Origin of the sequence: Pseudomonas sp. M47T1, assembly GCF_000263855.1 — a bacterium.
Classification (GTDB): domain Bacteria; phylum Pseudomonadota; class Gammaproteobacteria; order Pseudomonadales; family Pseudomonadaceae; genus Aquipseudomonas.
The window spans coordinates 1-114,501 of the sequence record NZ_AJWX01000011.1 but is presented as its reverse complement, the minus strand read 5'-3'; the positions used below and the strand labels follow the sequence as shown (position 1 = coordinate 114,501).

Genomic DNA, 114,501 nt, shown 5'->3' with positions numbered 1-114,501 from the left:
CATCGTCACCAGTGCTTTGTTGCGTGCCTCTTGAACAGACTGCTCAAATTGGCTTTGCACCGAGTTTTTGACGCCGTGATCGACTCCGAGCAAAATTCGTTCCACAAAATCTGCCTGCCCAGCCCAAGTAGCACCGCAGTGGTCGCCGACAGGAAATACATCGGTGACTGCCTCTGCTGGAATATCGATCTTGAAGACTCGACCATAAGCGTCATGTGAGCAGTTGCCCGCTACGATGAACTGTAGTGGGGGGAGCAGATTACGCAAGCTTGGGTCGGTACCTTGGAAATCGACTTCCGTCTCCCAAGCAGAACGTACGTGGGCATAAAATGACTGAGCAACCTGCTCTGTCGACTCAAAAATGGTACCCGCAGTCCCGTTGTGTTCGCAGAACCGCTTACCAATCTCCGCAATCGTCAGACCGCTCAGGGTGGCCTTACCTGCTGTAACGGCCGCTACCGCAAAACCTTGATGTTCAAACAAGGGGAACATTTTGTTCACGCCACCGTAAACGTTGGTAACCACGCTGCGGAGGTCTTCGACCGGGACGAGTCGACGTCCCTCTGAGTCCAAAAGCTCATTTCCATCGGCATCCCTAGCGAAACCTATTCCGTTTCTGAGAGGGAATGCAGCTGTCTCAACGACGCTCGAGAGGCTATCGCAGCCGAGAATGATCACATCTCGCGTCGCTATCGCAATATTAATCGTCACCAATTTCGCTCCTTGCGGTAAGTCGCGGGAGTATGGTTATGGTGGCATTATGGATCAAGGATTTTCTGGCGACTGCCACTACCGTTTGTCTAGCGGGACGATGACGCTCAAGCAAGGATTTCCCCCCTTAGCCGCCCCATTTAGCGCATATGAAGTACACCGTCTAGTCCGCACTTCAGCCCTCCTTGGCGATCTCTTCAAGCGCGTAGCCGATTACTTCAGTAGCCGCATCCAGGCCATCAAGTGCGTCGCGGGCCTTGGCTGCTGCATCGCCGCCGCCATTCTGCTCGGCCCAGATCGCCAGTTCTTCGATAGCAGCCCCAAGCGCCAGGTTGGATTTGACCTGAGCGACCATCAGTTTCTGCAGCATCTCAATTGCGGTCATCGAATTCCCTCCGGTGTAAATCGGAGGGTAGCACTGCTTTTCGTGGAGGTGTTTTTACAGTCGGCAGGACGCCGTAAGGAAATGTTTGAAGCGGGGAAATAGGTGCTGATATGCAGGATCGGCATGAGCCCGTCAATCGCGAGGTGATACCGTTTTTGATACCAATCGGTGCTTTTGGTCGATCGTATTTGATCGCTGATGAGCATTTAGGCCCCGGAAATACTGATCATCAGCGAACACCACCGCCCATTTAGGACTGCATGGTGATGTTAGCTGTGGAGATCAAAGGGCTTACCTATCAATAACTTGGGGCGCAAACGTCGACAGCAGCATCGGGCCGTGAGGTCGAGCTGCGGGGGAGGTGTATGCGGGGGTCAAACCGGATATTGAGGGTATTGTCTCATAGCTGCGCCGCTCGTGCAGCGCCAGATCGCCTGCAAAACGGTCGCCGCCGCCTGGTGGCAGCGACAACCCGCGCAGCCGTCAGACGAACTGCTGAACGCCCGAGGCGCCACGCGGCAGGCGGCAGCGGTTCGGCAGGCCGGTCAGGCGCTCACGCCAGTTGGCCTGGAAGCAGAACCCGGCCTGCGCGGCCGGTGCGGCCTTGGCAACGGCTTGGGCCTGCATCCGCTGTTTGCGGATTTGCGCCAGCGAAGGGGTAGTGTTCTTCTGGGCAGCAGGTGCACCTGCATCGGCCTTGCCCAGGGACTTTAGGCAGGATTTGCAGGAAACGTCCTCAGGGTTCGTGCAGCTGACGACGTTGGGGGTGTTGCGACCGCAAGCGATATCGCTGCCGTTCGATGAGTAGTGTGTAACCAAACCGTTTTCTCCAAGCATTTGAAAATCCGATCAATTTTCTCACACTAAAGGGCCCTCTGCCGAGTCGGGTGTGCTCAACGGCATGATCAGGCCGGCGCCCTCGTTGCGTACATTGCCCACTTCGCGGCCCACGCGGTACCACTGGAAGTCCGTTACCGGACGGCTTTCGTGGCGGGCCATGGCTTCAGCCTGGGCGGCCTCCAGGTGTGGATCGAGCCAGGCGCGGGCAGCGTCGGGGGCCAACACCACCGGGCGGCGATCGTGGATCTCGAGCATGCCCTGGTCGCTGGCGTCGGTGACGATCACGAAGCCGTCGTTGGCCTGCGATACCTGGGCCAAGGCTGCAAAGAACAGCGGCGCGCCAGTGTTTAGCCGTATGAACCAGGGCTGCTTCAGTTTGGGCTGCTGGGCATCCTTGACCCATTCATACCAGCCGTCTGCCGGCACCAGCACGCGCCCTGAGGGCCAGATGCCTTTGAAGAAACGGCTGGTGGCCACGGTTTCCACCCGGGCGTTGATGGGCGCTGGGCGCTTGTCCATGGCCCAGCTGGGGGCCCAGCCCCAGCGGATGGCGTCGATGCGCAGGCCCTGCTCATCCTGGCGCAGCACCGGTACGCGGGTGGTGGGGGCGACGTTGTAGCGCGCTGTCTGCGGCGGCGAACCGGGCAGGGCGCGGGTGATGAAGTCCAGTTCCAGCAGGTACTGATCCATTCGTGCCGCCTGTGAGAAGCGTCCGCACATCGGCAAATCCTCCGTTGGTAGGGAAAGCGTAGCAGGGTAGGAAAGTTCGCAGCTAGAATGCTGTATATAAACACAGTATTTCGAGTATGACCATGCACATGCTGATCACCCCCCGCCGTCGCGAAGGCGCCCCCTTGCCCGGCGATGAAGTGCGTCGCACGCCGCCGTTCAAGGGCGATGTCGAGGTTACCAGCCAGGTGATGGCCTGCCTGGGCCGCCTGGCGCATGTGGCGCGGATTCGGCCGGCCGACCCGCTGGGCCCCGAGGTGTTACCGGCGCTGATGGACGTGAGCCTGTCCTGGATGTCCACCAACGGCTTTGTGCTTAGCGGCATCGAGGACGTGGGCGGCAAGCTCTACGCGCAGTCCTGGTGGTGCCGCGAAGGGTGACGGCGAATGGCTGCAAAAAAGTGCCGAACGGCAGGGAACGAAAGCCGTTGTGGCCGCCCTAAGTTTTTTTGCGCAGCCGTGGGGGCGGATGGAATGGCAATGTTATTGACGGTGGCCGTGGCGTCTGGTGCGGCAGGGGTATTGGCCTGGACGGCGGGGGAAGCACGGCGTTGGCAGGTCCGCCAACGCGATACTCAGCCCATACCGTGTGCGCCTACGGGCCAGGGCGCGCAGATCTGCGGTGAGATGCTGCTGGCCCTGACGCTGATGCTGTTGGCGGTGCATTTCTGCAGTTGAACCGTTAGTCGTCGAGCGCCTTCGCCGCCTCGACACCTTTGGCGGTCAGTTTGACCGGGTACGTCACCGCAGGCAGGTGGTCGTTGATGCTGACCGTGCCATGGTGGATGTAGCCTTCGTCCTGCAGGTGCTTGAGCATTCCGGCCACGGCTTTTTCACCGGTGAAATTGTCCAGCACTTCCTTGCCCAGGCCTTGGGGATGGGCGTGCAGCAGGCGGGTGAGTACTTCTTTTTCCAGTGGTTTGTTGCTCATGAATACCTCAGGCGGCGTGCGGGCGCGCAGGGATTGCGCGGCGTCCTTATAAAGTCCGACCGGACCGCAGCGCAGGGATTCATTCGGATATGCGCGCAGCCTGACGGTAGCAGCGACGCAACTCCTTGGGGCGGTAGCGATCAAAATGAAACCTGTCACTGACCAAGCCAAAGGTGCGCCATGACCTCCGATCCCCTCGACCGCTCCAAAAATCCCTTGGCCCCCGACCCGGTGCCTGATGCGCGACCTGGCGATGAAAACCTGCCGCCCACCCCGCTGGACGAAGACCCGGAGTTGGACCCCGACAAGGTCCGCACCGAGACCGGTGATGACGATATGAGCCCTGACGACCCTCGTTGAACCGCGCGCCCGCCCGATGCTAACCTGCCAGGCCAACCTGCCTGGAGCCATGCGCATGAACCTTGCGACCCTTCTGCTGTTCGTGCCTGCCTGTTTTGCCTTGAACATGGCGCCCGGCCCCAATAACCTGCTGTCACTGAACAATGCCAGCCGTTATGGCTTTGGCACGTCTTGCCTTGCAGGGGGCGGCAGGCTGCTGGCGTTCGCCGGCATGATTGCCCTGGCGGCCATGGGGCTGGCGGTGGTGCTGCATGCGTCGGCGGAATTGTTTCTGATCATCAAGGTAGTGGGCGCGCTGTACCTGTTTTACCTTGGCGTGCAGTTGTGGCGCGCGCCCGTGGACGGTCAGGCACCCGCTGGGCCGGGCAATGGAGGCTTGTTCAGGTTGGCGGGGCAGGAGTTTTTGGTTGCAGCCGGCAATCCGAAGGCAATTTTGATATTTACTGCCTTCCTGCCGCAATTCGTCAACGTCGACGGGCCCACGTCGGTAGGCCAGCAGTTCCTGTGGCTGGGTGTGATGTTCCTCATGCTCGAGTGGCTGGCCATTGCCATCTATGCCTGGTTGGGCAGCCACCTGCAACGCTGGTTCAACCAGCCGCGGCCGCGTCGGATGTTTAATCGCGGCAGCGCGCTGCTGCTCGGTTGCGCCGGGGTCGGGCTGCTGGCCGCTCGCCGCTGAGCCCGCTTACCCACTGACGCGCACGCCCACTGTGCCGCCAAGTGCCTGTTGATCGTTGGCGTCAAGGCTGCGGCTGTAGCCCAGGCTGAGGTTGACGCTGACCTCGGCGGTCCGTGCAACGAGGGTGTTGCCGAGCCGCTCCATTGCTGGCGCAGATGGCTGCCGAAGGTCCGTGCCCAGCCAGCACTGCCTGCAAACAACCAGCCGTTTGCATGACATGGGGAAGGTCCGACGTCGAGGCAGATAAGGCGGTTAGAGGTGTGTGTCACAAACGGGACAGCTTTAAGCACTGACAGTGAAAACAAAAAAAGAGGCCAGTGCCCTCGGGGTTGGGGATCTCCGGGCATTGACCACTCAAAGGGCAAACGTCGAGCCTTCCTGTCTCGACGGTGTAACGATAGCCTTCGCGCTAATGATGAGCCAGCTAACAATTAGTGAAACACCTTTTCATGGGTTGCAATAATAGGATCCACCTTTCTCGTGGCTCTTTGATTCAGTCGTGAGGCGGTTCCACGCCCAGTTGGGTCCACATGCGTTCCGTCAGGCGCTGCCGGTAGTTGTAGCCGTGCCAGGGGTCTGTGGTTTGTTGCTCAAGGCGTTGGAGAATGTTGCCGACGTGCCAGTGCTGCGCGCTGCTGACGCTTTCAAGTTCATCACGGCTGATGGGCGTGGAAATGGGCAGGCCCGGGCGAGCGCGGACTGAATAAGCGGCCACGGTACTGGCACCACGCTGATTGCGCAGGTAGTCGACGAAAATGCGGCCGGCGCGGGACCGCGGGCCCTGGGCGGCGGTAAAGCGCTCGGGCATTTGTGTCATCAGGTAGTGGGCTATGGCCTTGGCAAAAGCCAGCACGCGGTTCCAGCGGGCATGCCGCGCCAGGGGCACGATCAGGTGCATGCCCTTGCCACCGCTGGTCTTGACGTAGCCGCGCAGGCCCAGGCCGTCGAGCAGCGCCAGCGTTTGCAGGGTGGCGTCCTGAACGGTGCGCCACGGCAGCGCCGGGTCGGGGTCCAGGTCCAGCACCAGACGGTCGGGCAGGTCGAGGCGGTCGCGGCTGGCACCCCAGGCGTGAAACTCCACCGCGCCGCGTTGAACAGCTTCGATCAGCGCCGGCAAGTGGTCAATCTGCATCAGCGGGGCGTGGCCCGGGTCAAGGGCGGTCGGCAGCAGGTTGATGTGCGGCAGTGTCAAATGTTCGGTATGGCGTTGCAAAAACAGGTCGCCTTCCACCCCTTGCGGGGCGCGCATCAGGGCCACCGGGCGTTCCTTGAGCTGTGGCAGCAACCAGCCGGCGAGCCGCTGGTAGAAACGCGCCAGCTCCACCTTGCTGAACTGGCTGGCGCGGTCGACGATGCGCTCGGGGGTGCTGAGGGAAACGCCAGCTACCGATTCGCGGTGGCCATCGCCGAAGTCATGGTGCGGGTCATCGGTGTGGCGCGCCTGGCTTTCGGTCATCGGCGGGGTAGGGCTGTCTTCGCTCAGGCAGTCCAGCTTGATCCAGTCCAGGTTGCGTTCACCGTCGTGGTAGTGGCTGCCACGGCGCTTACCGATTACTCCCTCATGGTTCAGCGTGCATACCCCCTCCAGCACGTCCAGCGTATTGGCGGTAAAGCTTTCGGAGTAACGCAGCAGTGGGTGGCGTGAACCGCTCAGCAGCTTTTTCAGGCGCGTGCGGCGCGCCTCCAGCGGTTGCTCCCTGAGGTCCTGGCCGTTGTGAAAGGGCAGGTCAAACAAATAGTACTGCAGGTCCAGGCAGCGGCCCGACTCAAACGCCTCTTGCAGTGCCAGGTAGTCGGCGACGCCGTCGGCGTTGGCTTGCACCAGTTTGCCGTCCAGCCAGCAGTCGCTCAGGTTCAGGGCCGCAATGGCAGCGGCTTGGCGGGGCAGGTCGGCGGTCCAGTCCAACCCCTCGCGATTGAACAGGCGCACCTCACCGCCACTGATGCGGCTCATCAGCCGGTAGCCGTCGTGTTTGATCTCGTACAGCCAGTCGCCTTCAGGCGGCTGCTCGACTCGGGTGGCTCGTTGCGGCGCCAGGCTCGAAGGCAGGGGAAGTGGCTCTGAGGGGGTGTCAGCAGCGGCGCTGCGACGGTCTTCGCTCAACGACTTGGCCATGGGGACGTTTCCTGGGGCTGAAGCTCGGCGTCTGCATTAGCAACACGATATTTCAGCTGACCATGGCAGGGCGGGCAAAGTTTCAACGCCGGGCAGGGGTGCAATTTGCAAGATGAATAACGGCAGCGTCTGCATTCTGCATGATGGCATTCGCGGCATCACGTGCCATGTCGTTGATTTTTAGCAAAGTGGGCTGAGCGTGGGTAGGGCACGGAACCTGCAACGATGTGTGCAGGATCCCACATCACCAGACCGGTGGTTCAGCGCGCCATCAGATAGCCATCTAGGCTGCGTTCAGCCCGCTGTAAAAATCACGGATGTCATCAATAAGAAATGGAGCTTTTGCCATGTTGTCCACCCTTGAACTGCGTAGCATCATTGAATCAAGTTTTCTGCCTATGCGTTGCCAATGCACCCAGGCACAGGATCATTCCCTGACGGTACGGGTGTTTGATCGAACGTCAGACCGGGTGGACCTTACGGTCACAGGCATCAACACGCAGCAACTGACCAGCAGCCGGGCGATTTCCAACCTGATTGCCGGGCTGCGCGAAGACCTCAAGCATCAGCACCTCAAGCAGCCACGCCGGGCCAACAACAGCTTTTGACCCGTGCGCCGCGCACCCTGAAAAAAACCGGCAGCCTTTCGGGGCTGCCGGTTTTTTATTGAAGCCGTTCAGCGTGACGTCTGTATCTGCCGCAGCATGGCCCGCTCGCCATTGCCCACGCTGATGAATGCCAGGCCCAGGCCAAATTCGGCAACCACCGAAATCAGGATGCCGGGGCCGGCGTGGCCGCTGAGCCAGTCATAAAGGCCCAGAAAGGCCATTGCCAGGCAGCCCACCATGAAACCACGCACCACACCTGCGCGGGCCGGCGACGGCGGGCAGTCGCGGACGCTGAAGAACATCACTCCGACGCCCAGCAGCAGCGCGGCGATGCGCCTGCCCATCAATGCCGCGGCTTCGCTGTGAGGGATGTCCCAGAAGGTCAGCAGGCGTTCGGCAGCCACCCCCCAGACCAAGGCCAGGACGAAGCACAGAAGGGTGCAAAAAAGGGCGAGGCGACGAAAAGTCAGCGGCATTTCTAGTCCTTGAAAAAGTCGTGCATCCAGCGGAGAGGTGGATAGTAGCGCGGTCGCGGTCGGTTGCGCAGCGGAATTTGGTAGTGGGACGGTGGTAGGGGTACAAAGGCGCCGATACATTTCGTGATCGTTGCCGGGTTGGCTGTTTCCAGGTGCGGCTGGCACACTGCGCAGCGATAACTCTGTCAATTCACGCCAGGAGGACGGCATGTCCATTACCCGTTACGGCACAGGCGGCTTCGGTGCCGGTGGCCAGCCACTGCCCTTCGCCCGCGCGGTGGAAGCCGATGGCTGGCTGCATGTGTCTGGCCAGGTGGCCATGGAAAACGGCGAGATCATCGACGGCGGCATCGTCGCCCAGACCCGCAAGACCCTGCAGAACCTGGTGGCCATCCTCAATGAAGCAGGCTATGGGCTTGAGCATGTGGTGCGCACCGGGGTGTGGCTGGACGATGCCCGCGACTTCTGGAGCTTCAACAAGGTCTTCGCCGAATACTTTCCCCCGCACCTGGCACCGGCCAGGGCTTGCGTGCAATCGAGCATGGTGGTGGATTGCAAGGTGGAAATCGACTGCATCGCTTATAAGCCCAAGTCTTGATCACCCTGTGGCAGGCACTGTCTTTTGCGGGAGCTGGCTTGCCAGCTAGCTTTTCGGGCCTCGACAGCTCGCTGGCAAGCCAGCTGCCACAAGGTTTACGCCCCCAGATGTTGCGGCCGACATTCTTCCCGGAGATCCCATCATGTTTGCAGTAGAGAAGGGCGCCGCCGTGCCCGGCGACAACCTGTTGACCAACGTCAGCCTGCCGGCGCTGGTGCTGCACCGCGAAGCGCTCGAGCACAACATCCGCTGGATGCAGGCCTTCGTCACCGCCAGCGGCGCCGTGCTGGCGCCCCATGGCAAGACCAGCATGGCGCCGGCGCTTTTCGAGCGTCAATTGCAGCAGGGCGCCTGGGGCATCACCCTGGCCACGGCGGTGCAAACCCACGCCGCCTACCTGGCTGGCGTACGCCGGGTACTGATGGCCAACCAGCTGGTGGGTGTGGCCAACATGCGCCTGGTGGCCGACCTGCTGCTCAACCCCGATTTCGATTTCCATTGCCTGGTGGATCACGTCGATCAGGTTGGCGCGCTGGGCGAGTTTTTCGCCCAGCGTGGCCAGCACCTCAACGTCATGATCGAATACGGGGTGGTTGGTGGCCGCTGTGGCTGCCGCAGCGAGGCCGAAGTCATGGCGCTGGCCACCGCGATTGCCGCGCAGCCGGCACTGCGCCTCACGGGGATCGAAGGCTACGAGGGCGTGATCCGCGGCGACCAGGAAGTGGGCGAGATCCGCGTCTTCGCCGCCTCGTTGGTGAGCCTGGCGTTGCAGTTGCAGGATGCCGGGGCCTTTGCGTTGGCAAAGCCGATTGTCACTGCGTCGGGGTCGGCCTGGTATGACCTGATTGCCGAGGCGTTTGACGCCCATGCCGCGCGTGGCCGTTTTCTCGCGGTGTTGCGCCCCGGCAGCTACGTGGCCCACGACCACGGTATCTACAAGGACGCCCAGCAAGGCGTGCTGGCCCGTCGTGAAGACTTGAGTGAAGGGCTGCGCCCGGCGCTGGAGGTGTGGGCCCATGTGCAGTCCCTGCCCGAGCCCGGCCATGCGGTGGTGGCGCTGGGCAAGCGTGACGTGGCCTACGATGCCGGGTTGCCGCAGCCGCTGATGCGTTACCAGGCGGGCGTGCTGGCCGCTGCGGGTGATGACGTGACGGCCTGCGTGGTGACCAAGGTCATGGACCAGCATGCGTTCATGACCGTAGCGCCCGGCGTGGAGCTGCACATAGGTGACATCATCGCCTTCGGCACTTCGCACCCGTGCCTCACGTTCGACAAGTGGCGGGTGGGGTGCATCGTCGATGAGCAGCTCAACGTGGTGGAGGCCTTTACCACGCAGTTCTGATGGTTGTGCGGCAAGACCGTGTTGCCAGGTTGGCCACAGGCACGACTCAATCGCGGTAGAACACCTGCACCAGGTGGTAACCGAACTTGCTCTTGATTGGGCCATGCACGGTGCGCAACGGCTTCTTGAAGATAACCTGGTCAATGGCGCCCACCATCTGGCCGGGTCGCACTTCGCCCAGGTCGCCGCCACGTTTGCCTGAAGGGCAGGTGGAGAACTTCTTGGCCAGCACGTCGAAGGCTTCGCCCTTGGCAATGCGCTGCTTGAGTTGTTCGGCCTCTTCGGCGGTTTTCACCAGAATGTGGCGAGCTTGAGCTTTCATGACGCGGGGCCCTGTGAACGACGTGGAAAAAGCGCGCGATTATGCCGGAAAACCACCCTCGGGGGCGGGTTCGTTGATCATTTCGCGAATCTTGTTGGCCAGCAGGTCCACCGAGAACGGCTTGGTGACCATGTCCATGCCTTCGGCCAGGAAGGTATGCCGCTCGGCGGCTTTCTCGGCGTAACCGGTCATGAACAGCACCTTGAGCCCGGGGCGGTGCTGGCGGGCGATTTCCGCCAGCTGCCGACCGTTCAGGCCCGGCAGGCCGACATCGGTCACCAGCAGGTCAATGCGCAAGCTCGACTCCAGCACCGGCAGGGCCGTCTTGGCGTCGGCTGCGGGGTGGGCGTGGTAGCCCAGTTCGTCCAGTACGTTGAGTACCAGCATGCGCACGGCCGGGTCGTCCTCCACCACCATCACGCTCTCGCCGTCCTGTGCCAGCGGCACCCCCTGAGGGGCCAGCACGCGCGGCCGGGTTTCGCCTTGCTCGGTGTGGCGGGGCAGGTAGAGGTGCGCGCAGGTACCCTGGCCCGGTGCGCTTTGCAGGATGACGTGACCGCCGGACTGCTGGGCAAACCCGTAGATCATCGACAGCCCAAGCCCGGTGCCCTGGCCAATGGGTTTGGTGGTAAAAAACGGGTCGAAGGCCTTGGCCTGAATGCTCGGGCTCATGCCGGCGCCGTTGTCGCACACGCTGATCAGCACGTAGTCGCCAGGCTTCAACGCTTCCAGGCCCGGCTCGCGCCCGGTCAGGACGCAATTGCTGGTTTCGATGCTCAGGTCGCCCCCTTCGGGCATGGCGTCGCGGGCGTTGATCACCAGGTTGAGCAGGGCGTTTTCCAGCTGGTTGGCGTCGGTGTTCACCGGCCATGCCTGCGGTGCCAGGTTCAGGGTCAGCTGGATATGCTCGCCCTTGGTGCGGCTGAGCAGCTCTTCAAGGGAATGCACCAGCTGGTTGGGGTCCAGCCGTTTGCGGTCCAGTGACTGGCGGCGGGAAAAGGCCAGCAGGCGATGGGTGAGGGCGGCGGCGCGGTGCGCGGAGGTGACGGCGGCGTCGCTGAAGCGGCCAATCTCGTCGCTGCGCCCGGCGGCGATGTAACGCTGCATCAGGTCCAGGCTGCCGATGATGCCGGTCAGCATGTTGTTGAAATCATGGGCGATGCCGCCGGTCAGTTGGCCCACCGCTTCCATTTTCTGCGCATGGCGCAAGGCTTCTTCGGCGCGCTCGCGTTCCTGCATTTCCTGTTGCAGGCGGCGGTTGGCCTCGGCCAGTGCCTCGGTGCGTTCGGCTACCCGTTCCTCCAGGGTTTCGTTGAGCCGCAGCAGGGTCTTTTCCGCTTCGCGGCGCTCGGTGATATCGATGGAAGCGCCGACAAAACGCACCGGCCGGCCATGATGGTCATTGTGGCTGCGGCCGCGGGCGAACACCCAGCGCACCTCGCCGTCTGGGCGCAGCAGCCGGTATTCGTTGGCGTATTCGCCATCGCTGTGCACGCACTCGTTGATGCTGCGCGCCACCCTGCCGCGGTCATCGGGGTGCACGCCCTTGAGGTACTCGCCGATGGGCATCTTGCCGGCCAGGCCCGGGTCTACGCCGTGCAGCTGTGCGAAGCGGGTGTCGGCAAGAAACAGGTCTTCACGAATGTCCCAGTCCCAGGTACCGACGCCGTTGGTGGCCTCCATGGCCAGTTGCAGGCGCTCTTCGGTATCGCGCTGGGCCTTGACGCTGGCTTCGGAGCGACGTTGCAGCTCGGCCGCCACCCGCCGCCGTTCGTTGGCTTCAATGGCCGTGACCAGAATGCCAGCCACGTCGCCGCTTTCATCTCGGATGGGGCTGTAGGTCAGGTCCAGCCAGACTTGCGCCATGCCGTCGTCGCGCGGCAGGCTGAAGCCCTGTTCTTCGTAGGTGCGCACCTCGCCGCCCAGTACTGCGCGGTAAATGGGGTCGGTGAAATCGCGCAACTGCGGCCATATCAGGTCTACCGGCTGGCCAAAGGCGCGTGGGTGGTTGGTGCCAGCCAGCAGGGCGAAACCGTCGTTGTAGAGCTGGCACAATTGCGGCCCCCACAACAGCAGCATGGGCATGGGCGAATGAATGACAATGTCCACGGCCGTGCGCAGGCTTTGCGGCCACTGGTCGGGCGCGGGCAGGGGGCTGTCGCGCCACGGCAGTTGTTCGATCAGTTCGACGATGGAGCCGTCGACAGGGATGCCGCTCATTGACGTGTCCTTTGATTTGCATGGCGGGGGGTTCTACCGCCAAGCTATAGCTTACTTTCCAATCACCGCCCTGTGGACCCTCGCATATGGAAATCCAAGCCCTGCTCAAAATCCTCGCCAGTCAGGACGGTTCGGACCTTTACCTGTCCACGGGCGCCCCACCGTGCGCGAAGTTCAACGGCGTACTCAAGCCCTTGTCGGCCGAAGCACTGAAACCCGGCGAAGTGGCGGCCATCGCCGCCGATATCATGGACAGCGAGCAGCGCATTGATTTCGAGCGCGACCTGGAGATGAACCTGGCCATGTCGCTTCCGGGTGTGGGGCGGTTCCGGGTGAATATTTTCAAGCAGCGCAACGAAGTGTCCATCGTGGCCCGTAACATCAAGCTGGACATTCCCCGTTTCGAAGACCTCAAGCTGCCCCCAGTGTTGCTTGAGACCATCATGCAGAAGCGTGGCCTGGTGCTGTTCGTCGGCGCCACCGGCTCGGGCAAGTCCACCTCACTGGCCGCCTTGATTGATTACCGCAACCGCAACAGCAGTGGCCATATCATTACCATTGAAGACCCTGTTGAGTATGTGCACCGGCACAAGAAGTCGATCATCAACCAGCGCGAAGTGGGTGTCGACACCCGCAGCTTCCAGGCCGCATTGAAAAACACCCTTCGTCAGGCGCCGGATGTCATCCTGATCGGCGAAATTCGCGATCGGGAAACCATGGAACACGCACTGGCCTTCGCCGATACCGGCCATCTGGCAATTTCCACCCTGCACGCCAACAACGCCAACCAGGCGCTGGACCGCATCATTAACTTCTTTCCCGAGGACCGTCGCCCGCAACTGCTCAACGACCTGGGCAACAACCTGCAGGCATTCGTGTCCCAGCGCCTGGTGAAGACTGTGGACGGCAAGCGCCGGGCGGCGGTGGAGGTGATGCTGGGCACGGCCACCATTCGCGACCTGATTCACCGCAACGAGTTTGGCGAGCTGAAGGGCATTATGGAAAAGTCGGTGAACCTGGGGATGAAGACCTTCGACCAGGCGCTGTACGAATTGGCGGTGGAAGGGGCTATCGACGAGGAAGAGGCACTGAAGAACGCCGACTCCCAGAACAACCTGCGGTTGCGCCTGAAGCTGCACCGCGAAGACGGCCACGAAATCACCTCGGCGCCGCCACCGCCCGCACCTGCGGCTGACGTGGACAGCGCCGATTGGAACCTGGTGGACGACGAAAACACCTGACAGCCGGACGCAGCCTGGTGGCAGCGGCTATAGGTGCGCGTCACAAGCACTGAATCGTTACTGCGCCAACCACCCACCGTCCATATTCCACGCCGCCCCCCGCACTTGGCTGCCAGCCTCGCTGCACAGGAACAGCACCAGCTCTCCCAGCTGCTGCGGTGTGACGAACTCCAGCGACGGCTGCTTTTCGGCCAGCAGGTGTTCGCGCGCCTGTTGCACGTCTATGCCCTTGGCTGCGCGGTCATCGATCTGCTTCTGCACCAGCGGTGTCAACACCCAACCCGGGCAAATGGCGTTGCAGGTCACCTGGGTCTTCGCCGTTTCCAGCCCCACCACCTTGGTCAGGCCGATGACCCCATGCTTGGCCGCCACGTACGCGGCCTTGCCGGTGGAGCCCACCAGGCCATGCACCGAGGCAATGTTGACGATGCGCCCCCAGCCGCGCTCGCGCATGCCGGGCAGCGCCAGGCGGGTGGCGTGAAACACCGACGACAGGTTGATGGCGATAATCGCGTCCCAGCGCTCCACCGGGAAGTCCTCCACCGCCGCCACATGCTGGATACCGGCGTTGTTGACCAGGATATCCACTGCGCCGAATTCGGCCTCGGCGTAGCTGAACATGGCTTCGATCTGCGCCGGCTGGCTGACGTCGGCTGGGTGGTGGCCCACTTTCACGCCGTGCTTGGCCAGCTCGGCCAGTACCGCCTGGGCGTCGCCGAAACCGTTGAGTATCACGTTGGCGCCCGCCGCAGCCAGGCTGTGGGCAATGCCCAGGCCGATGCCGCTGGTGGAGCCGGTAACCAATGCCGTCTTGCCCTTGAGCGGGGTCATGCACATGCCTCCAGAATCAATGCGGTTCGGGCTGCACGTGGGCAGCCAGCAGCAGTTCGCGGGTGTAAGGGTGTTGCGGGGCTTCGAACAGGTCATGGCTGGCCCCGCGTTCCACCACCTGGCCATCCTTGACCACGATGACATCGTGGGCCAGGGCCTTGATCACCGCCAGGTCGTGGCTGATGAACAGGTAGGTCAGGCCGTGATCGTCCTGCAATTGCCGCAGCAGAGCGACGATCTGTTTTTGTACCGTTCGGTCTAGTGCCGAGGTCGGCTCGTCCAGCAATATCAGGTCGGGCTTGAGCACCAAGGCGCGGGCAATGGCGATGCGCTGTCGTTGGCCGCCGGAAAATTCATGGGGGTAGCGGTGGCGGCTGGCCGGGTCGAGGCCCACTTCCTCCAGCACCTTGATCACCCGCTGCTCGCGGTCTTGCGAGTTGCATTCGACGTGCACCTCCAGGCCTTCGCTGATGATCTGCTGCACCGACATGCGCGGGCTGAGGCTGCCGAACGGGTCCTGGAACACCACCTGCATGCGCTTGCGCCAGGGCAGCATCTGCTTGGGATTCAAGCGTTCCAGCGGCTGGCCATCGAAGCGGATGCTGCCTTCGGAGTCCAGCAGCCGCAGGATGGCCTGGCCCAGGGTGGACTTGCCCGAGCCGGACTCGCCGACAATGCCCAGGGTCTTGCCTTTTTGCAGGTCCAGGCTGATGCCGTCCACGGCTTTGATGTACTGCGCCTTGCGCAGCAGGCCGCCGCCAGTGGCGTACCACACCCGCAGGTTGTCGACCGCCAGCAGCGGCGGGCGCTCATGGCGGGGCAGGGGTTCGCCGGCCGGTTCGGCGTTCAGCAAAATGCAGCTGTATGGGTGTTTCGGTGTGCAGAACAGGGTTTCGGTGTCGGCCTGTTCGACGATTTCCCCGGCGCGCATCACGCACACCCGTTGGGCAATGCTGCGCACCAGGTTGAGGTCGTGGCTGATCAGCAGCAGCGACATGCCCAGGCGCTGCTGCAAGGATTTGAGCAGGGCCAGGATGCGCCGCTGCACGGTCACGTCCAGCGCGGTGGTGGGCTCGTCGGCAATCAGCAGGTCGGGCTCGCAGGCCAGGGCCATGGCAATCATCACGCGTTGGCGCTGGCCGCCGGACAACTGATGCGGGTAGGCCTTGAGGCGTTTTTCCGGGTGCTGGATGGCCACCAGGTGCAGCAATTCAAGGGTGCGCGCCTGGGCGGCCTTGCCGGTCAGGCCACGGTGCACCAGCAGCGTTTCGGCGATCTGCTTTTCAACGGTGTGCAGCGGATTCAGCGAGGTCATCGGCTCCTGGAAAATCATGGCCACGCGGTTTCCGCGTATCTCGCGCAGGGTGCTGGCGGGCGCGCCCAGCAACTCGGTGCCGCGGTAGCGAATGCTGCCGTGAGTGAGGGTGCCGGTCTGCGGCAGCAACTGCAGGATCGAGTGGGCGGTCACCGACTTGCCCGAGCCCGACTCGCCCACCAGCGCCAGGCACTCGCCAGCGCGGATGTCCAGGTTAAGGTTGCGCACCACGGTGTGCTCGTTGAAGGCCACGCTCAGGTCGCGTATTTCAATCAGGTTCTGGTTCATGCCCACCTCAGGCTCGCGGGTCGAAGGCATCGCGCAGCGCCTCGCCAATAAACACCAGCAGCGACAGCACCAGTGCCAGGGTAAAGAATGCCGTGAAGCCCAGCCACGGCGCTTGCAGGTTGTCCTTGCCCTGGGCGATCAACTCGCCCAGCGAGGCGCTGCCGGCGGGCATGCCGAAGCCCAGGAAGTCCAGGGCGGTGAGGGTGGAAATAGCACCGGTGAGAATGAACGGCAGGTAGCTCAGGGTGGCGTTCATGGCGTTGGGCAGGATGTGCCGGCGAATGATTTTGCGGTCATTGAGGCCCAGCGCCCGGGCAGCCTTGACGTATTCCAGGTTGCGCCCGCGCAGGAACTCGGCGCGCACCACGTCCACCAGGGCCAGCCAGGAAAACAGCGCCATGATGCCCAGCAGCCACCAGAAGTTGGGCTCCACAAAACCGGACAGGATGATCAGCAGGTACAGCACCGGCAAGCCCGACCACACTTCCAGCAAACGTTGGCCGAACAGGTCGACCCAGCCGCCATAGTAGCCTTGCAGGGCGCCGGCGACGATGCCGATCAGGGAACTGATGAGGGTCAGGGCCAGGGCGAACAGGATCGACACCCGCGCACCGTAGATCACCCGCGCCAGCACGTCGCGGCCCTGGTCATCGGTGCCCAGCCAGTTGGTGGCGCTGGGCGGGCTGGGCGCCGGCTGGGTGAGGTCATAGTTGGGGGTGTCGGCGCTGAAGGGGATGGGCGCGAAAATCATTCGGCCGCCGCCGTCGGCAATCAGCTTGCGCACGTAGTCACTGCGGTAGTCCGGCTGGAACGGCAGCACGCCGCCGAACTCGGTTTCGGTGTGGCGCTTGAAGGCGGGGAAGTACCATTGGCCCTGATAGTTCAGCGCCAAGGGCTTGTCGTTGGCGATCAGTTCGCCGCCCAGGCTCAGGGCGAACAAGGCGATGAAAATCCACAGTGACCACCAGCCTCGACGGTTCTTGCGGAAGCGCTCCAGGCGCCGGCGCGAAATCGGTGAAAGACGCTTCATCACGCGGACCTCCCGGCAAAGTCGATGCGCGGGTCCACCAGGGTGTAGCACAGGTCGCCCACCAGTTTGATCAGCAGGCCAAACAGCGTGAAAATAAACAGCGTGCCGAACACAATCGGGTAGTCACGCGCCACCGCCGCCTCGTAACTCAGCCGCCCCAGGCCGTCGAGGGAGAAAATCACCTCGATCAGCAGCGAGCCGGCGAAGAATACGCTGATAAACGCCTGGGGCAGGCCCGCCACCACCAGCAGGATAGCGTTGCGAAACACGTGGCCGTACAGCACCCGTCGTTCGCTGACGCCCTTGGCCCGTGCGGTGATCACGTATTGGCGGGTGATCTCGTTGAGAAACGAGTTCTTGGTCAGGATGGTCAGTGTGGCGAAGCCGCCGATCACCAGCGAGGTGACGGGCAGCACCAGGTGCCAGAAGTAATCGGCTACCTTGCCCAGGGGCGACAGTTCGGCGAAGTTCTCCGAGACCAGACCGCGCACCGGGAACCAGTTCAGTTCGGTGCCGCCGGCAAACAGTACAATCAGCAGCATGGCGAACAGAAAAGCGGGCATGGCGTAGCCGATGATGATCGCCGTGCTGCTCCAGATGTCGAAATGGCTGCCATGGTGGACCGCCTTGCGGATACCCAGGGGGATGGACACCAGGTAGGTGATCAGCGTTGCCCAGAAGCCCAGGGACAGGGTGACCGGCATCTTGTCCAAAATCAGGCGGGTCACTTTCTCGCCGCGGAAGAAGCTGTTGCCGAAATCCAGGGTGGCGTAGTTTTTCACCATCAGCCACAGGCGTTCCGGCGCCGGTTTGTCAAAGCCGTACTGGTGCTCGATGTCCTTGATCAACTTGGGGTCCAGGCCACGGCTGGCGCGCGAGGCGCCCTGGGCCGAATCGCCGCCGCCACCGCCCACGGCCACGCCGCCCAGGCCTTGCAGGCGGGCGATGGCCTGTTCCACCGGGCCGCCGGGGGCGGCCTGGACGATGACGAAATTGACCAGCAGGATGATCAGCAGGGTAGGCACGATCAACAGCAGGCGCCGCAGGGTATAGGCCAGCATCAATGGGCCTCCTTGGCACGCAGGTCGGCCATTTGTGCGTTGCTCAGCGGCGTGGGGCTGACTTGCCACCAGGATTCGATGGCTTCGTCATAGGGCGCCGGGTGCTCGGGAATGCCGAAACGGTTCCACCACACCGTGGAGGTGCCCGGCGGGTAGTAATTGGGCACCCAGTAATAGTTCCACTGCAGCACCCGGTCCAGGGCATGGGCGTATTCGCTCATGTCGGCCTTGGTGCGGGCATTGACCAGGCCCTTGATCAGGGTGTCCACGGCCGGGTCCTTGAGCACCATGTAGTTGTTGGAGCCGACATCGGTGGCGCTGGAGGAGGCAAAGTAGTTGGCCAGTTCCATGCCCGGCGAGGCCGACACCGGGTAGCCGGTGATGATCATGTCGTAGTCGCGGGCCATCAGCCGGTTGATGTATTGGGAGCTGTCGATGCGGCGGATCTGCAAGTCGATACCAATCTGCGCCAGGGTGCGCTTCCAGGGCAGGATGATCTTTTCCAGGCCCGTCTGGCTATTGAGGAAGGTGAAAGTCAACGCCTCGCCGGCGGCGTTCACCAGGCGATCGCCGTCCGGGCGCCAGCCGGCTTCCTTCAACAGCGCCAATGCCTGCAACTGCTTGTCGCGGATGAAGCCGGTGCCATCGGTGTGCGGCGCCTGGAACACGGTGGTGAACACTTCATCCGGTACCTGGCCACGCAAGGGTTCGAGGATTTTCAGCTCGGCAGCGTCTGGCAACTGCCGGGCCGCCAGCGGGCTGTTGGCAAAGAAACTCTGCTGGCGAATGTACAGGCTGCGCATCAACTGGCGGTTGGTCCACTCGAAGTCCCACAGCAGGGCCAGGGCCTGGCGCACGCGGCGGTCCTTGAAGATCGGCCGTTGAAGGTTGAAGACAAAACCCTGCGCGGCCTGCAGGCTTTGCGGCGCCAGGTGCGCGCGTTGCAGGCGGCCGTCGTCCAGCGCGGGGCTGTTGTACTTGATGGTGTAGCCGGTGGCCGAGAATTCGCGGTTGTAGTCGAACGCGCCACCCAGCAACACCTGGCGGGCCACCTCGGTGTCGCCGAAATACTCGACGGTGAACTGATCGAAGTTGTACAGCCCGCAGGTCACGGGAAGGTCCTTGGCCCACCAGCTTTTGTCGCGCTCGAAGGTGATGCTGCGGCCGTTGTCAACCTTACCCACGGTGTAAGGGCCACTGCCGGGCGCGGCCTCGAAGCCGCCGCCGTTGGCAAAGTCATGATCCTTCCACCAGTGTTCGGGCAGTACCGGCAACGAGGCCAGGTCCAGGGGCAGGCTGCGGTTATCGTTGTTGCTGAAGTCGAAGCGGATCTGCCGGGGCCCTTCGATCTCGACATTCTTCACGTCGGCGAACTGGGTGCGGAAGCGCAGGCTGCCCTGGGTCATCAGCAGGTTGAAGGTGAACTTCACATCAGTGGCGGTGATGGGCACGCCATCGCTGAAGCGCGCCTTGGGGTTGAGGTAGAAACGCAGCGACAGGCCGTCGTCGGCGTGCTCCATTTTCTCGGCAATCAACCCATACACCGTGTAGGCCTCGTCCAGCGAGCGCAGCGCCAGGGGCGAATACAGCAGGCCGTCGACCTGGCTGACGCCGGTGCCCTTGTCTATATAAGGCAGCAGGTGGTCGAACTGGCCGATGTCCACGGCCGAGCGGCGCAGGCTGCCACCCTTGGGGGCGTTGGGGTTGACGTAGTCGAAGTGCGTGAAGCCTTCGGGGTATTTGGCGGGTTCGCCATACACCGTCAGGGCGTGCTGCGCGGCGGCGAAGGCGCTAGGTAGCATCAGCAACTGGGCGGTCAGCAGGAAAAGGGCAAAAACCGAGCGCATTGTCTGCCTTGTTCGAATAGGTGGGGTTGCAGGCGCTTACAACCCTACCATCAAGTGCGGCGTCTATCACATAAACAAAATGGCCCGCACGAGGCGGGCCATATGTTCAGCGCGTCAGGATCAGTCCTGGCGGCTGGTGACTTCCAGCAGGTGGTAGCCGAACTGGGTCTTGACCGGGCCCTGAACGGTGTTCACCGGTGCGCTGAAGACCACGGTGTCGAATTCCTTGACCATCTGGCCTGGGCCGAACGAACCCAGGTCACCGCCCTGGCGGCTGGATGGGCAGGTGGAGTTGGCCTTGGCGACTTCGGCGAAGTCGGCGCCGCCTTCGATTTGCGCTTTCAGTTCGTTGCACTTGGCTTCGGAAGCAACCAGGATGTGACGGGCAGTGGCTTTGGCCATGGTGAAATACTCCATAAAAACGTAAAGAGGGCAGCGTACCGCAATTTTCGCCTGCGCGCTGCTCTGTTCGCAGCCTGGCGGCAGTTCCGGGGCGGTCTGCGTGGTCAACCGCGCAGTTGGCGTGCGGCGTTGCGCAGCAACGCTTCGGTGGCGTCCCAGCCCAGGCAGCCGTCGGTCACCGACACACCGTAGCGCATGCCCGAGCCGATGGCCTGGCAGCCTTCGAACAGGTGGCTTTCAAGCATGGTAGCCACCAGCGAACGGTCACCGGCCAGGCGCTGGGCCAGCACGTCATTGAACACCTCAGGTTGGCGCAGTGGGTTCTTGCCGCTGTTGGCGTGGCTGCAGTCGACCATGATGCGCGGGGCGATGCCGGCCTTGCTCAGCGCGCTGTGCACCTGGGCGACGCTGGCCTGGTCGTAGTTCGGGCCGCGATGGCCACCGCGCAGCACCAGGTGGGTGTCGGGGTTGCCGACGGTTTCGATGATGGCCGGGTGGCCGTCGGCCGACACGCCGAAATGACGGTGCGGGTGCGCCGCGCTGCGCATGGCATCGCAGGCGATGGCCACGCCGCCATCGGTACCATTCTTGAAGCCCACGGGCATTTTCAGGCCGCTGGCCATCTCCCGGTGAATCTGCGACTCGGTGGTGCGCGCGCCAATGGCCACCCAGCTGAGCAGGTCGTCCAGGTAACCGGCGGCCATGGGTTGCAGCAACTCGGTGGCCAGGGGCAGGCCCTTGTGCAGCATTTCCTGCATCAGCTGGCGGGACAGATTCAGGCCGCCCACCATGTCGTCGCTGCCGTCCATGCGCGGGTCGTACGCCAGGCCTTTCCAGCCCACTGTGGTACGTGGCTTTTCCACGTAGGCGCGCATCACCAGCAACAGTTCACCCTGTACGTCGGTGGCCAGGGCCGCCAGGCGTTCGGCGTATTCAAGGGCGGACTCGGGATCGTGCAGCGAGCAGGGGCCAACCACGACCAGCATGCGTTCGTCGCGGCCTTCCAGAATGGCGCGGATCGCATGGCGGTGGCTGCTCACCTGCTGGGCCAGGTCACGGCTCAGGGGCAATTGTTGCTTGAGTTCAAGGGTGCTGGGCAGGCGTTGCAATACCGGGGCATTGGCGGCGGGCGCCAGTTGCTGAGGCAGGGCGGTGGCAAGGGGCAGGGCGCTGATGGAGATGTTCATGAGGTGTTTTCCCTGGGTTGGCGGCGCAGTCTGTGCGCTCGCGCAACCCTATCGCGATGTTCGACTATTGACGTTTGTATGCACAAGGCCACCCAGGCACGACCGATCGGAGGCGGCAAGCTGTCCCGAACGGAGGCTGGTAAATCGCCAGGCGGTGCAGTAGTCGTAGCGGTAATAGGTGGCGTAGTTCATTGCGGTAATCCTCGGTATCAAATGTTTTAAATAATCAGTGTTGGCGGCCGGAAAAAACAAACCCCCGGTCGGGAGGCCGACCGGGGGTTTTGGAGTTTCTCAACCGGGCGACCTTGGATTCTGGCCGCCGGATATGGGTATCAGGCGCGCCAGTGGCTAAACCAATACCCATAATAATAATCTGCAACAACGGCAGCGCACACGGACGCAACCGCTACCGGGCGACGAGCGCTGGCAGAATGTTGAGCCTGGATGTGGGAGCTGTGCGACATGAAATGTCTCCGTTTTGATGCGCCGAGCTTACTTCAGCCGCCTGAAAACATACAAGCACAATCTGTCGCAGCCGTGTTCCCTGTAGGTGCTGCCGTCAGGCAGCGAAAAGGTCCGCAGGACCTTGAGCGGTGTCATGCCGAACGCGGGCCTTCGCAGGCAGGGCGCGGTGCCAGTGATGCGGTCTTACGGTCGCTGCAACATTCCGGCATGATGCACGCCTTCTCCTCTCTGTGAACGGGAAGTCACATGAAGCCTTTGTGTATCGCCGCCGCCCAATCCTGCTCTGTGGCCGGTGACCTGGCCGCCAACATCGCCCACCACCTGCGCTTCATGGACCTGGCCGCCGGCTGTGGCGTGCGGTTTCTGTTGTTCCCCGAGCTGTCCCTGACTGGCTATGAGCCTGCCCTGGCCGCAGAGCTGGCGCAGTCGGCCAGCACCGTCCTGCTGCAACCCTTGCGCGACCGTGCCCAGCAGTTGGCGATGACCACCGTGGTCGGGCTGCCCCTGCGCGAAGCGGGTGAGGCAGGCGTGCGCATCGGGGCCCTTGTGCTGGGCGCCGATGGCCAGCAGGCGGTCTATACCAAGCGGCACCTGCACCCCGGCGAGGACGCTCATTTCGTGCCCGGCGAAGGCGGCGAGCCGTTGTCGCTGGCCGATGAGCAGATAGCGCTGGCGGTATGCGCCGACTTTTCCCACGCCAGCCATGCCCGTCACGCGCGGGAGGCGGGCGCCAGCCTGTATGCCGCCAGCGCCTTGATCGGCGAATCGGGCTACGCGGTCGATAGCTCAATCCTTCAAGGCTATGCTCAGACTCATGGCATGGTTGTGCTGGTGGCCAACCATGGTGGCCCCACCGGGGGCTGGCAGTCGGCAGGCCGCAGCGTGCTGTGGGGCGCCAATGGCGAAAAAATCATCGACGTGCCGGGCGCGGGTGACCACCTGCTGGTGGCGCAGCGCACGGCGGATGGCTGGCAGGGGCGGGCGGTGCCGCTCAAGTGAACAGGAGGCGTGAATGAACCTCGCGCTGCGCGCGGCCACCGAGCTTGACCTGACGTTTGCGCGCAACCTCACGCGCCAGGCCATGCTGCCGTACTACGGTCGCTATAATCTGTTGTGGCAGGAGGAGGCGTTCAACCAGGCGTGGTTGTGGCGCGACAACTTCGTCATCCTGGCCGACGGCGTGGCCCAGGGGTACTTCAGCCTCAGCATTGACCGGCAGGCGCTGTTCATCCGTGAACTGCACCTGCTGCCCGAAGCGCGCAACCAGGGAATGGGCGGCTGGGCGCTGGAGCGCATTGTCGAACTGGCCCAAGAGCGACGCCTGCCACGCGTGCGCCTGATGGTGTTCCAGTCCAATCCCGCACGCCATCTTTACCTGCGCAAGGGCTTCGCCGAGGTGGGTGAAGACCAGTGTTTCTGGCGCATGGAACGTTTGAGTGACGCCTGAACCGGCGTGACCATCAGCTCGGTGCCCGTTCGGGCACCACGCCTTCCTTCATCCCCAGCAAGACGGCGACCCGGTGTGACTCCCCGCGTCGTCCTTTCTTGCGCCCCGACAACACCTGATAGGTGGTTGCCGGGTCTACGCCATGCTCCCTGGCAAACTCTTGTACCGATTTTCCCTGCTGGTCGAGCCAGGCCCTGGCTTGTGCGGCAGTCCGTATACCGTGCATAGTTCAAGTCCGTTTTATTTGGTGTAATTGTGGTTAAAAGCATCACCCGTTTGGGTGATTAATAAGGGATTATACATTCAAATGACTGGAATCGGTTCGCGTTTACGGGAAGAGCGGGACAGGCTGGGCCTGACCCAAAAGGAATTCGGCGACATCGGCGGTGTCGAGCCCAATGCACAGGGGAAGTATGAAAGCGGTGAGCGCACACCCAAGGCCAACTACCTGGCCAAGGTGGCGACTGAAGGCGTTGACGTGCTGTACGTGCTCACCGGGCAACGGGCACCCATCCCCGCTGATCGCCTGAGTCAGGCCGAAGAGCACGTGTTGGGGCATTATCGGGTGCTGCCGCGCGAAGGCCAGGACGCCATCAGGCACATGGCCGTAAGCCTTGCGGAGATGGCCGCCAGCTACACCACGCGGCCACGACGAGGATTGCCCAAGCCCAGGTAGCCATGCCTGCGCAGGCGCTGGCGTCATGTAGGTGACGCTTTGCGCTAGGTCCCGGATCCGATTTTTGCTAAGGTAGCTAACATTCCGAAATAGACCACAAGAACGAGGTGTCTGCTTGATTAGGGTCCTAGTTGTCGATGATCATGATCTGGTACGTACAGGCATTACTCGAATGCTGGCGGACATCGACGGGCTGCAGGTAATCGGCCAGGCCGAATCTGGCGAAGATGCCATCAAGTTCACCCGCGAACTCAAGCCGGACGTGGTTCTGATGGACGTCAAGATGCCTGGCATCGGCGGTCTGGAAGCCACGCGCAAGCTGTTGCGCAGCTACCCCGATATCAAGGTGGTCGCCGTCACCGTCTGTGAAGAAGACCCATTTCCCACGCGCCTGCTGCAAGCCGGCGCGGCGGGCTACCTGACCAAGGGCGCAGGCCTGGATGAAATGGTCCAGGCCATTCGCCTGGTCTTCGCCGGCCAGCGTTACATCAGCCCGCAAATTGCCCAGCAGTTGGCGCTCAAGTCGTTCCAGCCGCAAACCACCAACTCGCCGTTCGACCTGTTGTCCGAGCGCGAGATCCAGATTGCGCTGATGATCGTCAACTGCCAGAAAGTGCAGCTCATCTCCGACAAGTTGTGCCTGTCGCCGAAAACCGTGAACACCTACCGCTACCGTATCTTCGAGAAGCTGTCGATCGCCAGCGATGTGGAGCTGACGCTGCTCGCGGTGCGCCACGGCATGGTCGACGCCAGCCTCTGATCATGGACACGCCTTTCGATCCTTCCGCTTTCCTGTCCACCTGCAGTGGCCGCCCCGGCGTGTACCGCATGTTCGACGGCGACGCGCGCCTGCTGTATGTGGGCAAGGCCAAGAACCTCAAGAAGCGCCTGGCCAGCTATTTCCGCAAGACCGGGCTGGCGCCCAAGACCGCCGCGCTGGTGGGGCGCATCGCCCAGGTGGAAACCACCATCACCGCCAACGAAACCGAGGCGCTGCTGCTGGAGCAGACGCTGATCAAGGAATGGCGGCCGCCGTACAATATTCTGCTGCGCGATGATAAATCGTATCCGTATGTGTTCCTCTCCGATGGCCAGTTTCCGCGGTTGAGCATCCACCGTGGGGCCAAGAAGGCCAAGGGCAAATACTTCGGGCCCTATCCGAGCGCTGGCGCCATTCGTGAAAGCCTCAGCTTGCTGCAAAAGACGTTCTTCGTGCGTCAATGCGAAGACAGCTTCTACAAGAACCGCACCCGTCCTTGCCTGCAATATCAGATCAAGCGCTGCAAGGCGCCCTGCGTAGACCTGGTGGACCCGGCCGAGTACGCCGAGGACGTACGCCACTCGATCATGTTCCTGGAAGGCCGCAGCCACCAGCTGACCGATGAGTTGTCGGCCAGCATGGAAAAGGCCGCCATGGCCCTGGACTTCGAGAACGCCGCCTTGCTGCGCGACCAGATCGCACTGTTGCGCCGGGTCCAGGACCAGCAGAGCATGGAAGGCGGCACCGGTGACGTGGACGTGGTAGCCGCGTTTGTCAACCCGGGCGGCGCCTGCGTGCACCTGATCAGCGTGCGCGGTGGGCGGGTGCTGGGCAGCAAGAACTTTTTCCCGCAGGTGGGTATAGAAGAGGAGGTCGCCGAAGTGATGTCGGCGTTCCTGGCCCAGTACTACCTCACCAGTTCGGAACGCGACCTGCCTGGCGAGTTGATCGTCAACGTGGTGCCCGAAGACGTTGAAGCCCTGGTGGCCGCCATCGACACCTTGCGCGGCCGTGAGTTGAGCGTCAGCCACCGGGTACGGGGTACCCGCGCGCGCTGGCAGCAACTGGCCGTGACCAATGCCGAGCAGGCCCTGGCGGCGCGCCTGGCCAATCGTCAGCACGTGGCCGCGCGTTTCGATGCCCTGGCCGACGTGCTCAACCTCGACGAGCCGCCCCAGCGCCTGGAATGTTATGACATCAGCCACTCCAGCGGCGAGGCCACGGTGGCCTCCTGCGTGGTGTTTGGCCCCGAAGGCCCGATCAAGGCCGATTACCGGCGCTACAACATCGAGGGCGTGACCGCTGGCGATGACTATGCGGCCATGCACCAGGCCCTGACCCGCCGCTTCAGCAAGCTCAAGGACGGGGAGGGCAAATTGCCCGACGTGTTGTTGGTGGACGGCGGCAAGGGCCAGTTGAACATGGCGCGCGAAGTGCTGCAGGAATTGGCGGTGCCCGACCTCATCCTGCTGGGTGTGGCCAAGGGCACCACGCGCAAGGCCGGTTTCGAAACCCTGTACCTCAATGACGTGGCCCACGAGTTCACCCTCAAGGGCGACTCGCCGGCGTTGCACCTGATCCAGCAGATCCGTGACGAAGCCCACCGCTTTGCCATTACCGGCCACCGGGCCCGGCGCGGCAAGACCCGCCGCACGTCCACCCTGGAAGGGGTGGTGGGCGTGGGGCCGAAACGCCGTCGTGACTTGTTGAAACATTTCGGTGGCTTGCAGGAGCTGTCCCGTGCAAGCATCGAAGAAATAGCCAAAGCCCCAGGGATCAGCAAAAAGCTCGCGGAGTCGATTTATGCGAATCTGCACAGCGAGTAGAATGCCCCACTCACCCAGCCGCCAGTTGTGCCGATGAATATCCCGAACCTGCTTACCGTTCTGCGCGTCCTGCTCATTCCGTTCTTCATCCTGCTGTTCTACCTCCCTTATACGTGGAGTTATGCAGCGGCCAGCACGGTCTTCGCCATCGCCGCTGCCACCGACTGGCTCGATGGCTACCTGGCTCGCCGCCTGGAGCAGAGCACGCCCTTCGGCGCGTTCCTGGACCCGGTGGCCGACAAGCTGATGGTGGCCGTGGCCCTGGTGCTGCTGGTGCAGGCGCACCACAACGTGTGGCTGACCCTGCCGGCGGCGGTCATCATCGGTCGCGAGATCGTGGTGTCGGCGCTGCGCGAGTGGATGGCCGAAATCGGCGCCCGCGCCCATGTGGCGGTGTCCAGCTTGGGTAAATGGAAAACCGCCGCACAGATGCTGGCGCTGGTGATCCTGCTGGCCAACCCGCCGGCCATCACCTTCTGGGTGTTGCTGGGTTACACCTTGCTGGTGGTGTCGGCAGGCCTGACCTTGTGGTCCATGGCACACTACCTGCGCGCTGCGTGGCCGCACCTGAACAGCCATTCTGAAAATAAATAAAACTTTTTTGAATCAAAGGGTTGACGGCGCTTTTTAAATCGCTAGAATGGCGCCCATCAACACGACGCGGGAATAGCTCAGTTGGTAGAGCACGACCTTGCCAAGGTCGGGGTCGCGAGTTCGAGTCTCGTTTCCCGCTCCACTTTACATGTGGAGCAGCGGTTGTAAAGTTGCTTCACATTTGAGGCCGAGTAGCAAAGTGGTTATGCTCCGGATTGCAAATCCGTCTACGCCGGTTCGATTCCGACCTCGGCCTCCATTATAAACGAGCTCTGTAGATCCTTGATCTACAGAGCTTTTTTATTTCTCGATGATGTAATATTTTGTCGGGGAAAGCTTCTGAACGTTCTTGCGTCATCAGGAGTGGGTGTATATATTCAACGGCTTGCAGTTGAAGTGCTGAAACGTTCTAAACGTTATTAGTATCAAGTAGGCTGCGGCAGCGCCGGGGATGTTAAGTCTCGCGCTGCACGTTACACCGCGCTACCGCCCGGATGGCGAAATTGGTAGACGCATGGGACTTAAAATCCCCCGTTCGTAAGGACGTGCCGGTTCGACCCCGGCTCCGGGCACCACACAAATCAAGGGCTTGCCGCACAATGTGCTGGCAGGCCCTTGTTGTTTCTGCGCCTTGGCGTGCGCCCATCAAGCGCAGTGGGGTAGGCGATGAACGTCCTTCTCGACGGACCGCCATTTTCCAACTGGGCCTTGCGCAGGTCATGCATGGCCTCCCATCCACAAAATCGTATTCAACCGTAACGCTTCATCGTGTTGGCCCGGCGCTGCAAGGGTTTGTATGCGCGCCCACTCACCTGCCGCATTCTCCTTGCCTGTGTCTTGACCCAAGTCAGCCACCAAGAAGCATTTCGCAACTATTCTGTTTGTAGTAGAACTACTCCGTGGCGTGCCGATCCACTGCACAGCCCTCGTGTTTCAAGGACTGAAACCATGACCCCATCCAAGACGCTGGTACGCAGCCTGTTATTTTCCCCCGTGGTGGTAGCGCTGTCCTGCCATGCCGATGCGCTGGAGCGCCCAACGGCAGCCGAAGGCAACCGCGAGATTTCAATCTACGACATCCCTCTCAAGGATCAGGACCACCTGGAAAATGCCATGACCAGTGCGCGCCTGCTGCGCACCGGCGGCACTGCCAGTGGCCCTTCCGCGCAGGAGCGGGTGCAGATCGAGCAGAAGTTGCGCAAGCGCAAGAAACCCAGCACCTATGTCGAGGTGGTCGACAACGCCAGCATGGCGAGCCGCCTGGCGCAGATGCAGGCCGAACGGCCAAGGCGCAAGTTGGCCAATGCCCCCGGCCTCTACGAGCCGCCGCGCTTGAGCCTGACGCGTCAATGTGAGGTGCAGGCGTCCTATAAAATGGGTATTTATACTGAGGATGGGCTGAATGGCCTGCGCCGGTACCTGCATTGCCCGGACGGTGACCTGCTGCTGCAGGACATGGTGCTCAAGGGCGTGTCGGTCACTACCATCAAGGAGTTGGCCAACGTCGACCTGGCCGGGCATCGGGGCATGATGTACGGCGTGCGCGATGCCGATGGCAACAGCTACACGCGCCTGACCTGGGTGTCCAATAACACCCACCACCTGGCCGACAAGGCAGGCACTACACCGCAGGTGCGCAGTTGGTTGGTGAACTATGGCAAGGAGTTGGTGGCCCAAGGGCGTTGACCGGCGCAGGCCGCCATTTTTTGCACAGCCGTGGCGATAGAATTTGATATGGTGCTGTCTCAATCCTGACTGTCTGTTTGTAGTACAAGCGGATAACCATGATTCGTGCCCCGGCCAGCGTAGAGCGGGCGGCACGTAAAGGAGATCTTCTTTGACACCCGGTGACACTTCGGCTGCCTTGGCACGGGCCACTGACAACTGCGCAAAAGAGCTTATTCACCTGCCTGGCAGCATTCAGCCCCATGGTTTCATGCTGGTACTGGACCCGCACAGCCTGGCGGTATTGCAGGTCAGCGACAATGTTCAGCGCTGGCTGGGCGAGCCGGCGGCCTGGTGGCTGGGCCGGGTGTTGCCTGAGCTGCTGCACGGTGGCGAACAGGTGGTGCGGCTGCTGGCCGAGCGCGCCAGTGAAGAGCACAAGCCGGTGCACGTGGCGGATGTGCGCTTTGCCGTGGGTACGTATCAGGGGCCGCCCATTGCCTTGATGGTGCACCGCTACGACAGCGTGCTAATTGCTGAATTTGAGCCGGCCAGCGACGTGCTGGCCGCCTATGCCAGCCTGTACCCGCTGGTACGCACCTTCATCGGCCAGTTGCAAGGGGCCGACAGCATCGAGCAGGTGTGCGCCCAGGCGGTGGCCGAGGTCAAGCGTATTACCGGCTTCGGCCGGGTCAAGGCGTATCGCTTCGACCCGGCGGGCGACGGCCTGGTGCTGGCCGAGCAGGCTGACGAAGGCTACCCCAGCTACCTGGGCCTGTGTTTCCCGGCGTCCGATATCCCGCCCCAGGCGCGGGCGCTATACTGCGCCAACCGCATACGGGTGATTGAAGACGCCAACTACGTGGCCGCGGCCCTGCTGCCGGCGCTCAACCCGCTGACCGGCCAGCCACTGGACCTCAGCCACGCGGCGCTGCGCAGCGTGTCGCCGGTGCACCTGCAGTACATGCGCAACATGCGCACGCTGGCCTCCATGTCGATTTCCATCGTGGTGCGCGGCAGGCTCTGGGGCCTGATTTCCTGCCACCACGCCGAACCGCGCCCGGTGCGTTTCCAGAGCCGCACGGCGTGCGAGCTGTTGGGCAGCGTGCTGTCGCTGCAGATCGAGTCCATGGAATTGCAGGTGCGCAACCAGCGCTTGCTGGGCGTGCGCCAGCAGATCGTGCAATTGCTCTCGGCCATGGCCGACCGCGACAGCGTGCGCGACGGGGCACTGGCCTTGAGCGACACCTTGCTGGGCTTCGTGCAGGCCCGCGGCGCGGCGATCATCACCGCGTCCAGTTGCGACCTGGTTGGCGATGCGCCAGACCGGCAACATGTGCTGGCACTCACCGACTGGCTGGCCGAACGTGGCGGCCATGAGGTGTTCCACACCGACAACGTGAGCCGCGACATTCCCAACCTGCCGGCCTTGGGGCGGCAGGTCGGTGGCCTGCTGGCGGTGGCTATCTCGGAAATCCACTCGCACTACCTGATCTGGTTCAAGCCTGAGCAGGTACGCACCGTCACCTGGGCAGGACAACCGCAGAAAACCATCGACGACAATGGCGTATTGAACCCCCGGGCCAGTTTTGATCGCTGGCAGGAAACCGTGAAAGGTTTTTCCAGCCCTTGGGAAACCCTGGAAATCGAAGCCGTGTCCGAGCTGCGCACAGCGGTGCTGGGCATCGTGCTGCGCAAGGCCGAGGAGCTGGCGCAACTGGCCGGGGAGCTGAAGCGCTCGAACAAGGAGCTCGAAGCCTTTTCCTACAGCGTGTCCCACGACCTGCGTGCCCCCTTGCGGCACATTGCCGGGTACGCCGAGCTGCTGGGCGACTTCGAGGGCGAAAAACTCTCGGAGCGCGGCCAGCGTTTCCTGGAACACATCGGCGAATCGGCGCGTTTTGCTGGCAGCCTGGTGGACAACCTGTTGAGCTTTTCGCAGATGGGCCGCTCGGCCCTGCGCCTGTCCGACGTGGACCTGGGCGCGCTGGTGGAGGCCATCCGCCGGGAAATGCTGCCCGACTACGAAGGCCGCGATGTGCAGTGGCAAGTAGGCCCGCTGCCGCTGCTGGTGGCGGACGCCGCGTTCCTGCACCTGGCCCTGCGTAACCTGATCAGCAATGCCCTCAAGTACAGCCGCGACCGTACCCCGGCCATCATCGAGATCGGTGCCGTGGAGCAAAAGGGTGAAACCGTGGTCTATGTACGCGACAACGGTGTCGGTTTCGACATGCAGTACGTCGATAAACTGTTCGGGGTATTCCAGCGCCTGCACCGCATGGAAGAGTTCGAAGGTACCGGCATTGGCCTGGCCAGTGTGCGCCGTATCATCGAACGCCATGATGGCCGCGTCTGGGCCCAGGGTAGTCTGGGCGAAGGGGCGACGTTCAGCTTCGCCTTGCCCCGCCAACCAAACCGTTCCGAAGATTGACCTGACCGAGGCACTCCATGCTTAAACCCATCCTGCTGGTGGAAGACAACCCACGGGACCTGGAACTGACCCTGCTGGCGCTTGAACGCAGCCAACTGGCCAACGAAGTGATCGTCATGCGCGACGGCGCCGAGGCGCTGGACTATCTGCTACGCCGCAATGCCCATGCCGAGCGGCTTGAAGGTAACCCGGCGGTGCTCTTGCTGGACCTCAAGCTGCCCAAGGTGGACGGCTTGCAAGTGCTTGAAGCCGTGCGCCAATCGCCAGAGCTGCGCAGTATTCCCACAGTGATGCTGACCTCGTCGCGCGAGGAACCGGACCTGATGCGCGCCTATGAGCTGGGCGTAAATGCCTACGTGGTGAAACCGGTGGAATTCAAGGAATTCGTCGCGGCGATTTCCGACCTTGGGGTATTCTGGGCGGTGCTCAACGAACCGCCGCCCGGTTCATTGCGCTTCAAGCGCCGACCTACTTGAGGGTGGCGCACACGGAACGAGATCGAAACTTGCGAATGCTGTCCAAGCCCCTGCAACTGCTGATGATTGAAGACAGCCCGCGCGACGCCGAACTGAGCCTGCTGACGTTGGAGCGGGCGGGGCTGCTGATTGAATCGACACTGGTGTTCAACCACCAGGGTGCCGAACAGGCGCTGCGCACCCAGGTTTTTGACCTGATCCTGTGCGACTTCCTGCTGCCGGGCTCGTCCGGGGCCGAGGTGTTGCAGCGGGCGCGGGAAATCGCCCCGCACACGCCGTTCATTTTTCTCTCCGGGGTATTTGGCGAAGAGAACGCGGTGGAGATGATGCGCCTGGGCGCCATCGACTACGTGCTCAAGCAAAACCTGACGTTGCTGCCCAAGGCCGTCAAGCGCGCCCTGGCCGAAGTGGACGAACGCCGCCAGCGGGTGCGCGCCGAAGAAAACCTTGAACAGGTAGAAGTGCGCGCGCGCCTGGCCATCGACGCGGCGCGCATGGGCGTGTGGGATTTTTCACCGGCCACCGGGCAGCTGTTGTGGGACGAGCGCTGCCGGGCGCTGTATGGCGTGGCCGAGTCGACCGCCATCAGCATCGATTACTTTCTTGATCACTGCCACCCCGACGATCGTGCGCTGGTAGAGGCCAAAATGGCCCAGGCCATGTCGCCCCAGGGGAACGTTGGCTACCAGGCCGAATACCGCGCCTTGCTGCCTGGCGGTGGTGAGCGCTGGCTAGCCACCAGTGGCCGGGCGTTTTTCGAGGGCCTGGTGTGCGTGCGGTTCACCGGTGTGATTCAGGACATCACCGAGCAGAAACTGGCCACCGAAGCCTTGCACCGTCTCAATGAGTTGCTGGGTGACCAGGTGCAAAAGCGCACCCGCGAACGCGACCGCACCTGGGAGCTTTCCCGGGAACTGCTGGCGGTGATGCGCTTCGACATGTCGCCCATCGCCCTCAACCCCGCCTGGGAAGCCACCTTGGGCTGGTCACGGCAAACCCTGGGGCAGATGCAGCTCTGGGAACTGGTGCACCCCAACGACATCGGCGCCACGGTGCGCGAAACGGAAAACATTGCCAGCGGCAACGTCTCCACGCGGTTCGTCAACCGCATGCGCCATGCCGATGGTGATTATCGCTGGTTGAGCTGGACCATCGTGCCCGACGAAAACCTGATGTACGCCGCCGTGCGCGACATCACCGGCGAGCGCGCGGTGGTCGACGAGTTGGCGGCCACTAACGAACAGCTGCGCGAGCAAATAAAGGAACGTGAACGCATCGAGGCCACGCTTCAGCAAATGCAGCGCCTGGAAGCGGTAGGGCAGCTGACGGCTGGTGTGGCCCACGACTTCAACAACCTGCTGACGGTGATCCTGACCAGCGCCAGCTTCCTGAGCCGCGATATCGAGCGCGGTGTCATGGAGAAGGTACACAGCCGCCTGCACAACATTCGTGAAGCGGGCGAGCGGGGCGCCAAGCTTACCGGGCAATTGCTGGCCTTCTCTCGGCGTCAGCGCCTGGAACCCATACCGGTCAACCTCAACGACACGGTGTTTGGCATGTTCGAGCTGCTGCAACGCACCCTGGGCGGCAGTATCTGGATCCAGACCCATACCGACGAGGGCCTGTGGAGTGCGCTGGTCGACCCCACGCAGACCGAAATGATCATCCTCAACCTGGCTATCAACGCCCGCGACGCCATGCCGGCAGGCGGTACCCTGCGCCTGGCCACGCGCAACGAAGTGGTTGAGCGCCCTGCACAGCACCCCCAGGACCCGGAGCCGGGTGCCTACGTGGTGTTGTCGATTGGCGACACCGGCAGCGGCATGAACGCGGCGGTGCTGGCCAAGGCCTTCGAACCGTTTTTCACCACCAAGGACATCGGCAAGGGCTCGGGGCTGGGGTTGGCCCAGGTGTTCGGGTTTGCCAAGCAGTCTGGCGGTGGCGTGGGCATTGTCACCGCGCCAGGGCAGGGCACCACCGTGGACGTCTACTTGCCCAGCTTTGACAGCTGCCCCGCGCAGCCCTCGGCCCCGGTGGCTGAGCGAGTCGAGCCCACGACTTGCGGGGGTGATCGCACGGTGCTGCTGGTGGATGACGATCACCAGGTGCGCGCTGTCACCGCTCATGTGCTGGAGCGCCTGGGGTATAGGGTGCTGGAGGCGGCCAGCGGGCAAGTGGCGCTGGATATCTTGAGCGAGCAGGTGGATGTGCTGCTGACCGACTACGCCATGCCTGGCATGAACGGCGCGCAACTGGCACAGGTGGCCCGTGGCATCTACCCGCAGTTACCCGTGGTATTCATTACGGGCTATGCCGAGATGGGCGGGTTGCAGGGCGATGAAGCGCTGGTGGTGCAGAAGCCCTATCGCGACGATGAGCTGGCCAGCAAACTGGAGCAGGCCCTGTTTCCCGTGCGCAACCTGGAAGGCTCGCAACCTTCACCTTAGGCGGCTCAGGCAGGACCGGCACCACGTTGTATTGAAGAACGTGCGACTGGGCCAAGGGCCCAGGCGGCAAGGCGGGAACGCAAGAGACCTTAGCGGTTATGGTCTTCTTTTTCGGGGGCAGGGCTGCCGGCCTGAATGCGTTTGTAGATCTCTTCGCGGTGTACCTGTACTTCTTTAGGCGCGTCGATGCCGATGCGAACCTGCATCCCTTTGACGCCCAGGATGGTAATTTTGATGTCGTCGTTGATGACGATCGTCTCGCCTACTTTACGGGTGAGTATCAGCATGTGCTGCTCCTTGCTGGGTCAGTGAGTCCACTTTTGACTTTCGGGTCGGGATTGAGACGCACGAGACCGGATTAAATTCCCCGAACTTGCCTTGATCCGGTCTTTTCAGAATAGGAAACAATTAAGTATCAGGATGTGATGCTTGCCATTATGGCTGTTTCCGCGCATTTGCGCCTGCCTGAATGAAAAACTTCATTGCAGATGAACAAAAAGGTTAACTGGCTTGCGGCCCTGTCAGCCTCGTGCTGCGGCGGATGCGAAGACAGGGACTTTGTAGCAGCAACTGTCTTCATGTGGGAGCGGGCCTTGCCCGCGAAGAGGACGCCGAGGTGGTTCAGATACTTCGCGGTGGGGGGTGTCGGGACAAATAGCGGTGCCGGTAGCAGCTGCCGCAGGCTGCGCCTGGCGATGCGGTGTGTCAGGCGTCACGCGGCATCCCTGACGCGGCTTGCGCCGCTGCTACAAAGATCATGCGTCCTGTGCCAAGGCGTTCACGGCTGCCAGTGGGTGCGCTGGCCGCCGAGCTTGCGGTCCAGGAAGCTGGCCGCGCTGATCAGCGCCAGGTGCGACAGCGCCTGGGGCGTGTTGCCCAAGTGGCAGCCCTGGCGGTCGAACTCTTCGGCGTACAGGCCCAGGGGGTTGGCGTAGCGCAGCAGTTGCTCGAACTCCAGGTGTGCCTGGTCCACCCGCCCGGCGCGGGCCAGGCATTCCACGTACCAGAAGCTGCACGCGGTAAAAGCGCCTTCCTGACCCTGCAGGCCGTCGCCGCTGCGGTAGCGGTAGACCATGCCGTCGCGCACCAGCTCGCGCTCGATCACCGCCAGCGTCGACAGCCAGCGCGGGTCACTGGCACCCACGAACCGCACCAGCGGCATCAGCAGCAGCGCGCCGTCCACCTCGCGGCTGCCCAGGTGCTGCACGAAGTGCTCGCCCTCGGCGTCCCAGAAATTGTCCCAGATGTCATCGTGGATGGCCTGGCGCACCTGGTCCCAACGGGCGAAGGGGGCGGGCAGCGAGCGTTTGTTGGCCAGCCGCAGTGCCCGGTCCAGCGCCACCCAGCACATCAGCCGCGAGTGCAGGAAGTGCTGTTTGTTGTCGCGCATCTCCCAGATGCCGACGTCTTTTTCATGCCAGCGCTCGCACACCTTGTCCACCAGGGTCTGCACGTTGCGCCAGCCCTCATGGGAAATGGCTTCGCCGTACTTGTTGGCCAGGTACACCGCATCCAGCAGCTCGCCGTAGATATCCAGTTGCGTTTGGGTGTAGGCGTCGTTACCAATGCGTACCGGTGTTGCCCCACCGTGGCCGGCCAGGTGCGGCAGTTCGCTCTCGGGCAACTGCTGGCGGCCGTCCAGGGCGTACATCAGGCGCAGGTCCACGCGCTCCTGGCAGCAGTCGCTGACGCGTTCACGCACCCAGCGCACGTAGGCGTTGGCTTCGTCGCTGAAGCCCAGGCGCATGAAGGCATACACCGTGAACGAGGCATCGCGGATCCAGGTGTAGCGATAATCCCAGTTACGCCCACCGCCGGCCTCCTCGGGCAAACCGAAGGTGGCGGCGGCAATGATGCCGCCATGCTTGCGTGAGGTCAGCAGCTTCATCGCCAGGGCCGAGCGGTGGACCATTTCCCGCCAGCGGCCACGGTAGCTCGATTGCGCCAGCCAATCGCGCCAGTATTTCAGCGTATGTTCGAAGCAACGCAGGCCCTGGCCGGCCTTCACCAGCGGATCGTCGTCGGCGCCCAGGATGAACTCGGCGCACTCGCCTTCATTCAGCTCGAACTCGGCCAGAGCCCAGCCATCGTCGCTGGCGTGCAACGGCCGGCATGCGGCCAGGCGCAGGCTGGGTTGGCCATGGGCTTCAAAGCGCACGCTGCCACCGTCGAGCACGGCACAGGTGTCGGCACGGCTGTAATCGTGCCGTACGCGGCAGCGCATGCGCACCTGGGCGCTGCCATTGACCGCCCGGACGCGCCGCACCAGGCGGGGCAGGTCGTCGACGCTGTCGCCGATGGGCATCAGGTCGGTGACCTCGATCACCGACTCTGTGTCGATCCAGCGGGTTTGCAGGATGTTGCTGTCGGGCAGGTAGATCTGTTGTCGGCGGGCGTCGGGCAGCACCGGCGCCAGTTCGAACACACCGGCCTCGGGCGTGTCCAGCAATGCGGTGAAAATCGACGGGCTGTCGAAGTCGGGCCAGCAGAAGAAGTCGACACTGCCGGTGTCGGCGATCAGTGCCGCGCTGCGCATGTCGCCGATTATGCCGTGGGCCTGGATAGGGTGCTGCGAGGAAGGCTCAGCCATTGTCTTTGAATCCTGGGTAAAGGCTCATGCCGCCATCGATGAACAGGGTGGTGCCGTGCACGTAGTCGGCGGCGTCCGACGCCAACCACACCACGGCGTTGGCAACGTCTTCGACCTCGCCCAGGCGCCCGTAGGGAATAAGCTCCAGCAACCGTGAAGCCTTGTCGCCGGTGGTGGTGTCCTGGTTGATGGAGGTGCGCACGGCGCCCGGGGCAATGGCGTTGACGCGAATGCGCTGGCAACCCACCTCCTGGGCAATGCTGCGCATCAGCAGGTCGACGGCGCCCTTGGAGGCGGCGTAGTTGGCATGGCCGGCCCAGGGGATAAGCTGGTGCACCGAGCTCATGTGGATGATCTTGCCCAGCGCTTTCGATACCCAGGGGCGCGGGCCTTGCCGGTTGAATTGGCGCAGGGCGGCGCGGGCGCTGAGGAACTGGCCGGTGAGGTTCACCTCCAGCACCTGGTTCCAGTCGGCCAGGGTCATGTCCACGGTGGCGGCGTCACGCTGCAGGCCGGAATTGGCCAGCAGGATGTCCAGCGCGCCGAAGGTATCCACCGTGCGCGCGAACAGCGCCTCGACGTCGTCTTCCTTCGATACGTCGCCGTGCACGGCGATGGCCTTGCCGCCGTCCTGGCGAATGCGTTCGGCCAATGCTTCGGCGGGTTCGGCGTGACGGTTGTAATTGATCACCACCGACGCGCCGGCGTTGGCCAAGGCCAACGCGGCCCCGGCCCCCAGGCCAGAGCTGGCGCCGGTGACCAGCGCCACCTGGTGTTCCAGGGATATGTGCATGAAGCTCTCCAACCAGTGTGCGTGCACAGTCGACTGGGGCAACGTGGAAAGAGTTCAGGCGGATGCGTGTGCCCACCCCCCCCCCGGAGCTGCCGCCAGGCTGCGCAGGTCCGCACTGCGGGCCCGCGATCGGCATGACACCGCCGAAGGTGCTGCGGACCTTTTCGCAGCCTGGCGGCAGCTCTACGGGGGCGGCTCAGGCCAGCACGGCCCGGAGGTAGGGCGCCGTGCGGCTGGCTTTGGCCTTGGCGACTTTCTCCGGCCGTCCGCACGCCACCACCTTGCCGCCCTTGTCGCCGGCGCCCGGGCCCATGTCGATCACCCAGTCGCTTTGCGCCACCACGCGCATGTCGTGTTCCACCACGATCACCGTGTTGCCGGCGTCCACCAGGCCGTTGAGCTGTGCCAGCAAGCGATCCACGTCACAGGGGTGCAGGCCGGTGGTGGGCTCGTCCAGCACGTACAGGGTGGCGCCGCGCTGGCCACGTTGCAGCTCGGTGGCCAACTTGATGCGCTGGGCCTCGCCGCCGGACAATTCGGTGGCCGGCTGGCCCAAGCGCAAGTAGCCAAGGCCGATGTCGCGTAGCACCGTCAGGGCTCGCTGAATGGCGGGTTGACCGGTAAATACGTCACAGGCCTGGTCCACCGTCAGTTGCAACACCTGGGCAATGTTCAACCCCAGGCATTGCACCTCCAGTGTCTGCGGGCTGTAGCGGGCGCCATGGCAGGTGGGGCAGGGGGCGTACACGCTGGGCATGAACAGCAATTCAATGCTGACAAAGCCTTCGCCTTCGCAGTGTGGGCAACGGCCCTTGGCCACGTTGAAGGAAAACTGCCCGGCGTCAAAGCCCCGCTCGCGCGCCTGGGGCGTGGCGGCGAACAGCTTGCGCACCTGGTCGAACAGGCCGGTATAGGTGGCCAGGTTGGAGCGCGGGGTGCGGCCAATGGGTTTCTGGTCCACCTGCACCAGGCGCTGGATAGCCGCCATGCCGCTGACAATGTGCCCCGACTCGGTGACCGGCGCGGCATCTTCCAGCGGGTTCTCGGATATATCTTCGTCAATGCCCAATGGATGCCCCAGCGCCGCCGCCACCAGTTCCAGCAGGGCTTGGCTCACCAGGCTGGATTTGCCCGAGCCGGACACGCCGGTTACCGCGGTAAAGGCATGCAGGGGAAAGTCCACCGCCAGTTGCCTGAGGTTATTGCGGGTCACGTCCACCAGCTTCAGCCACTCTTTGGCCTGGCGCCGTGGGTGGGGCAGCGGCACGGCGTCGCCGTACAGGTGCAGGCGCGTCTGCGACGCTTCAATGTCGGCCAGGCCGTGGGGCGGTCCGCTGAACAGCACGGTGCCGCCGTGCTCGCCGGCGGCGGGGCCCACGTCCACGAGCCAGTCGGCGCGGCGCATGGTTTCCAGGTCATGCTCCACCACGAACAGTGAATTGCCGGCAGCCTTCAAGCGCTGCAAGGCCTCGAACAGTGCCTCGCCGTCAGCCGGGTGCAGGCCGGCCGACGGCTCGTCCAGCACGTAGATCACCCCGAACAGTTGCGAGTTGAGCTGGGTGGCCAGGCGCAAGCGTTGCAGCTCGCCCGAGGACAACGTCGGCGTGCTGCGTTCCAAGGCCAGGTAGCCCAGGCCCAGGTCGGTCAGGGTGTGCAGACGTTGCAGCAGGTCATGAGCCAGGCGCTGGGCAGCCAGCTGTTTTTCCACCGAGAGCTCAGCACCACCGCCCTGTTCCGCCAGGGGCTTGAGCACCTCGACCAGGCGCGCCAGGGGCATCTGCGATAGCTCGCCGATGTCCAGGCCGGCAAACGTTACCCGCAATGCCTCCTGTTTCAGGCGCTTGCCCTGGCACAGCGGGCACAGGGTGCCGCGCATGAATTGGCCCGCGCGCTTTTTCATCAGCGCGCTCTGCGAGTGGCTGAAGGTGTGCAGCACGTAGCGTCGTGCGCCGGTGAAGGTGCCCTGGTAGCTGGGCTCAAGCTTGCGCTTGAGCGCCTGGCGGGTATCGGCCGGGCTAAGGCCTGCGTACACCGGCACGGTGGGTTGTTCGTCGGTGTAGAGAATCCAATCGCGCTGTTCCCGGGGCAGGTCGCGCCAGGGGATGTCCACGTCATAACCCAGCGTCACCAGAATGTCGCGCAGGTTCTGCCCCTGCCAGGCCATGGGCCAAGCCGCCACGGCGCGTTCGCGAATGGTCAGCGAATCGTCGGGCACCATGGTTTGCTCGTTGACCTCGTACACCCGGCCCAGGCCATGGCATTGCGGGCACGCGCCCTGGGGCGTGTTGGGCGAGAAGTCCTCGGCATACAGAATGCCCATGCCCGACGGATAGCTACCGGCCCGCGAATACAGCATGCGCACCAGGCTGCCCAGGGTAGTCACGCTGCCCACCGAAGAGCGGGTGCTGGGTGTACCGCGTTGCTGTTGCAGGGCCACCGCCGGGGGCAGGCCGTCGATGGCATCCACATCCGGCACGCCCACCTGGTCGATGAGCCGGCGCGCGTAGGGGGCCACCGACTCGAAGTAGCGTCGCTGCGCTTCGGCGTACAACGTGCCGAAGGCCAGCGACGACTTGCCCGACCCCGATACGCCGGTGAACACCACCAGCGCGTCACGGGGAATGTCGACATCGACGTTCTTGAGGTTGTGTTCCCGGGCTCCGCGCACGCGCACGTAGCCAGACTGACCGATCGGTTTCATGGAAGACAGCACCTGCAATGGTGATCACGTCTTATAACCGACCCCGGGGCGCCGGCAAAGTGCGCCCGGACCTGGTTCAGATCTGCGCGTCGAACACGATGGTCACGTCGCCGCTGTACTGCCGGCCATTGTGGTTGAGCATGGCGGGGATATGCGCAGGGTCTACCCAGTAATGCATGCGTGCAGGTCGCCCGGCCGCCACGGCAATGCTTCGAAAGTCCAGTGCTTGATGCTCACCCACGGGCAGTGGCAGTTTCTCCACAGGGGCGCCCTGGTAGCGAATGCTGCCCGGCAAGGTCACCGCCACCCCGAAGGGTACCTGGTGACCACTGTGCGGTTCGCGCATGGAGCATTGGTTGCCCATGGGCTCGCTGCATTTGAGGTACATCTTGAGCGGTGCCGAGGCCCAGATCTGAAACGGGTGATCACGCCGCAGGCTGGTGGGTAGGCTGGCGTGGTTGAGCCACTGGCCCCAGCCGCCGTCAGGCTCCAGCACCGCTCGGTCGGAGTGGGTCGCAAAGTCCACGCGCAGTTCATGTTTAACGGTGAGCTCAAAGTCCAGGGTAATGGCGCTTTGGTTGTAGCTGCCGATGCCCAGGTCAATCTGGCTGCCGTGCCCGGTGGTGTACACCAGGCTGCCTCGGTAAAGGCCATTGCCCAGCGTGAAAGGGTCTGGGGTCTTGAGCTCGTAGCCAATGGATATCTCATCGGTGTAGGTGAGGTAAGGTCCCCAGTCATCGCTCTTGGGAGGGTGGGTGCAGGTGACGAAGCCGGTCGGCACGCTCCAGGCAAACGCATAATAGTCGGCGTTGGCAGCACCGGGGCGTCCCTGGCAGCCACCTGCCGCGTTGCCGTAACCGACCAGGTTGGCCACCTGCGAAATGCCGCCCGGTGTGCCGCCTGGGCGCATCTGGGCGCGTACGTAGCGCCGCGCCAGCAGGCTGAGGCGAAACTGCAGTGGGGTGGTCTGGCCGTCGGCGTCATTGGTGACCATCAGGGTTTTCCAGTCACCGTCCACCCGTTGGTAGTTATGCGACTCGATGGGGCCAGGTACCTGTACGTCCCGGCGGATATTGAGATAAGGCACGGTAATGGTGAAGTCGCCGGGTCTACAGTAGCTGCCGTTGCCGTGGCAGTAACCCGACAACGGCGTGGTATTGACGAATCCTGTGGTGGTAGCGCCGGTAACCCGGGGGATGAATTCGGCAGTGATGGTCATCGCCATTACCGAGGCGCTGAGCGGGCCAAGTGCTGCGCCCAGTAAAAATGACAGCCGCTTGATCATGCGTGAAGCCCTTCTTGCAGTCAGGAAAGGCGCCATGCTGGCGATCGAACGGACAGGCGCCTATCGGACATTTCCCATGTGCATCACATTTGTGCGTCGAACACGATGGTCACGTCGCCGCTGTATTGCCTGCCTGTGTTGCGCATCATGGCGGCCACGTGCGGGGCCTCCACCGAGTAATGCAGGCGGCCCTGGCGGGCAGCAGTGATGGCCACACTTTCAAAGCGAAATGCCTGGCCTTCGCCCACGGGCAGGGGCAGCGCCTGTACGGCAGTGCCATTGTGGACAAGGGTGCCCGGCAGGCTCACCGCCACCACGATGGGCACCTGATGATTGCTGTGCGGTTCGCGGATGCTGCATTGGTTGCCCATTGGCTCATCGCAGCGCAGGTACATTTTCAGGGGGGCCGAGGCCCAGATCTGGAACGGGTGCACCCGGCTCAGCCGCGTGGGCGCGCTGCCGCCGTGCAGCCATTGCACCCAGCCGCCGTCCGGTTCAAGCATGACGCGGTCGGAGTTGGCCGCAAAATCCACCCGCAACTCATGCTGTACCTTGAGTTCAAAATTGAAGGTGACGTGCGAATCGTTATAGGTGCCGGTGCCCAGGTCGATTTGCTGGCCTTGGCCCACGGTATAGGTAACGCTGCCTCGGTAAATGCCGTTGGGCAGGGCGAAGGGGTTGGGGGTTTCCAGCTCATAGCCTACCGACACCTGGTTGACCGTACCGGTGTAAGGGCCCAAAGGATCGAGGGTTGGGCCTCTGGCGCAGGTCACCATGCCAAGCGGTACCCCCCAGGCAAAGCTGTATTGGGTACTGTGTCCGGCGCCTACTCGACCTCGGCAGCCACCCTGGGAGGACCCGCTGATGCCAGAAGCGTTAGCAATACGGCCAATGCCGCCGCCCACGCCGCCTGGGGCTAGGGTACCAAGCTGGTAGCGGCGGGCCAGCAGGTTCAGGCGAAACCGCAACGGCACCGATTGCAGGTTGATGTCGCCATCCACGTGCACTGTTTTCCAGTCTCCATCCACGCGTTGGTAGTTATGACCTTCGATAGGCCCCGGGTTCACCCATTCACGCTGGATGGTCAGCGCGAACATGACGGTGAAGTCCCCAGGGCGGCAATGACTGTTGTTGCCGTGGCAATAACCTGACAGGGGCGTGGTGTTGACGAATTTAGTGTTGTTGGGCGCACTGGCGCTGGGCACGAATTCGGCGGTGATCGCCAGTTCACTGGCTCCGACAGGCGCGAAGGCCATGCCCAGCAACGGGCAGAGTGCGATGAATCGCGCCATTTTCACGGTACAGAACCCCTTTACGCGACTGACTGACCGCGTAAATCATGGGTACTTTACCTGGGGCTGTATGTAGGGCATTTCCCAAATTCGTCAGATTTCTGCATCGAACACAATGGTCACCTCGCCACTGTATTGCCGCCCGCTGTTGCGCAGCATCGCCGCCACGTAAGGCTGCTCAACCGAATAATGCAGTCGCGCCTGGCGCCCGGCAGCGATGGCCACGTTCTGGAACTGCAACGCCTGGGCCTGGCCCAGGGGCAACGGCAGGCCTTGCACCACGGCGCCGTCATGGCGAATCTCGCCGGGCAGGGTCACGGCTACCACGATGGGTACCTGGTGGCCGCTGATCGGTTCACGCATGCTGCATTGGCCGCCCAGCGGCTGGTCGCACTTGAGGTACATCTTCATGGGCGCCGAGGCCCAGATCTGGAACGGGTGCACCCGGCGCAGGCGTGACGGCGGCTGGCCGCCATGCAGCCACTGCTGCCAGCCGCCCTCAGGCTCCAGCACGGCGTGTTCGGACCCTGCCGGGAAGTCCACCCGCAGCTCATGCTGTACCTTGAGTTCGAAATTGAAGTTCACCACCGATTCGTTGTAGTCGCCGGTGCCCAGGTCTATTTGCCGGCCGTTGCCCAAGCTGTAGGTCAACGTGCCGCGGTAGGTGCCGTTGCCCAGGGCGAAGGGGTTGGGCGCCTGCAGTTCATAGCCCACCGATACTTCATCTATGTTGCCTGCATAGGGGCCCAGCGCCTGGTCGGTGCCGGGGCGGGTACAGGTGGTCATGCCCTGGGGAATGCTCCAGGCAAAGGAATACAGGTTGCTATTGCCTGCCCCGACCCGGCCCTGGCAGCCGCCGCTGCTGGCGCCCAAAACGCCCGACTGGTTCGCCACGTAACCGATGCTGCCGACCGTGCCGCCGGGCGCCAGGGTGCCCAAGTTGTAGCGCCGCGCCAGCAGGTTAAGGCGAAACTGCAGGGCAACCGACGGGCCGCCGTTATCGCCGCTGACGTACACGGTTTTCCAGTCGCCATCGGCGCGCTGATAGTTCTGCCCCTCGATGGGCCCGGGGTTGAGCCATTGCCGCTCAATGGTCAGCGGGAACATGAGGGTGAAGTCGCCTGGCCGGCAATTGCTGCTGTGGCCATGGCAGTAGCCCGACAGAGGCGTGGTGTTGACGAAGCTGACGTTGTTCGGCGAGCTGGCGCGGGGGATGAACTCTGCGGTGATGGTCAAGTCGCTGGCCAGCGTCGAGACGCTGGCCAGACCCAGCAGGCAGGGGAGCAGCAGGTGGCTCTTGTGCATGGATTTCCCTTCCGGAATGCTCTCAAGAAGGGATCATCTTTGTAGGTATTTACGGTTATTAATGTAGGACGTTTCCCAAATGTTGGTTTGAGTAACGTCCTTGGCGCCTGATCAGATGGAGAAATTGAAGGCCACCGAAATACGCGGTCGCTCGCCGTCGTAACGGCGCACTGAGTGCAGCAGCCACGAGGGGAACATCAGCAGGGTGCCGCTCTTGGGCGTCTGCGCGCTGACCGACCCGGCGCCCAGGCAGCCCTCGATACGCATGCGCAGCGCCGGGTTGAGCAGCATCGGGGTAATGCCGCGCGGGTCCACGAACTCCAGTTCGCCGCCCACCGCAGGGTCATCCGCGCGGCCGCCGTCATCCACCCAGTACACACCCGACCAGAACGAACCCGGGTGGCCGTGCAGCGCATTGGCGTGGCCACGACGGTTGATGTTGGCCCAGGCGCTGTGGTTCCAGGTCAGGTGTGCCTCGATCAGGCCGTGTTCCGGCGAGCTGACGGCCGACAGCTGGTTGGCCATTTCCTGGGCAAACGCCAGCAGTTGCGCACCCGGCTCGCCAGCCCAGTCGGTGAAGCCATCATCGGACTGCCAGCCCCCCAGGTTACTGTGCTGGGTGCCCGGGTGCGACTCGCTGCGCGCCAGGATCACGGCCTTGAGGCGCTCGTTGAGGTTTTCGTGATCGGGGTGTTCCAGCGCGGCGATGGGCGTGGGGAACAGCCGGGTGATCTTGATCTGCTCAGGGTCGACCTGCGACGCAAAGGTGGGCTGGGTCATGACGGGCTCGCGAGTTGGACAAGGGGCAATTATCGCCCAGCGTGCCGAACGACACCAGCGCCCTCGGGCCGCCACAAAGGTCAGGCATCGGCCTGGGCCTGCAACAGCCGCTGCAAGAAAGTCGCCAGCGCCACTTCCTCCAGTCGCAACCCCTTGCGTTTGCGCGGCTTGGGCAGTTTGGCCAGTTCCCCCAGCACGTAGCGTTCCAGCACCGCGGGGTGAATGTAGCAGCGCCGGCACACCGCCGGGGTGTTGCCCAGGGTGCGGGCCACCGCCTTGACCATCTCGACGATCTGGCGCTTGGCCTCCGGCTCGGGTTGCCAGTGCAGCTCGCGCAGCATGGCCAGCGCCAGTGCGCTGCCGGCCCAGGTGCGGTAGTCCTTGGCGGTGAAGTCGGCGCCGGTCATTTCCTGCAGATAGGTATTGACGTCGGAAGAACTGACGGCGTGACGTTCGCCATGCTCGTCCACGTACTGGAACAGGTGCTGGCCCGGCAGCTCCAGGCAGCGCTTGACGATGCGTGCCAGGCGCTTGTCCTTGACCGACACCTGGTGGTCCACGCCGCTCTTGCCGCGAAAGTGAAATTGGATGGCGCTGCCTTTCACTGCCACATGGCGGTTGCGCAAGGTGGTCAGGCCGTAGGAACGGTTGTCGCGTGCGTACTGGGTGTTGCCCACCCGAATCAGTGTGGTGTCGAGCAGCGAAATCACCGTGGCCATGATCTTGTTGCGGTCCATGCCCGGCAATGCCAGGTGGCGTTCCAGCTGTTGGCGCAGCTTGGGCAGGGCCTTGCCGAAGTCCAGCATGCGCGCGTACTTGTCCTCATCGCGCAGTTCGCGCCAGCGCGCGTGGTAGCGGTATTGCTTGCGCCCGCGGGCATCGCGGCCGGTGGCCTGCAGGTGGCCGCGCGGGTCGCTGCAAATCCATACATCGGTATAGGCCGGGGGTACCGCCAGCCCGTTGATGCGCTTGATCACCTGTGGCGCGTCGATGCGCACGCCCTTGGCATCGAAATAGATGAAGTGGTCCCCCTGGCGTTGCCGGCGAATGCCCGGCTGGCTGTCGTCAACGTAATGCAGGTCGGGTGGCAATACCGGTACGTCGCTGGGCTCGAGCATGACGGTCAGTTTCCGAAAGGGGCATGAACCATGGACCTCCCCAGGCGCCACAGGTGCCGTTGTGTGGCGAGGGTTAAAAGTGAGGCTTCGGAAATTTCCGAGTTTCGTTCGGAAATGTCCGGCTTTTCCTGCAAGCACAGTCGCCGATACTGCGCCCCGTTGACCGCCAGGGCGCAGGTGCCCGATGCGGTGGTCGGCGGGGCAGGGCGTGGGTGCGCTGCTTCTTTTGATGCTTTTTTACGGAGATTGACCATGAAAAAACTGTTTCTTGCGCTGCCCCTGGCCCTGCTTTTCGCGGGTAACGCAATGGCCGTCGACCCTATCGAGAAGCAAGTGACGGTCACGGCGCAGATCCCCACTGATAACTTCTTCGTCGAACCGGTCGGTGGCAACTGGATGAACGACCCGCAGGAAATGGCCTGGAACTCGTTTCAGGAAACCCTGCAACCCATCAGCAAGCAGTTGCAGGTGAAAAGCACCACCGGCGCCATTTCCGCCTACCTGTTGACGCCCGCCGTCATGACCAGTGGCGCCAACAACATTGCCCTGAATGTGTCAGTGGCTGGCAAGAGCCTGACCACCACGGCGGCTGAAGTCGTCAGTGCTTCCCAGGCAGCACCTGGCGCCACCGTGGGCTTCCAGGTAGCCGCTGTCGGTAACGGAGCAACCTTCGTGCCGGGCAATTACCAGGGCGTGGTCAACATGATGTTCGAAACCGTTACCCCAACCGGGCCTTGATCGCAGGTCGTTTCCTGTGCCTTTTCCCGCGCGCGTTTCCCCGGCGCGCGCGGGGAACGGTTTGTCTGTGAATCGTAGATGGCGTCTGTCATGTCCCTTGCCTTTTCCATTCGCTTCGCGCTGGTGTGCGGTGCGGCGTCGTTGTGGTTTGCCCAGGCGCAGGCACAAACCCCGTCCACCACCACGCTGGGTGTGCTCAGCCAGGCCGAAAACCTGCCGGGCGATTTCAGTGAGCATTTTTTCGACGTGCCGCTGGCCGTGCGCGTCGATCTCGACGGACGCTTTCTTGGCGAAGCCATGATTGTGTTGTCGCGCAATGAAACGGTGCAGTTGCTGGAGTTCACCCAGGTGGAAGAAAGCCATGAGCCCGACGCCGCACGCCAGCGCTGGCGTGACCTGCTGGTGGAAGGGCGGCCGTTGGGCAACTGCCTGAAGGATTGCGAGGCTGGGCTGGTGGCGTTGCACTACAGCCTGACCAACTCGCAACTGTCCATATTGACCCGGGCCGTGGAGCAGGACCCTGCCCAGGCGCGGTACTACTCGCTGCCCGAGCAAGGCAGCCAGGGCATGATTGTGCGCAACCAGCTCAACCTGGCCCGCGACGGCGAGCAGACCAGCGGCCGTTATGCCTTGCAAGGGCAAACCAGCCTGGGCAACTGGACCGGGCTGGCCAACGCCCAGGCCGACCGCAGTAACGAAATTGGCGCCCAAAGCCGCCACCGCATCGACCAGCTTTACGGCGAGCGGGTCAGCCAGGCGCATTTTTTTCGCCTGGGCTATTTCACCCCCAGCTCCCAAGGGTTGACCCGTCAACCGCGCTTCATGGGCTCAAGCCCCGATTCCACCGTGGGCGTGATGTTCGGCAGCAGCGACAGCCTGGCGATCAACACGGGTGCGGCCAGCAGCACCCCCATCTACGTCACCCCCAACCGGCCTGGTATCGTCGAAATCTACCGCAATGGCCAGTTGATCAACAGCCAGCCGGTGCAGGCGGGCCTGCAAACCCTGGACACACGGGTGCTGCCCGGCGGTATTTACGAGGTGGAAGTGCGCCTGGTGGAAGACGGCCAGGTGACCTCGCGCACCGAGGAGTTCATCTACAAGCCCAGCAACTGGAGCAACCCCGACCAGCGTTGGCGCTACAACCTGTTTGCCGGGCAACAGCGCGACCTGCTCAGCAACTGGGAGAATGACAATGACAGCGGCGGCCTGAGTGCCGGTGTGCTGACCAATTACCTGCTGCACCCGCGCGCGGTGGTGGGCCTGTCGGCCCAGCGTGTCGACGACCAGATGCAATACGGTACCTCGCTGGACTGGGACCCCCACGACCGGTTCAAACTGTTCGGCAACCTGTTCCATACCCAGAACCAGGGCAATGGCTTCGACCTGCAAGGCATCCTCAACTACCCGCGTGGCAGCCTGGTAGTCAGCCATACCCGGTCCTGGACCGAGCCGCCGCGGCCGGACCGTCGCGAAGACACGCGGCGCAACGGCACCTGGCGCGGCGGCCAAACCCAGCAAAGTTCGCTGTCGCTGAGCCATCGGGTTACACGTCAAAGCACGGCCAGCGGGCGAGTGTCCCACAGCAGTGGCGCCATCACGGGGGTGGCGCTGGACGTGGGCTGGGCGTACCACGGCACCCTGAAAGGGTCGGACACCACTTGGCGCCTGTCGGTGTTCGACCGGCCCGCCACCTACAGTTCCGGCAACCAGCGTAATCGTGGCGCCACGCTGAGCATGAGCCTGGCGCTGGGCAAGCCGGGCCAGCGACTTTCGGCCAGCCTGGGCACGCAAACCGCGCGTAACGGCGGTCGCGACCAGACGGCCTCGGTCACCTGGCAGCAAGACTTGCAGCACCACACCTTGCGCAGTGTGTCCGGCACCCTGTCGGCCGACCGCTACGGCGCAGGCTTCGGGGCCAACACGCAATTCCAGAACAGCCACCTGTTCGGCGACGCCTACGTGCAGAACTCTTCCTATAACGGTGAGATGGCTGGCGGCGTCAACCTGGAAAGCACCCTGGCACTGGGGGGCGGGCACATGGCCCTGAGCGGTGAGTATGGTGCGTATGACGCCGGGCTTATCGTGGATGTGGAATCGGATGTGGAGCAACTGAACCTGCGTGCCGACGATGTGTCGGGCGCCAGTGCGTCGCTGCGCCCCGGTCGCAACGTGATACCGGTACAGGCCTATCGCTCGGGCAGCGTGCAGCTGGATTTCAGTGGCCGCGACGCCCATGCGGCGGTCATCCAGCCGCCCAGTCTCAGCTATCACCTGAACAAGGGCGGCGTGCAGTACCGGCAGGTACGGGTCATGCGCACGCTCACCGTGCTGGGGCGCCTGCTGGATGTGCGCGGCCAACCGCTCAAGGGCGCGCTGGTGATCAACCACGCCAGCCGTAGCGTCACCGAGGCCGACGGCTTCTTCGCGGTGGAAATGAGCGAGTCCACGCCCACCCTCGAAGTGCGCCACCAAGGGGCCCGCCTGTGTTTCCTGCGCCTGGACGCCAAGCATGCGCGGCGTGAAAACGAAGTGCTGCTGGTGGGCGATCAACGTTGCTCGGCAAACACCCTGGCGGCGGCCGAGGGGGGCGACGGCGAAGGTGCTTGAGCCATAACTCGGAATTTTCGGCATGAGGATTGGGAAACGGCCTACATCCTCCGTCGAATCGTTTCCCAATAATGAATGTCCGTGCTGGCCAATGGGCAGTGCCGACCCTTCACTGCAAGGTAGATCATCATGATGCGTTTTTTCGTTGCTCTCGCGTGTGTGTTGCCTGGGCTTGTGCAGGCCGCTCCGCAACTCAACATCGGCGGTTTGTACGACTACCTCGAAGGCAACCGCAGTACCCAGCTCAAACGGGTGCGCAACGGCGGCGACAGCACCGCGTTCGTCAAGGTCAGCGTGGCCGAACTCGTCTACCAGCCCGACGGCACGGCGCGCGAGGTGCCCATGGACGGTCTGCCTGCCGACCAGCGAGCGCTGGTGGCCAGCCCGGCGCGGCTGATCGTGCCGGCCAAGGGCATGCAGGCGGTGCGCCTGCTGTACCGCGGCAGCCGTGAACGCGAGCGCTACTTTCGCCTGCGCTTCATCCCGGTGCTGCCCCAGGCCAACGACGATTTTGCCCTCAGCGAACAGGAAAGCGAGCAGTACAAGGATTCGCTCAAGGCCGGCGTGAACATTCTGGCTGGCTACGGCTCGCTGTTGTTCGTGCGCCCCGAGCACACCCGGTTTGACACCCAGGTACTGCAGGAATCAGGACGCCTCGTGGTGCCCAACCAGGGCAACAGTACCGTGGTGCTGGACCATTTCAACGACTGCGACGCCAGTGGCGAGCAGTGCGAGGTGGCCACCAAGCATCACCTGCTGCCCGGTTCGCGCCGCGCGTTCGATACGCGTCCTGGCCGCCAGTACCGGTTCGAATTGATCGAGGGCGAGCAATCGCGCCAGGTCGAGTTCAAGGGTTGAGCGCCCCCTCTACCGCTCACGCGAGGATGCCATGTACAGAGCGATGATTGTCGATGACCACCCCTTCATTCGGGCCAGCGTGCGGGTGCTGCTGGAGAAAATGAAAATCAAGGTGGTGGCCGAGGCGGACAACGGTACCGATGCCGTGCAGATGGTGCGCGACTTTTCGCCGGACATCGTGGTGCTCGACATCGCCATGCCCTGCATGGACGGCCTGGAAGTGATTGCGCGGATCAAGGCGCTGGGCGTCAGGGTGAAAGTGCTGATTCTGACGTCCCAGGCACCGGACTACTTTTCCCTGCGCTGCATGAAAATGGGCGCCGCCGGGTATGTGTCCAAGTCCGATAACCTCAACGAACTGGTCAAGGCCGTGCAGGCGGTCACCAGCGGCTACTCGTACTTCCCCGACGTGGCCTTGAGTTCGGTGCACCGTGGCGACAGCCTCGATTCCGAGTCTCAATGCATTTCCCGGTTGACCGACCGTGAGCTGTTGATCCTGCAACAACTGGCGCGCGGCTACAGCAACAAGGCCATCGGTGACGCCATGCTGCTGAGCAACAAGACCGTCAGCACCTACAAGACCCGGCTTATCGAGAAACTGCGGGTCAAGTCCCTGGTTGACCTGGCCGACCTGGCCAGGCGCCATGCATTGATCTAGGAAACCTGGCCATGCGCGCACGGATGTTTTGCTGGCTATGGCTGTTCCTGGCGCCGTGGGCGCTGGCCGAGGAGACTGGCCCCACGCTCTATGGGCGCTCCAACCTGGCCGTTGGCCTGCTGGACCTTGAGCTGACCGACGATGACCGGCGTTGGCTATGGCAGTGCCGGGTACTGCGGCTGGGCGTCAGCCTGCCGGAGTACGCGCCGTTCGATATCCTTGGCACCGGCCAGGAATACGAGGGCATCACCGCCGATTATGCGGCGTTGGTAGCAGGCTTGCTGCACCTGAGCGTGCGAGTGGTGCGCTACCCCACCCGTGCCGAAGCGCTGGCCGCGGTGCGCGACGGCGACATCGACCTGCTGGGCACCTCCAACGTGTTCGAGGCCGCCACGGCCAACCTGGTGTTGTCCCAGGCCTACGCCCAGGACGAGTCCGTGCTGGCCACGCGCCGGGATGATCACACCGCCTTGCTTGGCGGCCTGCGCGACCGGCGCCTGGCCATGCAGGAGTTCTACTTGCCGCGCGCGCTGGTTGAAGGGCTGTATCCCGAGGCGCGCTTGCAACTGTATCCCTCCACCCTGACGGCGCTGGGGGCGGTAGCCTTCGGCCAGGCCGATGTGTTTCTGGGCAACGCCCTGGGCGCCTATTACCAGATCTACAAAGGCCAGTTGGGTGGCCTGCACCTGAACCATTTCGAGCAGGTGCAAAGCAACTATTTCGGCTTTGCCGTCTCGGCCCACAATAGCCGGCTGTTGACCTTGCTCAACACCGCCCTGCAGGCCATTCCCGAACACGAGCGCCTGGCCATCCTGGGGCGCTGGAGCGTAGGCGGGGTCAGCATCGGCCAGCGCCGCGAGCTGCAACTCACTGAGGCCGAACAACGCTGGCTGAACCAGGCGCGCCCGCTCAAGGTGCTGATGGACGAGCAGTTCGTGCCCCTGAGTTACCGTGACGATCAGGGCCGCTACCGGGGCGTGAGTGCCCAGGTGCTGGAAGTGATCGGGCAAATGACCGGGCTGACCTTCGAGGTGGCGTCTGGCCTGACCCTGGCGCAAATGACCGAGCAGGTGCAGCGCGGCGAGGCCGACCTGATTGCCGCGTTGCCGCAAAGCCGCGCTCGCGAAGAGCAGTTGGGCTTTACCCGCGCCTACCTGAGCAGCCCCCGGGTGCTGGTGACTCGCGACGAGCCCAAGGCGCCGTACTCGCTGGAACAGCTGGAGGGCAAGCGCCTGGCGTTGGTGCATGGCAGTTTTTTGCTGGACCAGGTCCTGTCGCAGTACCCCGGCATTGTCCATGTACCGGCGCGCAGTGCCGACCATGCGCTGTCGCTGGTTACCGACGGCAAGGCGGACGCCGCAGTGCTCACCCTGATTGGCGCGCGTTATCGCATTTCTCGCCAGTACGCAGGGCTGTTGCGCGTCAGCGCGACCTTGCCGGTGCGCGCCGCCAGCCTGGCGTTCGCCACGTCGCGTAACTCACCGGAACTGCTGTCGATTCTCAACAAGGCGCTGTTGGCCATCCCGCCTCAGGAAATCAATGACCTGGCCGCGCGCTGGCGTGGCGAAGTGGTGCTGGAGGAGGGTTTCTGGATGCGCCATCGCTGGCATATTGCCCAGGCGGTGCTAATGGGGTTGCTGGTCTGGGGCCTGCTGGTGGGCTGGCTTACCCAACTGCGGCGCCAGGTAAAACGCCGCAACATCGCCGAACAGGCGTTGACCAATCAGCTTGAGTTCATGCGGGTGATGATCGACGGCACCCCGCACCCGCTGTACGTGCGTGACCGCGATGGCTGCCTGCTGACGTGCAACACCAGCTACCTGGATGAGCTGCAACTCACCCACGACGAGGTGGTCGGCAAGCCTGTCGCCGATACCGCGGCGTTCACCGTCGAGCAGGCCGAAAGCTATCAGCAGGCCTACCTGCAAGCCATGGAAGCCGGGGTGAAGGTGGTCGAGGACCGCGACGTGATGTTTCGCAACGGCGAGAGTAAGACGATCTGCCACTGGGTGTTGCCTTACCGGGGCACCGATGGCGAGATCGCCGGACTCATCGGTGGCTGGATAGACATCACGGATCGTCAGCGCCTGCTGCAGGCCTATCAGCATGCCAAGGAGGCTGCCGAGGCCGCGAACCGTGCCAAGACTGTGTTCCTGGCCACCATGAGCCACGAAATCCGCACCCCCATGAACGCCATCACCGGCATGTTGGAATTGGCCCTGAAAAAATCTGCGCAGGGGCGGCTGGATCACCTGTCCATCGAAGTGGCGGCCAGCGCGGCCACCGGCCTGCTGGCGTTGATTGGCGACATTCTCGACATCACCCGCATCGAGACAGGCCAGCTGAACCTGGTGCCACAGCCCACGGACCTGATGCTGTTGGTGGAAGCGGTGGTGCGGCTGTTCCAGGTGCAGGCCCGGCACAAGCGCGTGCGCCTGACGCTGCAAGTGCACGGCGAACTGGACCGCGCCGTGATGCTTGACCCCCTGCGCTTCAAGCAGGTTATCTCCAACCTGGTCAGCAATGCGGTGAAATTCACCCAGGAAGGCACGGTGGTGGTGGCTGTCTACCTGACACCCACTGCCGATGGCGTGGGCGCGCGCCTGGACATCATCGATACCGGCGTGGGTATTCCGCCGGACGAGTTGGCCAAGCTGGGCGATGCTTTCGCTCAGGCCAGCAATAACCAGCAGTCACCCCGGGAAGGCTGCGGCCTGGGGCTGAATATCAGCCGTACGCTGTGCGCCATGATGGGCGGCCAGATGCGTTTGCACAGTGTGCTGGGCAAGGGCACCCGGGTTACCGTCGAACTCGCCCTGCGCTGGGCCGAGGGCAACGCGCCCGCCCCGGTGCGGGACGTGACGCCCGCCAGCCGGGTGCTGAATATCCTGGTGGTGGACGACTACCGCGCCAACCGCATTTTGTTGCAGCAGCAACTGGCGTACCTGGGCCACCGGGTCACCCTGGCCGACGATGGCCAGGCCGGCCTGGTGTGCTGGTTGCGTGGGGGCTTTGACCTGGTAATGAGCGACTGCAACATGCCCGGCCTGGACGGCTACCAACTGGCCCATGCCATTCGCGTGCATGAACGGCGCAGCCAATCCCCGCCCTGTCGCGTGCTGGGCTTCACCGCCAACGCCGTGCCCGAGGAGCGCGCGCGTTGCCTGGCGGCGGGCATGGATGGCTGTCTGTTCAAGCCCTTGAGCCTCACCGACCTGGCCGTGGCGTTGCAGCCGGCTGGCAGCGAGCCTGCGGTCAAGGCTGCCGGCGCCATGGGCGAGGGGATTGACCTGGGGGCCCTGGAAGAGCTGACCGCCGGCGACAGCACCGCGCTCAAGGCATTGCTGGACGACCTGGCCGAGTGCTGTCGCGAGGACTTGCACAGCCTGTCCACCCTGGACCGGGAACGTGACCGCAAGGCGCTCTCGGACCTGGCCCACCGGATCAAGGGCGGGGCGCGCATCATCCAGGCAACCCAATTGCTGGACGCGTGCGAGCAGCTGGAGCAGGCCTGCGCTAAAGGCCAACAACCACCGTCAAGCACAGTGATCGAGCACCTGCACGGCGCTCTCAGCGACCTGACTGCGCGGCTGGAACGCCACTGCCGCGGGTGAAATTACCTTCCCCACACAGCGCTGACTCAGGACACAAAATAGCCAACGCCTAACGACCAGGCCATGGCTCGTTGGATAGGCATTGTGCCAAAAAAGAAGTGGCGCCGGTACGGCGGGCGCCCCCCGTTGACGCGGTTACTTGTTGTACTTATCCAGGCGGCTCTTGACCCGGTCGGTGATCTCGATGCAGTCCTTGACTTTACCCTCGTCCCGGGCCGCAGTAGCGTCGGCGATATCCTTGTCCACCAGCTCATGCACCTTGGGGTCGGTAGTGCCGGCACTGTTGATGCGATCCTGCAGACGCTGGATATTGGCGTCGCACGTCTGCGTGTCTGCAGCACTGGCCTGGAAACTGATGGCCCCTGCCAGTAATAACAGCCCACAACCTAACATTCGCTTCATGGATGACGTCCTCGATCAATGGTTAGAACCGTCGTGTAACAGACGTTACAAAGCCAGTGTAGGTGGCTTATCTGGTACGACAGATGTTATTGCGGCTTGGTTCAGACAAAGATGCAGGCAAAAGGCTTTTATTCGTGCCTGCCGTTTCGAGCAATTCGGCGCCTCTCTGTGGCAGCAACTTGATTAATAGATATAATCATTAATTAAGTTATCCATGTGCCCCATAATCACAACAAGAGATGCACGCTATGCCTGCGCTTTCCGCTACGTCGCGCCCGGTCCTGACCGTGGCGCTGTGCTGTGCCGTTGCCTTGCTCGAAGGCTTCGACCTGCAATCCACGGGTATCACCGCACCCGCGCTGGCCAAGGCCTTTGGCCTGGCGCCGGCGGCGTTGGGCTGGGTGTTCAGTGCAGGGCTCATGGGCCTGCTGCCCGGTGCCTTTCTGGGTGGCTGGCTGGCAGATCGGCTGGGGCGCAAGCGCACCTTGCTGGGGGCGGTGTTGTTGTTCGGCCTGTTCACGCTGTACACCGCCCATGCCGCCAGCTACCCCAGCCTGTTGCTGGCGCGGCTGTTGACCGGCCTGGGGCTGGGGGCGGCGCTGCCGATCATCATCGCCCAGGCCAGCGAAGCGGTCTCGCCGCGTTTTCGCAGCACGGCGGTGAGCTTTACCTACTGTGGCGTGCCCTTGGGTGGCGCGCTGGCTTCACTGATCAGCCTGTCGGGCCTGGGCGAACAGTGGCGCGTGGTGTTTTACCTCGGCGGGCTGGCACCTCTGCTGATCGCAGCGGCCCTGGCCCTCTGGATGCCGGCGCCTGTGGCCAGGCCCGTTACCACGCGCCAGTCCCGTGGTGCGGTGGCGGTTGGGTTGTTCAGTGAGGGTAGGGCGCGGCGCACGTTGTTGTTATGGGTGGCCTGTTTCTTCACCCTCACGGTGCTTTACCTGCTGCTCAACTGGCTGCCGTCGTTGCTGTTGGCCAAGGGCTTTGATCGGGTACAGGCTGGCTGGGTACAGGTGCTCTTCAACGTGGGCGGGGCCGCCGGTTCGCTACTCACCGGGCGGCTGATGGACCGCGGCCGTACTGTACTGGCGGTGGCCATTGCCTACCTGGGCATGTTGCTGGCGCTGGCCGCCCTGGGGCTGGCGGCGAGTTTCGGCGCCATGGCCCTGGCGGGCCTGGTGGCCGGCTACTGCTGCATTGGTGGGCAGTTGGTGCTGTACGCGCTGGCGCCACAGGCCTACCCGGCGTCCATGCGTGCCACCGGCGTGGGGGCCTGCGTGGCGGTGGGGCGCCTGGGCTCCATGGCCGGGCCCCTGGCGGCGGGGCAGATCCTGGCCGCGGGCGCCGGGGTAGGCGGGGTGCTGATAGCCGTGTCACCCGGGCTGGTGATCGCCGCCATCGCGCTGTTGTCGATGCTGGGCGAGGGGGGCGGCGAGCCGTCAAGTCAAAAAATAGTTAACAATATTAATCATTAATTGACGTAACTGTTTCGCCGCGCTACTGTCCAGTCATCCATAACGCACAGCCCACAGAACAAGAGGTGTGAAATGAGCCGATACGCAGATCGCTGGCAGACCGTGACCGTTGACGTCGAAGAGGGCATTGCCTGGGTTACCCTCAACCGTCCGGAAAAACGCAACGCCATGAGCCCCACCCTCAACCGGGAAATGCGCGACGTGCTGGAAACCGTCGAACAGGATGCCGACGCCCGGGTCCTGGTGCTGACCGGCGCCGGCAGTGCCTGGACTGCCGGCATGGACCTCAAGGAATACTTCCGCGAAGTGGACGCCGGCCCCGAAATTCTTCAGGAGCGTATCCGCCGCGATGCCTCTGAATGGCAATGGAAATTGCTGCGCCTTTACAGCAAGCCGACCATCGCCATGGTCAACGGCTGGTGTTTCGGCGGTGGCTTCAGCCCACTGGTGGCGTGCGACCTGGCCATCTGTGCCGACGAGGCCACCTTTGGCCTGTCGGAAATCAACTGGGGCATCCCGCCGGGCAACCTGGTCAGCAAGGCAATGGCCGACACCGTAGGCCACCGCCAGTCGCTGTACTACATCATGACCGGCAAGACCTTCGAAGGTCCCAAGGCCGCCGAAATGGGCCTGGTCAACAAGAGCGTGCCGCTGGCGCAACTGCGTGAAGAGGTGATGTTGCTGGCCCGCGACCTGCTGGACAAGAACCCGGTGGTGCTGCGCGCGGCCAAGAACGGCTTCAAGCGCTGCCGCGAACTGACCTGGGAGCAGAGCGAGGACTACCTGTACGCCAAGCTAGACCAGGCCCAACTGCGCGACCCCGAGCACGGCCGCGAGCAAGGGTTGAAGCAATTTCTCGATGACAAGAGCATCAAGCCGGGCCTGCAGGCCTACAAACGCTGATAGCGTCCTGTATTGCCCCCATTGCTTCTGTGGGAGCGGGCCTGCCCGCGAAAAGAACACCGCAACGCGTCAGACGATCCTCGGTGAACTTTTCGCGGGTAGATCCCGCTCCACAAACGCAGTGAGTCCAGGCACATTCAAATCACGAGGAATGAGGCATGTTCGAAGTCCCTCTACTGATCGCCGGCCAATCCCTGAGCGCTCGCGACCGCCGCACGTTCGAGCGCCGCTGCCCGATGACCGGCCAAGTGGTGTCCATCGCCGCCGCGGCCACTGTTGAAGACGCCGATGCAGCGGTGGCCGCTGCCCAGGCAGCCTTCCCGGCCTGGGCCGCCTTGGGCCCGGGCGAACGCCGCGTACGCTTGCTGCGCGCCGCCGACCTGATGCTGGCACGCAGCAGCGAGTTCATGGCCATGGCCGCCGAAACCGGGGCCATGGCCAACTGGTACGGCTTCAACGTGCAACTGGCCGCCAACATCCTGCGCGAAGCGGCTTCCCTGACCACCCAGGTGCAGGGCCAGGTCATCCCTTCGGATGTGCCGGGCAGCTTCGCCATGGCCCTGCGCCAACCGTGTGGGGTCGTTCTCAGCATCGCCCCGTGGAACGCGCCGGTGATCCTCGCCACCCGCGCCATCGCCATGCCGCTGGCCTGCGGCAACACCGTGGTGCTCAAGTCCTCGGAACTGAGCCCGGCTGTGCACCGGTTGATCGGCCAAGTGCTGGAAGATGCCGGCATCGGTGCCGGTGTGGTCAACGTCATCAGCAACGCCCCGGCCGATGCCGCGGTCATTGTCGAGCGGCTGATTGCCCACCCGGGCGTACGCCGGGTCAACTTCACCGGCTCCACCCACGTGGGCCGGATCATCGGCGAGCTGTCGGCACGGCACCTGAAACCGGCACTGCTGGAACTGGGTGGCAAGGCGCCGTTTCTGGTGCTGGCCGACGCCGACCTGGACGCAGCGGTGGAAGCGGCGGCATTTGGCGCCTACTTCAACCAGGGCCAGATCTGCATGTCCACCGAGCGGCTGATAGTCGACGTGGCGGTGGCCGATGAATTCGTCGCCAGGCTGGCCCGCAAGGTAGCCACCCTCAAGGCCGGCGACCCAGCCGATAGCCAGTCGGTGCTCGGTTCCCTGGTAGACACGTCGGCCGCCAGCCGCATCCAGTTACTGGTGGGCGACGCGGTGAACCTCGGCGCCACACTGGTGTGTGGCAGTGCACCACAGGGCAGCGTGATGCAGCCGGTGTTGCTGGACCAGGTCACCGCCGCCATGCGCCTGTACCACGAGGAGTCCTTCGGCCCGGTGGCCGTGGTGCTGCGGGCCGACGGTGACGACGCCCTGCTGGCGCTGGCCAACGACTCGGCGTTCGGCCTGTCAGCGGCGATTTTCAGCCGCGACACCTCCCGTGCTTTAGCCCTGGCCCAGCGGTTGGAGTCGGGTATTTGCCACATCAACGGGCCCACGGTGCACGACGAAGCGCACATGCCTTTCGGCGGCGTGAAGGCTAGCGGCTACGGCAGTTTCGGCGCTACCAGCGCCATCGAACAGTTTACCCAGCTGCGCTGGGTGACCGTGCAGAACGGGCCTCGCCACTACCCCATTTAACGTACCTCGATCTACCTGCTTCCAATAACAACAGGCCCCAGGCCCGGCAGAGGGATACCACGTGAATCGTTCAACGCAGAGCGCGCCCTGGCGCGCCGTGAACATCGGCCACCCGCAGATGCAGGTCGATGAAGTGCAGGGCGTGCTGCACATGCGCGCCCTGGAACCGTTGCAAGCCCACCCGCAGCGCCTGATGGAGCGCCTACTGCACTGGGCGCACACGCGCCCGCAGCAGACGTTCGCCGCCCGCCGTGGCGTCGACGGTCAGTGGCAGCGCATCAGCTACGCCGACATGCTCGTGCGCACCCGGCACATCGCCACGCACTTGCTGGGCATGAACCTCAGTGCCGAGCGGCCACTGGTCATCCTGTCGGGCAACGACCTTGAGCATCTGCAACTGACCTGCGCCGCGCTGTACGCCGGCATTCCCTATTGCCCGGTGTCGCCGGCCTATTCGCTGATGTCGAAAGACTTCGGCAAGCTGCGCCACATCATCGACACCCTGACGCCCGGGCTGGTGTTTGCCGCAGACACCACGTTCAGCGCCGCCATCGAGGCCGTGGTACCGGCCAATGTGCCGTTGATCATGGGCGCAGGGGTACTGCCGGGGCGTGCCTGCCAAGCCTTCAGCGAACTGCTCGCGCCCGGGGACGCGACCCCCGCCGACGCGGCCTTCCAGGCGCTGACGGCCGACTGCATCGCCAAATTCCTGTTTACCTCCGGCTCCACGAAAATGCCCAAGGGCGTGGTCACCACCCAACGCATGCTTTGCGCCAACCAGCAGATGCTGTTGCAGACCTTTCCCGAGTTTGCCGAGCAGCCGCCGGTGCTGGTGGACTGGTTGCCGTGGAACCATACCTTTGGTGGCAGCCACAACGTTGGCATCGTGCTGTATAACGGCGGCACCCTGTACATCGACGACGGCAAGCCCACGCCGCTCCTGTTTGGCGAGACCCTGCGCAACCTCGGCGAGATCTCGCCCACGGCCTACCTCACGGTGCCCAAGGGCTGGGAAGAGCTGGTCAGCCAGCTGGAGCGCGACGCTGACCTGCGCGAGCAGTTCTTCAAAAACATGAAGCTGTTTTTCTTCGCCGGCGCAGGGCTGTCGCAATCGGTGTGGGACCGTTTGGAACAGGTGTCGGTGGCACACTGCGGCGAGCGCATCCGCATGATGGCGGGGCTGGGCATGACCGAGACCTCACCGTCCTGCACCTTCACCACCGGGCCCTTGTCGGTGGCCGGCTACGTGGGCCTGCCGGCGCCGGGCTGCGAGGTCAAGCTGGTGCCCCGCGACGGCAAGCTGGAAGTGCGCTTTCGCGGCCCTCACGTGATGCCCGGCTATTGGCGCTCGCCCCAGCAGAGCCTGGAGGCGTTCGACGAGCAGGGTTTCTATTGCTCGGGCGATGCGGTACGGCTGGCCGACCCCGGCAACCCGCAACTGGGCCTGATGTTCGATGGGCGCATTGCCGAGGACTTCAAGTTATCGTCTGGCGTATTTGTCAGTGTCGGGCCGCTGCGCACGCGAGTCATCCTCGACGGGGCGCCGTACGTGCATGATGTGGTGATACTGGGGCCCGACCGTGACCGCCTGGGGCTGCTGATTTTTCCGCGCCTGGAGGAATGTCGGCAGTTGGCCGGGCTGGCTTCGGGGGCCACGGTAGCCCAGGTGCTCGGCGCCCAGCCGGTACAGGACTGGCTGGGCAGTTTGCTACAGCGCCTGAACCAGTACGCCACCGGCAGCGCCAGCCGCATCGATTGGGCCAGCCTTGCGCAAGAGCCGCCGTCCATCGACCGAGGTGAAATCACTGACAAGGGTTCGATCAACCAGCGGCAGGTGTTGCAATGCCGGGCGGCGGTGATTGATGGGTTGTATGACGGGCAGGGTGAAAGGTTGATGGCCCTCTAACCGCTGTAGCCGCTCAGCCCTGGTAAACCTTGCGCAACAACCCCAGTAACTGCCCACGCTCCTGGGCACTCAGGTTCGCCGTGGCCTCCTGGTCACTGCGCGCCGCCACCTCTCTGAGTTCCTTGAGCAGCGCCTCCCCGGCCTTGCTCAGGAACAGTCCATAGGAACGCTTGTCCGGGTTGCAGCGTACGCGCAGGGCCAGGCCGCGTTCTTCCAGTTTGTTGACCATGGGCACCACCTGCGGCGGCTCGATGGCCAGGCTCTTGGCCAGTTCCGCCTGGGTTGGCCCCGGGTTCTGGGCAATGATGGCCAGGGCCGAGAATTGTGCCGGGCGCAGGTCATAGGCGTTCAACTGCTCGACCAGATGCTGGAATACCTGAATCTGCGCGCGACGCAGGGCATAGCCAATCAGTTCGTCGAGCGCGCCGGTGTCCAGCGTGTCGGGGGAGGAGGGCGGCGTGCTGGGTAGGGCCATGATGTCCGGCTGCCTTTATTGGAATCGTTAACCAGTATAACGGCTTTCCCACCGGCAGGCATCTGCGCAGCCGGGCTGACGAAGGGCATATTGACGGCGCTCCGATAGCGTTCAATACTGTGCTGAAATTCATATAGATGACTAAATAACTAAAAGAGCAGTCTTCCCATGAACAGTCTTTCCAGTGATGAGCGCTTGCCGCTGTACCAGCGCCTGCGTGACCAGCTAGCCGAACAGATAGCCCGCAACCGCTGGGGGGCTGGCGAAGCGATTCCCACTGAGTCGGCCCTGGCCGCCGAGTACGGGCTGTCCATCGGCACTGTGCGCAAGGCCATTGACCAACTGGTGAGCGAGTCTCTGCTGGAGCGCCAGCAAGGGCGGGGCACCTTTGTCCGGCGCCCGCAATTTCACTCCTCGCTATTTCGATTCTTCCGCTTCCAGGACGCCGACGGCACACGTCAGGTACCCGAAAGTCGCATTCTCTCCAACGAGGCTGTGAGTGCCCCCGCGCAGGTCAGCCAGGCCCTGGCCCTTGAGCCCGACGCCATGGTCATCCGCCTGTTGCGCCTGCGGCTGTTGAACGGCCAGCCCTTGCTGGTGGAGGAAATCTGGCTGCCCCGCGAACCTTTCGCCGCCATTCTCGAACACGACCTCAACGCCCAGGGCCCGCTGCTGTACCCCATCTACGAAAGCCTGTGCGGGCAAGTGATTGCCGCGGCCGATGAAACCCTGACGGCCGAGTCGGTGAGCGAGGTGCACGCCCGTCTGCTGCGTGTCGACGCCGGCAGCCCGGTGGTGGTGATCGAGCGCCTGGCGCGCAACTACGCCGGCCAGCCGCTGGAGTGGAGACGGTCCTGGGGCCATGCCCGGCACTTTCGCTACAGCGTCGAAATCCGTTGAAACACCCCTTATAAGGATAAGAAACCATGTTCACCTGGTATCGAGACGTCACCGCGCGCGAGCGCAAGACCTTCTGGGCCTGCTTCGGCGGCTGGGCCCTGGATGCGCTGGAAGTGCAGATGTTCGGCCTGGCCATTCCCGCACTGATCGCCGCGTTTGCCCTGAGCAAGGGCGAGGCGGGCCTGATCAGCAGTGTCACGCTGATCACTTCGGCGCTGGGCGGTTGGCTGGGGGGTACGTTGTCGGACCGCTACGGGCGGGTACGTACGCTGCAATGGATGATTCTGTGGTTCTCCCTGTTCACCTTCGCCTCGGCCTTCGTCACCGACTTTGGCCAGTTGCTGGTGGTCAAGGCGTTGCAAGGCTTCGGCATTGGCGGTGAGTGGGCGGCGGGCGCGGTGCTGATGGCCGAGACCATCCAGGCGCGCTACCGCGGCAAGGTCATGGGCACGGTGCAAAGCGCCTGGGCCGTGGGCTGGGGCGTGGCGGTGGGCGTGTTCACCCTGATCTATTCGTTTGTGCCGGCCGAATACGCCTGGCGGGTGATGTTCCTGGTAGGCCTGTTGCCGGCGGTGCTGATCATCTACGTGCGCCGCAGTGTGCAGGAACCCGACAGCTTCCTGCGCGAGCAGAAACGCAATGCCACCCCCTTGGGCCTGTTCGCCTCCATGGCGGGCATCTTCCGCCCGGAACTGTTGCGCGTAACGCTGCTGGGTGGCCTGTTGGGCCTGGGTGCCCATGGCGGCTACCACGCGGTCATGACCTGGCTGCCGACCTTCCTGAAAACCGAGCGCAACCTATCGGTGCTGGGGTCGGGCGGTTACCTGGCGGTGATCATCGTGGCGTTCTTCTGTGGCTGCGTGGCCAGCGGCTTCCTGGTGGACCGCATCGGCCGGCGCAAGAACATCATTCTCTTCGCCCTATGCTGTGTGTTGACTGTGCAGGCGTACCTGTTCCTGCCGCTTACCAACCAGCAAATGCTGTTTTTGGGCTTTCCCCTGGGCTTCTTCGCCGCCGGTATTCCGGCCAGCCTGGGCTCGCTGTTCAACGAGCTGTACCCGGCCGACGTGCGCGGCGCCGGGGTGGGCTTTTGCTACAACTTCGGCCGTGTGCTGTCGGCGGTGTTTCCGTTCATGGTGGGCCACATGAGCGAGAGCATGTCGCTGGGCTCGGCCATCGGTATCGATGCCGGCATTGCCTACGGGGTGGCGGTGATCGCTGCCCTGGCGCTGCCGGAAACCCGTGGCCGCACCCTGTCGGTAGATGCGTCCAACCACGCCCCGGCCGTACCTGTGGCCAAGCCGTCACGGGCCTGACCTTTTACATCACTTCACGCAGACTGCCAGCATGCCATTGACCGCTCCCACGCCTATCCTCGGCATTGACGCCCACGCCCATGTGTTCGACCGCCAGCTCGACTTTGCCGACGGCCGTCGCTACACCCCGGACTACGACGCCACCTTGGCTGACTGGCTGGCGCACCTGCGCAGCCAGGGCCTGAGCCACGGCGTGCTGGTGCAGCCCAGCTTCCTGGGTACCGACAACAGCCACTTGCTGAAGGCGTTGGCGGCGGCGCCCGGGCACCTGCGCGGCGTGGCAGTGGTGGCGCCCGATGTCAGCCACTCGCAGCTCAAGCGCATGGCGCGACTGGGCGTGTGTGGCATTCGCCTGAACCTGATGGGCCAGGCCCTGCCAGACCTGGGTTCGGCCACTTGGGCGCCGTTGCTTGAAGCCGTGGCAGACATGGGCTGGCACGTGGAACTGCACCGCCAGATCGAAGACATTCCCAGCCTGTGGGCGGCCTTGCAGCGCTACGGTTGCAAGGTGGCCATCGACCATTTCGGCCGCCCCCATGCTGCTTTCGGCACCGGGCACGCCACCTTCCAGCGTTTGCTGGAATTGAGCGAAGGCGGGCGCACCTGGGTCAAGTTGTCGGGCATCTACCGCCTGGGCGGCACCCACACCGAAAACCTGTCCTTCGCCCACGACGCGGCGCCGTTGCTGATCGAGCATTTTGGCGCCAACCGGCTGATGTGGGGCAGCGACTGGCCGCACACCCAGCACGAACAGCAGGTGGACTACGCCGGCGAGTTCGCCCTGTTCCAGAGCCTGGTGCCCTGGGCCGCGCAGCGCCGGGCGATCCTGTGCGACGGGCCGGGCGCGCTGTTCGGGTTTTGAGGCGGCACCGCTTGACGGCTGCAGAGGCTCGCGCGGCCGCCAAATGGCGCGGCATCAGTGGCGTGGCATCGACAACGCCTGTTCCTGCAACCACGCAATGAACTCACGCACCGGCGTGCGCCGTTCATGACCGGGCACGCACACCGCGCAGTAGGTCGCCGCGTTCAAGCGCACCTCGGCGCGGTAGGCCTGCAACAGCCCGCGGGCCACGCTGTCGGCCACCAGCACGCTGCTGGCCAATACCAGGCCATGGCCGGCAATGGCCGCCTGCAAGGCGTAATGCTCATCATCGTACTGGCGCAGGCGTGCCCGGCCGGGCCAGTCTTGGTGCCCGGCCCGGGCGCACCAGGTGGGCCAGTCCACCACCAGGGGCGTCTGTGACTGCCAAGGTACGCTGATCAACTCCAGCGGCCCCTGCTCGGCAATCTCCCAACCCGGCTGTGAGTACACGCCCATGAACTCGTCCAGCAGCTCGACCTGATACAGGCCTGGGTCAGGATGAATCACCGCCCGCAGCGCCAGGTGGATCGCGCCGTCGCGCTGCAAATCCACCACGTGGTTATCGGTTTCCACTCGCACGTGAATATCCGGGTAGCGGCGATGAAAATCACCCAGGCGCGGTATCAGCCACAGGCTGGCAAACGCCGCCGTGGTGCTCAGGGTCAATTGTTGGCTATCTTGAATGGGCGCAAGCGCGTGCACACTGCCCAGCAGTTCACGTAAGGCGCCATGCACCTTGTGTTGCAGTTGTTGGCCGATGTCAGTCAGGCGCACGCCCTGGCCGGTGCGCTCGAACAGCAGCACGCCAACGGTCTGTTCCAGGGTCTTGACCTGATGCGACACCGCGGCGGGCGTGACCGCCAGTTCATCGGCGGCTGCCTTGAAACTGCCCAGGCGAGCGGCGGATTCAAAGGTGCGCAGGGCAGTCAGGGGCAATTTGGCAAACACGCTCGGCTCTCGATTCGGGGGCGGGATCGCCGCCTATGAAGCGCAAGCCAAGTGCATTCGTCAAGGTGCCCCGGTAGCGGATGTTCCAGGGCCGGGGAAGGAGCGGCTCAGTCGTGGGCGTCGGGCTGCATCACCGGCACGGCTTCAAGGCGCGCGGTCAACTGGTCGACGTAGGCCTGGGCTTCCTCCTCGTTGCGGAAGGTCACCGGGTCATCGTTCAGCCAGACAAGGCAGGTGCTGTCGTTGTTGTTTTTTTCGATCTTGATCTTCATCCGTAAAGCCATCGGCAGTAAAAGTGCGGCGATATTAGCCTATTCTCCGGAGCCGTCAAATGTATCAAAAGCTGTCTGGAACGGGCCTTTTGGCTGTTTCCCGGGTTTTGCTAGATTTTGTGTATTTTTGGCTAGCAATAACTGAGCGTTCAATAAAAGCCATTGTGCCGCTCCGTAACACGGTTGAAATAAATTGAGGCTGGCTTACAAGCGCTGGTTTGAAGCAGCCCGGGCGCCGCCTTACCCTGAGCTCCCACCGTCGCCCTTGAGGTTGTCATGCAAGGCATGTCCCGTCGAATTACCCAAGCTGTTCTCTATGAAGGCATCGCCGTGCTATGTGTCGGGCCGCTGCTGGACATGCTGTTCCAGCAAGGGCTCGGCTACTCCACGGCGCTGGCGCTGGTCATCAGCCTGATCGCACTGGCCTGGAACCTGTTGTTCAACATCGCGTTCGAGCGCTGGGAACGCCGCCAACCCAACCCCACCCGCACGCCGTGGCGGCGTATGCTGCACGCCCTGGGCTTTGAAGGCGGCCTGACCCTGCTGCTCACACCCTTGGTGGCCGTGTGGCTGGGCATCAGCCTGTGGCAGGCGCTGGTGACGGACTTGGGTCTGTTTGCGTTTTTCTTTGTCTATGCGCTGGTGTTTCAGTGGGGGTTTGATCGAGTGTTTGATGTGCCTATGGCAGTCAAGGCGTAGGCTCATCGCTATATAGCTGCGAGCTCACCGGCCAGGCTGATCGCATGCAGGGCTATCGCCAGGACTGGGTGGAAATCAGCGACCCGGTTCCACGCGACACCGCCGAAGGTCCTGCGGAACTTGTCGCAGCCTGCGGCGTGGTTTGTCAGTTAAGCGCGGCCTCAACACAACGCCTTGGCTTGCGCCGCACGCCCACCGCCCAGCATCAGCCCCGACGCTTTCAGCAGCTCCTGGGTATACCCATGCTGCGGGTCGGCGAACACGCGCCGGGCCGGGCCTTGTTCCACCACGCGGCCATGCTTGATCACCATCAGGTCGTGGGCCAGGGCGTGCACCACCGCCAGGTCGTGGCTGATGAACAGGTAGGTCAGGCCATGGCGCAGTTGCAAGCTGCGCAGCAGTTCGATGATCTGTTTCTGCACGGTGCGGTCCAGCGCCGAGGTGGGTTCGTCCAGCAGGATCAGTGCCGGCTCCAGCACCAGCGCGCGGGCGATGGCGATGCGTTGGCGCTGGCCGCCGGAGAATTCGTGGGGGTAGCGGTGGCGGGTGTCGGGGTCCAGGCCCACTTCGCCCAGCACGCGAATCACCGCGGCTTCCTGTTCGGCGCGGTTGCCGATGCCGTGGGTTTCCAGGCCTTCGGCGATGATCTGCTGCACTGACATGCGCGGGCTGAGCGCCGCGAACGGGTCCTGGAAGACGATCTGCATTTGCCGGCGCAAGGGGCGCATCAGGCGCTGGCTGTACAGGGTGAGTTCCTTGTTGCCCAGGCGAATGCTGCCCTGGCAGTCCACCAGGCGCAGAATGGCCTGGCCCAGGGTGGATTTGCCCGAACCCGATTCGCCGACAATGCCCAGGGTCTTGCCCTTGAGCAGGTTGAAACTGACGCCGTCCACCGCCTTGATGTATTCGCGCTCTTTGCTGAACAGGCGCTTGGGCAACGGGAACCACACGCGCACATCTTCCACCGACAGCAGGTACTGGTCGAACATCACCGGCACCGGGCGACCATCGGGTTCCGCCTCGATCAGCAGTTTACTGTAGGGGTGGGTGGGCCGCTGGAACAGGGTTTCGCAATCAGCGTGCTCGACGATCTCGCCACCGCGCATCACGCACACACGCTGGGCGATCTGGCGCACCAGGTTGAGGTCGTGGCTAATCAGCAGCAGCGACATGCCCAGCCGCGCCTGCAACGAGCGCAGCAGCTCAAGGATCTTCTGTTGCACGGTCACGTCCAGCGCCGTGGTGGGCTCGTCGGCAATCAGCAGGTCTGGCTCGTTGGCCAGGGCCATGGCGATCATGATGCGCTGGCGCTGGCCGCCGGACAGTTGGTGCGGGTAGGCCTTCAGGCGCTTGGCCGGCTCGGTGATGCCCACCAGTTCCAGCAGTTCGAGCACCCGCTCGCGGGCGGCACGGCCGCTCAGGCCCTTGTGCACGGCCAACACTTCGCCGACCTGCTTTTCCACCGTGTGCAGCGGGTTGAGTGAAGTCATCGGCTCCTGGAAAATCATGGCAATGCGGTTGCCGCGCAGGCTGCGCAATTGCTTTTCGGTGCTGTGCACCAGTTCCTGGCCATTGAAACGGATGCTGCCAGCAGTGCGGACCTTGTTGGCGGGCAGCAGGCTGAGGATGGAGTGGGCGGTGACGGACTTGCCCGAGCCAGACTCGCCTACCAGCGCCAGGCACTCGCCACGGCGGATGTCCAGGTTGATGCCATGCACCACTTCGCGGTCGCCAAAGGCCACGGTCAGGTCGCGGATTTCAATCAGGTTGTCGGTCATGCTCAAGTCCTTGGGTCGAACGCGTCACGGCAGGCTTCGCCGATGAACACCAGCAGCGAAAGAATCAGCGCCAGGGCAAAGAAGGCCGTCAGGCCCAGCCACGGGGCTTCCAGGTTCTGTTTCGCCTCGCCCACCAGCTCACCCAGCGAGGCGCTGCCGGCGGGCATGCCGAAGCCCAGGAAGTCCAGGGCGGTGAGGGTGGAAATGGCGCCGGTGACAATGAAGGGCAGGTAGGTGAGGGTGCTGGTCATGGCGTTGGGCAAAATGTGCCGGCGCATCAGCACGCCATCGGTCACGCCCAGCGCGCGGGCGGCCTTGACGTATTCCAGGCTGCGCCCGCGCAGAAATTCGGCGCGCACCACGTCCACCAGGGCCAGCCAGGAAAACAGCGCCATGATCCCCAGCAGCCACCAGAAACTGGGGGCGACGAAGCCGGACAGAATGATCAGCAGGTACAGCACCGGCAACCCCGACCAGATCTCTTGCAGGCGCTGGCCGATCAAGTCGATCCAGCCGCCATAGAAACCCTGCACGGCGCCGGCGAACACGCCGATCAGGGCGCTGATGACGGTCAGAATCAAGGCAAACAAAATCGACACCCGTGCGCCATACAGCGCCCGCGCCATCACGTCCCGGGCCTGCTGGTCGGTGCCCAGCCAGTTCTGTCGGGTGGGCGGGCTGGGGGAGGGCTGGGTCAGGTCGTAGTTCACCGACTGGTCGCTGAAGGGAATGGGCGGGAACAGCATCCAGCCGCCCTTGGCGCTGATCAGGTCACGCACGTACTGGCTGGTGTAGTCGGGCTCGAACGGCAGCTGGCCGCCAAAGTCGGTCTCCTGATACTCATGCAGGATGGGGTAATACATGGTGCCGTTGAAACTGATCAGCAACGGTTTGTCGTTGGCCAGCAGTTCGCTGCACAGGCAGGTCACCAGCAGCGCGATAAACAGCCACAGCGACCACCAGCCACGGCGGTTGGCCTTGAACGCGGCCAGGCGGCGCTGGCCCAAAGGGGAGATCCGGAACATCAGGCAGTCCTCGCCGAGAAGTCGATGCGCGGGTCGACCAAGGTGTAGCACAGGTCGCCCACCAGCTTGATCAACAGGCCAAACAGGGTGAACAGGAACAGCGTGCCGAACACCACCGGGTAGTCCCGCGACACGGCGGCGTCGTAGCTCATGCGGCCGACGCCATCGAGGTTGAAGATGGTTTCAATCAGCAGCGAGCCGGCGAAGAACACGTCGATCAGCGCCTGGGGGATGCCGGCCAGCACCAGTAGCATGGCGTTGCGCAGCACATGGCCGTAGAGCACGCGGTTCTGGCTCAGGCCCTTGGCTGTGGCAGTGGTCACGTACTGGCGGCTGATCTCGTTGAGGAAGCTGTTCTTGGTAAGGATGGTGAGCGTGGCAAAACCGCCGATCACCAGGGCGCTGACCGGCAGCACCAGATGCCACAGGTAGTCGCCGATCTTACCCAGGGTCGACATCTGGTCGACGTTCGACGACACCAGGCCCTGCACCGGAAACCAGTTGACGTAGCTGCCGCCGGCAAACACCACGATCAGCAAAATGGCGAACAGGAAGGCCGGCATGGCGTAGCCGATGATGATTGCCGTGCTGGTCCACACGTCGAATCGGGTGCCGTGGTGCACGGCCTTGCGAATGCCCAGCGGTATGCTGATCAGGTAGGTGATCAGCGTCGCCCACAGGCCCAGGGACAAGGTGGTGGGGATCTTCTGGGCGATCAGCGTGGTCACCGGCGCGCCGCGAAAGAAGCTGGTGCCGAAATCCAGCTGCGCGTAGTTTTTCAGCATCAGCCACAGGCGTTCGTGCATGGGCTTGTCGAAGCCGTAGTGCTGCTTGATCTCCTCGATCAGGGCCGGGTCCAGGCCGCGGCTGGAACGGCTGCCGCTGCCCCCGGCGCTTTCCCCGCCACCGCCGCCCACGCCATGGCCGCCGGCGCCTTGCAGGCGGGCGATGGCCTGTTCCACCGGGCCGCCGGGGGCGGCCTGGACGATGACGAAATTGACCACCAGGATGCACAGCAGGGTGGGAATGATCAGCAGCAGTCGACGACAGATATAGCGCAGCATCTCAGTGCTCCTCGGAGGTGGGCGCCAGGGCGCTCATTTGCAGGTTGGTGAGCGGCGTGGGGCTGACCTGCCACCAGGTGTCCAGGCCCGCGTCGAACTTGGGCGCCACCTTGGGCATGCCGAAGCGGTTGAGGAATACCGTGGCGGTGCCGGCGCCGTAGTAGTTCTGGATCGAGTAGTAGCCCCACTGCAACACCCGGTCTAGGGCACGGGCGTGGTGCACCATGTCGTCACGGGTGGTGGCCTTGACCACGCCGTCTATCAGGGTGTCCACCGCCGGGTCGCGCAGCACCATGAAGTTGGAACTGCCGGGGCTGGTGGCGCTGGCGCTGCCGTAAAGGTTGTACAGCTCGCGGCCGGGGGAAATGATCGGGTCGCCGCTGCGCGGGAACTGCACCACGGTGAAGTCGTAGTCGCGGGTGTTGAGCAGGTTGTTGTATTGGCCGGAATCGATGCGCCGCAGTTCCAGGTCGATACCGATCTGCGCCAGGCTGCGCTTCATGGGCAACAGCAGGCGGTCGAAGCCGCCCTGGCCATCCAGGAACGTGAATGTGAACGGTTCGCCCTTGGCGTTCACCAGCTTGCCGTGCTCGGGGTGCCAGCCGGCTTCGGCCAGCAGTTTCAGCGCGGCCAGTTGCTGGGGCCGAATGTTGCCGCTGCCATCAGTGACGGGTGAGTGGTAGACCTGGGTGAACACCTCGTCGGGGATCTTGCCGCGCAAGGGTTCCAGGATCGCCAGCTCCTCGGCGTCCGGCAATTGGGTCGCGGCCATGTCGCTTTTCGGGAAATAGCTGCTTTGGCGAGTGTAGAAGTTGCGCATGATCTGCCGGTTGACCCACTCGAAATCCCACAGCAGGGTGAGCGCCTGGCGCACGCGGCGGTCCTGGAAGATCGGCCGTTGCAGGTTGAAGGCAAAGCCTTGGGCGCCTACCGGCAGGTCCGGTGCCAGTTGCCGGCGCTGCAGACGGCCGTCGTCCAGCGCCGGGCTCTGGTAGCCCACCATGTAGCCGCCGGAAGAGAACTCGCGGTTGTAGTCGAACGCCTGGGCCTGCAGCAATTGCCGGGCAATTTCGGTGTCGCCGTAGAAGTTCACCGTCAGCGTGTCGAAGTTGTACAGGCCGCGGTTCACGGGCAGGTCACGGGCCCACCAGTTCTTGTTGCGCTCAAAGGTGATGCTGCGCCCCGGGTCGACCTTGGTTACCCGATAGGGGCCACTGCCCAGCGGTGGTTCGAAGCCGCCGCCGTTGGCGAAGTCATGGTCTTTCCAGTAATGCTCGGGCAGCACGCGCATGGACGCCAGGTCCAGGGGCAGCGTGCGGTTGAGGTTGTTCTTGAAGTTGAAGCGCACCTGCAACGGGCCTTCCACCACCACGTCCTGGACGTCGCCGTACAGCAGCCGGAAGGTCAGGCTGGCCTTGGTGGTCAACAGGTTGTAGGTGAACGCCACGTCATTGGCGGTAATGGGCGTGCCGTCGGCGAAGCGCGCCTTGGGGTTGAGGTAGAAGCGCATCCACATGCCGTCCGGGTCGTGCTCCATTTTCTCGGCCACAAGGCCATACACGGTGTAGGGCTCGTCCAGCGAGCGGTAGGCCAGCGGCGAGTACAGCCAGGTATCGGCCTGCACCACGCCGGTGCCCTGGTCCACGTAGGGCAGAATGTAATTGAACTGGCCTATTTCCATGGACGAGCGGCTCAGCGAACCGCCCTTGGGCGCGTTGGGGTTCACGTAGTCGAAGTGCTGGAAATTGGCCGGGTATTTGGGTGCATCGCCGTACACGGTCATGGCCGTGACGGGCTCGGCGCGAACCGGCAGGCAGGCCAGGCAGAACAGGCTGGCCAGCAGAAACTTGAGGGGCTGTGACATGGTTGAAAGTCCTCGAACCGCAAAAACACTCAAGGCCTGGAAAAAGCCCCCGGCGTGGAGGGACGCCGGGGGTGCGATATCGCAGGCAGATCGATTGGGGGCCGGAGCGCAGCCCCGTCGACCTCGGTCAGAAGTGGTAGGTCATGCGCGCGAACAGGGTGCGCCCCAGCGGATCGGCGTAGCGCGGGTCATAGCCGCTCTGGAAGGTGTAGGCCTGGTTGGAGAACGGTGGGTCGCGATCGAAGATGTTCTTCACGCCCACGTCCAGGTCCAGCACCTTGTTGAAGGTGTAGCCTGCCGACATGTCCCACAGCGAGTACGAGCTGACACGGCTGTTGGTGGTGGGGTCGTAGTCGTTGTAGCCAGTGGTGAAGCGGTTGGTGATGGAGGCGCGGTAGGCGTCGTAGTTCCAGCTGCCGGTGATGTTGTGCTTCCAGCGCTGCGCCACCTGGTCACCCTGGAAGTCGCCGACACGGTCGGTGTAGGCACCGCCGATGGTCTGCTGGTAGTCGTAGCGGGTAACGTAGGTGCCTTGCAGGTCCAGGGCGAACTGGCCGATGGGGGTGAGCGGGAAGCGATAGTCGAGGCTGACGTCGATACCGCTGGTTTTCACGTTACCCAGGTTGGCAAGGCCGGTGACGATGTGGTCGATGGAACCGTCGGCGGCGCGCACGATGCGGTCGGCGTATTCGTCGGGGTGGGCGAACACTTCAGACTCGGGGAACTCCTCGATCTGGCCGGCGATCTTGATCCACCAGAAGTCCAGTCCCATGGACAGGTTGCGTACTGGCTGGTAGACGAAGCCCAGGGTCACGTTGCGCGCGGTCTCGGGCTTGAGGTCCTGGTTGCCGCCGGTGCTGTTGAGGAATTGCTGGTTGCAGTCGCGACCGCCGTTGCCGCCCGGGCGTACCACGCCGCCGGCGCACAGGGTAGGGTCGTTGTAGTTGCCGGCGGTGAAGGTGGTGTAGGTGGGGTTGTTCAGCTCATACAGCGACGGCGCACGGAAGCCCTCGCTGTAGGCGCCGCGCATCACCAGTTCCTTGAACGGCTGGAAGCGGAAGGTGTACTTGGGGTTGGTGGTGCTGCCGAAGTCGCTGTACTTGTCGTGGCGAACCGCGGCACCCAGTTCCAGGCTGTCGATCACCGGCACGTTGATTTCAGCGTATTCGGCGCTGATGCTGCGGTCACCCGACACCGAGCTGTTGGGGTCCACGCCCAGGCTGGACAGGTCACCCGCCCAGTCGGCCACCGACTCATGGTATTTCTCCTTGCGGTACTCGCCACCCAGGGCCAGGCCCACGGGGCCGGCGCCGAACCAGTCGCCGATTTCGCGGGTGACCTTGCCGTCCAGCGAGGCCACGCGGCCGGTGGAAACGGCATAGGCGCCGTGGTAGGTGTTGGCGTCGATGAAGGCCTGGCCGGCGTCGGTCTGCGGGCCGAAGGGGTTGAGCAGGCCGCTGGCCAGGCCGCTGGTCAGCGCCGAGTCGCTGGCGTAGCCGCCGGTGACGCTGTTGTAGACCTGGTTCTGGTTGTAGCCTGCGCCCACGTTGTAGTCCCAGCCGCCCACGGTGCCGTCGAAGCTCAGCACCAGGCGTTGGCTGGTGTTCTGGTCCTTGGAGGTACGGTCGCCGGCGGCGGTTTCACGCCAGTTCACGCCCACTGGCTGGGTGGGGTCGAGGGTGAAGTTGGTGGGCAGCGGGGTAATGCCGTTGCCCGGGTAGTAAGGCGAGGACGGTGACAGGCTCAGGCCGGTCAGTGGCGCCGGGGCCACGCTGGTGCTGTTGTCGTTGCGCGACCAGAAGTATTCGAGGTTGACGTTGTGATCGTCGGCCAGCTTGCCGGTGGCCTTGCCAAAGAACGAGGTGGATTCGGTCTGCGGCAGCAGGTCAATGGAGTTGCGCGTGCTGTAGCGGCACACGCCGTTGCTGGCGATCAGGTTGGCGCCGCTGCACGCGCTGCCCAGGGGGTTGGCGGCGTTGCCGTTCTGGCTGTAGTTACCGGGGAAGGCGGTGCCCGAGGTGTTGTCCAGGCCTCGACCGGGCACGTAGTCGCGGTCGAAGCTGCGATCGTTGGCGTCCAGGTTCTGCTGGGTGCGGTAGTTGAACACGCCCATGACGTTGAAGCGGTCCTTGTCCAGGTCGCCGTAACCCCAGCTGCCGCTCATGTCCTTGCTGCCGCCGCCACCGCTGTTGGTGGGGTCTTCGCCGCCCAGGGTGAGGGTGCCGTCGGTGAGGGATTTCTTGGTGATGAAGTTGATCACCCCGCCGATGGCATCGGTGCCGTACAGGGCCGAGGCGCCGTCGCGCAGCACTTCCACACGGTCGATGGCGGCGAAGGGGATCATGTTCAGGTCCACCGCGCCGCCCTGGGAGTCGGTCCCGGACATGGCGTTGTTGGCCAGGCGGCGGCCGTTGAGCAGCACCAGGGTCTTGTTGGCGCCAATGCCACGCATGTCGGCAAAGCTCGCACCGCCGGTGGCGGCGCCCACGGAGCCGGCCGAGTTGCCGATGGAGTTGTTGCCGGTGATGCGCTGCATCAGCTCGGCGGTGGTGGTCACGCCCTGTTTTTCCAGCTCGGCGGCGCGCAGGATGGTCACCGGCACGGCGGTTTCGGCGTCGACCCGGCGAATGGCCGAGCCGGTCACTTCAACCTTCTGCAACTGGGTGGTGGCCGGTGCTACCACGGCGGTGGCCGCGGTGCTGCTGTCATCGGTGCTGTCGGCGGCATGCACGGCGCCGATGCCCATGGCCATCACGTACAGCGGCACCATGCGGTGTCGTTGCAGGGTGGCCGCCAGTGGTTTGAGGGTGAAACGTTGCAAACTCATCAGCATGGTAATTTCCGACTTTTTCAGACGTTTGTGAAATGGCCTTGTGAGCCCTCTTTTTTCCGGATGGGTTGTGCCGGCCCCGGATAACTCCTTTGCTGCTGGCAAGCCGCTCCCCTGCAGGGCCCAAGGGGGCCCCGCACAGGTGCAACGGCTTGTGTTACGGCGCGCGGCCGGGCTGTCTCATCCCCCGCCCGGCTGGCGCGTCAACGCGAGGTCATCACCGAGATCTTGGTGATGCCCGAGCGCTCGATCGAGGCCATGGCCTTGGCCACCTGGCCATAGTTCACGCTGGTGTCCGCCTGTAGCTGGACACGCACCTCGGGGTCTTTGGCCTTGACGTCCGAAAGGCTTTTCTCCAGCAGTTCGGGGGCGATTTCGCTCTTGGCCAGGAAGAACTTGCCGTCCTGGTCGACGCTGACCACCACCGGGTCTTTCTTCTCGGCAGGGGCCACGGCGTCGGTTTTCGGCAGGTTGACCTTGATGGCGTTGGTCATCAGGGGGGCGGTGACGATGAACACCACCAGCAGCACCAGCATCACGTCCACCAGGGGCGTGACGTTCATTTCGCTGAGCACTTCATCGCTGTCTTGGGTTGAGAAGGACATCAGCTGGCCTCCCGCACGCCAGTGGCATGTTTGTGCGCGATGGGCTCGCGGCTCACGGCGAAGGCGCTGCGCTGGGCCAGGCTGTCGAAGTCATGGGCGAAGTCGTCCATGTCAGCCATGGCCAGCTTCAGGCGGCGCAGGAAGAAGTTGTAGATCAGCACCGCCGGCACGGCTACGGCAATACCTACGCCGGTGGCGATCAGCGCATGGCCAATAGGGCCGGCCACGGTTTCCAGGCTGGCCGAGCCGCTGGCGCCGATGCTTTGCAACGCTTCCATGATGCCCCACACGGTACCGAACAGGCCGATGAAGGGCGCGGTGCTGCCGATACTGGCCAGGATGGCCTGGCCGGCTTCCAGGGCGCGGCGTTCTTTCTGGATCTGCTGGCGCAGGTTACGCTCCAGGCGGTCCTGGCGGTTGATGGTGTGGGCCAGTTGCTGGGCGTTGCGCGGGTTGTCGTCGCTGGCCATGGCTTCGAAACCGCTGTTGGCGATGCGCGCCAGTGAGCCGGGGTACTGGGTGGAATGCTCGGCGGCAGTGAGCAGGTCGGGGGCGGCCCAGAAGGCGCGGGTGAACTGTTTGTTCTGTGATTTCAGGCGCAGGTATTGGGCCGACTTGATCAGCAGCAGGCCCCAGCTCAACACCGAGAAGAACACCAGGGCCCAAAGGACACCCGGGACAATCATTGCGGACATGGATGCGTTCATGGTTTTACCTCGCACAACATAAAAGGGTTGAGTTCGTTTACTGCGGCAACTTGAAGTCGATGGTCTGGGTGGCGAAGCCTTCTATGGGCGTATCGCCGCGCTTGGCCGGGATGAACTTCCAGTTGCGCACCGCTTCCACCGCGGCCTGATCGAGCTGCTCTTTGCCGCTGGACTTGGTCACCTCGACGCTGCCGGCGCGGCCGTTGGGCAGCACCTTGATGCGCAGCACCACCGTGCCTTCCCAGCTGCGGCGCAGGGCCAGCGACGGGTATTCGGGCGGCGGGTTGCCCAGGCTGGCCAGCCCGGAAATGGCCGCCGATTCCTTCACCGGTCCAGGCGCTGCGGCAGGCGCGGCGGGGGCGGGAGTGGGGCTGGGCGGCGCACTTTGCGCAGGGGCCGGTGCCGGTGCGGGCGGTGTCGGCGGCGTGGGCATTTTCACCGGTTGCGGTTTTTGCACCGGCTTGGGCTTCTCTACCTTCTTGACCACAGGCTTGGGCGGCGGCTTCACGGCGTCCGGGTCTTCCTCGGGCTCTGGCGGCGGTGGAGGCGGCGGCGGTGGTGGTGGTTCCGGCGGCGGCGGCTCGGGCGAGGGTGGCGTGGGGCTGGTCAGCTCCACGGTCATCTCCGGCACTTGCGGGGCCACTTCCGGCACGGGCTCCTTGGCCTGTTGCACCAGCCACCAGCCCGCAGCGTGCAATACGATGGAAACAGCCGCCAATAACAGGATGTGCTGTTTCTTCAATGTACCGAGGCGCGAAGTATTCGGTTGAAACGGAATACGAGGCCAAGGGGCTGCCACAGTGCCGGAACTTGGCGCCAGGGCTGGCTTCTTTTTTACCGCATCATTCATCAAGTCTCCCTCGAATAAAAAGAAGGGCAAAGGGTGTCCGCTCAAACATTGCGTTGAATATTTGATTGTGGTGCGGCGCAATAAAAGTGAAAGCGCTGAAGTCTACGCACGTGCGTCAGAATTCAGTCTTTTCAGTTAAGAAGTGGTGGGCTTGTACGGTTTCATGACGCCTTCCTTTTTATCATATGTACGTAAATGTACGAGTGTGTGCCTGAATGACTACAGAGCAACCGCTGTGCCAAAAGCCTTGTTCCAGAGGCCCTGGCGCGAAACTGGGCCGGTGATGTCGCATTCCTGTAACTTTTCCATGGCCCCAGGCCGAACGGTACCCTGACCGGCAATAGCGCTGCCATCATGGGGTAAGTTTCAGGCTGCACGAGGCCGTGATCACAATGTGGGTTAAACATTGAATCAGTGAAGTGCAGGTTGATAAGTCACTGTGCACCAATCCGGAAAGTGCGGATTTAATTGGTGCGTCTGGTTAATGGCTTATGGCGTCATTCAATCATCCAAGTGGTTGGCGATAGGGAGCCGCTGTCGCCAGGCTGCGCGGGCCTTTATAGGCACTGAAGATTAACAGTGCACATAAGGGTCCACGCAGCCTGACAGCAGGAGCTACAACTTATAAAAAAGCCGAACAGGTTATTTCAATAAAAAACACCCCGGAGCCGCGGAGGGGATCGCGGCCCGGAGTGGTGAAACCAGGTCCAGGGTCTGTATGAAATGTATTCCAACGAAGGTCAGGCAAGGCGAAAACAGGCCAGGAACGGCCGGGGTCGCGCTCGACTTTGACTGGTTGTCAATGAGCATTGCGAGCCTGTTTTCAACGCAGCATGGCCGAGCCGGGATGCATTCCATACAGAGCCTAGAGCGTGAGGGTGAAACGGTCGATGAGTGCACCGGGCAGCAACAGCGTCTGCGCATCGCGCTGGGCGTAGGTGCTGGTGCTGATGCGCAGGCTTTGCTCGCGTGTCAGTGCCACCAGGTGGTCACCGAACAGGTCGTACAGGCTGTCATCGAAGCGCATGGTGTCGATGGGCGCGATAATCTGCCCCTCTTCCACCCAGAAACTGGCGAAGCGGGTCATGCCAGTCAGGCGCGCCAAGCCTACGTCCGAATAGTTCAGGTACCACAGGTTGCCGATGTACAGGCCGGTGCCCAGGGCTTGCAGCACGTCGGCACTGGGCAATTGCCCGGCGGCCATCACCAGCGACGAAGGTTTTTCATAGGTGTCGGCGCCGTTGGCCACCAGCCCGTACTCTTGGGACGAGCGCGAGCTGACCATTTGGCCTGCCAGTTGGCCGTTTTCGATCAGCACCTGGTCTTGGCGCAGGCTGCCTTCACTGTTGAACAGCGGTTCAAGGCCAGTGGAGGCCATTTCGCTGATCGACACCTGTGGCGACAGGCTCGCGCTTTTCAGTTGCAGGGCTTGCAGCGGGCTGTGGCGGGTGGCCAGGGCGCGGGCGGAGAAGCCGTCCCATTGCAGCATGCTGATGATTTCCTCCACCGCAGCCGGTGCCAGGTAGGCCCGGTAGTGCCCGGGGGCCAGGGTCTTGCGCGGCTTGCCCAGGTGCGCCAGTTGCTCGCGGCCCTGGGCGAACTGTGCGGCCAGTTCATCGGCGTCCCACTCGCTGGCGGCGTAGGTGATTTTCACCGCTTCGCCGTTGGCGTGGAACAGGCTGAAATCCAGGCTGGCGCTGATTGCCACGTGCCAGCCGCGGCCGCCCCAGGAACTGGCAAAACCCCGGTACATCGGGCCGCCGGCGTAAATGCCGACCATGTCCAGGCCTGCGCTCAAGGCGCCCACCTGCTCAATCAGTTCATCGGCGCCGGGCAGGCTGCCGTCGGGCAGGCGGTCGCTGGCGAACACCTGGTTGTCCAGTTGCAGGTAGGGGTCGGCGGGCAGCACGTCCAGCAGCGCGCGCAGTTGCACCAGGGCTTCGCCCAGGCGGGCGCGGTCGGTGTCCACGTCGCCGGTCAGGTTCAGGGTTTCGCTGGCGTGGCGCTCGTTGCAAATCAGCCGCAAGGTGGCGTCGATCTGTTTCACCTGGCTGGCCTGGCGAACCTGGCCATGATTGAAACGGATGAATTGCGACTCCTCGGCGCTGTACCACAGGGAGAAATGCTCGCCGGTGGCCAGTTGCGTGTGCAGCCATTGTTCCAGCAGGTCGAAGGAACGGCGGTAAAGGGCATGGTTCAGGTGCGAAGTATTCATCAGGCTTGGCCCCCGAAGCAGTCGATTTGCGTGAACACACAGGGCGGGGAGGCATGCCCCACGGTGACCGCCTGGTTGGGTTCGCCCTTGCCGCAGTTGGGGGTGCCCATCACCTGGAAGGTGGAACGGTCGCCCACGGCGCTCAGGTTGCGCCAGAACTGCGAGGAAATGCCGCGATAGTTGGGGTTCTTGACCACGCCGGCCAGCTCGCCGTTTTCAATCAATTGCGCCCACTCGCAGCCGAACTGGAACTTGTTGCGGGCCTGGTCGATGGACCAGGAGCGGTTGGTGGCCATCAGGATACCGTGCTCGATGTTGCCGATCATCTGCGCCAGGCTTTGGTCGCCCGGCTCTACGTTGAGGTTGGCCATGCGGTCGATGGGCGGGCGGTTCCAGTCGCAGGCGCGGCTGTTGGCCACACCCTCCAGGCCGCTGCGCGCCTGGGACAAAGCGCCGCCCAGGGGGCGCTTGAGCATGCCGCCCTCGATCAGCAGGTGCTTGCCGGCGGCCAGGCCTTCATCGTCGTGGCTGTAGCTGGCCAGTTCATCGGGCACGCTGGGGTCGAAGCTGACGTTGAGCAGGGGCGAGCCATACTGGTAACTGCCGAACATGTCCTGGGTGACGAAACTGGTGCCGGCGTAGTTGCGCTCATCGCCCAGAATACGGTCCAGCTCCAGCGGGTGACCGATGGACTCGTGGATCTGCAGAATCATCTGGTCGGGCATCAGCAACAGGTCGCGCGGCCCTTCCGGGGTGTTGGGCGCGGCCAGCAGTTGCAGGGCCTGGTCGGCCACCTGGGTGATCTGGCCGATGAAGCCGGACTGGTGCACCAGTTCGCTGCCGCCCTGGCGGGCAATGGCCCAGGTGCGGCGCTGGCTTTGCTGGCCGTCGAACGCGGTCACGTCCAGTTCCGGGAAGAACAGCCGCTTGTGGCTGGCGATCTCGCTGCCGGTGCTGTCCACGTACCATTGCTGGCTGTCGGTGATGTTCAGGCCGGCCGACCAGTTCACCAGACGATCGTGTTGGGGCACCTTGGCCGATTCTTCGCGCAGCACCTGCAGCCAGTGCCCGGCATCGGGCAACGGCAGGTCCAGGGCAGGCGAGCTGTAGCGGCTGTGGGCGGCCTGGCCTTGCAGCGCCGGCAGGCTCAGCAACGCGCGCTGGCCCATGGCGTGGGCCAGCAGCAGCGCCTGGTCATAGGCCTGCTCCAGGCCCTTGTCGGTGAGGTCGCTGGTGGCGGCGAAGGCTTCATTGCCATTGACCCGCACGCACAGCATTACCCCGCGGCTACGGTGGCGGCGGGGCGGGTCGACAATGTTGCGGGTCACGCGAAGGCCCAGGCTGTCCTGCTGGACGTAGCGCAGGGAGTGAAAATGACTGGCCCCTTGGTGGGCCTGGTTAAAGCGGGACAGCAACACCTTGAGGGAGGACGGTACTTCGAACATGTATTCGACTTCCTGTTCTACTGCTGGAGAAGTCATCGCTTTTGACGCAACTTCTGCACTGGTAATGGACAGGGTAACTGCCCGTTGTTTGCAAATGGTGCATTGTGTGCACCGGCGGATCCAATGAAAAGGGGATCCTGACATCGCTGTCGGTTTCCTTTAGAAAGAAGTGTGCCAATTGTTGTACCTTCGTACCAGAATTGAGTCGAAGGTCAGGAAGTGGATACATCCCAGGTTGGCCATTCGCCTTTCAATCCGCGCCGAAACGGCGTCGATCAGCTGTGGCCGTGCTGCCAGGCTACAGATCGACAGCGGGGGGCAGGCTACAACTGCGTTATCAGCGCCTGCGGCCCTTCGGTCAGGGCCTGGCGCAGGAATTCGATGCACACGCGGATCTTCTCCGACTCGCCGCCCCTGGCCGTGGTCACCGCCCACACGTCCGCCGGCTGGCGGTAGCCGGGCAGCACGCGCACCAGCTCGCCCGCCTTGAGGCTGGCGGCCACGTCCCATACCGAGGCCATGATGATGCCGTAGCCCTCATGGGCCCACTGGCGCACCACGTCGCTGTGGTTGGAGGCCATGGGGCCGGTGACTTTCACGCTTTGCTCGCCGCCGTTGCCGTGCAGGCGCCACAAGCCGAAGCGCTGGTCGCGCTCGCGGAACAGCAGGCAGTCGTGCTGGGCCAGTTCGGCCAGGCTGCGCGGGGTGCCCATGCGTTCAATATAGGTGGGTGCGGCGCACAGAATGCGGTAACTGCTGGTGATGCGGTGGGCAATCAGGTGCTGTTCCAGCACTTCGCCCACGCGGATGTCGATGTCGAAGTTTTCCGCGATCAGGTCGGCGCGTCGGTCCAGCAGTTCCAGCCAGACCTCCAGGGCCGGGTAGCGCTGGCGCAGGCGTGCCATTACCGGCGCGATGTACTCGCGGCCCAGGCGCAGGCTGGTGCTGATGCGCAGGGCGCCGCGCGGCTCGTTGCGCACCCCGGACAGCGCCTGCAGCATGTCGTCGACGTTGCCCAGCAAGGTCTGCGCCCAGGTAAAGGCTGTCTCGCCGTCGGCGGTGATGTTCACCCGGCGGGTGGTGCGCTGGAACAGCTTGACCCCCAGCGAGGCCTCCAGCAAGGCGATGCGCTTGCTCAGGTGGGCCGGGGAAATGCCGCTTTCCTGAGCCGCCGTGACAAAACTGGCGTGGCGGGCCACGCTGCAAAACAACTGCAGGTCACGCAGGAACGGCTCATTATTCGCTAATTGCGCATTCTGAATCTTCATAATGGCAGATTATGTCCTGATCGCACTTGATTAAGCTATGGCCATTGCTCACCCATAACAATCAGAGAGCCTTATGTCCCTTCTTCGTATTGCCGTGGCGGGCGCCGGTGCCATTGGCCGTGTTCATATCGAGCAGATCCGCGCCAGCCTCGAATGCCAGCTGGCCGCCATTGTCGACCCCTCGCCTGCGGCGGCTGAACTGGCGGCCCTGCTTGAAGTGCCGTTGTTCACCACGCTGGAGGCGCTGTTCGCCGAACGTCGCCCCGATGGCGTCATCCTGGCCACCCCCAATGCCCTGCATGTGCCCCAGGCGCTGGCCTGCCTGGAAGCACGGGTACCGGCGCTGGTGGAAAAGCCGCTGGCGCACGCGTTGCCCGAAGGCGAGCGCCTACTCGCCGCCAGCCTGGCGTGCGACACGCCGCTGCTGGTGGGCCATCACCGCGCCCATAGCCCTATCCTGGCCCAGGCGCGCGCCGTCATCGCCGATGGCCTGCTGGGTAACCTGGTGGCGGTGATGGGCACCGCGCTGTTCTACAAACCGGACGAGTACTTTGCCGCAGGCCCGTGGCGCACCCAGGTGGGCGGCGGGCCGATCCTGCTGAACCTGATCCACGAGATCGGCAACCTGCGCTCGCTGTGCGGCGAGATTGTCGCCGTGCAAGCCATGGCGTCCCATGCCACCCGCGGTTTCGAGGTGGAAGACACCGTGGCCATTACCCTGCGATTCGCCAGTGGCGCATTGGGCAATTTCCTGTTGTCGGACGCGGCCGCCAGCTCCCGAAGTTGGGAGCAGACCAGCCAGGAGAACGCCACCTACAGCCACTACGATGACGAAGATTGCTACGTGATCACCGGCACTTTTGGCCAGTTGTCGGTGCCTACCATGCGCCTCAAGCGCTTCGGCGCAGCCGAGGACCGTTCGTGGTGGAAGCCGTTTATCTGCGAGCAACTGCCCCAGGACCGCGACGACCCGCTGGCCCGCCAGTTGGCGCACTTCTGCCAGGTGATTCGTGGTCAGGCGCAGCCGCTGGTGAGCGTGCTGGATGGGTTGCAGAATCTACGCGTGGTGGAGGCGATTGCCCAGGCGTGTCGTAGCCATGAGCTGGTCAATGTGCCGTTGGAGTGATTACGTGGCGCCCCTGAAGCAACCTTCGCCAGCTGCTACAGAGCGTGTGTGGGAGCGGGTTCTACCCGCGAAGAAGGCGCTGCGGTATTTCAGGTACTGCGCGGTGTGCTTTTCGCGGGTAGAACCCGCTCCCACACAGGCAATTACGGCTACAAAGATCCTGTAGCAGCGGCCGCGGTCAATGCCATTCATCATAAGGAAGCAATCTTTTGCTCGACGTGCTTGGCATCACCGCGCCCATCTTCATCATCATCGCCCTGGGCTACCTGGCGTCTGCCCTGAAGCTGCTGAGCCGCGAGCAGATGCGTGGCGTGGGCACCTTCGTCATCATGTTCTGCCTGCCGGCCCTGGTGATCAAGGCGCTGGCGCAGCGGCCCATCAGCGAGATATTCAATTTCCACTACCTGCTGGCCTACGGGCTGGCTTCGCTGGGCAGCTTCGCCGTGGGCTTCACGGTGTTTCGCCGGGTGCGCCAGGCCAGCGTGGCCAACAGCGCCATCGCCGGCATGGGCATGTCGGTGTCCAACAGCGGTTTCATCGGTTACCCCATCGCCGCCATGGTCGCCGGGCCGCCGGCGGTGGTGGCGCTGGCGCTGGGCATGATCATCGAGAACCTGGTGATGATCCCGCTCGCCCTGGCGCTGGCCGAGGCAGGTGAACAGCAAGGCGGTTCGGCGGTGCGCGTGGTGGTGGAAACCCTCAAGCGCCTGGCGCGCAACCCGCTGATCGTGTCGATCATCATCGGTGGTGGGCTGTCACTGGCCGGCGTGCAGATTCCGGTAGCACCGTTGAAGGTCATCGAAATGCTGGCCCAGGCCTCGGCACCGGCCGCCCTGTTCGTGATTGGTGGCGTGCTGTACGGCACGCCGGTGCGCGGGCAGCTCAACGAACTGGGGCTGATTGGCGCGGGCAAGCTGCTGGTGCACCCGTTGCTGCTGGCCCTGGGGTTCTGGGTGCTGAGCGATGTGCCGGCGCCGATGATGCTGGCCGGCGTGGTGATTGCCAGTGCGCCGATGATGAGCGTCTACCCCCTCCTGGGCCAGCGTTTCGGCCTGGAGGGGCGCTGCGCGGCGGCGCTGGTGCTGACCACCCTGGCGTCGTTCTTCACCATCAGCGTGGTACTGATGGTGGACCACCTGTGAATCAGACGCTGCGCCGGCGTGCTCGCACCAGGTGCTTGAAACCTTCGATGATCAGCACCACCACGGCCAGCCAGATGGGGATGTAGGTCCACCACTGGTCGCGTGCGATGCTTTCGCCCAGCAGTAGCGCCACGCCTACCAACAGCACCGGCTCCACGTAGCTGAGCAGCCCGAACAGGCTGAACGGCAGCAAACGGCTGGCCATCACGTAGGTCACCAGCGCCAGGGCGCTGATCATGCCCAGCACCGGGATCAGGCCGTACAGGGCGGGGTGTTGCAGCATGTCCGCGGCAGACAGGGGCCCGGTGGTGACGAACCAGGTGGCTGGGATCATCATCAGGCACATGTCGGTCCACAGGCCGCCCAGGTGGTCGTTCTTGCATGTGCGCCGCAGCACGAAGTACGCCGGGTAGCCGGCGGCAACCACCAGGGTTTCCCAGGCGAAACTGCCGTGCACCCATAGCTCATGGCCCACGCCGCACAGGGCAAAGCCCACGGCCACTTTCTGCAGGTACGACAGCCGCTCGCCGTACACCAGCCGGCCAGTCAGCACCATGGTCAGCGGCAGCAGGAAATAGCCCAGTGACACCGGCAGGCTGCGCCCATGCAGGGGCGCCCACAGGAACAACCATAGCTGCACGCCCAACAGCGACGCGGTACCGATGCTGCCCAGCAGGAGGATGGGCTGCTCGCGCATGCGCTTGAGTACGCCCACGGCCAGTTTGAAATCACGGGTGATCAACAGGAACAGGGTGACGCAGGGCACGGTCAGCAGAATGCGCCAGCCGAAGATTTCTTCACCGGTGAGCGGGGTCAGCAGCGAGGTATAGAAGTACATCACGGCGAACAGACTGGACGCCGTGACAGACGAGATGATGCCTTTGGACAAGATAGCCTCTGAAGCGCGGGTTGAATCGGGGGGAGTCAGGGGCCGATTGTCGCATTGTGGGGCGCGGTGTGTCACCAAAACAGGGCGCAGCGGCACCAGGTGGCGCATAGCGGTGCGAAAATTGTGGGAGTCATCCCTGCGGCCGGTCAGGAGGTGGCACGCAGGGCGTCGATAAACTCGTCGAGGGGCAGCGGCTTGCCGAACAGGTAGCCCTGCAGGAATTCCACCCGGCGTTCGGTCAGGTAGTCGCGCTGCACAGGCTCTTCCACACCCTCGGCGACGATGCCCAGGCCCAGCTTGCCTGAGAGCTCGATGATGCTGTCGACGATATGCCCTGACAATGCATCCTTGCCGATGGTGGCCACGAAACTCTGGTCAATTTTCAGGTAGTCCACCTTGAACTCGCGCAGGTACGCCAGGCTGGAATGGCCGGTGCCGAAGTCATCGATGGCAATCATCACCCCCAGGTTGTGCAGGGCGGCGAACAGTTGATGGGTAACGGGCGTGGGGCGAATCAGCTCGCGTTCGGTCAGTTCCAGCACCAGGGTGACCCGCCCCGGCGGGAAGCCTTGCAGGAAGTCGCGGCAGTCGTCCAGCAGGGCCAGGTCCTGGCAGTGCTCGGCGGTGATGTTGATGCCCAGGTGAAAGTCATCGTCGAAGTGTTCGGCGTGGGGGCGCAGGTCCTCGGCCACCTGATGCATCAGGTGGCGGGTCATGGCCACGATCTGCCCCGAGTGCTCGGCGAAGGGGATGAACAGGTCTGGGCGCACCAGGCCTTCGCGCGGGTGCTGCCAGCGCATCAGCACTTCGGCCCCCGACCAGCGCCCGGTAAGGCTGCGCACCACCGGCTGGTAATAGGGAATGAACTCGTTGGCCTCCAAGGCCCGCGCCAGTTCTGCCCGTGGCGACTGCGCGCGTTTGAGCAGCCAGTGGCACAGCGTGCCGGCTGCCACGGCCAGCAGCACCAGCAGGCCCAGCAGCGGGGCGTATTGCGAGGCTATCCAGCGCCAAGTCTCGCCGGCCGGGTAACCGGTGCTGACGCTCAGGGGGTAGCGCTGGGAGGCCAATTGCGTGGGCGCCACGCCGAAGGTCGGCAGCGTGTCGTCGTGCACCAGGCCATCGGGAGACAGCCAGTTGTCGCCCACCTTGAGCAGCACCGATTGCTCGCGGCCGATCATGCGCAGCGCGTTGGCCAGGTGGTAACCGTCCAGGGTGGCCAGGGCGGTCTGCTCGTCATTGAAGGCGCGGTACACCAGTAGGGCCTGGCCGGGCGTGACCGGGTTGCCGTCCATCAGCCACAAGTGGCCACCCACGTAGTCGCCCGGGTTGATGGGTTCGCTGAATTCGCCGAACAGCGAGCTGCAATACAGGTGATCGTCCAGCGCCAGGTTGGTGGAGCGCACGAACGGCCGCCGCGTGACCTGCTCGCGCAGCGCCAGGGTGGCGTCGGCGCAGGGCTGGCCGGCCAGTGGCAGCAACGCGTTGGCGGAGTCGGCGACGTTGTCCAGCATCAGCTCGAACTGCGCCAGGGCTTGTTCGGCGGTGTCGTGGGCGCTGGCGGCCAGGTCGCGTTCGGCCTGCCAATACAGAATGCCCAGGCCTGCCAGCAACGGCAACGCCGCGGCCAGCCAGGGGGCAATCAGGCGCAGGGGGCGAGCAGGGCGCGGGGTAGTGGAAAAGAACGGCATTGGCTGGCGGGCATCCTTTTTTGGCCAAGGTCATGCCAGAGATCATAGCTGCACCTTCGCGCTGCCGCTTTCGCGCGTGGAGCTGCTGGCCTGCGCCGTCAGTTGCTCGCGGCAGTAATCGGCAAACAGCTGCGCCGGTTTGGTCAACTGCCCGCGCTTGAGCCAGGCGGCCACCAGGCCCGAGCCGGTGACGTCTTCGACGATGTCCACGCACACCACTTTCTTGCCGTCGTAGGTGCATTCCGAATGGGGCTTGGTCACCAGGATAGAGAAGCCGAAGCCCTGGCCCACCATGCCACGCACCATCTCGATGGACGGCGAGCTGAAGGCGATGCGCGGGGTCAACCCCAGTTCTTCGAACAGGCTGACGAAATAGGTACGGCTGGGTTGCACGTCCAGCAGAATCATGGGGTCCAGGCACAGGTCGCGCAGCGATACCTGTGCCTGCTGGGCAAAGCGGTGGTCGGCCGGCAGCAGCGCGTAGGGGCGCTGGGCAGGCATCAACGGCTCGGTTTCGATGGTGCTGTCCAGGTCGTGCTTGTACAGGATGGCCAGGTCGAAACTGCCCGACGTCAGGCCCTGCACCAATTCCTGTTGCTCGCCATCGCGGATGCGAATTTCCACGCCGGGGTACAGCGCGCTGAAGCCTGCGATCAGTTGCGGCAGGTACAGCGGTGCCACGGTTTCGAAGCAGCCAATGTCGATTTGCCCGGCCACCACGTCGTTGTCGGCCAGGGCGTTCTGTTCGAACTCGCGGGCCATGCGCAGCAGCTCCTGGGCCTTGCGGTAGAAGCGCGCGCCGCTGGGGGTGAGGGACACGCCCTGGGCGTGATGGCGGATCAGCAGTTGCACGCCAAAGCTGTCTTCCAGGGCCTTGATGGCGGTGGAAATCGACGGCTGGGCGATATACAACTTGCGCGACGCCTCGGCGACGCTGCCGAATTCGACGGTGGTGATGAAGTACTTGAGTTGACGCAGGTTATAGGCAGCCACAGCGGACCTCGGTTGTTGGCAGGTGGCAGGCAACCAGCAAGTCGCGTACCACGGCTCCAGACTGCCTGGAACAATACCAACCCCAGCGGTGCCTGTGTGCGGCTCGCAGGCCAGTTTTTTCATGGCCTGCGAGCAGGTTTTTTATCGCCAGGGGTCAGAACTGCAGGTTGGCAGCCTCGACCACGCGGGCGATCGGGCCGTGCAGGGTGTGGTTGTGGTGGGCGATGATCACCTCGGCAGCCAGCAGCTCAGTGTCCATGCAACTGTGGCCGTCGGCGACCAGCACCGGCTTGAAGCCCAGTTGCGCGGCGGCCCGGCAAGCGCTGTCCACGCAGTATTGAGTCTTGAGGCCGACAATCACCAGGTCCTCGACTTGCGCCTCTTTGAGCCAGTGCTCAAGGTCAGTGCCCTGGAAGGCGCTGGAGGCTTGCTTGTCGAACAGGCGCGCGTCGCGGCCCTCCAGTTGCAGTTCGGCCGCCACTTGCCAGAACGGGCTGCCCTGGGCGATGGGAGAACCGGCGGGGCCCGTGTGGCGTACCGCCAGAATCGGCGCGCCAGCCTCGTGAGCCTGGGCGATCACCTGGTTGATGGTGGCCAGCAGGCGCTCGCGCTGGTAGGGCTGTTGCGGGCCGTGGATCAGGCCAACCTGAACGTCGACGATCAGCAGGGCAGGGCGGTTGAGCTTCAGTGCGGGCATGGGGTATCTCCTTGAAAAAAACCAGTGCGGTCCGGGCATAAAAAAGGCCCCGACCATTGCTGGCGGGGCCTTGGGTGTTGCGTGTCAGATGTGCTCACGCCTCGCCGCACGGCCCGCCGGTGGCGGTCGTGGTGGTGCGGGTCGAGGTGGTGCGCAGGTGTCTGTTCATGGCTTTACGGTGCCCCATGCCGGCGGAAGCCGTCAACCCTTGCGACATGAAATTTTTCGCCACCGCCGGCCACTCCAACTGCCCCCCCAAAATTTCGCGCAGCTGTTACAGGACGTTCTGGATCCATCCACGTACGCTGCCACTTCCCATTTCGCACGGACGCTTCGTCATGATCTCCCTCGATACCCTGCCGGTTTTCTTCCTGGCCGTGATTCTGTTGTTGCTCTCGCCCGGCCCCAACATGGCGTTCGTGCTCAGCCAGGCCATTGCCCGTGGCTGGCGCGGTGGCTTGATGGCGGCGGTGGGCATCACCATCGCCGACCTGACCCTGGCGGTGCTGACCGCCACAGGCGTGACCGCGCTGGTGGCCAGTTGGCCGCCGTCGTTCGACGTCATTCGTTACGCCGGTGTCCTGTACCTGCTGTGGCTGGCGTTCAAGACCCTGCGCGGCGGCGGCGGCCTGGGCGCGTTGGACACCCGCGAGCAACAGCCGCTGATGCGTATCTTGTTCTCGGCCACGCTCAACAGCCTGCTCAACCCCAAGGCGCTGCTGTTCTTCATGGTGTTCCTGCCGCAGTTCGTGCAACCGGAACGCGGTCAGGTGGGCTGGCAGTTGATCCAACTGGGCGTGATGCTGGCCCTGACCGCCACGGTATTCCATTCGCTCCTGGGCGTGTTTGGCGCCGCCATCCATCGGCGCCTGGCCTCAACCGGGCGTTGGGCCAAGGTGCAGTCGCTGGGCCTGGCAACCGTGCTGACCATGCTGGCCGTGCGCCTGGCCCTGCTCAGCCGTCCCTGATTCACACGGGAGACGGGAAGATCAAAATCGGGTGGCTGCGCGCTTGCGCTGGAGAAGGGACGCGCGGATAATCCGCAGCGTGTATATCCTGCCGAGTCCGTCTTCCATGTCCCAGCAAGTCTTCCTGCGTGATGCCATGCGCCGTCTCAATTTCACCCGCGATGCCCTGGCGCAGCGCATTGGCGTGTCCCGTAGGGCGCTGGACAGCTGGCTGCTGCCGGACGAGTCACCCGAGATGCGCAAGATGCCCGACATCGCCCAGCGCTTTGTGCTGGAGATTCTCAAAGGTGTATCGATTGATACCCAGGGTGTACACGCTGCGAACAATGAGTCGGGGCATCACCTGCTGTCCGTGGACGGCTACACCCGTGACTCGGTGGAAGACCTGCTGCGCGTGGCCGACATCATGCAGCCCATTGCCCGCCGGCAGAAAACCACGCGGGTACTGGAAGGCGCGGTGCTGGCCAACCTGTTCTTCGAGGCCAGCACTCGCACGCGCCTCAGCTTCAGCTCGGCGTTCGCCCGCCTGGGCGGTTCGGTGTGTGACACCACCGGCTTCACCTTTTCCTCCATGGCCAAGGGCGAATCGATTCACGACACCAGCCGGGTGATTGCCGGTTACGCCGACGCCATCGTGGTGCGTCACCCCGACCTGGGCGCGGTGGCCGAATTCGCCCGCGCCACCCACGTACCGGTGATCAACGCCGGTGACGGCCCGGGTGAACACCCCAGCCAGGCGCTGCTGGACCTGTACACCATCCAGCGCGAATTCTCTCGCCTGGACAAGCTGATCGATGGCGCGCACATCGTCTTTGCCGGCGACCTGAAATACGGCCGCACCGTGCATTCGCTGAGCAAGCTGCTGGCGCTGTACCGCAACCTGCGCATCACCCTGGTGTCGCCTGAATCGCTGATGTTGCCGCCGCACCTGGTGGAATACCTGGCCAACCACGGCCACCACGTGGAGCAGAGCCACGACCTGCAGTCGGCCCTGAAAGGCGCCGACGTGGTTTACGCCACGCGTATCCAGAAGGAGCGCTTCGGCCAGGAAGAAACCCTGGAAGGCTACAGCGCCGACTTCCAGATCAACCAGGCCCTGGTCAACGCCACGTGCGGCCCGCACACCCTGATCATGCACCCGCTGCCACGCGACTCGCGCCCGGGCGCCAACGACCTGAGCGTGGACCTGAACCACGATTCGCGCCTGGCCATTTTCAAGCAGACCGACAACGGCATCGCCGTGCGCATGGCCATCTTCGCCACCCTGATGGGCGTGGAGAACCAGGTTCAGCACTCGCTGCGTGAAGTGGGCTGGCGCGTGCCGGTGTACCTGGGGCCGGAAGACGAAATCCCGTACGGCGACCAATAACATCGGTCATGGGAGCGGGCTGTGCCCGCTCCCACACGTTCATGACTGTTGCCAATCCTCGCGGCGCAGCTCCCACAGCTCGCGCCTGAGCGTACCGCACACGAATTCACCCTGGGCCTCGCCCACCAGGCGCATGCCTTCGCGCTCCGATACCCGCCGCGAACCCTGGTTGCCAACCGCCTTGGGCACCCGCAGCACCGGGCGGTCCAGCGTGTGGAACCAGTAACGGCTCACCACCGCGCAGGCTTCGCTCATGTAGCCCCGGCCACGCCACGCCGGTGCCAGCCAAAAGCCCCTGTGGTTGTCAGGCTGGTCCATTAAGCCTATGCAGCCGATCAGCGCCTGGGGCGAGGTGCGCAGGCGAATCGCCCATTCCCATTGCCGCCCTTGCGCCATGGCCGGCAGCACGATATCGCGCACATAGCATTCGGCGCCGTCCGCGGGGTAGGGCCAGGGCACATGGCTGTCCAGGTAACGCACCACTTCCCATTGGGGAAACAGACGCTGGATGTCGGGGGCATCGCTCAGTTGCAAGGGCGTGAGCAGCAAGCGTTCGGTGTGCAGGATGGGGGGCATGGGCTGACTCCTTGTCGATGGCCCCCAGCGTGGCCCATAAACGGCGCGGCAATCAAGGCGTAGCGGCAGGCCAGCGGGTGTTCCTGTACGGGTTGGCGGCTGGCTGTGCAGTGGAGTCGCCCGCCACCGGCGCCAACGACAGGTTGCCACTGTCGCTGAACCGCACCGTGCCAAACACGCCATTGGACAGTTTGCCGTGCAGCTCATAGGGCAGGTTGTCCAGCGACTGTGTCTGGCTCAGGCCCAGGGTTTGGCGCAGTACGCTGAAGGCGGTGACACTGACCGGCACGGTGACGATGGTTTCGGAGAACCGCCCCAACGTACCGCTCTCGTTACTGACGCCCGAGGCCAGCGGGCGGCCATTGACGTCCAGGTTCAAGGCCACGCCGTTATAGGTGTAGCTGTCTTCATTGGGGTTTTGCAGGCGGATCTTCACTGCGAAGCGCACTTCCAGGTCCTGCCCCTGCAACGGCTCGATGCCCACCACGTTGATGTTGATGGGGTCTTGGGGCGGCAGCAGGGCACAGGCATTCAGGCCCACCACCAGCATCAGCAACAGGAAGTGGCGCAGGGCGGGCAGTAGAAATCGACGCATGGTGAAGGTCTCTGGCTCAAGGGCGAAACGACGGCGCCCGTACGGTAAGTCTGGCACAGCATCGCTACCCCTGTGGGACCGCCCGCGCGCCCAGGCGTTCGCAGGAGCAGGGCCGGATCGAGCCACAAAATGTTACGAGTGTGAAGCCGGTTTCATCGAACGGTCAGGCAATCGACGGTTCCAATAAGCCTATAGTCAGGCTTCGCAACAGGGAGAACAGCTCATGAGAATGATCCCGCCCATCCTTGCCCTGGTGCTGGTGGCCAGCGCCAGCGCCGCGTCGGCCGCCACCGACCCCGGCAACCCCTACAACAGCGCCGTGCGCCGTGCCAACCCCAACAGCATGCAGGGCACCCAGCCCGTCACGCCCACTTCGCCGGGCCTGCGCCAGCAGGTCAACCCGCGGCCGCCCACCTTGCAGAACGGCGGGATCGGCAACGGCAACAACCTGCGCACCCCCCCCGCCAAACCCGACTTCGACAGCCAGCGCCCGGCGCGTTCTGTCGACAGCCAGTGAAGGCGGGTTGCCCTGTGGGAGCTGGCTTGCCGGCGAGCTGTCGAGGCCCAAATAGCTCGCTGGCAAGCCAGCTCCCACTTGAATCGCACTCAGAAGGAATTGCCCATGCTACGAAAAGCCTTGCTGACAACCTTTGCCACTGCCTTGTTGAGCTTGCCGTTGGCGGTGAACGCCGCCAGCTACCCCAGTGAATCAGGCCCACTGAGCGTCACCCCGGTCGCCGAAGGCCTGCATCACCCCTGGGCACTGGCGTTCCTGCCAGAGCACAAGGGCTACCTGGTGACCGAGCGCCCCGGCACCCTGCGCGTGATCAGCCCCGACGGCACGCTGTCGGCGCCGATCACCGGCGGCCCCACGGTATGGGCCCACGGCCAGGGCGGCCTGCTGGATGTGGCGCTGTCGCCGCAATTCAAGGAAGACCGGATGGTCTATTTGTCCTTCGCCGAAGCCGGGTCCGACGGCAAGGCGGGCACCGCCGTGGGCCGGGGGCGGCTGTCCGACGACCTGACGCGGCTGGAACACTTCCAGGTCATCTTCCGCCAGCAACCCAAGCTGTCCACCGGTGAACACTTCGGTTCGCGCCTGGTGTTCGACCGCGACGGCTACCTGTTCATCGCCCTGGGCGAGAACAACCAGCGCGCCACTGCCCAGGATTTGAGCAAACTGCAGGGTAAGGTGGTGCGCATCTTCCCCGACGGGCGTATCCCCAATGACAACCCCTTCGTGGGGCAAAAGGGCGCGCGCCCGGAGATCTGGTCCTACGGCCACCGCAACCAGCAGGGCGCGGCCCTGAACCCGTGGAGCGGCACCCTCTGGACCCATGAACACGGCCCGCGCGGCGGCGACGAGATCAACATCATCGAGCGCGGCCAGAACTACGGCTGGCCGCTGGCCACCCACGGCATCAACTACAACCTGGCGCCCATCCCCGAAGCCCGGGGCAAGACCCTGGCCGGCGCCAAGGATCCGCTCTATGTCTGGGAAAAATCCCCGGCCATCAGCGGCATGGCGTTCTACGACGCCGAGCGCTTCAAGGCCTGGCAGCACGATGTGTTCATTGGCGCGCTGGCGGACCAGGAGCTGATTCGGTTGACGTTCGATGGCGACAAGGTCAGCCACGAAGAGCGCCTGCTGGGCGGCCTGAAAGCCCGCATCCGCGACGTGCGCCAAGGGCCGGACGGGTTTCTGTACGTGCTGACGGACGCCGACAATGGCCAATTGTTGAAGGTGGGGTTGCAGCAATAAGATACGCTTGCGGGCACGCCTGTAGGTGGGAGCGGGCTCTGCCCGCGAAAAGATCACCGCGCAGTGTCTCAAGCACCGCAGCGTCCTTTTCTCGGGGCAGAGCCCGCTCCACAGTCGCCCACATCAAGACCGTTGCAGTGACCGAATATCGCGATCAACAGGACGATTTATGCTCGCTTCTCCGACACCCTTGAATGCCTACCGTCAAGCCCTGGCCGACCGCGGTTACGCCGCCGACCCGGCCCAGGCCCGCGCCGCCGAGGCGCTGGAACAATGCTTTCAGGCCGTCGAAGCCGGCCAGCCGTGCCGGGGCGTGTACCTCTGGGGCCCGGTGGGCCGTGGCAAGACCTGGCTCATGGACCTGTTCCACGGCTGCCTCACCGTGCCTGCCCGGCGCCAGCACTTTCACCATTTCATGGCGTGGGTGCACCAGCACCTGTTCCAGCTAGACGGCGTGCGCGACCCGCTCAAGGCGTTGGCCGACACCCTGGCCACGGAAATCCGCGTGCTGTGCTTCGACGAATTCTTCGTCACCGACATCGCCGACGCCATTATTCTCGGTGGCTTGATGAGCGCGCTGTTCGACGCTGGCGTGGTGGTGGTTGCCACGTCCAACCAGCCGCCCAGCCAGCTCTACGCCGACGGTTTCAACCGCGACCGCTTTGTGCCGGCCATCAAGGCCATCGAGGCCCACCTGCAGGTGGTGACGGTGGACGGCGATCAGGACCACCGCCTGCATCCGGGCACCGCCCAGCAGCGCTATTGGGTCAACGCCCCCGAGGCGCTGGCCAGCGTGTTCGCGCAACTCAAGGGCGACCAGGCCAGCAGTGGGCAACCGGTGGCCGTGGGTTACCGGCAACTGCCGGTGGTGCGCGCCAGCGAGCGCGTGCTGTGGTGCACCTACGCGCAACTGTGCGAGCAGCCCTGGGCCGCCATGGACTTCATGCAACTGTGTGACCGCTTCAACGCCATACTGCTGAGCGACGTACCGGCGCTGGGAGCGCAGCAGCGTGCGGCGAAAATCGCCCGCGGTACCGAGGACGGCGCGACCCAGGTAGTGGCCGGCGACCGCGAACTGCCGCAACTGTCGCCCAACGACGACGGCGTGCGCCGCTTCATTGCCCTGGTGGACGAGTGCTATGACCGCAAGGTGCCGTTGTACATCGAGGCGCGGGTAGCGCTGGAGGCGCTCTACACTCAAGGGTACCTGTCGTTCCCGTTCCGGCGCACCCTGAGCCGCCTGCGGGAGATGCAATTGCAGCGTTTCAGCTGAGGAGACCGCCGTGGCCGACCCCTTGTCCCACCACCTGCTGAGCATGGCCTACAACAACGGTTGGGCCAATCACCGGCTGTACAAGGCCTGCCTGCAACTGAGCCAGGACGAATTCCTGGCGCCGCGCAGCAGCTTCTTTCCGTCGATAAGGGCTACCCTAAACCACCTGCTCACCGTGGACTGGTTCTACTTGCAGGCACTGGAATGCGAGCAGGCTGGCGAGCCGCCGGAACTGGACAGCCTGCGTTTTTTCGAACCCGAAGAGCCGTTCCATACCTGCCTGGCCCTGCACCGCGAACAGGCCCAGGCCGATCATCGCCTGATTGCTTATTGCCGCCAGCTCAAGGACGACAGCCTGGCCCGCTACGTGACCATCCTGCGGCCTGATCGCACCCAGCGCGACACGCGCCTGCGCCTGCTGTCGCACCTGTTCGAGCACCAGATCCACCACCGTGGCCAGGTGCACGCCATGCTGGCCGACACCGAGGTCAAGCCACCCCAGCTCGACGAATTTTTCTGCGAAGGCGAGGCGCACCTGCGCGCCCAGGATTTCGCCGAGCTGGGCTGGACCGAAGCCCAGGTGTGGTCAGGACAGTAGCCGGATGGGCTGGCCGCTGTGCCAGGCCAGGATGTCCTCGATCATCTGGCGGTAGAACAGCCGGTAATTGTTGGCGCTGACGTAGCCCACGTGAGGTGTGGCCAGCACGTTGGGCAGGCTACGGAAGGGGTGGTCGGCCGGCAGCGGTTCAACGCTGAACACGTCCAGCGCCGCGCCGCCCAGGCGGTTGGCCTTCAGCGCGTCCACCAGTGCGTCCTCGTCCACGATAGGCCCGCGCGCGGTGTTCACCAGCAACGCCCGGGGCTTCATCCAGCCCAACGCCTCGCGGTCCACCAGGCCTCGGCTGCGCTCGCTGAGCACCAGGTGCACGCTGAGAATGTCGGCCTGGGCGAACAGTTCCTGCTTGCTGACCCAGGTCACGCCCACGCTTTCGGCCCGTTCGGCGGTGAGGTTCTCGCTCCAGGCAATGACGTTCATGCCGAACGCCTTGCCGAAGTTCGCCACCTTCTGGCCGATGCTGCCCAGCCCCAGGATGCCCAGGGTCTTGCCGTGCAGGTCGCCGCCCAGGCCAATCTGCCAACCGCCCGACTGCAACGAGGCCACTTCGGCCACCAGGTTGCGGGTGGCCGCCATGATCAGCGCCCAGGTCAGCTCCGGCGCCGCATGCTTGTAGCTGTCGGTGCCCACTACCTGCACGCCCAGGGCGTTGGCGGCGGCCAGGTCGATGGCGGCATTGCGCATGCCGCCGGTCACCAGCAGCTTGAGGTTGCCGAGGCCGCGGATCAGCGCCGCGTCGAACGGCGTGCGCTCGCGCATCACGCAGATCACCTGGTAGGGCAGCAGGCGCGCCACCATCGTTTCGGTATCGGCCGGGTAATCCGGCACAAAGTCCACCTGGCCCAGCGCCTGCAACGGCGTCCAGTCCACCACATCACTGGCCACGTCCTGCCAGTCATCGATCACGGCTATGCGCACGGCGTTTGCTCCCTGGTTTCAGTTAGTCGACAGCCAGCCCAGCAGGGCCTTGTGAAATTGCTCGGGTTGTTCCATTTGCGGGGCATGGCCCAGGCCGTGGAATTCGATCAGGGTGCTGTGCGGGATCATCTGGCTGACCTGCTTGCCCAGCACCGCGTAGTGTCCAATTCTGGCTTTGACCTCGGGCGGGGCAACGTCGCTGCCGATGGCCGTGGTGTCGGCGTCGCCGATCATCAACAGCGTCGGCATCTGCAAGTTCTTGAACTCGTAGACCACCGGCTGGGTGAAGATCATGTCGTAGATCAGCGCCGAGTTCCACGCCACCAGGTTGTGCCCGGGGCCGGCATTCAGGCCCGCCAGCATGGTCACCCACTGCTCGAATTCCGGCTTCCAGCGGCCGGCATAATAGGTGCTGCGCTCGTAGTTGCGGATGCCGTCGGCATTCAGCTTGGCCTCGCGGGCGAACCACTGGTCCACGGTGCGGTAGGGCACGCCCAAGGCCTTCCAGTCTTCCAGGCCAATAGGGTTGACCATGGCCAGGCGCTGCACCTGGTTGGGGTACAACAGGGCATAGCGGGTGGCGAGCATGCCGCCGGTGGAATGGCCCAGCACCGTGACCTTGTCTACGCCCAGCGAGGCCAACAGCGCGTGGGTGTTGTTGGCCAGTTGCTGGAAGCTGTACTGGTAGTAGTCGGGTTTGCTGGAGGTGCAGAAGCCGATCTGGTCGGCGGCCACCACCCGGTACCCGGCGTTGGTCAACGCCTTGATGGAACTGCCCCAGGTGGCGGCGCAGAAGTTCTTGCCGTGCATCAGCAGCACGGTCTGGCCGTTGGCGTGGCCGCTGGCGGGCACGTCCATGTAGCCCATTTGCAGGGACTTGCCCTGGGACTCGAATTCGAAATGCTTGAGCGGGTAGGGGTAGTCGAAGCCTTGCAGCTCCTGGCCGTAGACCGGCGCCTGGTCGGCAGCGGCGTGTGCGCCTACGGCCAGCAGGCAGGAAAGAAACAGTGCAGACACACGAAGCATGAGGCGTCCTCGCCATATGAAAACAAACAGCCGGTGACTTTACTCTGATGGCTATTGCCGTGTCAGGCCCGTGGCCTCAACATCAATCACTGTTAGGATGGGATGTTCAAACCGTCGAGCAGTTCCATGGCGCAAAAAGACACCATCTCCGTGCACATGGTGCGCGAAGCCCTTCGGCAGAGCGGCGTCGACGCCGTGGCCATCCTGCAGGAAGTCGGCCTCGAGCCTGCGCTGTTGCACGCCAACGACGCCCGCGTACCGGTGCTGCTGTATTCACGCCTGTGGCGCCTGATTGCCCGGCGCACCGACGACGAATTCTTCGGCATGGACCCGCGCCCCTTGCGCTCCGGCAGCCTGGCCTTCCTGTGCCGCTGCGCCATGGCCCAACCCACGGTGGCCACGGCCCTGGACGCGGCCCTGGGCTTTCTGTCGTTAATGCTTGAAGACCTGCCCGCGCACCTGCTGCGCCAGCAGAGCCTGGCCGAAATCGTCATCGACGACAGCGCGCTGCCACCACGCCGGGCGTTCACCTATTTCACCTACTGGATGATCCTCCACGGCGTGGCTTGCTGGCTGGCCGGGCGGCGCATACCGATCCTGGCCGTGGAACTGCGCGGCCCGGCGCCCGACTACTGCGACGACTACCGGGTGATGTTCTCCCACAACCTGCGCTTCGACCGCCCGCGCACGCGCATCATCTTCGCCGCCGACTGCCTCGACCTGCCCGTGCGGCGCACGCCCCAGGAATTACAACGCTTCCTCAATCGCGCGCCGGCCAACATCCTGGTCAAGTACCGCGACCCCGACAGCCTGGCCCGGCGCATTCGCCAGCACCTGCGCCAGCTGCGCCCCCACGACTGGCCAGAGGCCGAAGACATGGCGCGTCACTGGCACCTGTCAACCGCCACCCTGCGCCGCCGCCTGGCCGAGGAAGGGCAAACCTGGCAGCAGATCAAGGACAGCGTGCGCCGCGAACTGGCCATCGTCTGGCTGGCCGATGCGCAGCTGTCGTTCGAAACCATCGCCGCGCAGCTGGGTTTTGCCGACGCCAGTTCCTTCTATAAAGCCTTTCGCAAATGGTCCGGCGCCAGCCCCGGGCACTACCGCCAGTTGATCCTGGGCGGCACTGGCCAAACTGCTCAGCCCGGCTGAGCGCTCTGACCATTGCCGGTTGCCCGCCCCGGGGCCATATTTCAAGGAGACGCTCACAACAATAAGGAAGCGCTCCATGCAGATTGCAGGCAGGACATTTCTGGTCAGCGGCGCCGCCTCGGGGCTGGGCGCTGCCACCGCGCAGATGCTGGCCGGCGGCGGTGCCAACGTGGTGCTGGTGGACATGAACGCCGACGCCGTCGCCGCCCAGGCCCAGCGCCTGGGTGAACACACCCGGCCCGCAGTGGCCGATATCCGCCGCGAAGACCAGGCCCAGGCCGCAGTGCAACTGGCCGTCAGCACCTTTGGCGGCCTGCACGGCCTGGTCAACTGCGCGGGCGTGGTCACCGGCGAGAAAATCCTTGGCAAGCAGGGCCCTCATGCCCTGGACAGTTTCAGTCGCATTCTCGACATCAACGTGGTCGGCAGTTTCAACCTGATGCGCCTGGCCGCCGCCGTCATGGCCGAGGGCGAGCCCGGCGAGGACGGCGAGCGCGGGGTCATCATCAACACCGCCTCCATCGCTGCCTACGACGGCCAGATAGGCCAGGCCGCGTACGCCGCGTCCAAGGGCGCCATCGTCAGCCTCACCCTGCCGGCCGCGCGCGAGCTGGCACGCTTCGGCATCCGCGTCATGACCATTGCCCCGGGCATTGTCGAAACGCCGATGATGGCCGGCATGGGCGATGAAGTGCGCGCCTCCCTGGCCGCCGGCGTGCCGTTCCCGCCACGCCTGGGCCAGCCCGCCGAGTTCGCCGCGCTGGTGCGCCACATCGTCGAAAACCGCCTGCTCAACGGCGAAGTCATCCGCCTGGACGGCGCCCTGCGCATGGCCGCCAAATGAAGGAGCCCCTCATGAACCACGATCCGGTTGTTATCGTCAGCGCCGTGCGCACGCCCATGGGCGGATTGCAGGGCGACTTGAAAACCCTGACCGCGTTCCAGTTGGGCAGCGAGGCCATCCGCGCCGCCGTCAGCCGCGCCCACCTGTTGGGCGACGCCGTAGACCAAGTGCTGATGGGCTGCGTACTGCCCGCAGGCCAGGGCCAGGCCCCCGCGCGCCAGGCCGCCCTGGGCGCCGGGCTCAGCCAGGCCACACCGTGCACCACCCTTAACAAGATGTGCGGCTCGGGCATGCAGGCGGTCATCCTCGGCCATGACCAGTTGCTGGCCGGCAGCGCTTCTGTGGTGGTGGCCGGCGGCATGGAAAGCATGTCCAACGCCCCCTACCTGCTGGACAAGGCCCGCAGCGGCTACCGCATGGGCCACGGCCGGGTGCTGGACCACATGTTCCTCGACGGCCTGGAAGACGCCTACGAACCCGGCCGGCTGATGGGCACCTTCGCCGAAGACTGCGCCCAGGCCAACGGCTTCAACCGCCAGCAGCAGGACGACTTCGCCATCGCCTCGCTGACCCGCGCGCAGCAAGCCATCAGCGGCGGCCAGTTCAAGGCCGAGATCGTGCCGCTGACCGTGCAGGTGGGCAAGGAATCGCGCCTGATCAGCGATGACGAACAACCGCCCAAGGCACGCCTGGACAAGATCCCCAGCCTGAAGCCGGCGTTTCGCGACGGCGGCACGGTGACGGCGGCCAACTCCAGTTCCATCTCCGATGGCGCCGCCGCCCTGGTGCTGATGCGCCAGAGTGAAGCGCTGAGCCGCGGCCTGACGCCTCTGGCGGTCATTCATGGCCACGCCGCCTTTGCCGACGCCCCGGGGCTGTTCCCCACTGCGCCCATCGGCGCCATCCAGCGCCTGGTACAGCGCACCGGCTGGGACCTGGCCGAGGTCGACCTGTTCGAGATCAACGAAGCCTTCGCCGTAGTCACCCTGGTGACCCAGCAGGCGCTGGACCTGCCCCACGCCAAAGTCAACGTGCACGGCGGTGCCTGCGCCCTGGGCCACCCCATCGGCGCCTCGGGCGCACGCATTCTCGTCACCCTGATCCATGCCCTGCGCCAACGCCGCCTGCAACGCGGCATTGCCGCTATCTGCATCGGCGGCGGCGAAGCCACGGCCGTGGCCATCGAATGCCTGTATTAAGGAGCCGCCATGCTAGCCAATGACGAACAACGCCAGATCAGCGACGCCGCCCGCCAGTTCGCCCAGGAGCGCCTGCGGCCGTTTTCCGCGCAGTGGGACCGCGACCACACCTTTCCCCGCGAAGCCCTGGCCGAAATGGCCGAGCTGGGTTTCTTCGGCATGTTGGTGCCGGAGCAGTGGGGCGGCAGCGACACGGGCTACCTGGCCTACGCCATTGCCCTGGAAGAAATCGCCGCCGGTGACGGCTCGTGCTCCACCATCATGAGCGTGCACAACTCGGTGGGCTGCGTGCCCATCCTCAACTTTGGCACCCAGGCGCAGAAGGCCCAGTACCTGGAACCACTGGCCACCGGCGCCATGCTCGGCGCCTTTGCCCTCACCGAGGCCCAGGCCGGTTCTGACGCCAGCAACCTGCGCACCCGCGCCCGCCGTGACGGCGACCACTACGTGATCAACGGCAGCAAGCAGTTCATCACTTCGGGCCGCAACGCCGGCATGACCATCGTCTTCGCCGTCACCGACGCCGAGGCGGGCAAGCGCGGCATCAGCGCCTTCATCGTGCCCACCGACAGCCCCGGCTACCAGGTGGTGCGCGTCGAGGAAAAACTCGGCCTGCACGCCTCCGACACCTGCCAACTGGTGTTCGAGGACCTGCGCGTGCCCACCGCCAACCTATTGGGCAGCGAAGGGCAGGGCTACAAGATCGCCCTGGCCAATTTGGAAGGCGGCCGCATCGGCATCGCCGCCCAGGCCGTGGGCATGGCCCGCGCCGCCTTTGAGGCGGCCCGTGACTACGCTTGCGAGCGGCAAAGCTTTGGCAAGGCATTGATCGAACACCAGGCCGTGGCCTTCCGCCTGGCCGACATGCACACCCAGATCAGCGTCGCCCGGCAAATGGTCTACCACGCGGCGGCCCTGCGTGACGCCGGCCAACCGGCGCTGGTGGAAGCGTCCATGGCCAAGCTGTTCGCCTCGGAAATGGCCGAAAAGGTTTGCTCGGACGCGTTGCAGACCCTGGGTGGCTATGGTTATCTCAATGACTTTCCGCTGGAACGCATTTACCGCGACGTGCGCATCTGTCAGATCTACGAAGGCACCAGCGACATTCAGCGGATGGTCATTGCGCGCAACTTATAAGACGGAGAACGCTACGATGGCGTATCAAACCCTGCTGCTGGAAACCCGCGGCCGTGTCGGCCTTATCACCCTCAACCGGCCCGAGGCGCTCAACGCCCTCAATGCCCAATTGATCAGTGAACTGAACCTGGCGCTGGACCAACTGGACGCCGACCGCGACATCGGCTGCATCGTCATCACCGGCTCGGCCAAGGCCTTCGCCGCCGGTGCCGATATCAAGGAAATGGCCGAGCGCACCTACCCGCAGATCTACCTGGACGACCTGTTCAGCGAAACCGACCGCATCGCCAACCGCCGCACGCCGATGATCGCCGCCGTGGCCGGCTTTGCCTTGGGCGGCGGTTGCGAGCTGGCCTTGATGTGCGACTTCATCCTGGCCGCCGACACCGCCAAGTTCGGCCAGCCGGAAATCAAGCTCGGCGTGTTGCCCGGCATGGGCGGCACCCAGCGCCTGACCCGCGCGGTGGGCAAGGCCAAGGCCATGGAACTGTGCCTCACCGGCCGCCTGATGGACGCGGTGGAAGCTGAACGCGCCGGTATCGTCGCGCGTATCGTGCCCGCCGCGCAGTTGCTGGAAGAAGCCCTGAACACTGCGGCGCAAATCGCCGCCAAGTCCTTGCCGGTGGCCATGATGGTCAAGGAAAGCGTCAACCGCGCGTTCGAAGTCAGCCTCAGCGAAGGCGTGCGCTTCGAGCGGCGCGTGTTCCATGCCGCCTTCGCCACCGACGACCAGAAAGAAGGCATGGCGGCGTTCATCGCCAAGCGCGAGGCGCGCTTCAAGGGGCGGTAAATGATGCAGCACCGGCGCGGCCGCTACTGCGGGGCGCCCATGGTGCCTGTAGCAGCGGCGCAAGCCGCGCTACAGGCGCTGCGTGCTGACTGGCACACCGCATCGCAAGACGCAGCCGTCGGCAACTGCTACAGGATAGTTTCATGACAAACCTGAGTTTTTGTTAATTTGACGCCAGAATGATGGCATTTCAATATCGCGCCCTTTCGAAATGTAAGCAATTGTAAAAAATTGCGATACACCACCCAAGGACGCGATTGTGATCTGGTCAAGGACGCCTGCCGCCCGGCTTGTTCTGCTATTTACCCTGGCCGCCGCCATGCCTCTGGCACAGGCTGCCGCCAGCCCCAGCCCCGGTGATCAGGACCTGATCCGCGACCGCCAGGACCGCCTGCTCGACGAGCAGCGCAAGCGCCTGGAAGACCTGCAGAACCTGCCCGCGCCCGCGCCAGCCCCCACGGCCCCGGCCGCGCCCACCAGCACCCGTTGTTTCCAGATCGATACCCTCGAGCTCAAGGGCGCCGACCACCTGCCCGACGGCCCGGCGCTGGTCAAACCCTACCTGCACCAATGCCTGGGCGTGGCGCAGCTCAATGAAGTGCTCAAGGTCATCACCGACCGCTACATCGCCCTGGGCCTGGTCACCAGCCGTGCCTACCTGCCGCCCCAAGACCTGTCCAAAGGCCACTTGATCGTGCAGGTCATCGAAGGTCACCTGCAAAGCCTCAAGCCAGGGCAGGGCAGTGGCCTGACCCAGCGCGAACTGAACATGGGCTTTCCCGGCCACCCTGGTGAAGTGTTGAACCTGCGCCAAGTGGAACAACTGGTCGACCAGCTCAACCGCCTGCCGTCCAACCAGGCGCAGATGGCCCTGGTGCCCGGCCAATCCGTGGGCAGCACCGACGTGCAGGTCAACAACACGCCGCACAAACCCTGGCGCGTGTCGGTGTCGCGCAGCAACGAAGGCCAGAAAAGCACCGGTCAGGGGCAATGGGGCTCGCGCCTGGACTGGGACAACCCCCTGGGCCTGGCCGACATGCTGAGCCTCAACGGCGGCCAGGACGCCCACCCGGACGATCCGCACAACAGCCACAACGCCGGCCTCACCTACAACCTGCCGTACGGCTGGTGGAACTTCACCTACAGCTACAACCAGAGCGACTACCGCTCCCTGGCCGAGGCCAACGGTTTCGATTTCAAGCAAAGCGGCGACAGCGCCACCCACCAGTTCAAGGCCGAGCGGGTGATCTACCGCGACGCCCTCAGCAAGACCTCACTGAGCCTGGGCCTGTCCCACCTGGCCACCAACAACTACGTGGCCGGCAGCCGCCTGGACGGCAGCAGCAACCGCATCACCGAGCTGCACTACGGCTTTAACCACGGTCGACGCATCGGCGGCGCGTTCCTCAACCTGGACTTGGGCATGCAACAAGGCATCGGCGCCCTCGACGCCCAGGGCGACCACGACCCGGGCCCCGCCGACCCCACCGCGCGCTACCGCAAATACACCGCCACGGCCAGCTACCTGCAGCCGTTCAAGCTGTGGGGCGAGTCGTTCAGCTTCACCAGCCTGGCCACCGGGCAGCACAGCGAAGACGTGCTGTTCAGCGCCCAGCGCATGAGCCTGGGCGGCGAGTCGTCGATTCGCGGCTACAAGGACGAAAACCTGAGCGGCGACAGCGGCGGCTACTGGCGCAACGACCTGCGCTGGAGCCGCCCCGTGGCCTGGGCGTGGCTGCAACCGGTGTTCAGCGAATACGGCAGCGACATCGGCTACGACCAGGGCGTGATCAGCGACACCCAGCACGCCGGCGACCAACACGGCCGCGTGTCCAGCGACTCGCTGGAGCTGTTTGCCCGCGGCCAGCACCTGACCTTCAGCGTCACCCTGGCCCATTCCCTGGAGCGGCCGGCGGCGTTGGCCGACAGCGAAGCCCCGGTGTACTTGCGCCTCGAATTCCTTCTTTAAATACGCTTGCGAGACCCTGACATGGACGTACGCCATTTGGCCTTCCTGGCCCGCCAACCCTCGGCTGAAATTCAACCTCGCGAGCGCTTCTGGGGCATTTCCAAGCGCGGCCTGGCATTCATTCTCGCCAACGCCCTGTTCTGGCAACCGCTGTGGGCCCAGGCCGGCGGCATCACCGTCAGTGGCCAGGGCACCACCCTGGGCACCGCCGCCAACGGCGTGCCCATCGTCAACATTGCCGCGCCCAACGCCAGCGGCCTGTCGCACAACCAGTTCGGCGACTACAACGTCGGCAGCCAGGGCCTGATCCTCAACAACGCCACCGGCAGTACCCAGAGCACGCAGCTGGGCGGCATCATCCTGGGCAACAGCAACCTCAAGGGCCAGGCGGCCAGCACCATCCTCAACGAGGTCACTGGCAACAACCGTAGCCAGCTCAACGGCTACACCGAGGTGGCCGGCCAGGCCGCCCACCTCATCGTCGCCAACCCCTACGGCATCACCTGCAACGGCTGCGGCTTCATCAACACCCCGCAGGCCACGCTCACCACCGGCAAACCCGTGCTGGACGCCAGCGGCAAGCTTGACCACTACCAGGTGGACGGCGGCGACGTGTCCATCGAAGGCGCGGGCATTAACGCAGGCAACGTCGACAGCTTCGAAGTCATCACCCGCTCGGCGCGCATCAACGCGCAGATCAATGCCAACCAACTGACCGTGATTGCCGGCCGCAACGACGTCGACGCCAGCACCCTGAACGCCACCGCGCGCGCCGACGACGGCAGCGCCAAGCCAAGCCTTGCCATCGATTCCACCGCCCTGGGCGGCATGTACGCTGGCGCGATCAAGCTGGTGGGCACGGAAAAAGGCGTGGGCGTGAACCTGGCCGGCAACCTGGCCGCCAGCGCTGGCGATATCGAACTGGACGCCAACGGCCAACTCAACGTGGCCCAGGTAGCGGCCAGTGGCGCGGTCAAGGTCAACGCCCAAACCGTCACCACCAGCGGCCCGGTATACGCCGGCAGCCACCTGGACATGACCACCAGCGGTGAGCTCAACAACAGCCAGAACCTGGCCGCCCGCGACGCCATCACCCTGAGCAGCGGCGGCCAGCTAAACAACAGCGGCATCATCGAAGCTGGGGTCAATGCTGATAACAGCCGCAACACCAGCGGTGACGTCAGCCTCACTGCGCAGAACCTGACCAACACCGGCAGCGTCATTGCCAGCCGCGACTTGGCCGTGCAGGCCATTCAGGCCGTCAACAACCAGGGGCACAGCCTCAGCGCCAAGGGCAACCTGACGGTGACCGGCCAGCAACTGAACAACGGTCAGTCGGGGCTGGTCAGCGCCGGCCAGGCCCTGACGGTGAACGTCGATCAGGTCGACAACCGTGGCGGCGAGCTGTCCAACGGCAGTGCGCTGTCGGTGCAAGGCAGCACCCTGGACAATACCGGCGGCAACGTCCTCGCCGGCAGCGTCCTGAGCCTGACCGTGGGGCACATCAACAACGCCGCAGGCGGCGTGCTGCAAGGCGCAACCACCACCACGCTGCAAGGCGACACCCTGAGTAACATCGGCGGCAGCGTCTACGCCGGCACTTTGCTCAGCGCCGCACTGACCGGCGCGCTGGACAACACCCAGGGCCAGTTCACCAGCACCGGCGCCCTGAACCTGAGCGCAGGCCAGGTCACCAACACCGGCCGCATCGGCAGCACCGGCGCCCTTAGCGCCAGCGTCACAGGCCTGAACCAGCAGGGCGGAAAGCTGTTCAGCAACACTCGCCTGAGCCTCGACCTGCACGGCGGCCACCTGACTAACAACGGCGGCCTGATCAACGCCCCCACACTGGTGCTGAACAACCTCAACGAGGTGGCCAACCGCAACGGCGAGATCTCCAGCCAACACGGCTTCGCCTTCAGCGCCAACAGCCTCGACAACACCAGCGGCAAACTGATCAGCGACCAGGCCCTGAGCGTGCACATCGCCCAGGCCCTGACCAACCTCAGCGGCGTCATCTCCGCCACCGCACTGGGCATCACCAGCACCAGCCTTGACAACCGCAACGGCGACATCACCGCCAGCAGCACCCTGACCCTGGCCGGCGGTACCCTGGACAACACCCAGGACGGCTGGGTCGGCGCCACCGGCACCCTCACCAGCAGCATCGATAGCATCAACAACCAGGGCGGCGAACTGTCCAGCCAGGGCGACATCACCCTGAGCGGCAGCCAACTGGACAACACCCATGGCGGCCAGGTCATCGCCTCGCAACGTCTGCTGTCCACCGTGCAACGCCTGCTCAACAACACCCAGGGCCTGCTCTCCGGGCAAACCCTGGTGAACCTCACCGGCAGCACGCTGGACAACACCAGCGGCCAGGTCAAAAGCCAGGGCGACCTGCTGCTAGCCCTCACCGGCGACCTCACCAACACCCAGGGCCTGCTCAGTAGCGAAGGCCTGCTGACCGCCAGCGCCGCAGGCCTTGCCAACCGTTTGGGCAGCCTGTCCAGCGCAGGCCAGTTGAGCCTGACCACCACCGGCGCTGTGGACAACGAAGGCGGCCAACTGGTCACGGATGGCCGCCTGGACCTGCACAGCGCCAGCCTCGACAACAGCCAGAAAGGCACCCTCAGCGCCAGCAAGGCCCTGAGCATTGCCACCGGCGCATTGAACAACCAGCACAACGGCAGCATCAGCGGCGGCGACACCCTGGACCTCACCGCCGGGCAAGTCAGTAACGGCGACGGCGGCAACATCGCCACGCAAAACGCCTTCACCGCCAGCGTCACCGGCCTGGACCAGAACGGCGGCAAGTTGTTCAGCAACACCAGCCTGACCCTGGACCTCAACCACGGCACCCTGAACAACCAGAATGGCCTGCTCACCGCGCCCGTGCTGGTGCTGAAAAACCTCGGCGCCGTGGACAACACCGGCGGCGAAATTTCCAGCGCCCAGGCCTTCGCCTTCAACGCCGCCAGCCTCACCAACAACAACGGCAAGCTGCTTTCCAACCAAGGTCTGACCGTCACCATCAACCAGGCCTTGAGCAACCTCAACGGCACCATAGCCGCTGCCACCCTGCAACTGCAGGCCGCCAGCCTCAACAACGCTGGCGGTACGCTGAACAGCCAGGGCGACCTGAAGCTGATGGTCGACGGCCAACTTACCAACAACAACCTGGGCCTGATCAACGCCGACGGTAACCTGGCCATCAACGCCGCTGCCATCGACAACAGTGCCGGCGGCAACCTGCTGGGCAGCGCCATAGCCCTGGATTTCGGTGCCCCAACAGGCGACCTCAACAACGCTAGCGGCCTGGTCACCACCACTGGCCTGCTCACCCTCAACCACCTGCGCGACCTCAACAACCAGAACGGCGAACTGTCCAGCAGCCAGACCGTAACCCTGAATGCGCGCGATATCGACGACACCAACGGCCAACTGATCAGCAACAACCTGCTGACCCTCACCGCCGACAGCCTGCTTAACCCCGGCGGCCTGGTCTCCGGCTGGCAGGGCGTGACCCTCACCGCCCGCAGCCTGGACAACCACAACACCGGCACCGTCTCCAGCCGCTACGGCGACGTCACGGTCAACGTGCAAGGCGAACTGCTCAACAGCAACAACGGCGCCCTGGTCAGCCTGGGCGCGCTGACCGTCACCGCCAACAACCTCGACAACACCACCGGCATTCTCTCCAGCGGCGCCCGCCAGTTGCTGACCGTCGCCAACCTGCTGGACAACAGCGCCGGCGGCTCCATCGACAGCGGCGCCGGCCTGACCCTGCAGGCCATGAGCCTGAACAACAACGCCGGTTCCATCACCGCGCAAAACGTCTTCAACTTCAACGGCACCACTTTCGACAACACCGGCGGTAACGTCGCCGCCAATGGCACCGCCACGCTCGATCTGCTTGGCGTACTGACCAACACCAACGGCAAGCTCGCCAGCGGCAGCGACCTGCTGATTCAGGGTGCCACCCAGGTCAACAACCAGAACGGCCAACTGGCCAGCCAGGCCCTGCTGACTCTGCTCACCGGCGGCCTGGACAACAGCAACACCGGTACCGTCGCCGCCAACGACGCCCTGAACATCGCCGCCACCGGCGCCGTGCAGAACAACGCCAACGGCCTGATCTACAGCCAGAACGCCGCCGTCACCCTGCACGCCGCCAGCCTGGCCAACAGCCGCGGTACGCTGCAAAGCCAGACCGCCCTAAACCTGATCACCCGCGGCGATGTCGACAACCAGAGCGGCACCATCCTCGCCCAGAACGGTGACCTGACCGTCAACGCCGGCAACCTCGACAGCCGCGGCGGCACCCTGAGCAGCACAAGCGGCGGTTTCATCGCGCAACTGACCGGCGCACTGAAAAACGGCTACGACCTGAGCAACAACCGCCAGAAGGGCGACATCCAAGCCCAGAGCCTGAACCTCACCAGCGCCAGCCATGGACAACGACGGCGGCCGCATCGCCGCACAAGCCAGCGATGCGGTGATCAATACCGGCGACTTCAACAACCAGAACGGCGGCCTGTACGCCACCGGCAAAGTCAGCGTAACCGCCCACAACGTCGACAACAGCGGCGCGGCCGACGGCCAGATAGGCGGCCAGCAGATCGACCTGAGCCTCAGTGGCGCGCTGAACAACGAAAACGGCATCGTCGAGAGTGACAGCACCCTCAGCATCACCGCCGCCAGCATCGACAACAACAGCGGCAAACTGCGCGCCCTGGGCACCAGCGGCACCACGTTGTTCAACGTCAGCGGCCTGTTGGACAACAGCAACGGCACCCTGGAAAGCGCCAACCAGAACCTCACCCTGAACCTGGGCAGCTTCAATAACCTTAACGGCAGCCTGCTGCACGTGGGCGCTGGCACCTTCGGCATTTCAACCGCCAACCTGGCCAACGTCGGCGGCAGCGTGGTCACCAACGGCAGCCTCACCATTGCCGCCGACAACTGGACCAACAGCAGCGTCATCCAGGCCGGCGACCTGACCGTCAACGTCAACGGCCTGACCCAGACTGCCAGCGGCCAACTGCTGGGCAGCCGCCAGTTCACCGGTACCGGCGCGAACTGGAACAGCGACGGCCTGATTGCCAGCAACGGCGGCCTGGGCCTGACCTTGAGTGGCAGCTACGGCGGCAACGGCCGCCTGACCAGCGTCGGCGACCTGAACCTCAGCGCAGTGCAGCTCACCCTGGGCAGCGCGGCCAGCATCGAGGGCGGCGCCAACGCCACCGTCAACGTGGCCGGGCAACTGAGCAACGCCGGCCGCCTGACCGCCGGCGCAGCCCTGACCGTGAACGCCGCAGGCATCGACAACGAAGGCACCCTGGGCAGCGGCACCGGGCTGATCCTCACCACCGGCGCACTGAGCAACAACCAAGGCCTGATCTTCAGCGGCGGCGACATGAGCCTGCGCGTGGCTTCGCTGAACAACAGCTACGCCAGCATCTACAGCCTGGGTAACCTGACCATCGATCGGGACGGGCAGGGTGGCCTGACCGACAGCATCACCAACAGTTCGTCGACGATTCAGAGCGACGGCAACATGGCCCTGAACGTCAGCGCGCTGGACAACTCGCGCGCGGTGCTGGTGGTGGACGATGCGGGCAAGTACACCGCCGAGATCATTGAGGTCAGTTGTTACAAATACCTGAACGACAACATTGCCGACTGCTCCGGCTCCAAACGAAACTCGGTGTATGAAATCACCGAGCGCGACAAACTGGCGGTCACCGCCAGCAGCGCCGCCTCGTCCATCTCCGCCGGCGGCGACCTGAACATCACCGCCGGCCAGGTCAACAACAACAGCAGCACCATCAGCGCCGGCCAGAACCTGTATGCCAGCGCCGACAACCTGACCAACCAGGGCGTGGTCGCCAGTGACACGCAAACCTTCCGGGTGTTCGTGGTCGCGCGGTCCGAGCACCGCTCCAGCTGGGAAAACGAAGCGCAGCAATTCACCGACAAATATTGGGTGGACAGTGCTGACTACACCCCGGCCGACCTCGGCGGCCTGGATGCTGCGCTCAGCCAGTTCATCGGCAGCACGCACAACGAGCTGGCGCAGTACGCGCAAACCACCCAACTGTCCACCGGCGACCAAAGCTACGCCGCCGTGATCCAGGCCGGTGGCGCCGTCAACGTCACCACCCAGAACAACTTCGACAGCAGTGTGGTGCGCGCCGGCTACAACTACGTTGGCGCGGGCACCCGCACCGACACTACGGCCGCAGGCACCGCCTATTCCACCCGCGTTTCGCTCAACGCCCAGCTGCCGCCGGACCTGGCGCAAAAAGAAGTGGATCCGCTGAGCCTTCCAGGCTTCAGCCTGCCTACCGGCCAGAACGGCCTGTTCCGCCTCAGCGGCGCCAGCACCACCAGCGCCCAGGTAAACACCGGTAACTGGACCCTGAGCGGCACCAACCTCACCACCAGCCAGCACCAGGCAGGCACCTCTACCCGCCAAGCGCCCAGCGTGCAGGCAGGTGCCAGCAGCACCGGCACCTTGACGGCAGCCACCGGCACCACTGCGGCCAGCACATCCACCATCGCCCGCGTCCAGGGCGTACCGGACACCAGCGCCCAGTCGCAACCGCAGAAATACCTGATCGAAACCAACCCCGCGCTCACCAACCTCAAGCAGTTCATGAGCTCGGACTACATGCTGTCCGCTTTGGGCTACAACCCCGACGCCAGCGAAAAACGCCTGGGCGACGGCCTCTACGAACAAACCCTGGTCGACCAGGCCATTGTCGCCAGAACCGGTGCCCGCTACATCGACGGCCAGACCAGCGACGCCGGCCAGTTCCAGTACCTGATGGACAACGGCATTGCCGCCCAGCAGTCACTGAACCTGACCGTAGGCACCGCCCTGACCAGCGAACAAGTCGCCGCCCTGACCCATGACATCGTCTGGATGCAAAGCGAAGTCGTCGACGGCCAGACCGTGCTGGTACCCGTGCTGTACATGGCCAACGCCGACAATCGCCTGGCCCCCGACGGCGCGTTGGTGCAAGGCACCGACGTCAACGTCATTGCCGGCAGCGACCTGAGCAACGCCGGCACCCTCAAGGCCACCGGCAGCCTGTCGGCCATCGCCGGCAACAACCTGACCAACACCGGCGTGGTGCAAGCCGACAGCCGCCTGGACCTGCTGGCCGGCAACAACCTCACCAACAGCGCCGGCGGCATCATCGCCGGGCGCGACGTAAGCCTGACCGCCGTCAGCGGCGACGTGACCAACGAGCGCACCGTCACCAGCCACCAAAGCGCCCTGGGCTCGGCCACCGAACGCACCGACCTGGTGGACAGCGCCGCCCGCGTGGAAGCGGCGGGCAGCCTCACCATCAACGCCGGGCAAGACGTCAACAACACCGGCGGCGTGCTGAGCAGCGGCACCAGCACCGCCATCACCGCCGGGCGCGACGTCAACATTGCGGCGGCGCAAGTGGTGGACAGCAGCACGCGGACCAGCAAAAGCACGCATTCCACCACCACGCAGGACAGCGCCACGGTGACGGCGGGGACTGATTTGAGTATCAGTGCCGGGCGGGATTTAACGGCCACGGCGAGCACGCTGAGTGCCGGTGGCAATGTGAGCCTGACGGCCACCGACGACCTGAGCTTGAGCTCGGCGGCGGATGAGACGCATAGCTATAGCAAGACGCATAAGGTGACGTCGCAGCAGGATCATGTGGGGCAGGTGGCAACGACTGTTACGGCGGGTGGCAGTGCCACGTTGCAGGCTGGCCAGGACCTGACCCTGACCTCCAGCAACGTCACTGCGGGCACTGACGCCTACGTTTACGCGGGCGACAAACTGCAACTGTTGGCAGCGCAAAACAGCGACTACTCGCTGTACGACATGAAGAAGAGCGGCAGCTTTGGGTCGAAGAAAACCCAGCATGACGAGACGACGCAGGTCACTAACGTGGGCAGTGCTGTGACCAGTGGCGGCAATCTCACGCTGGCCAGCAACAGTGATCAGCTGTATCAGGCGGCGAAGCTCAACAGTGGGAATGACCTGACCATCAGCAGTGGCGGGGCGGTGACGTTTGAAGGCGTCAAAGACCTGCAACAGGAGACGCACACCAAGAGCAGTTCCAACCTGGCCTGGACCAGCGCCAAGGGTAAAGGCAACACCGACGAAACCTTGCAGCAGACAGAGATGGTCGCCAAGGGCAAGACCGTGATCAACGCGGTCAATGGGCTGAACATCGATGTGAAGCAGATCAACCAGGAAACCGTCAGCCAGGTGATCGACACCATGGTGAAGGCGGATCCGTCGTTGAGTTGGATCAAGGACGCCGAGGCCCGGGGAGATATTAATTGGCAGCAAGTGAAGGAGGTTCATGACTCCTTCAAATACAGCACTCATGGGTTGGGGGCTGGTGCGGAAATGATTTTGGCGATCGCCATGTCGATGGTCATGGGGCCGGCTGGACTTGGGCTCGGCACGTTGAGCGCGGCAGGGGCGGGCAGTCTGGCGACTACCGCTGTAAACAGCGCCATCGCCAACAACGGGAATCTTGGCAAGGTGCTGAAGGACACGGTCAGCTCCAGCAGTTTGAAAAGTGCCGGCGTTGCGATGCTAACCGCAGGTATTGCCGACGGCCTGCAGTTCGATCCTACGACGCTCAACACCAACACTTTGGTGGGCGCTACCGAGACCGCTGTGGCTGACGCGGCCGTTACCACCGCGATTGAAGGGGGCAGTTTCAGCAAGAACCTTGTCAGTGCTGCGGTGGGTGAGGGCGTGACGGTCGCGGGTGCGACATTGGCCAACGATATCAGCGGCTCATCGTTTGCTGGAGGAAAGCTTACCAAGGTCGGGTTGCATGCGTTGCTGGGTGGCGTGCTGTCGGTGGCGCAAGGAGGGGATTTTGCCACTGGGGCATTGGCGGCTGGTGCGGATGAAACGTTGATAGATGCGGTGGCCGGAGAGTTTGGTCAGAACATTTTGAACGGTACAGGAACGCAAGCGCAGCGCGATGCTGAATCGGCGCGTTTGTTGGGCATTTCGCAGATGATTGGGGTGCTGGCTGCTGGGGTAACTAATGGCAATGTCAGCATTGGGGCTGAGGTTGCCAATAATGCTACGGAATATAATTTTTTAGGGCCTGCCTCCCAAGCTCGTCGCGAAGCCGATCGTAAAGCTATGGAGGAAGGAACTGCAACAGCGCTGCAGAAAGCAGAGTTTGTTAATGAATGGCAGAGTGATCAACGTAGCGATTATCTGGCCGAAAAATTACAGTCAAATATTCCCCTGACGGATGCCGAGAACGCGGAACTTAATGGGTATTTTGTCCAGTATCTCAACGAAATGACCGACACATTTGGAGCGTCTGCGGCTAATTCGGCTTTGGGTAACTTGATTCAGAATGGAAGTTACAAGGATTACGACTTTCCTTTTGCAGGAACTCCAGAGCAGAAAGCAGCATGGACGGCCGCGAACTCTCAAACGGTTGCTGATTTTTTTAAGACGCAATTCCGTATCGGGTCTGAGGATGAAAGTCTTTATAATAGTGTGGGCCAGAGTAATCAGATAGCGAAGGCTCAGGAGGATGACGTTCAGATTGGCCAGTTTGCTTTACTGCCCGAGGAGGATGTCATCGCAGGGGTAATTGCAGCCGGGGTGGAGATCTTCGGAGAGGGGGCAATAGCCGGTCAGGCGGTTGACGAGGCTTTATCGCAA

Annotated in this window: 97 protein-coding genes and 3 tRNA genes (1 of these 100 only partly in view); 50 read left to right on the top strand and 50 right to left on the bottom strand. The window is 63.9% G+C overall.

Annotation, left to right across the window (positions count from 1 at the left end; all coding sequences use genetic code 11):
- From PMM47T1_RS13715 to PMM47T1_RS13700, 4 genes are all read right to left on the bottom strand, one after another.
- On the bottom strand, window positions 1-711 hold the 5' portion of the coding sequence (locus PMM47T1_RS13715) for a hypothetical protein (protein ID WP_008369750.1). Its footprint begins 312 nt before the window's first position; only the first 711 of its 1,023 coding nucleotides appear in the window; the start codon lies at window positions 709-711; the stop codon falls past the left edge of the window.
- A 175-nt stretch (window positions 712-886) separates the two neighbouring features.
- Window positions 887-1,096, bottom strand: coding sequence for a hypothetical protein (locus PMM47T1_RS13710; RefSeq protein ID WP_008369748.1), 210 nt, complete (start codon window positions 1,094-1,096; stop codon window positions 887-889).
- A 483-nt stretch (window positions 1,097-1,579) separates the two neighbouring features.
- Entirely contained in the window at window positions 1,580-1,915 is a 336-nt protein-coding gene (locus tag PMM47T1_RS13705) for a hypothetical protein (RefSeq protein WP_008369745.1), read from the bottom strand.
- Between the two features lie 39 nt (window positions 1,916-1,954).
- A complete protein-coding gene (locus PMM47T1_RS13700; protein WP_043301011.1) occupies window positions 1,955-2,656 on the bottom strand; it encodes an SOS response-associated peptidase in 702 nt (233 codons plus the stop codon).
- 98 nt (window positions 2,657-2,754) lie between these two features.
- On the opposite strand from PMM47T1_RS13700, the gene PMM47T1_RS13695 reads away from it, so the two are divergent.
- Window positions 2,755-3,045, top strand: a complete 291-nt coding sequence (locus PMM47T1_RS13695) for a hypothetical protein (RefSeq protein ID WP_238536616.1) — start codon at window positions 2,755-2,757, stop codon at window positions 3,043-3,045.
- Window positions 3,046-3,138: 93 nt separating this feature from the next.
- Entirely contained in the window at window positions 3,139-3,342 is a 204-nt protein-coding gene (locus PMM47T1_RS13690) for a hypothetical protein (RefSeq protein ID WP_157212999.1), read from the top strand.
- 4 nt (window positions 3,343-3,346) lie between these two features.
- On the opposite strand, the gene PMM47T1_RS13685 is transcribed toward PMM47T1_RS13690, so the two are convergent.
- Complete coding sequence (locus tag PMM47T1_RS13685; protein WP_008369736.1) at window positions 3,347-3,595, bottom strand: hypothetical protein; 249 nt, start codon at window positions 3,593-3,595, stop codon at window positions 3,347-3,349.
- A 180-nt stretch (window positions 3,596-3,775) separates the two neighbouring features.
- Here PMM47T1_RS13685 and PMM47T1_RS13680 point away from each other — a divergent pair, with 180 nt between their 5' ends.
- On the top strand, window positions 3,776-3,955 hold the full coding sequence (locus tag PMM47T1_RS13680) for a hypothetical protein (protein ID WP_043301010.1): 180 nt from the start codon (window positions 3,776-3,778) through the stop codon (window positions 3,953-3,955).
- A gap of 55 nt (window positions 3,956-4,010) precedes the next feature.
- On the top strand, window positions 4,011-4,634 hold the full coding sequence (locus PMM47T1_RS13675) for a LysE family translocator (RefSeq protein ID WP_008369734.1): 624 nt from the start codon (window positions 4,011-4,013) through the stop codon (window positions 4,632-4,634).
- 6 nt (window positions 4,635-4,640) lie between these two features.
- Here PMM47T1_RS13675 and PMM47T1_RS29790 read toward each other — a convergent pair whose 3' ends face one another.
- Both PMM47T1_RS29790 and ligD read right to left on the bottom strand, forming a co-directional pair.
- Window positions 4,641-4,778, bottom strand: coding sequence for a hypothetical protein (locus PMM47T1_RS29790; RefSeq protein WP_157212998.1), 138 nt, complete (start codon window positions 4,776-4,778; stop codon window positions 4,641-4,643).
- A 349-nt stretch (window positions 4,779-5,127) separates the two neighbouring features.
- Window positions 5,128-6,750, bottom strand: a complete 1,623-nt coding sequence (gene ligD / locus PMM47T1_RS13670) for a non-homologous end-joining DNA ligase (protein WP_008369732.1) — start codon at window positions 6,748-6,750, stop codon at window positions 5,128-5,130.
- Window positions 6,751-7,097: 347 nt separating this feature from the next.
- On the opposite strand from ligD, the gene PMM47T1_RS13665 reads away from it, so the two are divergent.
- Entirely contained in the window at window positions 7,098-7,358 is a 261-nt protein-coding gene (locus PMM47T1_RS13665) for a DUF1652 domain-containing protein (protein WP_008369730.1), read from the top strand.
- A gap of 68 nt (window positions 7,359-7,426) precedes the next feature.
- On the opposite strand, the gene PMM47T1_RS13660 is transcribed toward PMM47T1_RS13665, so the two are convergent.
- Complete coding sequence (locus tag PMM47T1_RS13660; protein WP_008369729.1) at window positions 7,427-7,834, bottom strand: hypothetical protein; 408 nt, start codon at window positions 7,832-7,834, stop codon at window positions 7,427-7,429.
- A gap of 208 nt (window positions 7,835-8,042) precedes the next feature.
- On the opposite strand from PMM47T1_RS13660, the gene PMM47T1_RS13655 reads away from it, so the two are divergent.
- Together PMM47T1_RS13655 and PMM47T1_RS13650 are read left to right on the top strand one after the other, a co-directional pair.
- Window positions 8,043-8,432 carry a RidA family protein gene (locus PMM47T1_RS13655; protein WP_008369726.1) on the top strand — a complete coding sequence of 130 codons (390 nt, stop codon included), beginning with the start codon at window positions 8,043-8,045 and terminating at the stop codon, window positions 8,430-8,432.
- Window positions 8,433-8,574: 142 nt separating this feature from the next.
- A complete protein-coding gene (locus PMM47T1_RS13650) occupies window positions 8,575-9,774 on the top strand; it encodes an amino acid deaminase (RefSeq protein ID WP_008369724.1) in 1,200 nt (399 codons plus the stop codon).
- Between the two features lie 46 nt (window positions 9,775-9,820).
- Here PMM47T1_RS13650 and PMM47T1_RS13645 read toward each other — a convergent pair whose 3' ends face one another.
- Both PMM47T1_RS13645 and PMM47T1_RS13640 read right to left on the bottom strand, forming a co-directional pair.
- Complete coding sequence (locus PMM47T1_RS13645) at window positions 9,821-10,096, bottom strand: peptidylprolyl isomerase (protein ID WP_008369722.1); 276 nt, start codon at window positions 10,094-10,096, stop codon at window positions 9,821-9,823.
- A 39-nt stretch (window positions 10,097-10,135) separates the two neighbouring features.
- Window positions 10,136-12,316 carry a PAS domain-containing protein gene (locus tag PMM47T1_RS13640; RefSeq protein ID WP_008369720.1) on the bottom strand — a complete coding sequence of 727 codons (2,181 nt, stop codon included), beginning with the start codon at window positions 12,314-12,316 and terminating at the stop codon, window positions 10,136-10,138.
- A gap of 86 nt (window positions 12,317-12,402) precedes the next feature.
- On the opposite strand from PMM47T1_RS13640, the gene PMM47T1_RS13635 reads away from it, so the two are divergent.
- Entirely contained in the window at window positions 12,403-13,557 is a 1,155-nt protein-coding gene (locus PMM47T1_RS13635; protein WP_008369717.1) for a PilT/PilU family type 4a pilus ATPase, read from the top strand.
- 57 nt (window positions 13,558-13,614) lie between these two features.
- Here PMM47T1_RS13635 and hbdH read toward each other — a convergent pair whose 3' ends face one another.
- The 7 genes from hbdH to PMM47T1_RS13600 all read right to left on the bottom strand — a co-directional run bounded on the left by hbdH (window position 13,615) and on the right by PMM47T1_RS13600 (window position 21,518).
- A complete protein-coding gene (hbdH, locus tag PMM47T1_RS13630) occupies window positions 13,615-14,388 on the bottom strand; it encodes a 3-hydroxybutyrate dehydrogenase (protein ID WP_008369715.1) in 774 nt (257 codons plus the stop codon).
- A 16-nt stretch (window positions 14,389-14,404) separates the two neighbouring features.
- A complete protein-coding gene (locus tag PMM47T1_RS13625) occupies window positions 14,405-15,991 on the bottom strand; it encodes an ABC transporter ATP-binding protein (protein ID WP_043301031.1) in 1,587 nt (528 codons plus the stop codon).
- 7 nt (window positions 15,992-15,998) lie between these two features.
- A complete protein-coding gene (locus tag PMM47T1_RS13620) occupies window positions 15,999-17,021 on the bottom strand; it encodes an ABC transporter permease (protein ID WP_008369711.1) in 1,023 nt (340 codons plus the stop codon).
- The gene (locus PMM47T1_RS13615; protein ID WP_008369709.1) at window positions 17,021-18,082 is read right to left on the bottom strand and encodes a microcin C ABC transporter permease YejB; all 1,062 of its coding nucleotides are present in this window, start codon (window positions 18,080-18,082) and stop codon (window positions 17,021-17,023) included. The genes PMM47T1_RS13620 and PMM47T1_RS13615 overlap by 1 nt, the downstream gene beginning before the upstream one ends.
- Window positions 18,082-19,929, bottom strand: coding sequence for an extracellular solute-binding protein (locus tag PMM47T1_RS13610; RefSeq protein ID WP_008369707.1), 1,848 nt, complete (start codon window positions 19,927-19,929; stop codon window positions 18,082-18,084). The genes PMM47T1_RS13615 and PMM47T1_RS13610 overlap by 1 nt, the downstream gene beginning before the upstream one ends.
- Before the next feature lie 120 nt (window positions 19,930-20,049).
- Window positions 20,050-20,331 (bottom strand): peptidylprolyl isomerase, encoded by a 282-nt coding sequence (locus PMM47T1_RS13605; protein ID WP_008369704.1) that lies wholly within the window; start codon window positions 20,329-20,331, stop codon window positions 20,050-20,052.
- 104 nt (window positions 20,332-20,435) lie between these two features.
- Window positions 20,436-21,518 carry a 3-deoxy-7-phosphoheptulonate synthase gene (locus PMM47T1_RS13600; protein WP_008369701.1) on the bottom strand — a complete coding sequence of 361 codons (1,083 nt, stop codon included), beginning with the start codon at window positions 21,516-21,518 and terminating at the stop codon, window positions 20,436-20,438.
- 711 nt (window positions 21,519-22,229) lie between these two features.
- Between PMM47T1_RS13600 and PMM47T1_RS13595 the strand changes: the two genes are divergently transcribed.
- Entirely contained in the window at window positions 22,230-22,982 is a 753-nt protein-coding gene (locus PMM47T1_RS13595; protein ID WP_008369699.1) for a carbon-nitrogen hydrolase family protein, read from the top strand.
- A 13-nt stretch (window positions 22,983-22,995) separates the two neighbouring features.
- Window positions 22,996-23,430, top strand: coding sequence for a GNAT family N-acetyltransferase (locus PMM47T1_RS13590; RefSeq protein ID WP_008369698.1), 435 nt, complete (start codon window positions 22,996-22,998; stop codon window positions 23,428-23,430).
- A 13-nt stretch (window positions 23,431-23,443) separates the two neighbouring features.
- Here PMM47T1_RS13590 and PMM47T1_RS13585 read toward each other — a convergent pair whose 3' ends face one another.
- Window positions 23,444-23,656 carry a DNA-binding protein gene (locus tag PMM47T1_RS13585; RefSeq protein WP_008369696.1) on the bottom strand — a complete coding sequence of 71 codons (213 nt, stop codon included), beginning with the start codon at window positions 23,654-23,656 and terminating at the stop codon, window positions 23,444-23,446.
- Window positions 23,657-23,737: 81 nt separating this feature from the next.
- Here PMM47T1_RS13585 and PMM47T1_RS13580 point away from each other — a divergent pair, with 81 nt between their 5' ends.
- From PMM47T1_RS13580 to PMM47T1_RS13530, 11 genes are all read left to right on the top strand, one after another.
- Window positions 23,738-24,106, top strand: coding sequence for a helix-turn-helix domain-containing protein (locus PMM47T1_RS13580; RefSeq protein ID WP_008369694.1), 369 nt, complete (start codon window positions 23,738-23,740; stop codon window positions 24,104-24,106).
- Window positions 24,107-24,221: 115 nt separating this feature from the next.
- Entirely contained in the window at window positions 24,222-24,866 is a 645-nt protein-coding gene (gacA, locus tag PMM47T1_RS13575; RefSeq protein ID WP_008369691.1) for a response regulator transcription factor GacA, read from the top strand.
- A 2-nt stretch (window positions 24,867-24,868) separates the two neighbouring features.
- A complete protein-coding gene (gene uvrC, locus PMM47T1_RS13570) occupies window positions 24,869-26,692 on the top strand; it encodes an excinuclease ABC subunit UvrC (protein ID WP_008369689.1) in 1,824 nt (607 codons plus the stop codon).
- Window positions 26,693-26,725: 33 nt separating this feature from the next.
- A complete protein-coding gene (pgsA, locus tag PMM47T1_RS13565; protein WP_008369686.1) occupies window positions 26,726-27,286 on the top strand; it encodes a CDP-diacylglycerol--glycerol-3-phosphate 3-phosphatidyltransferase in 561 nt (186 codons plus the stop codon).
- A gap of 66 nt (window positions 27,287-27,352) precedes the next feature.
- Window positions 27,353-27,428, top strand: a tRNA-Gly gene (locus PMM47T1_RS13560).
- Window positions 27,429-27,471: 43 nt separating this feature from the next.
- A tRNA-Cys gene (locus PMM47T1_RS13555) sits at window positions 27,472-27,545 on the top strand.
- A 229-nt stretch (window positions 27,546-27,774) separates the two neighbouring features.
- Window positions 27,775-27,861 (top strand) — tRNA-Leu (locus tag PMM47T1_RS13550).
- Window positions 27,862-28,234: 373 nt separating this feature from the next.
- Window positions 28,235-28,972, top strand: coding sequence for a hypothetical protein (locus tag PMM47T1_RS13545; RefSeq protein ID WP_008369685.1), 738 nt, complete (start codon window positions 28,235-28,237; stop codon window positions 28,970-28,972).
- 151 nt (window positions 28,973-29,123) lie between these two features.
- Window positions 29,124-31,382: an ATP-binding protein gene (locus tag PMM47T1_RS13540; protein ID WP_008369683.1), complete on the top strand. Its 2,259-nt coding sequence runs from the start codon at window positions 29,124-29,126 to the stop codon at window positions 31,380-31,382.
- A 17-nt stretch (window positions 31,383-31,399) separates the two neighbouring features.
- On the top strand, window positions 31,400-31,858 hold the full coding sequence (locus PMM47T1_RS13535; RefSeq protein WP_008369681.1) for a response regulator: 459 nt from the start codon (window positions 31,400-31,402) through the stop codon (window positions 31,856-31,858).
- Between the two features lie 35 nt (window positions 31,859-31,893).
- Window positions 31,894-34,305 carry a hybrid sensor histidine kinase/response regulator gene (locus tag PMM47T1_RS13530; RefSeq protein WP_008369678.1) on the top strand — a complete coding sequence of 804 codons (2,412 nt, stop codon included), beginning with the start codon at window positions 31,894-31,896 and terminating at the stop codon, window positions 34,303-34,305.
- Between the two features lie 89 nt (window positions 34,306-34,394).
- Here PMM47T1_RS13530 and csrA read toward each other — a convergent pair whose 3' ends face one another.
- The 9 genes from csrA to PMM47T1_RS13485 form a co-directional block, all read right to left on the bottom strand.
- Window positions 34,395-34,592 (bottom strand): carbon storage regulator CsrA, encoded by a 198-nt coding sequence (csrA, locus tag PMM47T1_RS13525; protein ID WP_008369675.1) that lies wholly within the window; start codon window positions 34,590-34,592, stop codon window positions 34,395-34,397.
- A gap of 491 nt (window positions 34,593-35,083) precedes the next feature.
- Window positions 35,084-36,895 (bottom strand): glycoside hydrolase family 15 protein, encoded by a 1,812-nt coding sequence (locus tag PMM47T1_RS13520; protein ID WP_008369673.1) that lies wholly within the window; start codon window positions 36,893-36,895, stop codon window positions 35,084-35,086.
- Complete coding sequence (locus PMM47T1_RS13515) at window positions 36,888-37,688, bottom strand: glucose 1-dehydrogenase (protein WP_008369671.1); 801 nt, start codon at window positions 37,686-37,688, stop codon at window positions 36,888-36,890. Before PMM47T1_RS13515 ends, PMM47T1_RS13520 begins: the two co-directional genes overlap by 8 nt.
- A gap of 196 nt (window positions 37,689-37,884) precedes the next feature.
- Window positions 37,885-40,389: an excinuclease ABC subunit UvrA gene (gene uvrA, locus PMM47T1_RS13510; RefSeq protein ID WP_008369669.1), complete on the bottom strand. Its 2,505-nt coding sequence runs from the start codon at window positions 40,387-40,389 to the stop codon at window positions 37,885-37,887.
- Window positions 40,390-40,465: 76 nt separating this feature from the next.
- Complete coding sequence (locus PMM47T1_RS28655) at window positions 40,466-41,674, bottom strand: hypothetical protein (protein WP_008369667.1); 1,209 nt, start codon at window positions 41,672-41,674, stop codon at window positions 40,466-40,468.
- Between the two features lie 83 nt (window positions 41,675-41,757).
- The gene (locus tag PMM47T1_RS28650) at window positions 41,758-42,966 is read right to left on the bottom strand and encodes a hypothetical protein (RefSeq protein ID WP_008369666.1); all 1,209 of its coding nucleotides are present in this window, start codon (window positions 42,964-42,966) and stop codon (window positions 41,758-41,760) included.
- Between the two features lie 93 nt (window positions 42,967-43,059).
- Window positions 43,060-44,271 carry a hypothetical protein gene (locus PMM47T1_RS28645; protein ID WP_008369664.1) on the bottom strand — a complete coding sequence of 404 codons (1,212 nt, stop codon included), beginning with the start codon at window positions 44,269-44,271 and terminating at the stop codon, window positions 43,060-43,062.
- Between the two features lie 111 nt (window positions 44,272-44,382).
- Complete coding sequence (locus PMM47T1_RS13490; protein WP_008369662.1) at window positions 44,383-45,051, bottom strand: TIGR02466 family protein; 669 nt, start codon at window positions 45,049-45,051, stop codon at window positions 44,383-44,385.
- Window positions 45,052-45,131: 80 nt separating this feature from the next.
- Window positions 45,132-46,169: a DNA topoisomerase IB gene (locus PMM47T1_RS13485; protein ID WP_008369660.1), complete on the bottom strand. Its 1,038-nt coding sequence runs from the start codon at window positions 46,167-46,169 to the stop codon at window positions 45,132-45,134.
- Window positions 46,170-46,421: 252 nt separating this feature from the next.
- Here PMM47T1_RS13485 and PMM47T1_RS13480 point away from each other — a divergent pair, with 252 nt between their 5' ends.
- From PMM47T1_RS13480 to PMM47T1_RS13460, 5 genes are all read left to right on the top strand, one after another.
- Complete coding sequence (locus tag PMM47T1_RS13480; RefSeq protein ID WP_008369658.1) at window positions 46,422-46,907, top strand: CS1 type fimbrial major subunit; 486 nt, start codon at window positions 46,422-46,424, stop codon at window positions 46,905-46,907.
- 90 nt (window positions 46,908-46,997) lie between these two features.
- Window positions 46,998-49,517 carry a TcfC E-set like domain-containing protein gene (locus PMM47T1_RS13475; protein WP_008369656.1) on the top strand — a complete coding sequence of 840 codons (2,520 nt, stop codon included), beginning with the start codon at window positions 46,998-47,000 and terminating at the stop codon, window positions 49,515-49,517.
- 129 nt (window positions 49,518-49,646) lie between these two features.
- Window positions 49,647-50,375 (top strand): hypothetical protein, encoded by a 729-nt coding sequence (locus PMM47T1_RS13470; protein WP_008369653.1) that lies wholly within the window; start codon window positions 49,647-49,649, stop codon window positions 50,373-50,375.
- 31 nt (window positions 50,376-50,406) lie between these two features.
- Complete coding sequence (locus PMM47T1_RS13465) at window positions 50,407-51,033, top strand: response regulator transcription factor (protein WP_008369650.1); 627 nt, start codon at window positions 50,407-50,409, stop codon at window positions 51,031-51,033.
- An 11-nt stretch (window positions 51,034-51,044) separates the two neighbouring features.
- The gene (locus PMM47T1_RS13460) at window positions 51,045-54,647 is read left to right on the top strand and encodes a transporter substrate-binding domain-containing protein (RefSeq protein WP_008369649.1); all 3,603 of its coding nucleotides are present in this window, start codon (window positions 51,045-51,047) and stop codon (window positions 54,645-54,647) included.
- A 135-nt stretch (window positions 54,648-54,782) separates the two neighbouring features.
- Here the strand turns inward: PMM47T1_RS13460 and PMM47T1_RS13455 are convergent, their stop codons facing one another.
- A complete protein-coding gene (locus PMM47T1_RS13455) occupies window positions 54,783-55,049 on the bottom strand; it encodes a hypothetical protein (protein ID WP_008369647.1) in 267 nt (88 codons plus the stop codon).
- A gap of 248 nt (window positions 55,050-55,297) precedes the next feature.
- Between PMM47T1_RS13455 and mhpT the strand changes: the two genes are divergently transcribed.
- The 4 genes from mhpT to PMM47T1_RS13435 all read left to right on the top strand — a co-directional run bounded on the left by mhpT (window position 55,298) and on the right by PMM47T1_RS13435 (window position 60,940).
- Complete coding sequence (gene mhpT, locus PMM47T1_RS13450) at window positions 55,298-56,524, top strand: 3-(3-hydroxy-phenyl)propionate transporter MhpT (protein ID WP_008369646.1); 1,227 nt, start codon at window positions 55,298-55,300, stop codon at window positions 56,522-56,524.
- A 72-nt stretch (window positions 56,525-56,596) separates the two neighbouring features.
- Window positions 56,597-57,427 (top strand): p-hydroxycinnamoyl CoA hydratase/lyase, encoded by an 831-nt coding sequence (locus PMM47T1_RS13445; RefSeq protein ID WP_008369644.1) that lies wholly within the window; start codon window positions 56,597-56,599, stop codon window positions 57,425-57,427.
- A gap of 158 nt (window positions 57,428-57,585) precedes the next feature.
- Window positions 57,586-59,034 carry an aldehyde dehydrogenase gene (locus tag PMM47T1_RS13440; RefSeq protein ID WP_008369642.1) on the top strand — a complete coding sequence of 483 codons (1,449 nt, stop codon included), beginning with the start codon at window positions 57,586-57,588 and terminating at the stop codon, window positions 59,032-59,034.
- Between the two features lie 118 nt (window positions 59,035-59,152).
- Window positions 59,153-60,940, top strand: coding sequence for a feruloyl-CoA synthase (locus PMM47T1_RS13435; protein ID WP_081492651.1), 1,788 nt, complete (start codon window positions 59,153-59,155; stop codon window positions 60,938-60,940).
- 13 nt (window positions 60,941-60,953) lie between these two features.
- On the opposite strand, the gene PMM47T1_RS13430 is transcribed toward PMM47T1_RS13435, so the two are convergent.
- Complete coding sequence (locus PMM47T1_RS13430) at window positions 60,954-61,415, bottom strand: MarR family winged helix-turn-helix transcriptional regulator (RefSeq protein ID WP_008369638.1); 462 nt, start codon at window positions 61,413-61,415, stop codon at window positions 60,954-60,956.
- Between the two features lie 168 nt (window positions 61,416-61,583).
- Between PMM47T1_RS13430 and PMM47T1_RS13425 the strand changes: the two genes are divergently transcribed.
- From PMM47T1_RS13425 to PMM47T1_RS13415, 3 genes are read left to right on the top strand one after another with little or no spacing between them, the layout of a single operon-like run.
- The gene (locus PMM47T1_RS13425; RefSeq protein WP_008369636.1) at window positions 61,584-62,315 is read left to right on the top strand and encodes a GntR family transcriptional regulator; all 732 of its coding nucleotides are present in this window, start codon (window positions 61,584-61,586) and stop codon (window positions 62,313-62,315) included.
- Between the two features lie 26 nt (window positions 62,316-62,341).
- The gene (locus PMM47T1_RS13420; RefSeq protein WP_008369634.1) at window positions 62,342-63,631 is read left to right on the top strand and encodes an MFS transporter; all 1,290 of its coding nucleotides are present in this window, start codon (window positions 62,342-62,344) and stop codon (window positions 63,629-63,631) included.
- A 31-nt stretch (window positions 63,632-63,662) separates the two neighbouring features.
- Window positions 63,663-64,493 (top strand): amidohydrolase family protein, encoded by an 831-nt coding sequence (locus tag PMM47T1_RS13415; RefSeq protein ID WP_008369631.1) that lies wholly within the window; start codon window positions 63,663-63,665, stop codon window positions 64,491-64,493.
- A gap of 54 nt (window positions 64,494-64,547) precedes the next feature.
- Here PMM47T1_RS13415 and PMM47T1_RS13410 read toward each other — a convergent pair whose 3' ends face one another.
- Both PMM47T1_RS13410 and PMM47T1_RS30100 read right to left on the bottom strand, forming a co-directional pair.
- The gene (locus tag PMM47T1_RS13410) at window positions 64,548-65,441 is read right to left on the bottom strand and encodes a LysR substrate-binding domain-containing protein (protein ID WP_008369629.1); all 894 of its coding nucleotides are present in this window, start codon (window positions 65,439-65,441) and stop codon (window positions 64,548-64,550) included.
- Window positions 65,442-65,548: 107 nt separating this feature from the next.
- Complete coding sequence (locus PMM47T1_RS30100; RefSeq protein WP_177323379.1) at window positions 65,549-65,713, bottom strand: hypothetical protein; 165 nt, start codon at window positions 65,711-65,713, stop codon at window positions 65,549-65,551.
- A gap of 276 nt (window positions 65,714-65,989) precedes the next feature.
- On the opposite strand from PMM47T1_RS30100, the gene PMM47T1_RS13405 reads away from it, so the two are divergent.
- A complete protein-coding gene (locus PMM47T1_RS13405) occupies window positions 65,990-66,412 on the top strand; it encodes a PACE efflux transporter (protein ID WP_008369627.1) in 423 nt (140 codons plus the stop codon).
- Window positions 66,413-66,573: 161 nt separating this feature from the next.
- Here the strand turns inward: PMM47T1_RS13405 and PMM47T1_RS13400 are convergent, their stop codons facing one another.
- The 11 genes from PMM47T1_RS13400 to PMM47T1_RS13350 all read right to left on the bottom strand — a co-directional run bounded on the left by PMM47T1_RS13400 (window position 66,574) and on the right by PMM47T1_RS13350 (window position 82,063).
- Window positions 66,574-68,190, bottom strand: coding sequence for an ABC transporter ATP-binding protein (locus PMM47T1_RS13400; protein ID WP_008369625.1), 1,617 nt, complete (start codon window positions 68,188-68,190; stop codon window positions 66,574-66,576).
- Window positions 68,191-68,192: 2 nt separating this feature from the next.
- On the bottom strand, window positions 68,193-69,215 hold the full coding sequence (locus PMM47T1_RS13395; protein ID WP_008369622.1) for an ABC transporter permease: 1,023 nt from the start codon (window positions 69,213-69,215) through the stop codon (window positions 68,193-68,195).
- Entirely contained in the window at window positions 69,215-70,279 is a 1,065-nt protein-coding gene (locus tag PMM47T1_RS13390; protein ID WP_008369619.1) for a microcin C ABC transporter permease YejB, read from the bottom strand. The genes PMM47T1_RS13395 and PMM47T1_RS13390 overlap by 1 nt, the downstream gene beginning before the upstream one ends.
- Window position 70,280: 1 nt before the next feature.
- Window positions 70,281-72,143: an extracellular solute-binding protein gene (locus PMM47T1_RS13385; RefSeq protein WP_008369617.1), complete on the bottom strand. Its 1,863-nt coding sequence runs from the start codon at window positions 72,141-72,143 to the stop codon at window positions 70,281-70,283.
- A 127-nt stretch (window positions 72,144-72,270) separates the two neighbouring features.
- Entirely contained in the window at window positions 72,271-74,976 is a 2,706-nt protein-coding gene (locus PMM47T1_RS13380) for a TonB-dependent receptor (protein ID WP_008369615.1), read from the bottom strand.
- A 200-nt stretch (window positions 74,977-75,176) separates the two neighbouring features.
- Window positions 75,177-75,578: an ExbD/TolR family protein gene (locus tag PMM47T1_RS13375; RefSeq protein WP_008369613.1), complete on the bottom strand. Its 402-nt coding sequence runs from the start codon at window positions 75,576-75,578 to the stop codon at window positions 75,177-75,179.
- The gene (locus PMM47T1_RS13370) at window positions 75,578-76,264 is read right to left on the bottom strand and encodes a MotA/TolQ/ExbB proton channel family protein (protein ID WP_008369611.1); all 687 of its coding nucleotides are present in this window, start codon (window positions 76,262-76,264) and stop codon (window positions 75,578-75,580) included. Before PMM47T1_RS13370 ends, PMM47T1_RS13375 begins: the two co-directional genes overlap by 1 nt.
- A gap of 58 nt (window positions 76,265-76,322) precedes the next feature.
- The gene (locus tag PMM47T1_RS13365) at window positions 76,323-77,135 is read right to left on the bottom strand and encodes an energy transducer TonB (protein ID WP_008369609.1); all 813 of its coding nucleotides are present in this window, start codon (window positions 77,133-77,135) and stop codon (window positions 76,323-76,325) included.
- 865 nt (window positions 77,136-78,000) lie between these two features.
- Entirely contained in the window at window positions 78,001-79,350 is a 1,350-nt protein-coding gene (locus tag PMM47T1_RS13360; RefSeq protein ID WP_008369607.1) for a TldD/PmbA family protein, read from the bottom strand.
- Window positions 79,350-80,795, bottom strand: a complete 1,446-nt coding sequence (locus PMM47T1_RS13355) for a TldD/PmbA family protein (protein WP_008369605.1) — start codon at window positions 80,793-80,795, stop codon at window positions 79,350-79,352. The genes PMM47T1_RS13360 and PMM47T1_RS13355 overlap by 1 nt, the downstream gene beginning before the upstream one ends.
- A gap of 323 nt (window positions 80,796-81,118) precedes the next feature.
- Window positions 81,119-82,063 (bottom strand): LysR family transcriptional regulator, encoded by a 945-nt coding sequence (locus tag PMM47T1_RS13350; protein WP_008369603.1) that lies wholly within the window; start codon window positions 82,061-82,063, stop codon window positions 81,119-81,121.
- A 73-nt stretch (window positions 82,064-82,136) separates the two neighbouring features.
- On the opposite strand from PMM47T1_RS13350, the gene PMM47T1_RS13345 reads away from it, so the two are divergent.
- Window positions 82,137-83,189, top strand: coding sequence for a Gfo/Idh/MocA family protein (locus PMM47T1_RS13345; protein ID WP_008369601.1), 1,053 nt, complete (start codon window positions 82,137-82,139; stop codon window positions 83,187-83,189).
- A 209-nt stretch (window positions 83,190-83,398) separates the two neighbouring features.
- Window positions 83,399-84,331 carry an AEC family transporter gene (locus tag PMM47T1_RS13335; RefSeq protein WP_008369598.1) on the top strand — a complete coding sequence of 311 codons (933 nt, stop codon included), beginning with the start codon at window positions 83,399-83,401 and terminating at the stop codon, window positions 84,329-84,331.
- A 1-nt stretch (window position 84,332) separates the two neighbouring features.
- On the opposite strand, the gene rarD is transcribed toward PMM47T1_RS13335, so the two are convergent.
- The 4 genes from rarD to PMM47T1_RS13315 form a co-directional block, all read right to left on the bottom strand.
- Window positions 84,333-85,220: an EamA family transporter RarD gene (rarD, locus tag PMM47T1_RS13330; protein ID WP_008369596.1), complete on the bottom strand. Its 888-nt coding sequence runs from the start codon at window positions 85,218-85,220 to the stop codon at window positions 84,333-84,335.
- A gap of 146 nt (window positions 85,221-85,366) precedes the next feature.
- On the bottom strand, window positions 85,367-86,908 hold the full coding sequence (locus tag PMM47T1_RS13325; protein ID WP_008369594.1) for an EAL domain-containing protein: 1,542 nt from the start codon (window positions 86,906-86,908) through the stop codon (window positions 85,367-85,369).
- Between the two features lie 42 nt (window positions 86,909-86,950).
- Window positions 86,951-87,901, bottom strand: a complete 951-nt coding sequence (locus PMM47T1_RS13320) for a LysR family transcriptional regulator (protein WP_008369592.1) — start codon at window positions 87,899-87,901, stop codon at window positions 86,951-86,953.
- Window positions 87,902-88,055: 154 nt separating this feature from the next.
- Window positions 88,056-88,598 (bottom strand): cysteine hydrolase family protein, encoded by a 543-nt coding sequence (locus PMM47T1_RS13315; protein WP_008369590.1) that lies wholly within the window; start codon window positions 88,596-88,598, stop codon window positions 88,056-88,058.
- A 338-nt stretch (window positions 88,599-88,936) separates the two neighbouring features.
- Between PMM47T1_RS13315 and PMM47T1_RS13310 the strand changes: the two genes are divergently transcribed.
- Window positions 88,937-89,566: a LysE family translocator gene (locus PMM47T1_RS13310; protein ID WP_008369588.1), complete on the top strand. Its 630-nt coding sequence runs from the start codon at window positions 88,937-88,939 to the stop codon at window positions 89,564-89,566.
- Window positions 89,567-89,672: 106 nt separating this feature from the next.
- Window positions 89,673-90,935 (top strand): aspartate carbamoyltransferase, encoded by a 1,263-nt coding sequence (locus PMM47T1_RS13305; RefSeq protein WP_008369586.1) that lies wholly within the window; start codon window positions 89,673-89,675, stop codon window positions 90,933-90,935.
- Window positions 90,936-90,974: 39 nt separating this feature from the next.
- Here the strand turns inward: PMM47T1_RS13305 and PMM47T1_RS13300 are convergent, their stop codons facing one another.
- Together PMM47T1_RS13300 and PMM47T1_RS13295 are read right to left on the bottom strand one after the other, a co-directional pair.
- Complete coding sequence (locus PMM47T1_RS13300; RefSeq protein WP_008369584.1) at window positions 90,975-91,511, bottom strand: GNAT family N-acetyltransferase; 537 nt, start codon at window positions 91,509-91,511, stop codon at window positions 90,975-90,977.
- Window positions 91,512-91,563: 52 nt separating this feature from the next.
- On the bottom strand, window positions 91,564-92,106 hold the full coding sequence (locus PMM47T1_RS13295; RefSeq protein ID WP_008369582.1) for an LEA type 2 family protein: 543 nt from the start codon (window positions 92,104-92,106) through the stop codon (window positions 91,564-91,566).
- Between the two features lie 223 nt (window positions 92,107-92,329).
- On the opposite strand from PMM47T1_RS13295, the gene PMM47T1_RS13290 reads away from it, so the two are divergent.
- The 4 genes from PMM47T1_RS13290 to PMM47T1_RS13275 all read left to right on the top strand — a co-directional run bounded on the left by PMM47T1_RS13290 (window position 92,330) and on the right by PMM47T1_RS13275 (window position 95,739).
- Window positions 92,330-92,623 (top strand): hypothetical protein, encoded by a 294-nt coding sequence (locus tag PMM47T1_RS13290; RefSeq protein WP_043301005.1) that lies wholly within the window; start codon window positions 92,330-92,332, stop codon window positions 92,621-92,623.
- Window positions 92,624-92,728: 105 nt separating this feature from the next.
- Window positions 92,729-93,868, top strand: coding sequence for a PQQ-dependent sugar dehydrogenase (locus tag PMM47T1_RS13285; RefSeq protein ID WP_008369578.1), 1,140 nt, complete (start codon window positions 92,729-92,731; stop codon window positions 93,866-93,868).
- Between the two features lie 169 nt (window positions 93,869-94,037).
- The gene (zapE, locus tag PMM47T1_RS13280; protein WP_008369576.1) at window positions 94,038-95,141 is read left to right on the top strand and encodes a cell division protein ZapE; all 1,104 of its coding nucleotides are present in this window, start codon (window positions 94,038-94,040) and stop codon (window positions 95,139-95,141) included.
- A 43-nt stretch (window positions 95,142-95,184) separates the two neighbouring features.
- On the top strand, window positions 95,185-95,739 hold the full coding sequence (locus tag PMM47T1_RS13275) for a DinB family protein (RefSeq protein ID WP_043301022.1): 555 nt from the start codon (window positions 95,185-95,187) through the stop codon (window positions 95,737-95,739).
- On the opposite strand, the gene PMM47T1_RS13270 is transcribed toward PMM47T1_RS13275, so the two are convergent.
- Both PMM47T1_RS13270 and PMM47T1_RS13265 read right to left on the bottom strand, forming a co-directional pair.
- A complete protein-coding gene (locus PMM47T1_RS13270; RefSeq protein ID WP_008369571.1) occupies window positions 95,728-96,675 on the bottom strand; it encodes a D-2-hydroxyacid dehydrogenase family protein in 948 nt (315 codons plus the stop codon). The genes PMM47T1_RS13275 and PMM47T1_RS13270 overlap by 12 nt on opposite strands.
- An 18-nt stretch (window positions 96,676-96,693) precedes the next feature.
- Window positions 96,694-97,701, bottom strand: a complete 1,008-nt coding sequence (locus PMM47T1_RS13265) for an alpha/beta fold hydrolase (protein WP_008369568.1) — start codon at window positions 97,699-97,701, stop codon at window positions 96,694-96,696.
- A 126-nt stretch (window positions 97,702-97,827) separates the two neighbouring features.
- Between PMM47T1_RS13265 and PMM47T1_RS13260 the strand changes: the two genes are divergently transcribed.
- From PMM47T1_RS13260 to PMM47T1_RS30335, 8 genes are all read left to right on the top strand, one after another.
- Entirely contained in the window at window positions 97,828-98,853 is a 1,026-nt protein-coding gene (locus PMM47T1_RS13260; RefSeq protein WP_043301021.1) for an AraC family transcriptional regulator, read from the top strand.
- Between the two features lie 76 nt (window positions 98,854-98,929).
- A complete protein-coding gene (locus PMM47T1_RS13255) occupies window positions 98,930-99,697 on the top strand; it encodes an SDR family NAD(P)-dependent oxidoreductase (RefSeq protein WP_008369563.1) in 768 nt (255 codons plus the stop codon).
- A gap of 11 nt (window positions 99,698-99,708) precedes the next feature.
- Entirely contained in the window at window positions 99,709-100,896 is a 1,188-nt protein-coding gene (locus tag PMM47T1_RS13250; RefSeq protein ID WP_008369562.1) for an acetyl-CoA C-acyltransferase, read from the top strand.
- A 9-nt stretch (window positions 100,897-100,905) separates the two neighbouring features.
- Complete coding sequence (locus PMM47T1_RS13245) at window positions 100,906-102,033, top strand: acyl-CoA dehydrogenase (RefSeq protein ID WP_008369559.1); 1,128 nt, start codon at window positions 100,906-100,908, stop codon at window positions 102,031-102,033.
- 16 nt (window positions 102,034-102,049) lie between these two features.
- On the top strand, window positions 102,050-102,823 hold the full coding sequence (locus PMM47T1_RS13240) for an enoyl-CoA hydratase (protein ID WP_008369558.1): 774 nt from the start codon (window positions 102,050-102,052) through the stop codon (window positions 102,821-102,823).
- A 319-nt stretch (window positions 102,824-103,142) separates the two neighbouring features.
- Window positions 103,143-104,792, top strand: coding sequence for a ShlB/FhaC/HecB family hemolysin secretion/activation protein (locus PMM47T1_RS13235; protein WP_008369556.1), 1,650 nt, complete (start codon window positions 103,143-103,145; stop codon window positions 104,790-104,792).
- 21 nt (window positions 104,793-104,813) lie between these two features.
- Window positions 104,814-109,469, top strand: a complete 4,656-nt coding sequence (locus PMM47T1_RS30340) for a two-partner secretion domain-containing protein (protein ID WP_081492648.1) — start codon at window positions 104,814-104,816, stop codon at window positions 109,467-109,469.
- Window positions 109,399-114,501, top strand: a 5,103-nt coding sequence (locus PMM47T1_RS30335) for a beta strand repeat-containing protein (protein WP_238536617.1), incomplete at its 3' end; no start/stop codon positions are given. The genes PMM47T1_RS30340 and PMM47T1_RS30335, both read left to right, overlap by 71 nt.

Bases quoted from the DNA above. Each gene is read 5' to 3' on its own strand.
- PMM47T1_RS13710 (WP_008369748.1), bottom strand. From the start codon at position 1,096: ATGACCGCAATTGAGATGCTGCAGAAACTGATGGTCGCTCAGGTCAAA.
- PMM47T1_RS13700 (WP_043301011.1), bottom strand. From the start codon at position 2,656: ATGTGCGGACGCTTCTCACAGGCGGCACGAATGGATCAGTACCTGCTG.
- PMM47T1_RS13695 (WP_238536616.1), top strand. From the start codon at position 2,755: ATGCTGATCACCCCCCGCCGTCGCGAAGGCGCCCCCTTGCCCGGCGAT.
- PMM47T1_RS13690 (WP_157212999.1), top strand. From the start codon at position 3,139: ATGGCAATGTTATTGACGGTGGCCGTGGCGTCTGGTGCGGCAGGGGTA.
- PMM47T1_RS13685 (WP_008369736.1), bottom strand. From the start codon at position 3,595: ATGAGCAACAAACCACTGGAAAAAGAAGTACTCACCCGCCTGCTGCAC.
- PMM47T1_RS13680 (WP_043301010.1), top strand. From the start codon at position 3,776: ATGACCTCCGATCCCCTCGACCGCTCCAAAAATCCCTTGGCCCCCGAC.
- PMM47T1_RS13675 (WP_008369734.1), top strand. From the start codon at position 4,011: ATGAACCTTGCGACCCTTCTGCTGTTCGTGCCTGCCTGTTTTGCCTTG.
- PMM47T1_RS29790 (WP_157212998.1), bottom strand. From the start codon at position 4,778: ATGGAGCGGCTCGGCAACACCCTCGTTGCACGGACCGCCGAGGTCAGC.
- ligD (WP_008369732.1), bottom strand. From the start codon at position 6,750: ATGGCCAAGTCGTTGAGCGAAGACCGTCGCAGCGCCGCTGCTGACACC.
- PMM47T1_RS13665 (WP_008369730.1), top strand. From the start codon at position 7,098: ATGTTGTCCACCCTTGAACTGCGTAGCATCATTGAATCAAGTTTTCTG.
- PMM47T1_RS13660 (WP_008369729.1), bottom strand. From the start codon at position 7,834: ATGCCGCTGACTTTTCGTCGCCTCGCCCTTTTTTGCACCCTTCTGTGC.
- PMM47T1_RS13655 (WP_008369726.1), top strand. From the start codon at position 8,043: ATGTCCATTACCCGTTACGGCACAGGCGGCTTCGGTGCCGGTGGCCAG.
- PMM47T1_RS13650 (WP_008369724.1), top strand. From the start codon at position 8,575: ATGTTTGCAGTAGAGAAGGGCGCCGCCGTGCCCGGCGACAACCTGTTG.
- PMM47T1_RS13645 (WP_008369722.1), bottom strand. From the start codon at position 10,096: ATGAAAGCTCAAGCTCGCCACATTCTGGTGAAAACCGCCGAAGAGGCC.
- PMM47T1_RS13640 (WP_008369720.1), bottom strand. From the start codon at position 12,316: ATGAGCGGCATCCCTGTCGACGGCTCCATCGTCGAACTGATCGAACAA.
- PMM47T1_RS13635 (WP_008369717.1), top strand. From the start codon at position 12,403: ATGGAAATCCAAGCCCTGCTCAAAATCCTCGCCAGTCAGGACGGTTCG.
- hbdH (WP_008369715.1), bottom strand. From the start codon at position 14,388: ATGACCCCGCTCAAGGGCAAGACGGCATTGGTTACCGGCTCCACCAGC.
- PMM47T1_RS13625 (WP_043301031.1), bottom strand. From the start codon at position 15,991: ATGAACCAGAACCTGATTGAAATACGCGACCTGAGCGTGGCCTTCAAC.
- PMM47T1_RS13620 (WP_008369711.1), bottom strand. From the start codon at position 17,021: ATGAAGCGTCTTTCACCGATTTCGCGCCGGCGCCTGGAGCGCTTCCGC.
- PMM47T1_RS13615 (WP_008369709.1), bottom strand. From the start codon at position 18,082: ATGCTGGCCTATACCCTGCGGCGCCTGCTGTTGATCGTGCCTACCCTG.
- PMM47T1_RS13610 (WP_008369707.1), bottom strand. From the start codon at position 19,929: ATGCGCTCGGTTTTTGCCCTTTTCCTGCTGACCGCCCAGTTGCTGATG.
- PMM47T1_RS13605 (WP_008369704.1), bottom strand. From the start codon at position 20,331: ATGGCCAAAGCCACTGCCCGTCACATCCTGGTTGCTTCCGAAGCCAAG.
- PMM47T1_RS13600 (WP_008369701.1), bottom strand. From the start codon at position 21,518: ATGAACATCTCCATCAGCGCCCTGCCCCTTGCCACCGCCCTGCCTCAG.
- PMM47T1_RS13595 (WP_008369699.1), top strand. From the start codon at position 22,230: ATGAAGCCTTTGTGTATCGCCGCCGCCCAATCCTGCTCTGTGGCCGGT.
- PMM47T1_RS13590 (WP_008369698.1), top strand. From the start codon at position 22,996: ATGAACCTCGCGCTGCGCGCGGCCACCGAGCTTGACCTGACGTTTGCG.
- PMM47T1_RS13585 (WP_008369696.1), bottom strand. From the start codon at position 23,656: ATGCACGGTATACGGACTGCCGCACAAGCCAGGGCCTGGCTCGACCAG.
- PMM47T1_RS13580 (WP_008369694.1), top strand. From the start codon at position 23,738: ATGACTGGAATCGGTTCGCGTTTACGGGAAGAGCGGGACAGGCTGGGC.
- uvrC (WP_008369689.1), top strand. From the start codon at position 24,869: ATGGACACGCCTTTCGATCCTTCCGCTTTCCTGTCCACCTGCAGTGGC.
- pgsA (WP_008369686.1), top strand. From the start codon at position 26,726: ATGAATATCCCGAACCTGCTTACCGTTCTGCGCGTCCTGCTCATTCCG.
- PMM47T1_RS13545 (WP_008369685.1), top strand. From the start codon at position 28,235: ATGACCCCATCCAAGACGCTGGTACGCAGCCTGTTATTTTCCCCCGTG.
- PMM47T1_RS13535 (WP_008369681.1), top strand. From the start codon at position 31,400: ATGCTTAAACCCATCCTGCTGGTGGAAGACAACCCACGGGACCTGGAA.
- PMM47T1_RS13530 (WP_008369678.1), top strand. From the start codon at position 31,894: ATGCTGTCCAAGCCCCTGCAACTGCTGATGATTGAAGACAGCCCGCGC.
- csrA (WP_008369675.1), bottom strand. From the start codon at position 34,592: ATGCTGATACTCACCCGTAAAGTAGGCGAGACGATCGTCATCAACGAC.
- PMM47T1_RS13520 (WP_008369673.1), bottom strand. From the start codon at position 36,895: ATGGCTGAGCCTTCCTCGCAGCACCCTATCCAGGCCCACGGCATAATC.
- PMM47T1_RS13515 (WP_008369671.1), bottom strand. From the start codon at position 37,688: ATGCACATATCCCTGGAACACCAGGTGGCGCTGGTCACCGGCGCCAGC.
- uvrA (WP_008369669.1), bottom strand. From the start codon at position 40,389: ATGAAACCGATCGGTCAGTCTGGCTACGTGCGCGTGCGCGGAGCCCGG.
- PMM47T1_RS28655 (WP_008369667.1), bottom strand. From the start codon at position 41,674: ATGATCAAGCGGCTGTCATTTTTACTGGGCGCAGCACTTGGCCCGCTC.
- PMM47T1_RS28650 (WP_008369666.1), bottom strand. From the start codon at position 42,966: ATGGCGCGATTCATCGCACTCTGCCCGTTGCTGGGCATGGCCTTCGCG.
- PMM47T1_RS28645 (WP_008369664.1), bottom strand. From the start codon at position 44,271: ATGCACAAGAGCCACCTGCTGCTCCCCTGCCTGCTGGGTCTGGCCAGC.
- PMM47T1_RS13490 (WP_008369662.1), bottom strand. From the start codon at position 45,051: ATGACCCAGCCCACCTTTGCGTCGCAGGTCGACCCTGAGCAGATCAAG.
- PMM47T1_RS13485 (WP_008369660.1), bottom strand. From the start codon at position 46,169: ATGCTCGAGCCCAGCGACGTACCGGTATTGCCACCCGACCTGCATTAC.
- PMM47T1_RS13480 (WP_008369658.1), top strand. From the start codon at position 46,422: ATGAAAAAACTGTTTCTTGCGCTGCCCCTGGCCCTGCTTTTCGCGGGT.
- PMM47T1_RS13475 (WP_008369656.1), top strand. From the start codon at position 46,998: ATGTCCCTTGCCTTTTCCATTCGCTTCGCGCTGGTGTGCGGTGCGGCG.
- PMM47T1_RS13470 (WP_008369653.1), top strand. From the start codon at position 49,647: ATGATGCGTTTTTTCGTTGCTCTCGCGTGTGTGTTGCCTGGGCTTGTG.
- PMM47T1_RS13465 (WP_008369650.1), top strand. From the start codon at position 50,407: ATGTACAGAGCGATGATTGTCGATGACCACCCCTTCATTCGGGCCAGC.
- PMM47T1_RS13460 (WP_008369649.1), top strand. From the start codon at position 51,045: ATGCGCGCACGGATGTTTTGCTGGCTATGGCTGTTCCTGGCGCCGTGG.
- PMM47T1_RS13455 (WP_008369647.1), bottom strand. From the start codon at position 55,049: ATGAAGCGAATGTTAGGTTGTGGGCTGTTATTACTGGCAGGGGCCATC.
- mhpT (WP_008369646.1), top strand. From the start codon at position 55,298: ATGCCTGCGCTTTCCGCTACGTCGCGCCCGGTCCTGACCGTGGCGCTG.
- PMM47T1_RS13445 (WP_008369644.1), top strand. From the start codon at position 56,597: ATGAGCCGATACGCAGATCGCTGGCAGACCGTGACCGTTGACGTCGAA.
- PMM47T1_RS13440 (WP_008369642.1), top strand. From the start codon at position 57,586: ATGTTCGAAGTCCCTCTACTGATCGCCGGCCAATCCCTGAGCGCTCGC.
- PMM47T1_RS13435 (WP_081492651.1), top strand. From the start codon at position 59,153: ATGCAGGTCGATGAAGTGCAGGGCGTGCTGCACATGCGCGCCCTGGAA.
- PMM47T1_RS13430 (WP_008369638.1), bottom strand. From the start codon at position 61,415: ATGGCCCTACCCAGCACGCCGCCCTCCTCCCCCGACACGCTGGACACC.
- PMM47T1_RS13425 (WP_008369636.1), top strand. From the start codon at position 61,584: ATGAACAGTCTTTCCAGTGATGAGCGCTTGCCGCTGTACCAGCGCCTG.
- PMM47T1_RS13420 (WP_008369634.1), top strand. From the start codon at position 62,342: ATGTTCACCTGGTATCGAGACGTCACCGCGCGCGAGCGCAAGACCTTC.
- PMM47T1_RS13415 (WP_008369631.1), top strand. From the start codon at position 63,663: ATGCCATTGACCGCTCCCACGCCTATCCTCGGCATTGACGCCCACGCC.
- PMM47T1_RS30100 (WP_177323379.1), bottom strand. From the start codon at position 65,713: ATGAAGATCAAGATCGAAAAAAACAACAACGACAGCACCTGCCTTGTC.
- PMM47T1_RS13405 (WP_008369627.1), top strand. From the start codon at position 65,990: ATGCAAGGCATGTCCCGTCGAATTACCCAAGCTGTTCTCTATGAAGGC.
- PMM47T1_RS13400 (WP_008369625.1), bottom strand. From the start codon at position 68,190: ATGACCGACAACCTGATTGAAATCCGCGACCTGACCGTGGCCTTTGGC.
- PMM47T1_RS13395 (WP_008369622.1), bottom strand. From the start codon at position 69,215: ATGTTCCGGATCTCCCCTTTGGGCCAGCGCCGCCTGGCCGCGTTCAAG.
- PMM47T1_RS13390 (WP_008369619.1), bottom strand. From the start codon at position 70,279: ATGCTGCGCTATATCTGTCGTCGACTGCTGCTGATCATTCCCACCCTG.
- PMM47T1_RS13385 (WP_008369617.1), bottom strand. From the start codon at position 72,143: ATGTCACAGCCCCTCAAGTTTCTGCTGGCCAGCCTGTTCTGCCTGGCC.
- PMM47T1_RS13380 (WP_008369615.1), bottom strand. From the start codon at position 74,976: ATGCTGATGAGTTTGCAACGTTTCACCCTCAAACCACTGGCGGCCACC.
- PMM47T1_RS13375 (WP_008369613.1), bottom strand. From the start codon at position 75,578: ATGTCCTTCTCAACCCAAGACAGCGATGAAGTGCTCAGCGAAATGAAC.
- PMM47T1_RS13370 (WP_008369611.1), bottom strand. From the start codon at position 76,264: ATGATTGTCCCGGGTGTCCTTTGGGCCCTGGTGTTCTTCTCGGTGTTG.
- PMM47T1_RS13365 (WP_008369609.1), bottom strand. From the start codon at position 77,135: ATGAATGATGCGGTAAAAAAGAAGCCAGCCCTGGCGCCAAGTTCCGGC.
- PMM47T1_RS13360 (WP_008369607.1), bottom strand. From the start codon at position 79,350: ATGAATACTTCGCACCTGAACCATGCCCTTTACCGCCGTTCCTTCGAC.
- PMM47T1_RS13355 (WP_008369605.1), bottom strand. From the start codon at position 80,795: ATGTTCGAAGTACCGTCCTCCCTCAAGGTGTTGCTGTCCCGCTTTAAC.
- PMM47T1_RS13350 (WP_008369603.1), bottom strand. From the start codon at position 82,063: ATGAAGATTCAGAATGCGCAATTAGCGAATAATGAGCCGTTCCTGCGT.
- PMM47T1_RS13345 (WP_008369601.1), top strand. From the start codon at position 82,137: ATGTCCCTTCTTCGTATTGCCGTGGCGGGCGCCGGTGCCATTGGCCGT.
- PMM47T1_RS13325 (WP_008369594.1), bottom strand. From the start codon at position 86,908: ATGCCGTTCTTTTCCACTACCCCGCGCCCTGCTCGCCCCCTGCGCCTG.
- PMM47T1_RS13315 (WP_008369590.1), bottom strand. From the start codon at position 88,598: ATGCCCGCACTGAAGCTCAACCGCCCTGCCCTGCTGATCGTCGACGTT.
- PMM47T1_RS13310 (WP_008369588.1), top strand. From the start codon at position 88,937: ATGATCTCCCTCGATACCCTGCCGGTTTTCTTCCTGGCCGTGATTCTG.
- PMM47T1_RS13305 (WP_008369586.1), top strand. From the start codon at position 89,673: ATGTCCCAGCAAGTCTTCCTGCGTGATGCCATGCGCCGTCTCAATTTC.
- PMM47T1_RS13300 (WP_008369584.1), bottom strand. From the start codon at position 91,511: ATGCCCCCCATCCTGCACACCGAACGCTTGCTGCTCACGCCCTTGCAA.
- PMM47T1_RS13295 (WP_008369582.1), bottom strand. From the start codon at position 92,106: ATGCGTCGATTTCTACTGCCCGCCCTGCGCCACTTCCTGTTGCTGATG.
- PMM47T1_RS13290 (WP_043301005.1), top strand. From the start codon at position 92,330: ATGAGAATGATCCCGCCCATCCTTGCCCTGGTGCTGGTGGCCAGCGCC.
- PMM47T1_RS13285 (WP_008369578.1), top strand. From the start codon at position 92,729: ATGCTACGAAAAGCCTTGCTGACAACCTTTGCCACTGCCTTGTTGAGC.
- zapE (WP_008369576.1), top strand. From the start codon at position 94,038: ATGCTCGCTTCTCCGACACCCTTGAATGCCTACCGTCAAGCCCTGGCC.
- PMM47T1_RS13275 (WP_043301022.1), top strand. From the start codon at position 95,185: ATGGCCTACAACAACGGTTGGGCCAATCACCGGCTGTACAAGGCCTGC.
- PMM47T1_RS13265 (WP_008369568.1), bottom strand. From the start codon at position 97,701: ATGCTTCGTGTGTCTGCACTGTTTCTTTCCTGCCTGCTGGCCGTAGGC.
- PMM47T1_RS13260 (WP_043301021.1), top strand. From the start codon at position 97,828: ATGGCGCAAAAAGACACCATCTCCGTGCACATGGTGCGCGAAGCCCTT.
- PMM47T1_RS13255 (WP_008369563.1), top strand. From the start codon at position 98,930: ATGCAGATTGCAGGCAGGACATTTCTGGTCAGCGGCGCCGCCTCGGGG.
- PMM47T1_RS13250 (WP_008369562.1), top strand. From the start codon at position 99,709: ATGAACCACGATCCGGTTGTTATCGTCAGCGCCGTGCGCACGCCCATG.
- PMM47T1_RS13245 (WP_008369559.1), top strand. From the start codon at position 100,906: ATGCTAGCCAATGACGAACAACGCCAGATCAGCGACGCCGCCCGCCAG.
- PMM47T1_RS13240 (WP_008369558.1), top strand. From the start codon at position 102,050: ATGGCGTATCAAACCCTGCTGCTGGAAACCCGCGGCCGTGTCGGCCTT.
- PMM47T1_RS13235 (WP_008369556.1), top strand. From the start codon at position 103,143: ATGCCTCTGGCACAGGCTGCCGCCAGCCCCAGCCCCGGTGATCAGGAC.
- PMM47T1_RS30340 (WP_081492648.1), top strand. From the start codon at position 104,814: ATGGACGTACGCCATTTGGCCTTCCTGGCCCGCCAACCCTCGGCTGAA.